Origin of the sequence: Actinoplanes sp. HUAS TT8 (assembly GCF_051380535.1) — a bacterium.
Classification (GTDB): Bacteria; Actinomycetota; Actinomycetes; order Mycobacteriales; family Micromonosporaceae; genus Actinoplanes.
On record NZ_CP195646.1, the window covers coordinates 6,718,357 to 6,833,699 of the forward strand.

The 115,343-nt window shown below is 72.4% G+C and carries 81 protein-coding genes and 1 pseudogene (2 of these 82 only partly in view); 43 read left to right on the plus strand and 39 right to left on the minus strand.

Annotated elements, in window-relative coordinates; genetic code table 11:
- Positions 1-415: the 3' portion of a DUF6518 family protein gene (locus tag ACSHV8_RS29830; RefSeq protein WP_436520986.1), read on the plus strand. It extends 278 nt beyond the left edge of the window; 415 of the gene's 693 nt are visible here — the last part of the coding sequence; the start codon falls outside the window, past its left edge; it ends in the stop codon at positions 413-415.
- Between the two features lie 51 nt (positions 416-466).
- On the opposite strand, the gene bfr is transcribed toward ACSHV8_RS29830, so the two are convergent.
- Positions 467-949 (minus strand): bacterioferritin, encoded by a 483-nt coding sequence (gene bfr / locus ACSHV8_RS29835; protein ID WP_436520988.1) that lies wholly within the window; start codon positions 947-949, stop codon positions 467-469.
- Positions 950-1,003: 54 nt separating this feature from the next.
- Positions 1,004-1,195, minus strand: coding sequence for a (2Fe-2S)-binding protein (locus ACSHV8_RS29840; RefSeq protein WP_436520990.1), 192 nt, complete (start codon positions 1,193-1,195; stop codon positions 1,004-1,006).
- A 188-nt stretch (positions 1,196-1,383) separates the two neighbouring features.
- Here ACSHV8_RS29840 and ACSHV8_RS29845 point away from each other — a divergent pair, with 188 nt between their 5' ends.
- The 3 genes from ACSHV8_RS29845 (at position 1,384) to ACSHV8_RS29855 (ending at position 4,895) form a co-directional block, all read left to right on the plus strand.
- Positions 1,384-2,763, plus strand: coding sequence for a glycoside hydrolase family 6 protein (locus ACSHV8_RS29845; RefSeq protein WP_436520992.1), 1,380 nt, complete (start codon positions 1,384-1,386; stop codon positions 2,761-2,763).
- 110 nt (positions 2,764-2,873) lie between these two features.
- A complete protein-coding gene (locus tag ACSHV8_RS29850) occupies positions 2,874-3,641 on the plus strand; it encodes a S1 family peptidase (protein ID WP_436520994.1) in 768 nt (255 codons plus the stop codon).
- A gap of 84 nt (positions 3,642-3,725) precedes the next feature.
- A complete protein-coding gene (locus ACSHV8_RS29855; protein WP_436520996.1) occupies positions 3,726-4,895 on the plus strand; it encodes an FAD-dependent monooxygenase in 1,170 nt (389 codons plus the stop codon).
- Here ACSHV8_RS29855 and ACSHV8_RS29860 read toward each other — a convergent pair.
- On the minus strand, positions 4,862-6,037 hold the full coding sequence (locus ACSHV8_RS29860; protein WP_436536950.1) for a cytochrome P450: 1,176 nt from the start codon (positions 6,035-6,037) through the stop codon (positions 4,862-4,864). The two genes, ACSHV8_RS29855 and ACSHV8_RS29860, sit on opposite strands and share 34 nt — an antisense overlap.
- A 385-nt stretch (positions 6,038-6,422) precedes the next feature.
- Between ACSHV8_RS29860 and ACSHV8_RS29865 the strand changes: the two genes are divergently transcribed.
- On the plus strand, positions 6,423-6,875 hold the full coding sequence (locus tag ACSHV8_RS29865; RefSeq protein ID WP_436520998.1) for a hypothetical protein: 453 nt from the start codon (positions 6,423-6,425) through the stop codon (positions 6,873-6,875).
- 9 nt (positions 6,876-6,884) lie between these two features.
- Here ACSHV8_RS29865 and ACSHV8_RS29870 read toward each other — a convergent pair whose 3' ends face one another.
- The gene (locus tag ACSHV8_RS29870) at positions 6,885-8,060 is read right to left on the minus strand and encodes a PucR family transcriptional regulator (protein ID WP_436521000.1); all 1,176 of its coding nucleotides are present in this window, start codon (positions 8,058-8,060) and stop codon (positions 6,885-6,887) included.
- A 143-nt stretch (positions 8,061-8,203) separates the two neighbouring features.
- On the opposite strand from ACSHV8_RS29870, the gene ACSHV8_RS29875 reads away from it, so the two are divergent.
- Both ACSHV8_RS29875 and ACSHV8_RS29880 read left to right on the plus strand, forming a co-directional pair.
- Entirely contained in the window at positions 8,204-10,405 is a 2,202-nt protein-coding gene (locus ACSHV8_RS29875) for an aminotransferase class III-fold pyridoxal phosphate-dependent enzyme (RefSeq protein ID WP_436521002.1), read from the plus strand.
- Positions 10,406-11,989, plus strand: a complete 1,584-nt coding sequence (locus tag ACSHV8_RS29880) for a xylulokinase (protein WP_436521004.1) — start codon at positions 10,406-10,408, stop codon at positions 11,987-11,989.
- Here the strand turns inward: ACSHV8_RS29880 and ACSHV8_RS29885 are convergent, their stop codons facing one another.
- The 9 genes from ACSHV8_RS29885 to ACSHV8_RS29925 all read right to left on the minus strand — a co-directional run bounded on the left by ACSHV8_RS29885 (position 11,990) and on the right by ACSHV8_RS29925 (position 21,966).
- The gene (locus tag ACSHV8_RS29885; RefSeq protein WP_436521006.1) at positions 11,990-12,742 is read right to left on the minus strand and encodes an ABC transporter ATP-binding protein; all 753 of its coding nucleotides are present in this window, start codon (positions 12,740-12,742) and stop codon (positions 11,990-11,992) included. It lies immediately after the preceding gene.
- Positions 12,739-13,488, minus strand: coding sequence for an ABC transporter permease (locus tag ACSHV8_RS29890; protein WP_436521008.1), 750 nt, complete (start codon positions 13,486-13,488; stop codon positions 12,739-12,741). Before ACSHV8_RS29890 ends, ACSHV8_RS29885 begins: the two co-directional genes overlap by 4 nt.
- Complete coding sequence (locus ACSHV8_RS29895; protein WP_436521010.1) at positions 13,485-14,267, minus strand: class I SAM-dependent methyltransferase; 783 nt, start codon at positions 14,265-14,267, stop codon at positions 13,485-13,487. The genes ACSHV8_RS29890 and ACSHV8_RS29895 overlap by 4 nt, the downstream gene beginning before the upstream one ends.
- A gap of 4 nt (positions 14,268-14,271) precedes the next feature.
- Positions 14,272-15,249, minus strand: a complete 978-nt coding sequence (locus ACSHV8_RS29900; RefSeq protein WP_436521012.1) for an ABC transporter substrate-binding protein — start codon at positions 15,247-15,249, stop codon at positions 14,272-14,274.
- 63 nt (positions 15,250-15,312) lie between these two features.
- Entirely contained in the window at positions 15,313-18,168 is a 2,856-nt protein-coding gene (locus ACSHV8_RS29905; RefSeq protein ID WP_436521014.1) for a DEAD/DEAH box helicase, read from the minus strand.
- A 113-nt stretch (positions 18,169-18,281) separates the two neighbouring features.
- The gene (locus tag ACSHV8_RS29910) at positions 18,282-18,878 is read right to left on the minus strand and encodes a GTP-binding protein (RefSeq protein WP_436521016.1); all 597 of its coding nucleotides are present in this window, start codon (positions 18,876-18,878) and stop codon (positions 18,282-18,284) included.
- Positions 18,862-19,218: a DUF742 domain-containing protein gene (locus tag ACSHV8_RS29915; protein ID WP_436521018.1), complete on the minus strand. Its 357-nt coding sequence runs from the start codon at positions 19,216-19,218 to the stop codon at positions 18,862-18,864. Before ACSHV8_RS29915 ends, ACSHV8_RS29910 begins: the two co-directional genes overlap by 17 nt.
- Positions 19,215-19,640 carry a roadblock/LC7 domain-containing protein gene (locus ACSHV8_RS29920; RefSeq protein ID WP_436521020.1) on the minus strand — a complete coding sequence of 142 codons (426 nt, stop codon included), beginning with the start codon at positions 19,638-19,640 and terminating at the stop codon, positions 19,215-19,217. Before ACSHV8_RS29920 ends, ACSHV8_RS29915 begins: the two co-directional genes overlap by 4 nt.
- Positions 19,641-19,713: 73 nt before the next feature.
- On the minus strand, positions 19,714-21,966 hold the full coding sequence (locus tag ACSHV8_RS29925; protein WP_436521022.1) for a sensor histidine kinase: 2,253 nt from the start codon (positions 21,964-21,966) through the stop codon (positions 19,714-19,716).
- Positions 21,967-22,228: 262 nt separating this feature from the next.
- On the opposite strand from ACSHV8_RS29925, the gene ACSHV8_RS29930 reads away from it, so the two are divergent.
- The 11 genes from ACSHV8_RS29930 (at position 22,229) to ACSHV8_RS29980 (ending at position 52,601) form a co-directional block, all read left to right on the plus strand.
- Positions 22,229-25,393, plus strand: coding sequence for a penicillin acylase family protein (locus ACSHV8_RS29930; RefSeq protein WP_436521024.1), 3,165 nt, complete (start codon positions 22,229-22,231; stop codon positions 25,391-25,393).
- A 165-nt stretch (positions 25,394-25,558) separates the two neighbouring features.
- On the plus strand, positions 25,559-31,009 hold the full coding sequence (locus ACSHV8_RS29935; RefSeq protein ID WP_436521026.1) for a carboxyl transferase domain-containing protein: 5,451 nt from the start codon (positions 25,559-25,561) through the stop codon (positions 31,007-31,009).
- A gap of 131 nt (positions 31,010-31,140) precedes the next feature.
- The gene (locus ACSHV8_RS29940) at positions 31,141-31,968 is read left to right on the plus strand and encodes a DUF4132 domain-containing protein (RefSeq protein ID WP_436521028.1); all 828 of its coding nucleotides are present in this window, start codon (positions 31,141-31,143) and stop codon (positions 31,966-31,968) included.
- A complete protein-coding gene (locus tag ACSHV8_RS29945) occupies positions 31,965-36,569 on the plus strand; it encodes a hypothetical protein (protein WP_436521030.1) in 4,605 nt (1,534 codons plus the stop codon). Before ACSHV8_RS29940 ends, ACSHV8_RS29945 begins: the two co-directional genes overlap by 4 nt.
- Positions 36,566-39,838, plus strand: a complete 3,273-nt coding sequence (locus tag ACSHV8_RS29950; protein WP_436521032.1) for a hypothetical protein — start codon at positions 36,566-36,568, stop codon at positions 39,836-39,838. Before ACSHV8_RS29945 ends, ACSHV8_RS29950 begins: the two co-directional genes overlap by 4 nt.
- Positions 39,835-44,664 carry a hypothetical protein gene (locus ACSHV8_RS29955; protein WP_436521034.1) on the plus strand — a complete coding sequence of 1,610 codons (4,830 nt, stop codon included), beginning with the start codon at positions 39,835-39,837 and terminating at the stop codon, positions 44,662-44,664. The genes ACSHV8_RS29950 and ACSHV8_RS29955 overlap by 4 nt, the downstream gene beginning before the upstream one ends.
- On the plus strand, positions 44,661-45,770 hold the full coding sequence (locus tag ACSHV8_RS29960; protein ID WP_436521036.1) for an ATP-binding protein: 1,110 nt from the start codon (positions 44,661-44,663) through the stop codon (positions 45,768-45,770). The genes ACSHV8_RS29955 and ACSHV8_RS29960 overlap by 4 nt, the downstream gene beginning before the upstream one ends.
- Positions 45,754-49,419, plus strand: coding sequence for a DUF5682 family protein (locus ACSHV8_RS29965; protein ID WP_436521038.1), 3,666 nt, complete (start codon positions 45,754-45,756; stop codon positions 49,417-49,419). The genes ACSHV8_RS29960 and ACSHV8_RS29965 overlap by 17 nt, the downstream gene beginning before the upstream one ends.
- A complete protein-coding gene (locus tag ACSHV8_RS29970) occupies positions 49,416-51,347 on the plus strand; it encodes a hypothetical protein (RefSeq protein WP_436521040.1) in 1,932 nt (643 codons plus the stop codon). The genes ACSHV8_RS29965 and ACSHV8_RS29970 overlap by 4 nt, the downstream gene beginning before the upstream one ends.
- Before the next feature lie 25 nt (positions 51,348-51,372).
- On the plus strand, positions 51,373-52,173 hold the full coding sequence (locus tag ACSHV8_RS29975; protein ID WP_436521042.1) for a hypothetical protein: 801 nt from the start codon (positions 51,373-51,375) through the stop codon (positions 52,171-52,173).
- Positions 52,170-52,601, plus strand: coding sequence for a GntR family transcriptional regulator (locus ACSHV8_RS29980; RefSeq protein ID WP_436521044.1), 432 nt, complete (start codon positions 52,170-52,172; stop codon positions 52,599-52,601). The genes ACSHV8_RS29975 and ACSHV8_RS29980 overlap by 4 nt, the downstream gene beginning before the upstream one ends.
- On the opposite strand, the gene ACSHV8_RS29985 is transcribed toward ACSHV8_RS29980, so the two are convergent.
- Positions 52,581-54,860, minus strand: coding sequence for a putative bifunctional diguanylate cyclase/phosphodiesterase (locus tag ACSHV8_RS29985; protein WP_436521046.1), 2,280 nt, complete (start codon positions 54,858-54,860; stop codon positions 52,581-52,583). The genes ACSHV8_RS29980 and ACSHV8_RS29985 overlap by 21 nt on opposite strands.
- A 56-nt stretch (positions 54,861-54,916) precedes the next feature.
- Complete coding sequence (locus ACSHV8_RS29990; protein ID WP_436521048.1) at positions 54,917-56,020, minus strand: acyl-CoA dehydrogenase family protein; 1,104 nt, start codon at positions 56,018-56,020, stop codon at positions 54,917-54,919.
- An 86-nt stretch (positions 56,021-56,106) separates the two neighbouring features.
- Here ACSHV8_RS29990 and ACSHV8_RS29995 point away from each other — a divergent pair, with 86 nt between their 5' ends.
- The gene (locus tag ACSHV8_RS29995) at positions 56,107-57,531 is read left to right on the plus strand and encodes an aldehyde dehydrogenase family protein (protein ID WP_436521050.1); all 1,425 of its coding nucleotides are present in this window, start codon (positions 56,107-56,109) and stop codon (positions 57,529-57,531) included.
- A 401-nt stretch (positions 57,532-57,932) separates the two neighbouring features.
- Here ACSHV8_RS29995 and ACSHV8_RS30000 read toward each other — a convergent pair whose 3' ends face one another.
- The gene (locus ACSHV8_RS30000; RefSeq protein WP_436521052.1) at positions 57,933-58,580 is read right to left on the minus strand and encodes a GntR family transcriptional regulator; all 648 of its coding nucleotides are present in this window, start codon (positions 58,578-58,580) and stop codon (positions 57,933-57,935) included.
- A gap of 61 nt (positions 58,581-58,641) precedes the next feature.
- On the opposite strand from ACSHV8_RS30000, the gene ACSHV8_RS30005 reads away from it, so the two are divergent.
- A complete protein-coding gene (locus ACSHV8_RS30005; RefSeq protein WP_436521054.1) occupies positions 58,642-59,505 on the plus strand; it encodes an oxygenase MpaB family protein in 864 nt (287 codons plus the stop codon).
- Positions 59,506-59,596: 91 nt separating this feature from the next.
- Complete coding sequence (locus tag ACSHV8_RS30010) at positions 59,597-60,580, plus strand: glycosyltransferase family 2 protein (RefSeq protein ID WP_436521056.1); 984 nt, start codon at positions 59,597-59,599, stop codon at positions 60,578-60,580.
- On the opposite strand, the gene ACSHV8_RS30015 is transcribed toward ACSHV8_RS30010, so the two are convergent.
- Both ACSHV8_RS30015 and ACSHV8_RS30020 read right to left on the minus strand, forming a co-directional pair.
- Positions 60,516-62,057, minus strand: coding sequence for a glycosyltransferase family 2 protein (locus tag ACSHV8_RS30015; RefSeq protein WP_436521058.1), 1,542 nt, complete (start codon positions 62,055-62,057; stop codon positions 60,516-60,518). The two genes, ACSHV8_RS30010 and ACSHV8_RS30015, sit on opposite strands and share 65 nt — an antisense overlap.
- Positions 62,054-63,313 carry a glycosyltransferase family 4 protein gene (locus ACSHV8_RS30020; RefSeq protein ID WP_436536952.1) on the minus strand — a complete coding sequence of 420 codons (1,260 nt, stop codon included), beginning with the start codon at positions 63,311-63,313 and terminating at the stop codon, positions 62,054-62,056. Before ACSHV8_RS30020 ends, ACSHV8_RS30015 begins: the two co-directional genes overlap by 4 nt.
- Before the next feature lie 129 nt (positions 63,314-63,442).
- Here ACSHV8_RS30020 and ACSHV8_RS30025 point away from each other — a divergent pair, with 129 nt between their 5' ends.
- The 11 genes and pseudogenes from ACSHV8_RS30025 (at position 63,443) to ACSHV8_RS30075 (ending at position 78,522) form a co-directional block, all read left to right on the plus strand.
- Positions 63,443-65,035 (plus strand): glycosyltransferase family 4 protein, encoded by a 1,593-nt coding sequence (locus ACSHV8_RS30025; protein WP_436521060.1) that lies wholly within the window; start codon positions 63,443-63,445, stop codon positions 65,033-65,035.
- A gap of 1 nt (position 65,036) precedes the next feature.
- Positions 65,037-65,180 (plus strand): annotated as a pseudogene (locus ACSHV8_RS30030) (aminoglycoside phosphotransferase family protein); the annotation flags it as partial.
- Between the two features lie 11 nt (positions 65,181-65,191).
- Positions 65,192-65,488 carry a hypothetical protein gene (locus ACSHV8_RS30035; RefSeq protein WP_436521062.1) on the plus strand — a complete coding sequence of 99 codons (297 nt, stop codon included), beginning with the start codon at positions 65,192-65,194 and terminating at the stop codon, positions 65,486-65,488.
- 396 nt (positions 65,489-65,884) lie between these two features.
- Complete coding sequence (locus tag ACSHV8_RS30040) at positions 65,885-66,601, plus strand: thioesterase II family protein (RefSeq protein WP_436521064.1); 717 nt, start codon at positions 65,885-65,887, stop codon at positions 66,599-66,601.
- Between the two features lie 43 nt (positions 66,602-66,644).
- Positions 66,645-67,604: a TauD/TfdA dioxygenase family protein gene (locus ACSHV8_RS30045; RefSeq protein ID WP_436521066.1), complete on the plus strand. Its 960-nt coding sequence runs from the start codon at positions 66,645-66,647 to the stop codon at positions 67,602-67,604.
- Complete coding sequence (locus ACSHV8_RS30050; protein WP_436521068.1) at positions 67,591-69,270, plus strand: condensation domain-containing protein; 1,680 nt, start codon at positions 67,591-67,593, stop codon at positions 69,268-69,270. Before ACSHV8_RS30045 ends, ACSHV8_RS30050 begins: the two co-directional genes overlap by 14 nt.
- Positions 69,267-70,478, plus strand: coding sequence for an ATP-grasp domain-containing protein (locus tag ACSHV8_RS30055; RefSeq protein ID WP_436521070.1), 1,212 nt, complete (start codon positions 69,267-69,269; stop codon positions 70,476-70,478). Before ACSHV8_RS30050 ends, ACSHV8_RS30055 begins: the two co-directional genes overlap by 4 nt.
- Positions 70,463-72,178, plus strand: a complete 1,716-nt coding sequence (locus ACSHV8_RS30060; RefSeq protein WP_436521072.1) for a non-ribosomal peptide synthetase — start codon at positions 70,463-70,465, stop codon at positions 72,176-72,178. Before ACSHV8_RS30055 ends, ACSHV8_RS30060 begins: the two co-directional genes overlap by 16 nt.
- A 40-nt stretch (positions 72,179-72,218) precedes the next feature.
- Positions 72,219-73,583 carry an MFS transporter gene (locus tag ACSHV8_RS30065; protein ID WP_436521074.1) on the plus strand — a complete coding sequence of 455 codons (1,365 nt, stop codon included), beginning with the start codon at positions 72,219-72,221 and terminating at the stop codon, positions 73,581-73,583.
- Between the two features lie 38 nt (positions 73,584-73,621).
- On the plus strand, positions 73,622-74,677 hold the full coding sequence (locus ACSHV8_RS30070; RefSeq protein ID WP_436521076.1) for a TauD/TfdA family dioxygenase: 1,056 nt from the start codon (positions 73,622-73,624) through the stop codon (positions 74,675-74,677).
- Positions 74,674-78,522, plus strand: coding sequence for a non-ribosomal peptide synthetase (locus tag ACSHV8_RS30075; RefSeq protein WP_436521078.1), 3,849 nt, complete (start codon positions 74,674-74,676; stop codon positions 78,520-78,522). The genes ACSHV8_RS30070 and ACSHV8_RS30075 overlap by 4 nt, the downstream gene beginning before the upstream one ends.
- Before the next feature lie 56 nt (positions 78,523-78,578).
- On the opposite strand, the gene ACSHV8_RS30080 is transcribed toward ACSHV8_RS30075, so the two are convergent.
- Positions 78,579-80,396 (minus strand): AMP-dependent synthetase/ligase, encoded by a 1,818-nt coding sequence (locus ACSHV8_RS30080; RefSeq protein WP_436521080.1) that lies wholly within the window; start codon positions 80,394-80,396, stop codon positions 78,579-78,581.
- Between the two features lie 165 nt (positions 80,397-80,561).
- Here ACSHV8_RS30080 and ACSHV8_RS30085 point away from each other — a divergent pair, with 165 nt between their 5' ends.
- Both ACSHV8_RS30085 and ACSHV8_RS30090 read left to right on the plus strand, forming a co-directional pair.
- The gene (locus tag ACSHV8_RS30085; RefSeq protein ID WP_436521082.1) at positions 80,562-81,758 is read left to right on the plus strand and encodes an acetyl-CoA C-acetyltransferase; all 1,197 of its coding nucleotides are present in this window, start codon (positions 80,562-80,564) and stop codon (positions 81,756-81,758) included.
- A gap of 11 nt (positions 81,759-81,769) precedes the next feature.
- Positions 81,770-83,833: a 3-hydroxyacyl-CoA dehydrogenase NAD-binding domain-containing protein gene (locus ACSHV8_RS30090; RefSeq protein ID WP_436521084.1), complete on the plus strand. Its 2,064-nt coding sequence runs from the start codon at positions 81,770-81,772 to the stop codon at positions 83,831-83,833.
- Here the strand turns inward: ACSHV8_RS30090 and ACSHV8_RS30095 are convergent.
- From ACSHV8_RS30095 to ACSHV8_RS30125, 7 genes are read right to left on the minus strand one after another with little or no spacing between them, the layout of a single operon-like run.
- A complete protein-coding gene (locus tag ACSHV8_RS30095) occupies positions 83,819-84,508 on the minus strand; it encodes a DUF6308 family protein (RefSeq protein WP_436521086.1) in 690 nt (229 codons plus the stop codon). The genes ACSHV8_RS30090 and ACSHV8_RS30095 overlap by 15 nt on opposite strands.
- Positions 84,509-84,521: 13 nt before the next feature.
- A complete protein-coding gene (locus ACSHV8_RS30100; RefSeq protein WP_436521088.1) occupies positions 84,522-86,189 on the minus strand; it encodes an acyl-CoA dehydrogenase in 1,668 nt (555 codons plus the stop codon).
- Between the two features lie 3 nt (positions 86,190-86,192).
- Positions 86,193-86,738, minus strand: a complete 546-nt coding sequence (locus ACSHV8_RS30105) for a PadR family transcriptional regulator (protein ID WP_436521090.1) — start codon at positions 86,736-86,738, stop codon at positions 86,193-86,195.
- A 41-nt stretch (positions 86,739-86,779) separates the two neighbouring features.
- Complete coding sequence (locus tag ACSHV8_RS30110; RefSeq protein ID WP_436521092.1) at positions 86,780-88,939, minus strand: molybdopterin oxidoreductase family protein; 2,160 nt, start codon at positions 88,937-88,939, stop codon at positions 86,780-86,782.
- A gap of 44 nt (positions 88,940-88,983) precedes the next feature.
- On the minus strand, positions 88,984-89,349 hold the full coding sequence (locus tag ACSHV8_RS30115) for a hypothetical protein (protein ID WP_436521094.1): 366 nt from the start codon (positions 89,347-89,349) through the stop codon (positions 88,984-88,986).
- Positions 89,350-89,391: 42 nt separating this feature from the next.
- The gene (locus tag ACSHV8_RS30120) at positions 89,392-90,672 is read right to left on the minus strand and encodes an amidase domain-containing protein (protein ID WP_436521096.1); all 1,281 of its coding nucleotides are present in this window, start codon (positions 90,670-90,672) and stop codon (positions 89,392-89,394) included.
- 11 nt (positions 90,673-90,683) lie between these two features.
- Positions 90,684-90,995: a hypothetical protein gene (locus ACSHV8_RS30125; RefSeq protein WP_436521098.1), complete on the minus strand. Its 312-nt coding sequence runs from the start codon at positions 90,993-90,995 to the stop codon at positions 90,684-90,686.
- A gap of 110 nt (positions 90,996-91,105) precedes the next feature.
- On the opposite strand from ACSHV8_RS30125, the gene ACSHV8_RS30130 reads away from it, so the two are divergent.
- From ACSHV8_RS30130 to ACSHV8_RS30145, 4 genes are read left to right on the plus strand one after another with little or no spacing between them, the layout of a single operon-like run.
- Positions 91,106-91,720 (plus strand): D-alanyl-D-alanine carboxypeptidase family protein, encoded by a 615-nt coding sequence (locus ACSHV8_RS30130; RefSeq protein ID WP_436521100.1) that lies wholly within the window; start codon positions 91,106-91,108, stop codon positions 91,718-91,720.
- Positions 91,717-93,669 carry a sensor histidine kinase gene (locus ACSHV8_RS30135; protein ID WP_436521102.1) on the plus strand — a complete coding sequence of 651 codons (1,953 nt, stop codon included), beginning with the start codon at positions 91,717-91,719 and terminating at the stop codon, positions 93,667-93,669. The genes ACSHV8_RS30130 and ACSHV8_RS30135 overlap by 4 nt, the downstream gene beginning before the upstream one ends.
- The gene (locus ACSHV8_RS30140) at positions 93,666-95,189 is read left to right on the plus strand and encodes a hypothetical protein (protein WP_436521104.1); all 1,524 of its coding nucleotides are present in this window, start codon (positions 93,666-93,668) and stop codon (positions 95,187-95,189) included. Before ACSHV8_RS30135 ends, ACSHV8_RS30140 begins: the two co-directional genes overlap by 4 nt.
- A 20-nt stretch (positions 95,190-95,209) precedes the next feature.
- Positions 95,210-96,760 (plus strand): hypothetical protein, encoded by a 1,551-nt coding sequence (locus ACSHV8_RS30145; RefSeq protein WP_436521106.1) that lies wholly within the window; start codon positions 95,210-95,212, stop codon positions 96,758-96,760.
- Here the strand turns inward: ACSHV8_RS30145 and ACSHV8_RS30150 are convergent.
- Positions 96,757-97,356, minus strand: a complete 600-nt coding sequence (locus ACSHV8_RS30150; RefSeq protein WP_436536954.1) for a response regulator — start codon at positions 97,354-97,356, stop codon at positions 96,757-96,759. The genes ACSHV8_RS30145 and ACSHV8_RS30150 overlap by 4 nt on opposite strands.
- A gap of 116 nt (positions 97,357-97,472) precedes the next feature.
- Here ACSHV8_RS30150 and ACSHV8_RS30155 point away from each other — a divergent pair, with 116 nt between their 5' ends.
- Positions 97,473-98,573 (plus strand): phospholipase D-like domain-containing protein, encoded by a 1,101-nt coding sequence (locus tag ACSHV8_RS30155; protein ID WP_436521108.1) that lies wholly within the window; start codon positions 97,473-97,475, stop codon positions 98,571-98,573.
- Between the two features lie 90 nt (positions 98,574-98,663).
- Positions 98,664-99,434: a M23 family metallopeptidase gene (locus ACSHV8_RS30160; RefSeq protein WP_436521110.1), complete on the plus strand. Its 771-nt coding sequence runs from the start codon at positions 98,664-98,666 to the stop codon at positions 99,432-99,434.
- Between the two features lie 212 nt (positions 99,435-99,646).
- Here the strand turns inward: ACSHV8_RS30160 and ACSHV8_RS30165 are convergent, their stop codons facing one another.
- Positions 99,647-100,897: an MFS transporter gene (locus ACSHV8_RS30165; protein WP_436521112.1), complete on the minus strand. Its 1,251-nt coding sequence runs from the start codon at positions 100,895-100,897 to the stop codon at positions 99,647-99,649.
- A 449-nt stretch (positions 100,898-101,346) separates the two neighbouring features.
- On the opposite strand from ACSHV8_RS30165, the gene ACSHV8_RS30170 reads away from it, so the two are divergent.
- Complete coding sequence (locus ACSHV8_RS30170) at positions 101,347-102,783, plus strand: GGDEF domain-containing protein (protein ID WP_436521114.1); 1,437 nt, start codon at positions 101,347-101,349, stop codon at positions 102,781-102,783.
- Here the strand turns inward: ACSHV8_RS30170 and ACSHV8_RS30175 are convergent, their stop codons facing one another.
- The 3 genes from ACSHV8_RS30175 to ACSHV8_RS30185 all read right to left on the minus strand — a co-directional run bounded on the left by ACSHV8_RS30175 (position 102,784) and on the right by ACSHV8_RS30185 (position 105,386).
- On the minus strand, positions 102,784-104,541 hold the full coding sequence (locus ACSHV8_RS30175; RefSeq protein ID WP_436521116.1) for a S8 family serine peptidase: 1,758 nt from the start codon (positions 104,539-104,541) through the stop codon (positions 102,784-102,786). It abuts the gene before it with no gap.
- 82 nt (positions 104,542-104,623) lie between these two features.
- A complete protein-coding gene (locus tag ACSHV8_RS30180; protein WP_436521118.1) occupies positions 104,624-104,941 on the minus strand; it encodes a hypothetical protein in 318 nt (105 codons plus the stop codon).
- A 13-nt stretch (positions 104,942-104,954) separates the two neighbouring features.
- Positions 104,955-105,386, minus strand: a complete 432-nt coding sequence (locus ACSHV8_RS30185) for a hypothetical protein (protein WP_436521120.1) — start codon at positions 105,384-105,386, stop codon at positions 104,955-104,957.
- Positions 105,387-105,597: 211 nt separating this feature from the next.
- Between ACSHV8_RS30185 and ACSHV8_RS30190 the strand changes: the two genes are divergently transcribed.
- Positions 105,598-106,167: a GNAT family N-acetyltransferase gene (locus ACSHV8_RS30190; protein ID WP_436521122.1), complete on the plus strand. Its 570-nt coding sequence runs from the start codon at positions 105,598-105,600 to the stop codon at positions 106,165-106,167.
- 97 nt (positions 106,168-106,264) lie between these two features.
- Here the strand turns inward: ACSHV8_RS30190 and ACSHV8_RS30195 are convergent, their stop codons facing one another.
- Genes ACSHV8_RS30195 through ACSHV8_RS30230 form a run of 8 tightly spaced genes read right to left on the minus strand, consistent with a single transcriptional unit; the run spans position 106,265 to position 114,447 of the window.
- Positions 106,265-107,065, minus strand: a complete 801-nt coding sequence (locus ACSHV8_RS30195; RefSeq protein WP_436521124.1) for an SDR family oxidoreductase — start codon at positions 107,063-107,065, stop codon at positions 106,265-106,267.
- Positions 107,062-107,886: a 5-deoxy-glucuronate isomerase gene (gene iolB, locus ACSHV8_RS30200; protein ID WP_436521126.1), complete on the minus strand. Its 825-nt coding sequence runs from the start codon at positions 107,884-107,886 to the stop codon at positions 107,062-107,064. Before iolB ends, ACSHV8_RS30195 begins: the two co-directional genes overlap by 4 nt.
- 9 nt (positions 107,887-107,895) lie before the next feature.
- Positions 107,896-108,966: a glycoside hydrolase family 88 protein gene (locus ACSHV8_RS30205; protein WP_436521128.1), complete on the minus strand. Its 1,071-nt coding sequence runs from the start codon at positions 108,964-108,966 to the stop codon at positions 107,896-107,898.
- A complete protein-coding gene (locus ACSHV8_RS30210; protein ID WP_436521130.1) occupies positions 108,963-109,574 on the minus strand; it encodes a hypothetical protein in 612 nt (203 codons plus the stop codon). The genes ACSHV8_RS30205 and ACSHV8_RS30210 overlap by 4 nt, the downstream gene beginning before the upstream one ends.
- Positions 109,571-110,452 carry a carbohydrate ABC transporter permease gene (locus ACSHV8_RS30215; protein ID WP_436521132.1) on the minus strand — a complete coding sequence of 294 codons (882 nt, stop codon included), beginning with the start codon at positions 110,450-110,452 and terminating at the stop codon, positions 109,571-109,573. The genes ACSHV8_RS30210 and ACSHV8_RS30215 overlap by 4 nt, the downstream gene beginning before the upstream one ends.
- Entirely contained in the window at positions 110,449-111,321 is an 873-nt protein-coding gene (locus tag ACSHV8_RS30220) for a carbohydrate ABC transporter permease (RefSeq protein ID WP_436521134.1), read from the minus strand. The genes ACSHV8_RS30215 and ACSHV8_RS30220 overlap by 4 nt, the downstream gene beginning before the upstream one ends.
- On the minus strand, positions 111,318-112,619 hold the full coding sequence (locus ACSHV8_RS30225; protein WP_436521136.1) for an ABC transporter substrate-binding protein: 1,302 nt from the start codon (positions 112,617-112,619) through the stop codon (positions 111,318-111,320). The genes ACSHV8_RS30220 and ACSHV8_RS30225 overlap by 4 nt, the downstream gene beginning before the upstream one ends.
- Before the next feature lie 10 nt (positions 112,620-112,629).
- Entirely contained in the window at positions 112,630-114,447 is a 1,818-nt protein-coding gene (locus tag ACSHV8_RS30230) for a DUF2264 domain-containing protein (protein ID WP_436521138.1), read from the minus strand.
- Between the two features lie 217 nt (positions 114,448-114,664).
- Here ACSHV8_RS30230 and ACSHV8_RS30235 point away from each other — a divergent pair, with 217 nt between their 5' ends.
- Positions 114,665-115,343: the 5' end (the start) of a heparinase II/III domain-containing protein gene (locus tag ACSHV8_RS30235; RefSeq protein ID WP_436521140.1), read on the plus strand. It continues 1,250 nt past the right edge of the window; 679 of the gene's 1,929 nt are visible here — the first part of the coding sequence; it begins with the start codon at positions 114,665-114,667; the stop codon falls past the right edge of the window.

Genomic DNA, 115,343 nt, shown 5'->3' on the forward strand with positions numbered 1-115,343 from the left:
CGCCGTGCCGGCGTACTACCTGGCCGCGGCGCTGATCCAGCACGACAACCTGTCGAACATGTACGACGCCAACGCCGTGCTCTGGGTGGGTCTGGGCGTGGTCGCCGCGCTGGTCTTCGGCACCGGCGGCGTCCTGGCCCGCCATCCGCGCGTGCCCGAGCTGCTGCGCGACACCGCGCTGGCGTTGCCGGGCGCGGTGCTGTTCGCCGAGGGCGTGCTGGAGGGCCTCCGGATCGGCGATCCGTCGTACTCCACGGGCGAGCAGGTGTCGTACCTGATGCTGCTGATCTTTTTGGGTCTCGGGGTGACCGTTCTGATCACGCCGAGCTGGCGCCGCCGCGGTGTGGTCCTGGTCCTGTCGCTGCCGCTGACCGCCGGGGGTTATGTCCTGATGAGTCTGGCCGGCTTCCGCTGAGCGAAAGTCGTCCGGTGGGCGGGCCCCCTCCCCGCGACCCGCCCGCCGCGGTCAGCTCGCTTCCGGGTGCTCCGTGACGTTCTGCAGGTAGAGCGCCTCGCCCAGCTTCTCGATCAGGGCGAGCTGGGTCTCCAGGTAGTCGACGTGGTGTTCCTCGTCGGCCAGGATGTCCTCGAAGATCCGGGCCGACGTGACGTCGCCGATCGAGCGCATGTACTCCAGGCCGCGGCGCAGCCGGTCGACCGCCTCGACCTCGACCTTCATGTCGCACTCGAACTGCTCCTTGACCGTCTCGCCGATCCGCAGCGCGAACAGCTTCTGGTAGTTCGGGAGGCCTTCGAGGAACAGGATCCGGTCGGTCAGGATCTCGGCGTGCCGCATCTCGTCGATGGACTCGGCCTTGGTGTGCTTCGCCAGCACCGTGTAGCCCCAGTTCTCCTGCATCTTGCCGTGCAGGAAGTACTGGTTGATCGCGGTCAGTTCCGCGGTCAGTTGCTCGTTGAGGAACTCGATAACGCGGGCGTCACCTTGCATGCCAAATACCCCCATAATATGGCTATCCGGGGGTAAGCGTACTGCCCGTAAGGGTCAGGCTGCGGACGGTAGTCGCGTGTCGGTGTTCCCCTCCTCCTCGAGCAGGTCGGCGATCCGGTCCAGGCAGCTGCCACAACCGGTTCCGGCTCCACAGGCGTCGCCCACCGCCTCCTCGTCGCTCGCTCCGCAGCGGATCGCGGCACGTACCTGGTTCTCGCGGACGTGGTGACAGATACAGACGTACATCGGGCGACGACCTTTACCTGGTTAGCCTTACCTAGCTTAGGGTGCCCTAAAACCCCTGGTCACGCAATTCCCTGATCCGCCCGAAGATCTTCGGCGCAGGATATCGATTCTCACGGATTGCTAACTGATGACGGCATCGTTACGGTGGGAGCGCTCCCAGAAGGCCCTTCTCCCCTCGGAGGAAAGCCATGTCCCCTCGCATCAGATGGCTCACCGCGGCGGCGGCCGGCGCCACGGTCGCGGCCGGCGCCGTCCTCGTCACCGGTGGCACCGCCGAAGCCGGCACGATCAGCGGCGCGCTCTACCGCGACACCGGCACCGCGGTCGCCCGGTGGGTGGCCGCCAACCCGAACGACTCCCGGACCGCCGTGATCCGGGACAAGATCGCCAGCCAGCCGGCGTCCCGCTGGTTCGCCAACTTCAACCTGTCCACGATCGGGTCCGAGGTCTCCTCGTACGTCGGCGCGGCCAACGCCGCCAACCAGATCCCGGTCCTGACCGCGTACGCCATCCCCAACCGCGACTGCGGCGGCGCCAGCGCCGGCGGGGCCCCCGACCTCGGCCAGTACCAGAACTGGATCAACGCGGTCGCCGCCAACCTGGGCAACCGCACCGCGATCGTGATCCTGGAACCGGACTCGCTCGCGCTGCAGACCTGCCTGAGCGCCGGCGAGATCACCGCCCGGGACCAGGCGCTGGCCACCGCGACCCGGACACTGAAGGCGGCCAACCCGAACGCCAAGGTCTACCTGGACGCCGGGCACTCGGCCTGGAACAGCGCGTCCGAGCAGGCCGGACGTCTCGCGGCGGCGGGCGTCGCCAACGCCGACGGCTTCTACACCAACGTGTCGAACTTCAACGGCACGTCGGCCGAGGTCAACTTCGGCAAGGCGGTCATCTCCGCGCTGAACGGGCGCGGCATCAGCGGGAAGCACCTGGTCGTGGACACCAGCCGCAACGGCGGGGCGTCCGGGGACTGGTGCGGGGACGACAACACCGACCGGCGGATCGGGACCTACCCGACGACCGCGACCAACGACGGGGACGTGGACGCGTACCTCTGGGTGAAGCCGCCCGGGGAGGCCGACGGCTGCAAGTACGCGGCCGGCTCGTTCCAGCCCGACCTGGCCTACAGCCTGGCCAGCACCGCCCCCAACCCGCCGGTGACCAGCTCGCCGACCGCCTCGCCGTCGTCCTCGTCGGCCTCGCCCTCACCGTCCTCACCCGCACCGTCGTCACCCTCCGCCTCACCGTCGGGATCGGTCCCGGCCGGCGCGGGCTGCACCGCGGTGCTCACCGTGGCCAGCACCTGGCAGGGCGGCTACCAGGCGACCGTCAAGGTCACCGCGGGCAGCATGGTGACGAGGGGGTGGGCGGTGTCCTGGACGCTCGGCAACGGACAGTCGATCAGTCAGGTGTGGAACGGGACGCTGACGGTCAGCGGGAGTGCCGTTACCGTACGTAACGTCTCCTGGAACGGTGCGCTGGAGCCCACCAGCTCGACGGAATTCGGTCTGATCGCCTCCGGGACCGCCACCACCCCGGCATTGACCTGCACCATCTCCTAGCATCGACGTGCGTGAGCGGGCCGGCGGGCTCGCTCACGCACGTTCCGATTGGTCCTGAACGGTTAGTGTCGATGGAGTCAACGTCGACTGTCCGGAGAGGACGATCAACTGTGCGAGGCAGATCCCGCTGGGCGATCGCGGCCATGACCCTCCTGAGCGTGCTGGCCGGAGGGGCCACCCCCGCGAACGCCGTCGCCAACGGTGAACCCGTGCCGATCGGCAAATACCGCTTCTCCGTCAAGCTCACCATGACCGGCATCCCGACCGCGGACGGCGGCAAGCGCAACAGTGCCTGCTCGGGCGCGCTCATCGCCCCGCAGTGGGTGATCACGGCCGGTCACTGCTTCCGCGACGCCAACGGCGTACGGGTCGAGTACCCGGTCGCCGACCTGACCACCGCCACCGTCGGCCGCACCGACCTGACCGGCACCGGCGGCCACGTGCTCAAGGTGATCGCGGTCAAGCAGTCCCCGACCGCGGACGTCTCCCTGGCCAAGCTGGAGAAGCCGATCCGCGACATCCGCCCGATCCGCCTCGGCACCCGCGCGCCCGAGGTCGGCACGATCCTGCGGGTCACCGGGTACGGCTCGCTGACCAGCACCAACCCCACCCCGTCGACCCGGCTGCAGACCGGGCAGCTGATCATCGTGTCGGTCGATGACGCGGTGCTCGGCCTGAACGGTTACGCCCCGCAACCGGACACCACGCCCTGCCCGTACGACTCCGGCGGGCCCTACTTCACCGAGCGCCACGGCATCGCCACCCTCGCCGGCCTGGTCAGCAACGGTCCGAGCTGCCCGCACACCAGCGTGGAGAACGCGTCCCGCACCGACGACATCGCCGGCTGGATCCGGTCGGTGACCCGGACGAAGTACTGACCGGCCCGGCCTCGCCCCGCCCTTCCCCTGTGGACCTCGATGAGGTTCGATGACCTCGACGAGGGCTCATCACGGGGGCGGGGCATGGCCAGGGTTGCGGTAATCGGGTCGGGGATCGGCGGGCTCAGCGCCGCGATCGCGCTGCGGGCGAAAGGCTTCGAGGTCGACGTCTACGACCAGGCGAGCGAGCTGAGCGAGATCGGCGCCGGGGTGTCACTGGGCGGCAGCGGCATGCGGGTGCTGGACGCGCTCGGGCTCGGCCCGGCGGTCCGGGAGGCGTCGGCGAACCTGCATCGCATCGAGTTCCACCACTGGCTCAGCGGCGACATCTTCTACCAGCACCCGATGGGTTCCTGGTACGAGCAGCGGTTCGGAGGCCCGTTCCTCGGCATCCATCGCGCCGATTTCCATCAAATACTGCTTTCCGCGTACGGCGACAAGCCGCACCTCGGACACCGATGCGTGGCCCTGCGCGAATCCCCGGACGGCGTCGACCTGGAGTTCGCGAACGGCTCGACCACCCACGCCGACGTCGTGGTCGGCGCCGACGGCCTGCGCTCCACGGTCCGCGCCCACGTCGGCGAGCCCGACGAGGCGGTGTTCTCGGCGATGAGCTGCTTCCGCGGGCTCGTACCGGTCGACCGGGTGCCCGGCGGCGACCGGTTCGGGCTGACGTTCTTCCTCGGCCCCGGCCGTCACCTGGTGGCCTACCCGGTGCGCGGCGGCGAGCTGATCAACTTCGTGGCGTACGTACCCGACCCGGAGTGGACCCAGGAATCCTGGTCGGCCCGGTGCGCACCCGAGGACGCGGTCGCCGCGTTCCACGGCTGGAACCCGGTCGTCACGACCCTGCTGGCCAACGCCGTGGAGACCGGACGGTGGGCCCTCTACGACCGGGAACCACTGCGGACCTGGAGCACCGGACGGGTCACGCTGCTCGGGGACGCCGCCCACCCGATGCTCCCGCACGCCGGACAGGGCACGAACCAGGCGATCGAGGACGCGGCCGCGCTCGCCACGTACCTCGAATCGGATTTGCCGTTGCATGAGGCCCTGCAGCGCTATGAGCGTCTCCGCAAGCCCCGGACCAGGCAGATCCAGCTCGGGTCGCGGGCCAACGCGACCTGCTTCCAGGTGCCGGACGGGCCGCCCGCCGACGAACGGAACGCCCGGCTCCAGGGATTGCCGCAGATGGTCGGGTGGATCCACGAATACGACGTCTACGCGGCGATGGAGACCGGCAGCGAGGCGTAGGACGGGATCAGGACGTTGCGGCGGTAACGGCGGTCGGTGATCCGCCACGGCCTGCCGGAGTCGAGCAGCATCCGGAGCAGGCCGGAGATCTCGGCGCGGGCCACCGGGGCGCCGAGACAGAGGTGGCGTCCCGCCCCGAACCAGAGCTGCCGCTGATCCGGCAGGTAACCGCGATCCAGGTCGAAACCGCCCGCCGCGTTGTTCGCCGTCCAGGTCAACATCAGGACCCGCTCGCCGGCCCGCAGCAACCGGCCGTCCACGGTGACATCGGCGGCGACCGCGCGGCCGATCAGCGGCGCCGGAGTCGTCACCCGCAAACCCTCGCGGACCGCATCCGGCAGCAGATCCGGCTCCCGGAACAGACGATGCTGCGTGCCGGTGTCGTGCAACAGGGCGACCGTGCGGGCCATCGCGCTGGCCGCGGTCTCCGTGCCCGCGACCATCAGCAGGGTGGCCAGGCCCTCGGCCTGCCGCTGCTCCAGGCCCAGCTCACGGCAGCGGCCGAGCACGGTCTCGGGCCGGGCGGTCCGCCAGGTGCCGGCGATGTTCGCGGTCAGGCGGGCGACGATCACCTTGGCGCGGGCGACGGTCTCCGGCTGGAGGTGGGTCGAGGCGGTGGTCCCGAGAGCCAGCGAGGCCAGTTCCTCCCCGGTGGCGAAAATCTCCCGGTACGGCTCGTCGTCGTCCACCCCGATCGGTATCTGGAGCAGGTCGGCGACGATGCGGCCGACCAGTACGCGGGCCAGGTCGGCGACGTCCACGGTGGCGCCGGCGCGCAGCTCGGCCCCGGCGCGCTCCAGGCGCGGGCCGATCACCCGGTCGGTCAGATGGCGGGCGTTCTCGTCGGTGAACAGATCCCGCGTCCGGGACCGCAGCTGGTGGTGGCCGGGACCGTCGAAGATCTCGTAGACCCAGTCGCCGAGCACCTGCGCCCACAGATGACCGACCCCGCCCTCCCCGAGCAGCGTGAAGTGCTCCGGATCGTTGAGGATCCTCCGGGCGGTCAGCGGATCTGACGTCACCCACCCGATCCGCGGTACTTTCCGCAGTCGGCGGGCCAGCCGGCCGGCGGTGAGCAGAACGGGCAGCTTCGGGTGTGCGGAGGCAAGAACGCGGAACTCATGACGCGCGGCGATGTCCATCACGCCAACATCATGACCCGCCGGCCGGCGCTCACAGCTCTCCCCGAGGCCCGCAACAACCCTCAGCACCAGCCGCAACCACGCAGCTGGCACTCACGGCTGCAACCCGAGGCCGAAGCAACCCTCAGTGCCAGCTGAGACCTCGCAGCTGGCACTCACGGCTGCAAGCCGAGGCCGAAACGACCCTCAGCGCCAGCTGAGACCTCGCAGCTGGCGCTGACGGCTGTAAGCCGGGGTCGAAACGACCCTCAGCGCCAGCTGGGGGCGGGGCTGCTGCGTCGGTGGGGAGCGGGACGGGCGGGGGTGGGGCTGGGGGACTGCGGGGGACGGGGACCGTTGGTAGCGTCGGGGGCATGAGCGACTGGAGCCAGAGGATCACCCGCGCTTGAGATCTACGGGGGCCGGACTCGGGTGCGGGGTCGTGGTGCTGGTGCTGGCCGGGGCGCCGCTGGGGCTGGTGTGGCTGGTGCTGCGCTGGGTCGGGGCCGGGGTGCCGAGCCTGGACGCGGTGGTGAACGGCCCGCCGGCTGGGCTCGGGTGGCTGGTGCTGAGCACGGTCGCCGGGCTGGGCGTGCTGGTGGTCGGGCTGGGGCTGGTCGGGTGGATGTTCCTCAGTGACACGGTGCCGGACCCGCTGCCCAAGCGGCTGTATCTGGCCTGGCTGCTGCCGGTGCTGCCGGTGGCCGAGGTGGTGGCGGTGATCGCCGCCTGGATCTGTCACGCGGCGGGACAGGGTGAGGCGGCGCGCTGGCTGGCGGTGGGGCCGTGGTTCGCCGGGGCGGCTCTCGCGCTGGTGTCGGCGGTTCTCTACAGCGCGCTGGTGGCCCACGAGCGCTGAGTCGGCCGGTCAGCTTCCGGACGGTTTCGGCGTGGGTGGGCGCTGACTCAGGACGAGCTGGAGTTCGAAGCGGGCGGCCGGGTCGTCGAGGTCGGGGCCGAGCAGGTCGCGGAGGCGGTTGAGGCGGTAGCTGACGGTCTGCGGATGGACGTAGAGCTCGGCCGCGACCGCCGTCCGGGAACCCCAGTGCCGGAGCCAGGATTCGAGGGTGATCAGGAGCTGTTCGCGCTGGGCGGGGCGCAGGCCGTCGAGGGCGGCGAGCCGCCGGGAGGAAAGGGCGGTGAGGGCACCCGGTTCGCCGCGCAGGGCGAGGGCGGCGAAATGGTCCTCGACGAAGACGAGACCGCGACCGCGACCGGGCCCGGGGGCGATCAGCTCGGTGGCGCGTTCGGCGAGACGGACCGCTTCGGGGACCTCGGTCCAGGGCAGCGCCGGGCCGATCACGGCGTCGCGCCCTTCCAGGGCCTCGGCCAGAGCCGCGCGCGGGCCGGAACGCAGGAGCAGGACCGCGTCGTGGGCGCGTTCGGCGACCACGCCGTCGGCGGCGAAGCGGAAACGGGCGTCGCGGGCCTGGTCCGGGGGCAGCAGCACCGGGACCACCCGGTCCAGCCCGGGCCAGCCGATCGCGGTGACCGCCTCGCGGGCCACGTCGGCCGGTGCGCCGCCGCGCAGCAGCAGGTCGGCGACCCGGCGGCGGCGCCGGTCGCCCTCGCCGGCCTGTTCGCGCAGCTGGCGGGCCAGGCCGTCGGTGCAGGCGGAGGCCAGCTCGTCGACGAAGGCGCTGGTCGCGTCCGACAGGTCGATGATCTCGTCGACGGTGACCGGGCGGGACTCGGCCAGGGACTGGGAGGCGGCCCGCAGCAGCAGGCGGGCGGCCATGCGCAGGGCCCCGAGCAGGAGTTCCGGGCCACGGTTCTCGCGGGCCTCGGCAGCGCCGAGCGCGACGAACACCTCGCGGATGCGTGGGGGCAGGGCCGGCTCGTCGGTGCCGGCCAGGTCGAGGAATCGTTCCAGGGCGACCTGCACCGCCGTACGCAGATCGCGGTTGAATTTGTCCTTGGCGGTTTCGGCGAACGCCGGGTTGGCCGCGGCGACCGCGTCGGCGATCGCCGGAACCGTGGACGGCAGGCGCGGGCGCATCGCCGCGGCGAGGTCGGTCGGAACCCGCTGCCAGGGGGTCGTCATCGCCGAATTTTGTCACCCGGTGATAACGCGGGGGTCGCAGATTGCTGGCCCGGGCACCTGGCTTCATAACGGCGCCGGAGTGACGATGGTGCCGGTTGCACCCGACACCCCTACCGGATCGGATTTTGCTCGTGAAGCACCGGATGTCCCGTCAGCACGTGGTCGACATGTGCCGGACGATGCTCGACCGCGGATACCTGAAGGCGACCGAGGGCAACGTCTCGGTCCGGATCCCGGGCCACGAGCTCTACGCCGTCACGCCGAGCAACTACGACTACGACAAGATGCGCGTCGAGGACGTCTGCATCGTCGACTTCCAGGGCAAACACGTGCCGGACGAGGGTGGCGCGGGCGGGCTGGTGCCGTCCATCGAGTGCGGGATGCACGCGAACATCTACCGCGAGCGGCCGGACGTCAACGCGATCGTGCACACCCACCAGCCGTACGCCTCGGCGCTGGCCTTTCTGCGTAAGCCGATCCCGGCGCTGACCGACGAGCAGGTGCGCTTCCTCGGCAAGGAGGTGGCGATCATCGACTATGCGCCGTCGGGGACGACGTTCCTGGCCAAGAACGCGCAGAAGAAGGTGAAGAGCGGGGACAACGCGTTCATCATCGCCAACCATGGGGTGATCGCGGTCGGGACCGATCCGTCGCGTGCGGTGTTCAACATGGCGCTGCTGGAGAAGGTGTCGATCGCGTATCTGATGGCGCTGACGTCGGAGGCCGGGAAGGTCTACACGATTCCGGCGACGATCCGGGAGATCGCGTTCGGGAAGTTGAAGAAGGACGAGAAGCGGATCGCGTCGCAGATCGTGGACGCGGTCGAGCCGGTGCGGGTGCCGGACGAGGAGGAGCTTCCCAGCGTGTCCGAGGTTTCGGACATTTCACCCAGGGAAGACCACGGCTACATGATCAGCGAGTACCTCGACGTCCCGGACACCATGCGGCGACTGAAAGCGCTCGTCGCCCAGCCCGTCCGCGGCCTGCGCCACGACGCGCTGCTGGACACGCTGAACTACTTCGAGACCAAGTGCACGGCCAGCAAGGAGATCACCGAGCGGGCCAAGAAGCTCATCCCCGGCGGCGTCCAGCACAACCTGGCCTTCAACTACCCGTTCCCCCTCGCGATCGACAAGGCCGAGGGCGCGCACCTGACCGACCGCGACGGCAACGTCTACATCGACTTCCTGCAGGCCGGCGGCCCGACGATCCTGGGCAGCAACTACGGCCCGGTGAACGAGCGCGTCGCCGAGGTGATCAAGGAGAGCGGCCCGGTCACGGGACTGTTCCACGAGTACGAGTTGAAGCTCGCCGAGATCATCAACCAGCGCATGCCACACATCGAGATGTACCGCTCGCTCGGCTCCGGCACCGAGGCCGTGATGGCCGCCGTCCGCGCGGCCCGCGCGCACACCGGCAAGAAGATGGTGATCAAGGTCGGCGGCGCCTATCACGGCTGGTCCGACACCATGGTGTACGGCCTCCGGGTGCCCGGCACGTTCCGGATGAACGCCAAGGGCATCCCGTGGGGCGCCACCGGCCGCACCCGCGAGGCGTTCCCGCACGACCTGGGCACCCTCAAGCGCAAGCTGATCGAGAACCGGCTGCGCGGCGGCACCGCGGCGGTCGTGGTCGAGCCGTTCGGCCCGGAGTCCGGGACCCGGCCGGTGCCGAAGGAGTACAACGCGGCCGTCCGCAAACTGTGCGACGAGTTCGGCGCGCTGCTCGTCTTCGACGAGGTGGTGACCGGTTTCCGGACCGGGCTCGGCGGCGCCGCCGGCTACTTCGGCGTCACCCCCGACCTGACCGTCTTCGGCAAGGCCGTCTCCGGCGGCTACCCGATGGCCGGCGGGGTCGGCGGGCGCAGCGACGTGATGAGCGTCTTCGGCTCCGGCCTGGACGGCAAGAGCGGCGCCCACATCCAGGTCGGCGGCACCCTGTCGGCCAACCCGCTGTCCTGCGCGGCCGGCTACTTCGCGATCCAGGAGATGGCCCGGACCAACGCGCCGGTCCTCGCGGGCAAGGCCGGGGACCGGCTCACCCGGGGACTGCAGAAACTCATCGACAAGTACGGGCTTCCGTACGTCGCGTACAACCAGGGTTCGATCGTGCACCTGGAGTGCAGCGGCGTGATGCTGCTGAGCATGCGCGACCCGATCAAGCTGCTCAAGGAGAACAAGAAGCGCAAGACGCTGATGGAGCAGATGGGCGCGGCGTACGCGGCCCACGGCATCATCACGCTCGCCGGGTCCCGCATGTACACCTCGATGGCCGACACCGACGAGGTCATCGACGACGCCCTCGCCCGGTTCGACCAGGTCTTCGCGCTGGTCGAAGGGGTCTAGATGGCGATCGCTCCGCAGATCCTCGCGATCGACCTGGGCACCTCCGGGATGAAGGCCGCCCTGGTCGCGGCCGACGGCACGGTCACCGGATGGGCCGAACGCCCGGTGCCGCTGCGGGTGCTGCCCGGCGGCGGGGCCGAACAGGACCCGGTCGCCTGGTGGGACGCGCTGGCCGAGGCGGTGGCCGACCTGGGACGGGACTTTCCCGATCACGTACGGGCGGTCACCACCATCTGCTCGTCCACGCAGGGCGAGGGGACGATCGCGGTGGACGCGCGGGGCGAACCGCTCACGCAGTGCATCAGCTGGCTCGACATGCGCGGGGCAGCGCATCTGCGGAAACAGTTCGGCGGTTTCCCGTCGTACGGCGGAATCTCGGTCCTGAAAATCGCCCGCTGGCTCCGGTTGACCGGCGGGATGCCGTCGCTGACCGGAAAAGATCCGGCCGCGCACATGCTCCTGGTGCGCGACGAGATGCCCGAGATCTACGCCCGGACCAAGACGTTCCTGAATGTCCTGGACTGGATCAACCTGAAGCTCACCGGGCGCACCGTGGCGACCGTGGACTCCATTCTCACGTCCTGGGTGACCGACAACCGGAAAGCGACCGACATCCGGTACGCGCCGTCGCTGGTCGCGGCCAGCGGGATCGACGCGGACAAGTTCCCGCCGATCGTGAAATGCACCGAGGTGATCGGCACGCTCGCCCCCAGCGCTGCCGATCACCTCGGGCTCCCGCCATCGGTGCGGGTGGTGGCCGGGGCGATCGACAACACGGCGGCGGCCATCGGGGCCGGGACGGTGCGCGACAACGAACCCCACCTCTATCTGGGGACGTCGTCGTGGATCGCGGCGCACGTGCCGGCCAAGAAAACCGACGCGGGCAGCGGCATCGCGTCCATTCCGTGCGCGCTGCCCGACCGCTATCTGATGACCGCCCTGCAGGCGACGGCCGGTGCGAATCTGACCTGGCTGCGGGACAAAATCGTGGAGTACGACGATCCGCTGCTGTCGGCCGGGCACATCAGCCGCGACGAGGGCACCATTTTCGACGCGTTCGACAAAATCATTCCGACCGTTCCCGCCGGGTCGGACGGTGTGCTCTACATGCCGTGGCTCTACGGCGAGCGGGCGCCGGTGGACGACCCTAATCTGCGGGCCGGATTCCTGAACATCTCGCTGGAGACGTCGCGGTCGGATCTGCTGCGGGCGGTGTTCGAGGGCGTCGCGCTCAACACGCGGTGGATGGCGAAGTCGGTCGACACGTTCCTCGGGGCGCCGGTCCGCTCGATGGTGATCACCGGCGGGGCGGCCCGGTCGAGCTCGTGGTGCCAGATCTTCGCGGACGTGCTCGGGATCGAGATCCGGCGGGACGCCAATCCCGTTGCCGTCAACGCGCGGGGTGCGGGGTGGATCGGGGCGGTCGGCGCGGGGATGATCAGCTTCTCCGACATCTCGGACTTGGCGCGAAACAACGAGGTGTTCGCGCCGGGAGCGGATCGGGCGACCTACGACGACATCTACGGCATCTACACCAGCCTGCACAAGCAGCTCGCCCCGATCTACAAGAAGCTGCGCGGCTAGTCAATCGTTCAGGAGCAGGTCGTGCAGCTCCGCCACGCACTCGGCGGCCTGGGCGACGTGCTCGTTGTGGCCGAAGGACCGGGGCCGGGGAAGGCCGACGTCGAGCATCCGGCGGACCCGGCCCGGCCGCGCGCCCAGCACCACGACCCGGTCGGCGAGCAGGACCGCCTCCGGAATGGAGTGCGTGACGAAGACCGTCGTGGCCGGCGCGGCCATGTGCATCGCCTGCAACTGGATCGCCAGCTCCTCCCGGGTGAGCGCGTCCAGCGCCGAGAACGGCTCGTCCATCAGCAGGACCCGGGGCCGCTGGATCAGCGCCCGGCACAGGGCGACCCGCTGCTGCATGCCCCCGGAGAGCTGATGCGGATGCCGCTGGTGGAAACCGGTCAGCCCGACCTGGTCGAGCAGTTCCACCGCCCGGGCCCGGTACTCGGCCCGGGGCAGACCGCGGATCTCCACCGGGAGCATCACGTTGCCCAGCGCCGTACGCCACGGCAGCAGCGCGGGCAGTTGATGCATCAGGGCCACGTCCGGGCGGGGCCGGGTGACCGGCCGGCCGGCCATCGTCACAGTGCCGCCGGTCGGCGCCAGCAGACCGGCGATCAGCCGCAGCAACGTCGACTTGCCGCAGCCCGAGCGTCCGATGACGGCGACGAACTGGCCCTCGGTGATGTCCAGGTCCAGGTCGCGCAGCGCCGCCACCTCGCCGTCGCGGGTGGTGAACGACCGCGACACCCGCTCCAGCCGGATCATCCGCTGATCGACCGGGCCCACGGCACCAGCAGCCGCTCACAGGCCACCACCAGGTAGAACAGCGCGGTGCTGAGCAGGGCCAGCAGGACGATGGCGGCGAAGGCGAGCGGCGTGTCGAACGACATGCCGGACAGCACGATCACCGCGCCCAGCCCGCCGCCCGGCTGGCTGATCTCCGCGACCACCGCCCCGATCACCGCGAGCGAGACGGCGACCTTGAAGCCGGTGAACATCTGCGGGAGCGCCCACGGCAGCCGGATCCGCACGTACGTCTGCCAGCCGGAGGCCGACAGCGACCGGCCCAGCTCGCTCAGCTCAGCCGGGGTCGAGGTGAGCCCGGCCATCGTCGCCACGACGATCGGGAAGACGCAGATCAGCAGCACCAGCACGATCTTCGGGTTGCGGCCGAAGCCCAGCCACACCACCAGCAGCGGGGCGACCGCCACCTTGGGCACCGAGTTGAGCGCCACCAGCACCGGCAGCATGGCCCGTTCCAGCACCTGCCAGGCGGTCAGCGCCACCGCCACCAGCAGCCCGGCCACCACCGCGAGCGCGAACCCGGCGACGGTCACGGTCAGCGTGGCGCCGGCCTCCCGCAGCAGGAACGCCGGCTGGGCGAGGAAGGCGGCGACGATGTCCGGCGGGGCCGGCAGGAACAGCGGGCGGATGCCGAGGACCACGGTCGCGCCCCACCAGAGCGCGATCGCCCCGAGCGTGCCGAGAACCGGCGGCGACCAGCGTCTCACCGGCGGCGCCCGATCGTCGAGTAGAGGAAGTGCCCGCGGATCACCAGCCGTGGGTCCTCCGACAACCGGGTCAGCTCGTCCAACTCCGGCTCGGTGAGCCCGGCGGCCAGGAACCCGGGCCGCAACTGCTCGATGTTGACCGCGATCAGCCGCGCCCCCGAGCTGCCGCCGGGCCAGGACGACGCGCGGATCTCGGTCGTCACCCCGGACAGTCCGGCGGCCAGCATCGCGGCGTGCGCCCGGCCGCCCCACGCGGGGTCGCCGCCGTTGCCCGGCAGCAGCTGCCCGACCAGGATGCCGTGGTACCGCTCGACCAGATCGGCGGCCGGCGCGCTCGGGGCGGCCAGCACCAGGTGGGGATAGGCCGACACCCATTCCTCGGTGACCAGCGTCCCGCCCGGCGCGAGCGCGGCGGCCAGCCGGTCCAGGATCTCGGCGCGGGCCGGCAGGTGCGACAGCAGCAGCCGGGCGTGGATCAGATCCCAGGGCGGCGCCGGGACCGGCTCGGCGCTCAGGTCGTGCCGCAGCACCGCGTAGCCCTCGCCGTCGCGCAGGTGCCGCGGGTTGAGATCGGTGGCCAGCACCGACCCGCCCCGACCGGCCAGCCAGGACGCGATGCTGCCGCCGCCCGCGCCGACCTCCAGGCACCGCCGGCCGGTGAGGTCGCCGAGCTCGGACAGCCGCTCGATCGTGAACGGGTCCAGGATCTCGGCGAGCATGCGGTGCCGGTCCGCCGCGATCGTGTCGTCGTTGTCGAAGGAGTACCGCGCGCGGGTCATCCGGTCAGCTCGCCGGGGCCAGGGCGAAGTCGACCACCGCGTCCGGCGTCAGTCCCGGCGGGATCAGCCCGCTCTTCTCCAGGGTGGCGATCTCGGCGGCGACCCGCGGCCGGTCGATCACGCCGGACGGCTTCACGTACGGCGTCATCAGGGTGATCTCCCCGACGGCGGCGGTCACGTCGGCGGCCGGCTGCGCCTTCTTCATGATCTGCGCGGCCTCCTCCGGATGGTCCAGCGTGTACTGCAGGCCCTTGAGCGCGGCGTCGCGGAACCGCCGGGCCAGATCCGGGTTGTCGCGGGTGACCGAGAGTGGCGCGATGATGCCGTTGCCGAACAGCTCCGGCAGGTACTGGGAGTAGGGCAGAACCACCGTCGGCTTCCCGCCCGCCGCCTTCGACAGGCCCTTCGCACCGATCAGGAACGTGCTCAGCGCGTCCACCCGTCCCCCGGCCAGCAGCGCGGGCAGTTGGGCGGGTGGCGCGTTGACCCACTTCACCTTGGTCTCGTCGATGCCGGCGAGTTTCGCGTACGCCGGGAAGAGCAGTTGGTTGACCGAGCCGGTCGCGGCGCCGACCTGCTTGCCCTCCAGGTCCTTGGGGGTGGTGACGCCGGCACCCTCCAGGGACACGATCGACACCAGGGTCTGCTGGTGGATCGCGGCGATCGCCCGGACGTCCCGGTACTCCCCCTTGCCGGCCAGGATCCAGGTGCCGGTCAGGTCGAGATTCGCGAACTGGGCGCGGCCGGCGGCCAGCACCTTCAGGTTCTCGCCGGTCGCCGCGCCGAGCTGGATCGTGACGTCGATCCCGGCGTCCCGGAAGTAGCCCTTCTCCTGCGCCACCCAGGCGAAGGCATCCCGGCCGACCGCGCCGAAGGCGGTGAGATAGGTGACCCGGTCACCGGTCTTCTTGTCCTCCGTGTCCTTGCCGCACCCGGTCAGCAGCAGGATCACGGCCAGAATCGCACCAGCTGAACGTCTCATCGGACGAACCCCCGCATCGGCTGGATATTCATCGACGACGATACGCCGCGGCGGGCGGCTTTTTCAGGCCGACTTTTCCGGAGCCGGCGCCGCGATCTCCAGCGCCGCCCGGCGCACATCGCCGTGCCAGCGGCTGGGGAAGGCGTCGACCAGGCGCCAGCCGGCCCGGTGCAACGCGCCCTGCCGCTCCAGGTGAGCGGCCGGGCCGTCCGGGTGCACGGCGCACAGCACGCCGACGTCACCCACGCACAGATCGAGGGTCCACGGCCCGACCCGGTACCCGGCCCGGACCGGGACGTCGAACTGCTTCAACTCGGCGGCCAGCTCCGCGGCCCAGCCGGCCGGCTCGTCACCCGGCTCGGCCGTGCGCGGCCCCTCGGCATGCTGCAGGTAGTCGCCGATCAGCCCGCCCGGGGCGGTCAGCGACGTGACCACGACCAGCCGCCGCCGGGCCCGGGTGACCATGACGTTGAACAGCTGCGGGTCGGTGACGAAGCGGCGGCGGCTCGGCGAGTCACCGTCGAGCAGAGCGAGGGAGACGACCACGGCGTCGGCCTCGCTGCCCTGGAACGCGTGCACGGTGCCGACCCGCAGGCGCAACTCCTCGATCCGGTCGGCCGTCAGCTCCCGCAGCAGGGCCGCCTCCAGCGCCTCGGCCTGCGCCCGGAACGGGCTGATCACGCCGATCCCCCGGACTCCCGACCCGGCCAGTTCGGCGATCGCGGCCAGCGCGGCCGCCACCTCGGCCTCGTTGACGCCCTTGACCAGGGTCGCGCCGGGCACGTGGACCACGTCGACGGCGTCCGTCACGTCGGCCCGCGGGGTGCGGGTCATCACCGACACCCGGTTGCCGTAGAAACGCCGCGCCGGGAAGTCGATCAGGTGCGGCACGCTGCGGTGATGCTCGGCCAGCCAGGTGACCGGGGCGGCCGCGGTGGCCAGGTCGTAGGTGCTGACCCGGCGTACGTCCAGGCGTTCGTCGGCCCCGTGCCGGTCCAGCACCTGGGTGACGTCGACGTCACTGACGAACGACACGAACCGCAGCTGCCGCGGATCGCCGACGATCAGCGCGCGCCGGGCCCGGGCCAGGACCGGGGCGGCCCGGATCTGGTCCACGTGCGACGCCTCGTCGATGACGACCAGGTCGAACAGGCCCGGCTCGGGCGGCAGCAGATCCTCGACGTCGGCCACCGTGCCGATCCACAGCGGCAGGGCCCGGACCAACGGGGCCGCCTCCATCCGGGCCAGCAGCTCGCGACGCCGGTTCCGCCCGGCTCGCAGCGCCGCGGCCAGGGCACCGGCCGCCCGCCGACCGTCCCGGTCCCAGCGGTCGGCCCCGCGTGCGCCGTCCCGCATCGCCTGGCCGGCCGCCTCCCGCAACTCCTGCTCAGCGGTGTGCAGGGCAAGCCAGGCGGCCCCCAGGTCGGTCCCCCCGGTGGCCGCGAGATGCGCGGCGGCCCGTTGCGCGGTCGCTGCCGCAAGAGCTTCAAAGACAATTGCCTCGGGTACGTGGTCAGCCGCCCCGAGCAGGCGGAATGCCTTCCCCCGGGCCGCTCTCGCCCGTCGCCGCCCCCACCAGCCGCGCGGCCCATCGGGTTCACCGGCGTCCCCGCCCGCGGCCTTCTCCCCCGCAGCTCCTTCCTCGCCGCCCGGGGAGACCCGCAGGGCGCCGCCCTCGCCGCCCGGGGAGATGCGCAGGGCGCCGCCGAGACCGGCCGTGACCAGCAGCGCGCGGACCTCGTCAAGGTCGACGTCGTCGTCGAACGCGCCGGGCACCTCGGTGGACAGCTGCGGCAGAAGCGGTTGCCAAGCGGTCAGCGCGGCCGCCCGCTGCTCCCGTTCCAGAGCCTTGCTCAGCGCGGCACTTCTCGCCCGCACCAGCTCGTGGGCCGTCCGCACCCGCTGCCGACCGGAACGGATCACCCCGGCCTCGACGCCTTGATCGGCTCCGGCGGTGAGTTCAGCCTCCAGCCCGGCATGCCCGCGAGCGTCCCCGAACAGCACCGGCGGCGGCCCCGGATAGCGGCCCAGCAGCCCGGCGAGCACCTCGGCGGCGTGCGGCGACTGCGTCGCCACCAGCACCGAACCGCCCCGGTCGACCACCTCGATCGCCGCCGCCACCACCGTGTGGCTCTTCCCGCTACCGGGCGGCCCCGACACCACCGTGACCGCTTCCGATCGGGCCCGCACGACCACCTCGGCCTGCGCCCGGGTCAACGGCAGCGGCGAGAGCACGGGTTCATCCCCGCCGCCGTCCGCGGCGTCGCCGTCGGGCGGGCGGGCGTCGCCGTAGATCGCGGCCAGCGCGGTCCCGCCCAGCTCACGGCCGGACCAGCTGCGCAGGCTGTCGGCGAGCCCGGCCCCGAAGACGTCCCGCACCACGAACAGCGCCGGGGCCGCCACCAGCACCAGCCCGTCCGCCGGAATCCGCTGCTTCGGCCCGACGGTCGCCCCGACCGGCAGCCCGGTCGCCTCGGCCACCGACCGCAGCCAGGCCCCGCTGCCGATGGCGTCGAGCCACCCGGGCGTGGCCAGACCCGGCGCGGCCTCCAGCCCGGCGGCCAGCTCCCGATCCTCCACCAGCGGGGTCACCTCGGCGTCCCCGGCCGGCACCACCTTGTACCCGAGCAGGGCCCGTTCCAGGTGCACCGGCTGGCTGAGCAGCGGCAGCCGGATCTTGCGGGCCCGGCCCTCGATCTCGATCCGCCCGGCCAGGAACCCCCAGCCCCGGTACAGGATCCGCTCTTCCCGGTGCAGCGCGTCGAGCGCCGCCAGCCGTTCCACCGCTTTGTCCCGGGGCGCCTTCTCCGCGACCTCCAGCCAGACCAGCGCCTGCGACCCCTTGCTCACGTCGAGCGTCCGCTCGGCCGCGGCCGGAGCCAGCTCGGCGAGCACCTCCAGCACGGTCCGCGGTAGCATCGCGCCGACCTTACCGCCCACCGGCCACCCCTGGTCGTGTCCCGCTTCGACGCCCGTACGGGAAAGGGGTCGAAGGTTTTCGGTGGCGAAGCCGGCCCGGTGGGAGCGTGGCGTCAGGACAGGCCGGCGCGTTCCAGGCGGCGGGCCAGGACGCGTTCGGTGAGGGTGACCAGAACCATTTTGACCGAGTCGCGGCGGCGGGCGTCGCAGTCGATCAGCGGGAGGTCGGTGTCGAGGCCGAGGGCTTCGCGGATCTCCTGGTGGTCGAAGCGGCGGGCGCCGTCGAAGGTGTTGACGCCGATGATGAACGGGATGTCGTGGTCCTCGAAGTAGTCGATGGCCGGGAAGCAGTCCTCGATGCGGCGGGTGTCGACCAGGACGATCGCGCCGAGGGCGCCGTCGACCAGGTCGTCCCAGAGGAAGGCGAAGCGGTCCTGGCCGGGGGTGCCGAAGAGGTAGAGCAGGAGGGCCTCGTCCAAGGTGATGCGGCCGAAGTCGAGGGCAACGGTGGTGGTGGTCTTCTCCGACACGCCGGACGTGTCGTCGACGCCGATCGAGCGCTCGGTCATCTCGGCCTCGGTGACCAGCGGCTCGATCTCGGAGACGGCGCCGACGAAGGTGGTCTTGCCGACGCCGAAGCCGCCGCTGATGACGATTTTGACGGCGACCGGCGGCAGCGGCGCCGGGACGGTGTCAGATCGCCCGAACACGGTCCCGGATCCTCTCGATGAGCGTGGTGGAGAAATCGCCCGGCCCCTGGTCGACGAGCACGAAACCCTCGGTGATCAGGTCGGCGACGATGACCCGGATCACGCCCAGAGGCACGCCGAGCGCGGACGCCAGATCGGCGATCGAGCGCGGGGCCTGGCACAGTTCGACGATGCGGCGGGACTCGAAGCGCAGGGGTGCGGAGAGGGCGGCCGGGGCGGCGTACAGCTGGGTCTCGATCCGGAGGCCGTCGTGCATGGGCTGGGTGCGCCCGCCGGTGAGCATGAACGGACGGACGATGGGTTCGTCCGCCCCGGAGGATGAGGACGAATGAAGGCTCATCGCGGGAGGTGTTGCCGGGACTCGGCGATCAGTGCGGGCGTCAACAGGTCCCCGAAGCGTTCGGCCAGCCGGGAGATCTCGTAGCCGACCAGGCCGAGGTCGCTGTCGCCGCCGGCCACCACGCCGAGGCAGCTGCCACCGGGGATGACCGAGACGACCAGGAAGCCCCGGCGCATCTCGATCATGATCAGTTTGAGTCCGTCGAACTCGTAGCGGCGCGACGCCGTCCGGGCCAGGCTGGCCATGCTGGACACGATCGCGGCCAGCTGGTCGGCCTCGGCGCGGCTGAGCCCGTCGGATCCGGCGATCAGCAGCCCGTCCGAGGACACGGCCACGGCGTCGCGGACCCCGTCGGTCTGATGGACGAAGTTCCCGAGCATCCAGTTGAACTGGTGACGATCAGCCGGCGCTTCGACGCTCATCGCGTCACCTCCGCTGCGCTCCGGCGCCGCGATGAGTTGACGACTGTACCTATCAATTCGCTCACAAGCTCGCTCATCGGGTCTCCTCATAAGTGGCGGCGAGGCCGCGGCCCCGCTGGATGCCGTCGCGAAGTGCGGTCAGGCGATCGCGGACCGCGTCCGGTGAGCCGGTCAGTTCCACTGTCGGTTCCTCACGCGGCGTGGGCACGGGCGCACGGTCGGCCCGGCGGGCCCGGGGGATGCGTTTGCGCAAACCATTGGCCGTACGTTCGTGGCCCGTCCCCGGTGTCGTCCCGTTCAGCGCGGGCACCGCCGGCCGGTCGGTGACCACGACGTAGTCGACCTCCAGCGCGCGGGGCCGGATCCGTACGGGATCGGCGGTCCTCGGAGGCTCGGCGACGGCCGGCTTCTCGAACGACGCGACGGCCGGTTTGTCGAACGAGGCGACTGTCGGCTTCTCGAAGGCCGGGGGCAGGTGGGCGGGCTCGGCCATCAGCGCCGCGGGCAGGCTGATCCGCGCGGTCACCCCGGTCACCGCGGACGGGGTGAGCCGCACCTCGGAACCGAGTTCGGCGGCCAGCCGCCCGACCACGTAGTGGCCGAGGAACTTGGCCGGCCCGGTCATGAAGTCGCCTTCGCCGCGCAGCCGCTGGTTGGCCCGGCTCAGGTCCTCCTCGTTCATGCCGACGCCCTGGTCGCAGACGGCGATCAGGTAGCCGTCGCCGATCCGCCGACCGTGGATCTCCACCTCGACGTCGGGCGGGGAGAAGGTCAGGCCGTTCTCGATCAGCTCGGCCAGCATGTGGGCCAGGCCGCTGGCGACCGCGCCCTGCACCATGGCCTCGTCGAGGCGGCGCAGCACGACCCGGCGGTACTCCTCCACCTCGGACACCGCGGCCCGGATCACGTCGGTCAGCGGCAGCGGGCCGGGCCAGGTGCGCGGGCTGGCCGCGCCGACCAGGACGAGCAGGCTTTCCGCGTTGCGCCGCATGCGGGTGGCCAGGTGGTCGAGTTCGAAGAGGTTGGCCAGGCCGTTCGGGCTGGACTCCTCGCGTTCCAGGCGGGTGATGAAGCCGAGCTGGCGGCGCAGCAGGTTCTGGTTGCGCCGGCCCAGGTCGGCCAGGGATTCGGAGGTGCCGCGGCGGATCAGCGCCTGCTCGGTGGCCAGGGTGTACGCGGTGGCCCGCACCCGGTCCAGGGCGTCGGCGACCCGGCGCACCTCGGCCGACGCGCCCGCGGCGACCGGCACCGGTTCGAGGGGTTCGGTCTCCTCGCCGGCCGCGGCCCGCCGGACCGCCTCGGGCAGTCGGTGCCCGGCCAGCCGGTCGGCCTCGCCGGCCAGCGCGGCCAGGGGTTCGGCCAGCGAGCGGGTCGCGCCGATGGCCAGCCAGGCCGAGCCGGCCAGGCAGAGCAGGACCACCCCGGAGAGCAGTCCGAGCCGCAGTGTGGCCCGTTCGGTCAGGTCGTGGGCGCGGGTCAGGGTGCCGGCGCCGATCTGGGCGGCGAGCCCGGTCATGTCGTCGAGCATCGTGGCGACCGCGGTCCACCAGGCGCCGGAGTCGGCCAGCAGGCTCTGCCGGTCGCCGGCGCGCAGGGCGGCCGCCTCGACGGCGTGCGCCTGCTGGGCGGCGGCGCTGCTCAGCAGCCGGGCCTTGGCCGCGGCGGCGGCCGGGTCGGCGAACTCGTCGAACTCGCCGAGCGACAGGTCGCGGGCGGCGACGATGTTGAGCAGCTTGGAGAACTCGCCGGCCTGGAAACCGCCGGCGGTGATCACGCCGTCCAGGAACACCCATTCCTGGGCGGTGGCCTCCTTGACCTCGGTGAGCATCTCCAGGGACTCGGCGCCGCGGCGCAGGTCCAGGTCCTGGACGATCTCCAGGTGCCGGGTGTCGTCGCCGAGATCCTGGATCAGCCCGGTGTAGAAGTCGAAGGTGTCGCCGCGGACGGCCTCTCCGGCGTCGGCGCTGTTGCGGATCCGGCTGAGACCGTCCAGTTCGTCGAGCGCGGCCGAGTCCTCGTCGCCCAGGGCCGAGCGGACGGCGGCGCGCTGGGCGTCGACGCGCTGGCGGGCCGGGGCGATCCGGTCCCGGAAGCCGGTGTTGCCGCCGATCACCGCGACGGTCAGGCCGCGCTCGTTCTGCAGTTCCTGGACCAGGCTCTGGATGGCCAGGATGACGGTGATCCGGTGCGCGGTGGCCGACGCGTTGCGGTAGCGGCCGATCTCGCCGCCGTAGACCACCGCCAGCAGGGCCAGCAGCGCGACCAGGGGCAGGGCCAGCATCCGGACCACTCGGTCGCGGATCGTCCGGTCGCGCCTGCGCCTCATGTCGCTCCCCCTCGCCACCGTCTGTTGTCGTTCCGTGACCGCGGCCAAGGATTGGCGCGGTCCGGGGAATCGGTCAACACCTCTATAGGGGGACGTGGAGTCCGAAAAGCGTCTGGGCTCGGACGGCGCTCGTGCAACTTGCGAGATGCGCCCCGATCGGGGGACATCACCGCCGCAGGTTCGCTCTGGTGGTGGAAACCATCGAAGTTTTAAAATGTATGAACGATTTTCGCGTTCGAGCGTTCCCCGAAGGGACCCGTCCATGCGCCGACGCTTTCCCCAGCTGATCGCTGTTCTCGCCGTCTCCCTGCTGACCTCCGCCACCCTCGTCCAGGTGAATCCGAAGCCGGCCACCGCGGCTTACGCCACCGACGACTACTGCCTGGGTGAGTGTTCCGACATCCTGCCGCCGGGACAGAACGGGGACGCCGATCTGGCCCAGATCCTCGCCCACCAGGTGTTCGGCACGATGCCCGCGCACTCCGACGATCAACTCGCGCCCTACGCCAACCTGGCCTACAACTACACCGGGCTGACGCCCGGACAGATCAACACCTTCTTCAACGATTCCTCGTACGGCGTGAGCAGCGCGAACGTCGCCAGCACGAGCACGCCGCGGGCGGACGTGACGATCGTGCGCGACAAGGCGCTGGGCATCCCCCACGTCACCGGCACCACCCGCGCCGGAACGATGTTCGGGGCCGGGTACGCCGGCGCGCAGGACCGGCTGTTCCTGATGGACCTGATGCGGCACGTGGCCCGGGGCTCGCTCACCTCGTTCGCCGGGGGCGCCGAGGGCAACCGGGAACTGGAGCAGAGTGTCTGGCGCACCTCGCCGTACACCGAGGCCGACCTGCAGGCGCAGCTCGACGCGCTGCGCACCTCGGGCACCCGGGGCGCGCAGCTCTACGACGACGTCCTGCAGTACCTGGCCGGGATCAACAAGTACATCGACGACTGCATGGCCGCCCGGGACTGCCCCGGCGAGTACGTGCTCACCGGTCACCTGGACTCGATCACCAACGCGGGCGGCCCGGAGGACTTCGTGCCGACCGACCTGATCGCGGTCGCCGGCGTGATCGGGGGCCTGTTCGGCGGGGGCGGCGGCACCGAGATGCAGTCGGCGCTGGTCCGGGTCGCGGCCCGGGCGAAGTACGGCGCCACCGTCGGTGACCAGGTGTGGCAGCAGTTCCGGTCGCAGAACGATCCGGAGACGGTGCTCACCCTGCACAACGGGCAGAGTTTCCCGTACGGGCAGGGGAATGCGAATGCCACGGGTGTGGCCATGCCGGACGCGGGCGCCGTGCCGCAGGAGATCGTGTTCGACAAGACCGGATCGGCGGCGACCGGCACGACCGGGACCAGCGCGATCGCGCGGTCGCTGAGCACGCTGACGATCGACAGCGCGAGCCGCGGCATGTCCAACGCGGCGGTCGTCTCGGCGGCCAACTCGGCCACCGGTCATCCGGTCGCCGTCTTCGGGCCGCAGACCGGGTACTTCGCCCCGCAACTGCTCATGCTCCAGGAGCTGCAGGGGCCGGGGATCAGCAGCCGCGGGGTCGCGTTCAGCGGGCTCAACCTCTACACGCTGCTGGGCCGGGGGCCCGATTACGCGTGGAGCGCGACGTCGTCGATCCAGGACATCACCGACACGTACGCGGTCCGGCTGTGCAATGCCGACGGCAGCACCGCGACCACGGCGTCGACGTCCTACCTGTACCACGGCACGTGCACCGCCATGGAGAACCTGACCCGGACCAACGCGTGGACGCCGACCACGGCCGACTCGACGGCGGCCGGCTCCTACCGGCTGACCGTCCAGCGCACGAGGTACGGCCTGGTCACCTGGCGGGGCACGGTCGGCGGTGCGCCGGTCGCGTTCACCGGGCTGCGCTCGACGTACCGGCACGAGGCGGACTCGGCGATCGGCTTCCAGATGTTCAACGAGCCGGACCAGATGGGCACCGCGGCCGCGTTCACCAACTCGGCGGCCAACATCCCGTTCGCGTTCAACTGGTTCTACGTGAACTCGACCGAGAACGCGATGTACACCTCGGGCGCCCAGCCGTCGCGGCCGTCCACGGTCGACCCGAACCTGCCCAACTGGGGTGACGCGGCCAACGAGTGGCTGAGCTGGAACGGCAACACCGTCCATCCGAAGGCGGTCAACCAGGACTACTTCGTCAGCTGGAACAACAAGCAGGCCACGGATTACTCGGCGGCCGACGGCAACTTCAGCTTCGGGCCCGTGCACCGGGCCGATCTGCTGGACGCGCCACTCAAGGCCGGGATCGCGGCCGGGACCAGGTACGACCGGGCGTCCCTGCTCAAGATCGTCGAGCAGGCCGGGCTGACCGATCTGCGCGGCAAGCAGGTGCTGCCGGTGCTGCTGCGGGTGATCGACACCGCCACGGTGACCGACTCCGCGCAGGCGGCCGCGCTGACCAAGCTGCGCACCTGGCTGACCAACGGCGCGCTGCGCAAGGAGACGGCGGCCGGCAGCAAGACGTACGCCGACGCCGACGCGATCCGGATCTTCGACGCCTGGTGGCCGCGGCTCGTGCAGTCGGAGTTCTCCGCCGGCCTGGGCAGCGGCCTGTTCGACGCGCTGGTCGACGCCCTGCAGATCAACGAGTCCCCGTCCGGCGGCCAGACCGGGCCGGTCTCGGATCTGCCCACCTCGGCCAACGAGGCGCAAGGACACAAGGGCAGTTCCTTCCAGTACGGGTGGTGGGGCTATGTGAGCAAGGACCTGCGCGCCGTCCTGGGCGACTCGGTGCCGGGCTGGTCCACGAAGTACTGCGGCGGCGGGACCGTCAGCACCTGCCGAGGCGCGCTGCTGACCAGCCTGACCGCGGCCCTGGCGGAACCGGCGGCGACCACCTACCCGGCCGACGACCACTGCGCGGCCGGCAACCAGTGGTGTGCCGACGCGATCCTGCAGAGCCCGCTCGGCGGGATCACCCACGACCTGATCGGCTGGCAGAACCGGCCGACCTATCAGCAGGTGGTGTCGTTCCCGGCCAAGCGCGGGGACACGGTGAGCAACCTGGCGGCCGGGAAGACGGTCACCGCGCTGAGCACCCAATCGGGTTACCCGGCGGCGAACGTCGTGGACGGCAAGCCCGCCACGCGGTGGGCGAGTTCGTACGCGGACAACCAGTGGATACAAGTTGATCTCGGGGCGAGCACCTCCGTGGCCCGGGTCGTGCTGTCGTGGGAGTCGGCCTACGCGAAGACGTACAAAATCGAAACCTCTCCCAACGGGACGACCTGGACCCCGGTCGGTGCGGTCGCCGCGGGCGACGGCGGGGTGGACAACGTGCAGCTCACCGCGTCAAACGCCCGGTATGTCCGGCTGACCGGGCAGACCCGCGCGACCAGTTACGGCTTCTCACTTTATGAGATGGAGATCTATTCGCATTGATTTCACGGCCCGGTCCCCCGATCCCGGGAGGCCGGGCCGCCTACCCCTGGGTAGTACCCGTGAGTAACCCCTAAACGCAGCTCAGGCTGGGCGCTTGCCGCTGATCCGCCTCTACCACCTGTAGTCTCTCGGCGAAGGTTTTCGCTGAGGTAGGGGCTCGATCGGGTGTTCAAACGAATCGCCATCGTCAACCGTGGTGAGGCCGCCATGCGGCTCATCCATGCCGTCCGGGAGCTCGCCGCGGAGACCGGCGCGCCGATCGAGACCGTCGCGCTGTACACCGACGTCGACCGGACCGCCACCTTCGTGCGCGAGGCAGACATCGCGTACGACCTGGGTCCGGCCGCGTCCCGGCCGTACCTGGACCTGAAACTGCTGGAGCACGCGCTGGTCGACACCGGGGCGGACGCCGCCTGGGTCGGCTGGGGCTTCGTCGCCGAGGACCCGGCGTTCGCGGAGCTGTGCGACCGGATCGGGATCACGTTCATCGGTCCCAGCGCGGACGCCATGCGCCAGCTCGGCGACAAGATCGGCTCGAAGCTGATCGCCGAGGAGGTCGGCGTGCCGGTCGCGGCCTGGAGCCGCGGCCCGGTCGAGACCCTGGAGGCCGCCCTGGAGGCGGCCGAGCGGATCGGCTACCCGCTGATGCTCAAGGCCACGGCCGGCGGCGGCGGGCGCGGCATCCGCAAGGTCACCTCGTCCGACGAGCTGACCGACGCCTACGAGCGGACCAGCCAGGAGGCCGCCCGCGCGTTCGGCAGCGGCGTCGTCTTCCTGGAGCGCCTGGTCACCGGCGCCCGGCACGTCGAGGTGCAGGTCATCTCCGACGGCCAGGGCACCGCGTGGGCTATCGGCGTGCGCGACTGCTCGGTGCAGCGCCGCAACCAGAAGGTGATCGAGGAGTCGGCGTCCCCGGTGATGCCCCCGGAGCGGGCGGCCGAGCTGAAGGCGTCGGCCGAGCGGCTGGCGGTCAAGGTCGGCTACCGCGGTGCGGCCACGGTCGAGTTCCTCTACCACCCGGGTGAGGACCTGCTGGCCTTCCTCGAGGTGAACACGCGCCTGCAGGTCGAGCACCCGATCACCGAGTACGTGACCGGCACCGACCTGGTCAAGCTGCAGATCCACGTCGCCCTGGGCAACCCCCTGACCGGCGAGCGGCCGATCGAGCGCGGGCACGCCATCGAGGCGCGGCTCAACGCCGAGGACCCGGACCGGGACTTCGCGCCCTCCCCCGGCCGCATCGCGCGCCTCGACTTCCCGGCCGGCCCCGGCATCCGGGTCGACACGGGCGTCAGCGAGGGCGACAGCATCCCGGGCGACTTCGACTCGATGATCGCCAAGGTCATCGCGTACGGGAAGAACCGCGACGAGGCCCTGGGCCGCCTGCGCCGGGCGATGTCCGAGACCACCGTCGTCATCGAGGGCGGCGCCACCAACAAGAGCTTCGTGCTCGACCTGCTCGACCAGCCCGAGGTGATCGACGGCAGCGCCGACACCGGCTGGATCGACCGGGTCCGGGGCGAGGGCCGCCTGGTCTCCGACCGGCACTCCGGCGTGGCCCTGGCCGCCGCCGCGATCGAGGCCTACGAGGACGAGGAGCAGGTCGAGCAGCAGCGCCTGCTCTCCACCGCGTTCGGCGGGCGCCCGCAGGTGCGCCACGAGAGCGGCACGCCGCTCGACCTCAAACTGCGCGGCACGACGTACCGGGTGCGGGTCGCCCGGGTCGGCGCCCACCGCTTCCGGGTCGGCATCGAGGCCGGCGGCGACGTCCGGCTGGCCGACGTCACCCTGGAGCGTTTCGACAGCCACACCGGCCGGATCACCGTCAACGGCGCCCGCCACCGGCTGCTCACCGGCGCCCACGGCGCGATCACGCTGATCGAGGTCGACGGCGTCACCCACCGGGTCAGCCGGGACGAGGGCGGCGTGCTCCGCTCCCCGATGCCGGCCCTGGTCGTGGCCACTCCCCTGGAGGCCGGCGCCGAGGTCGAGGCCGGTGCGCCGGTCCTCGTCCTGGAGGCCATGAAGATGGAGGCGGTGCTGCGCGCGCCGTTCCGGGCCCGGGTCAAGGAGGTGCTCGTCGCGGTCGGCAACAAGGTCGACGCCGGCGCGGCGCTGCTGCGCCTGGACCCGATCGGGGGCGACGAGGCCGAGCAGGCCGCCGTCGAGACCGCGGCCGACGTGGACCTGCCGGCCGCGCCGGACGGTCAGCCGGCCCGCCTGCGCGCCGCCCGCGGCGTGGAGGACCTGCGCAGCCTGCTGCTCGGCTTCGACGCCGACCCGCACGACGAGCGCCGCGTCCTCGACGACTACCTGGCCGCCCGCCGGGTCGCCGCCGACGAGGGCCACCGCCCGCTGGAGCGCGAGATCGCGCTGATGGAGGTCTTCGCCGACCTGACCGAGCTGAGCCGCAACCGGCCGGCCGGCGAGGACGGCGGCGGCGACACCCACGTGCACAGCGCGCGTGAGTTCTTCCACGCCTACCTGCAGAGCCTGGACGTGGAGCGGGCCGGCCTGCCGCAGTCGTTCCAGACCCGGCTGTCCAAGGCACTCGGCCACTACGGCATCACCGACCTGGAACGCACGCCCGCCCTTGAGGCCGCGGTGTTCCGGATCTTCCTGGCCCAGCAGCGCTCGTCGGCCGACGCGGCCGCGATCGCCGCGTTGCTGCGCTCCTGGCTGCAGGAACCGCCGCCGGACGCCACCCTGCACGAGCCGGCCGGTCTCGTCCTGGAGCGGCTGATCGCGGCCACCCAGGTGCGTTTCCCGGCCGTGGCCGACCTGGCCCGCGGGGTCGTCTTCACCTGGTTCGGCCAGCCGCTGCTGCGCCGCCACCGGGCCGAGGTGTACGCGCAGATCCGCAAGCACCTGCGCCACCTGGACGAGTTCCCGCAGTCGGGCGACCGGGACGACCGGATCGCCGAGATGGTCCGCAGCACCGAACCCCTGGTCCGCCTGCTCGGCCAGCGTCTGGTCCGGCACAATCTGGACAACTCGGTGCTGCTGGAGGTGCTGACCCGGCGCTACTACGGGAACAAGGGCCTCAACGACGTACGCGCCAATGCTTTTAACGGTGTTGGTTTTGTCGTTGCCGAGCGGGACGGCGCGCGCCTGGCGTCGGCGGCCGAGCGGTTCGACAAGCTGACCGGGGTGCTGACCGGACTGGCCGAGCTGGCGGCCCAGGGTGGATCGATCGACGCCGACGTCTACCTCGCGTGGGAGGGCCAACCGGCCGACCCGGACGAGATGGCGACCGCGCTGCACGAGGTGATCAGCGGCGTCGCGCTGCCGGCCCAGGTGCGGCGGCTGACCACCACGGTGGCCGGGCCCAGCGGCGCGGTCATGCACCACCACTTCACGTTCCGGCCGTCGACCACCGGGATGGAGGAGGAGCGGCTGATCCGCGGGCTGCACCCCTACATCGCGCAGCGCATGCAGCTGGAACGCCTCCGCAAGTTCGATCTGACCCGGCTGCCGTCGGCCGACGAGGAGATCTACCTCTTCCAGTGCGTGGCCCGGGAGAACCCGGCCGACGACCGGCTCGTCGCGTTCGCGCAGATCCGCGACCTGACCGAGCTGCGCGAGCAGGACGGCCGCCTGGTCGCGCTGCCGACCACCGAGGACACGATCTCGACCTGCCTGGACGGCATCCGCCGGGCGCAGTCGCGGCGCTCCTCGGACAAGCGGTTCAGCACCAATCGGATCGTCATCTACGTCTGGCCCGAGCTGGGGCTCACGTACAACGAGATGGAGATGATCGCCCGGCGCGTGTCGCCGACCACGGCCGGCGCCGGCCTGGAGGAGATCCTGTTCATCGCCCGGCGGCGCGACGAGAAGACCGGCGAGCTGGTCAAGGTGAACGTGCGGATCACGTTCAGCGCGACCGGCGGCACCGAGCTGATCCTCGGCCCGCCGTCCAACGAGCCGATCGAGCCGCTCGACGGCTACCGGCAGAAGGTGCTGCGGGCGAGCAGCCGGAACACCGTTTATCCGTACGAGTTGACGGAGTTCCTCGGCTCGTTCAGCGAGCACGACCTGGACGAGAACCACGTGCTCGTGCCGGTCGACCGGCCCAAGGGCAGGAACAGCGCGGCCCTGGTCGCCGGCGTGGTCACCACGGTCACGCCGCGGCACCCGGAGGGCATCAAGCGGGTCGTGCTGCTCGGTGACCCGACGAAGTCGCTCGGCGCGCTCTCCGAACCGGAGTGCCGCCGGGTCATCGCCGCGCTCGACCTGGCTTCCTCGCTCGAAGTGCCGCTGGAGTGGTACGCGCTGTCGTCGGGCGCCCGGATCTCGATGAGCTCCGGCACCGAGAACATGGACTGGGTGGCCGCCGCGCTCAAGCGGATCGTCGAGTTCACCCAGGCCGGCGGCGAGATCAACATCGTCGTGGCCGGGATCAACGTGGGCGCCCAGCCGTACTGGAACGCCGAGGCCACGATGCTCATGCACACCAAGGGCATCCTGGTCATGACCCCGGACTCGGCCATGGTGCTGACCGGCAAGCACGCGCTCGACTTCGCCGGCGGCGTGTCGGCCGAGGACAACTTCGGCATCGGCGGCTACGACCGGGTGATGGGGCCGAACGGGCAGGCGCAGTACTGGGCGCCGAACCTGATGGCGGCGCGGGACGTGCTGATGGCGCACTACGAGCACACGTACGTGGTGCCCGGTGAGGCCGGGCCGCGGTCGATTCCCAGCAACGACCCGATCGATCGCGACGTCTCGGACTTCCCGCACGCGGTGGACGGCAGCGACTTCACCACGGTCGGCGAGATCTTCTCGGCGACGGCGAACCCCGACCGCAAGAAGCCCTTCGACATCCGTACGGTCATGCGGGCGCTCGCCGACCAGGACCACCCGACCCTCGAACGCTGGGCCGGGATGGCCGACGCCGAGACCGCGGTCGTGCAGGACGCCCACCTCGGCGGCATGCCGGTCTGCCTGCTCGGCATCGAGTCGCGGTCGGTGCCGCGGCGCGGCTTCCCGCCCACCGACGGGCCGGACGCGTACAACGCGGGCACCCTGTTCCCGCGCTCGTCGAAGAAGGCGGCCCGGGCGATCAACGCGGCCAGCGGCAACCGTCCGCTGGTGGTGCTGGCCAACCTGTCCGGCTTCGACGGCTCGCCCGAGTCGATGCGCAAGCTGCAGCTGGAGTACGGCGCCGAGATCGGCCGGGCGATCGTCAACTTCTCCGGCCCGATCGTCTTCGTGGTGATCTCCCGCTACCACGGCGGCGCCTTCGTGGTCTTCTCCAAGCAGCTCAACCCGTCGATGACGGTGCTGGCGGTCGAGGGGTCGTTCGCGTCGGTGCTCGGTGGCGCGTCGGCCGCGGCCGTGGTCTTCAGCGGCGACGTCACCGCCCGGACCGGGGCCGACCCGCGGATCCGGGCCCTGGAGGCCCGGGTCGCCGCCGCGTCCGGCGCCGAGCGCAGCTCGCTCGCCGCCGAGCTGGACGACCTGCGCTCCTCGGTGCGGACCGAGAAGCTGGGCGAGGTGGCCACCGAGTTCGACCGGGTGCACAGCATCCAGCGTGCGGTCGAGGTCGGATCCGTGGACGCCGTGATCAAGGCCGCTGAGCTGCGGCCGCGCATCATCGAGGCGATCCGGAAGTAGTTTTTCGCAGAAATTCGGGGGGTCCGGTGCGCCGGACCCCCCGTTTTTGTCGGTGCCCGCTGGCACAATCCGCCTCACGTTCGGCGAGGGGGATGGCCATGGGTTGGGTAGCGGCAGGAGCCGACTACGAAGTGAGTGTCGACGGGCGCAAGGTGATCGCGCGCACCGCCGCCGGCAAACCGCTCAAGAGCGTGCCGAAAGCGATCAAGGATCACGAGGCGGTGACCGGGCTCCGGCAGCTGATCGAGTGGCTGGCCCGGCACGACGCGAGCTGCCGGGCCGAGGTCGAGCGGTGGATGATCCGCTCGCTGCCGGTGCCGGCCGCGGTCATCGCCCAGGTCTGGGCCGACGACGCCTGGCGGGCCGCGCTGAAGGATCTCGTGATCGTCCCGGTCGGTGCCGACTTCTCGACCGCGGCGCTGCTGCGCGATGCCGACCCGGAGAAGGGTCTCGGCGTCGTCGACCTGGACGGCGAGTCCACCCGGTTCACCGCCGAGCAGGTCCTGATCCCGCACCCGGTCCGCCTGCCCGACCTGGAGGACCTGCGCGAGTTCGCCGGTGACCTCGGCGTCGAGCAGGGCACGCTGCAGCTGTTCCGCGAGGTCTGGCACCGGCCCGAGGACGCGGACGACCAGCGACGCGAGCTGAGCCGCTACAGCGACGCCAAGTTCAAGGAGCTGCGGCACGTCCAGTCCCGGGCCACCTCGGCCGGGTATCGGGTGCAGGGCGGCACGGCCGTCTGCCGCATCTGGGAGGACGGGCGCGCGGTGATCGCCTCGGTCTGGATCGGCGAGGGCGACCCGGGCTACGAGACCGAGCTCTCCGACCTGACCTTCACCGACGCCCAGGGCGAGCACCTGCCCACCGCCGACGTGCCGCCGGTGGCCTGGTCCGAGGGGCTGCGGATGGCCGCCCACCTGCACGCCGGCCGCGTCACCGAGGAAGAGGCCGACCGATGACGACCACCGAGGTGCTCACCGCCCGGTCCTACCGGCACCCGGTGCTCGACGGCCGCACCGTGGTCCGCCTGGTCGGCGCGACGGTCGGCCCGGCCGAGGACCTGAGCATGGAGTTCCTGGGCTTCGAGGCGGCCGGGGTGGCCGACGTCGGGCACGGCGAGCGGCAGGCGCTCGGCTTCCCGGCCTGGGCCCTGGTCCACGACCCGGCCAACGGCCGGCACGCGCTCGCCCTGGTCAAGGAGATGGAGAAACTCGCCCGGGTCGCCCGCAGCAAGCCCGGCAACGCCAAGGACGGGTACACCGAGCTGGCCCAGCGGCTCAACGCGGCCGCCCCGCAGTTCCTGCCCACCTTCTGGGAGCAGGCCGGCCGGGCCTTCCTCGCCGCCGAGAACCCGCGGATGGCCGGCACCTGCTTCACCGAGGCCCGCCGGGCCGAGCAGGTTCACGGGCTGACCGTCGACGAGGAGCGGGTGCGCGACGTGCACCTGGAGTTCGCCTTCGGCGGCGGGCTGACCGCGGCCATGCTCGCGTCCTACTCGCGGGAGGTCGTCGACCGGCGCCCCGCCGCGGAGGCCTATGAGCTGGTCAAGACCCTCGCCCTGCGAAGGGTCGCCGGTGGCCTGCCGCCGCACGCGACGATGGCGGCCGACCTGGGCCGGCTGGCCAAGGCGGCCGGGCTGGACGCCGAGCGGGAGGCCGACGAGGCGGCCGGGCAACTGCTGGGCTATCCGGCGATGGCCCGGGCCCACCCGTCGGTCTGGAAGGCATACCGCAAGAGCCTGGTCCGGCTGGGTGAGCGGGACGCCGCCGTGCGCGCCCGCCTGCTGGAGATCATGCCCGACCCGCCGGGCTGGAACACCGACATCACCGACCAGTGGCTGGAGCTGCTGGAGGCCACCGGCGCGGCCGACGGTCTGGCCGCCCCGGACGGGCCGGCCGCCCGCTGGCTGGAACGGTTCCTGAAGAGCCGCCGGCACGGCGAGGCCCCCGGTCGCCACACGCGCCTGCTCGCCCTGATCGAGCGGATGACCCCGCGGCTGATCGCCGAGGGCGGGGTGACCATCGCCGCCCAGCCGTGGAACGCCGACCTGGACATCCTCGACCTGCTCCGGGCCGGTGGCGTCCCGGCCGGGATCGGCGAGGGTCACCGCGGCAACGGCTTCTCGGTCGACCGCTGGGTGCGCGACACCCGGCCCGGCCGCCGCGACCTGGCCGCCGTCGCCGCCGACCCGGCGCTGCGGCCCCGGCTGCGGCAGGGTCTCCGGCAGGCGATCGGTTACCTGCGTGAGGGTCACTCGCTGACCAGCCCGGCCCTGCCCGAGCCGACCCTGCGCGAGTCGTTCAGCGCCGCCGGCCTGCGGGACGTGCTCGTCGACCTGCTCGGCGAGCTGACCGGGCGGGCCGCCGGCAGCGCCGTCGCCGGGCTCGACGCCGACCTGACCGAGCTGGCCCCGCTCTGGTCGCCGACCGGCATGGCCCTCGCCCCGGACGGGTTCCGCCGCCTGCTCGGTGTGGACATGGCGGCCGTGCTCGCGCGGACGCTGCGGGCCGGCCTGATCGCCGAGCTGGCCTGGCCGGCCTATGAGGAGGCCACCGGCCGGCTCAAACGCTACGAGCAGGGCGTCGGCTGGCCCGAGCTGGTCCTCCACGACGAGCAGTCGGCCCAGGTCGTCACCCCGGACGACCGGGCCACCGAGCACCTGTTCCGGATCCCGGCGGCCGGGCAGCGCGGCGCACGCGGCGGCTACTGGTCCCGCACCGCCTGCGCCTCGGTCGACGGCGACCTGCTGGTGAGCTGGAACAGCGAGAGCGGCACGGTCGGCTACTGGTCGTCCCGGCCGGGCGAGCTGATCGACGGCGACTGGCGGCTCTACCCGTCGGTGCTGCCGATGCCGGCCCCGGGCGGCGGGCTGACCAACGGGCAGCGGCCGCTGCACCCGGGCGACCCGCGCACCGGCTGGGACGACAACTTCCAGCTGGCCGCGGACGGTCAGGCGTACTGGCGGCTCGAACTCGAGAACTCCGGCGCGGTGTACCACGAGCGGCGCTGGCAGTGGCGCGAGTTCGATCCGCGCACCGGTGACCCGGGTCGGGTCAGCGCCCCGGCGTTCTTCGCCGACGCCGGCGACGGCCTGGTCGCCGAGTCGTCCCGGCTGCGGCCGGTGCCGCCCGGGTTCGCCGGGTCACCGCTGGGCGTGCGGGACGGGCTGGCCGGCTGGCGGGTGATCCGGACGCCGGAGGGCCGGCTCCTCGGCGAGGGGATCGACGGCCGCCGGGCCGTCGTCGGCGACGACGAGGTACCGGTGGGCGCGGTGCTGCTGCCCGGCACGGCGGCGCCCCTGCCGATCAGCCGGACCTACGAGCGGGGCAGCCACGTCCTGCGGATCTGGACCGCCGACGGGGAACGCCTGCTGGCCCGGCAGAGCGAGATGACCACCACCGTGCCGCCGTTGGACTGGTGGCACGCGATGCGCCCGCGCGACGAGGCCGGGTCGGCCGTGCTGCGGGACCTGGACGAGTCGACCGCGGAGGCACTGCTGGCGGTCGACGACGCGGTGACCGGGACGGTCGGGCTGCGCGAGGCCGTGACCGCGAACGTGGTGGCCCACCTGCCCGGGGTCACGGCCGAGGCGCTGCGCGAACGGATCGCCGAGGTCGCGGCCCGCGCGGTGCGGCTGCGACGGCGCATCGCCGAGATCACCCGGCACCTGGACGAGCCGGCCGGGGCCGAGCCGGCCACGACGCCGCCGATCACCGACGGGGCGCTGGAGGCGGCCTGGCACGGGCTGTGCGGCTTCGACCGCGACGGTCACCACTACTACGGGCGGCGCCCGGAGCACAGCCACGAGATCCTGACCCAGATCACCGGGGTCGCGACCCTGCTCACCGGCGCCGATCGGGAGCCGCTGCGGGCGGTCGAGACGGCGTGGCCGCCGGTGCTGGCCGGGCCGGGGGCGCTCGCCCTGCGGGCCGCCTCCGCGGCGACCGGTGACGACGACCGGCGGACGCTCGCGGCGTTCCTGACCGCGCTGGCCGGCAGCCCGCTCGACGGCGCCACGCCGCTGCGTGTGCTGGCCCTGAGCCAGCCCAAGGACAGCACCGCCGAGCCCGCGCGCCGGGCCGGGGCCCAGTTCACCGTGCTGCTGCCGACCGGGCAGCGGTACTTCGGTTTCCGGCCGGACGGCAAGCTGCCCCGGGTGGCGCTACAGACCGCGGCCGACGGCGTCTTCAGCCCGCCCACCGGCCTGACCGTGGATCAGGAGCTGCGGCCCAGCGGCCGGCTGACCGGCGAGCGGCTGTCGCAGGTCGCCACGCTGCTGGCCGAGCGCGGGCCGGCCCCGTGGCGGCCCGAGGCGGCCGAGTCGCTGGCCGCCGCGACCGGGATGACCCGGGCCGAGGCGATCCTGCTGCTGGCCGGGCTGCCGGCGATCGACTCGTGGGAGGCGAACTTCCTGAGCGCCGAGCAACGCGCCACGCTCGGGTTGTCGGCCGCGCACGCCAAGGTGGCCCACGCGTCCCTGCGCACCCTGACCTCGCCGCAGCGGGTCGCCCTGCTCGACGCCGCGATGCCGGTCGAGCCGGCGACGCTGTGGACGGACGGGCCGGACGTGACGGCGATCGCCGAAGCGTGGATCCGGATCCGGGGGCGGCGGGTGGCCGTACCGGAAGATCTGGTCGCCGATCTGGCCCGGATCACCGACCGTGACCTGGCCGCGAGTGTGCTCCAGGCGATCGCCGGCCCGGCGGCCGGCGACTGGCTGACCACCGACGTCCGGCCCGGCGACGACGCGGTGGTGGAGGGGAAGCCGTTCGACGGCCGGTACTCGAACGCCGCCGCGATCGCGCTGCCCTGGCTGGCCTACAGGCTGACCTGGGACGATCCGCTGCGGGCGACCCTGCCCGAGGCGCTGCGGCTGGTCCGCGAGCGGCTGCGGAACCCGGCGCTGCGGGTCGGCTACGGGGCGTCCGAGGCGAAGAAACGCCCGGACGCCGGGCCGGCCCTGGTCGACCGGGACGCCAACGCCCACTGGGTCACCTACGCCGTCGCCCCGGCCGAGCTGACCGGGCCGGACGATCCGGCGCTCGGCTTCATCGACGAGGCGACCGGCGGTGGCCTGCAGGTCCTGCTCTCCGACTGGATCGGCGACGTCCTCGCCACCCCGGACGGCGCCGCCGGGGACCCGCACGACCCCCGGGTCAGCGCGCCCCAGCTCGTCACCAAAGCCGGCGCGCAGTTCGGGCTGGATGACGACGCCGCGGCGTACTACCTGCAGGTTCTCGCCCTGCCGGACCCGACCGACAAGGCCGTGCAGCAGTGGAACGGGTGGAAGCCGGCCGCGCTGCGCCAGGCGCAGGCCGCGCTGACCGAGGCCGGGCTGCTGGTGGCGGCCAAGCGGGAGCGGGCCGGGCGGCCGGTGTTCCTGCCCGGTGGCTGGCAGGCCGCCAAGGCGCCCCGGCTGCCGGTGGAGACGTGGAAGCTGCCGCTCTACGTGGACGGCGGGCAGCTGCTGTTCGTGCCGCGCCCGCTGCCCGAGCTGTTCGCCGTCGCCTGGCGGCGGATCGTCGACGGTGATCTGCCCCGATACCACGGGCTGTCATGAGCGCCGTCCTGGACGCCGGCGGCATCCTGGCCGGGACGGGTCCGCACCCGGTCACCGCCCGCGCCTACCGGCACTCGGCGCTCGGCGGGCGGACCGTGGTCCGGCTCGTCGTCGCCGCGATCGGCCCGGCCGAGGACCTCGGCATGGAGTTCCTCGGCTTCACCGCCGCCGGTGCGACCGAGGTCGGGCACGGCCGCCCGGGCACGCTGGTGTTCCCGGGCTGGGCGCTCGTGCACGCCCCGGCCCACGGGCGGCACGCGCTCGCCCTGGTCAAGGAGATGGAGAAACTGGCCCGGACGGCCCGGAACAAGCCGGGCAACGCCCGGGACGGGTACACCGAGCTGGCCGCACGGCTCGGCGGCACCGCGCCGGAACTGCTGCCGACGTTCTGGGAGCAGGCCGGGCGGGCGTTCCTGGCCGCCGACAACCAGCGGATGGCCGGGACGTGCTTCGCCGAGGCCCGCCGGGCCGAACGGGTCCACGGGCTGCCCGTGGACGAGGACCGGGTGCGCGACGTGCACCTGGAGTTCTCGCTGGCCGGCGGGCTGACCGTGACGACGCTGAGCGCGTACGCGCGGGACGTCGCCGCCCGGCGGCCGCCGCTGGAGGCGTACGAGCTGGTCCGGGACGTCACCCTGGGCCGGATCGCGGGTGGCCGGCCGCCGCACACCTCGGCCGCCGCCGACCTGGCCCGCCTCGCCGGAGCCGCCGGGGTGGAGGCCGACCGGGAGATCGAGCGGATCGTCGCTCGCATGATCACCTACCCGGCGACGGCCCGCGCCGAGCTGCCGGTGTGGAAGTCGATGCGCACGGCCCTGGTCCGGCTCGGCCGGCGGGACGCGGCGGTCCGCGCCCGGCTGCTGGAGATCCTGCCCGACCCGCCCGGCCGGCGGACCGACGTGCGCGACTTCTGGCTGGACCTGCTGGACGCGACCGGCGCGGCCGACGACCTGGTCTCCCCGGCGTTCACCGGCGTCCCGGCGGGCCGGTGGCTCGCCCGGTTCCTGGTTCACCGCAACCACTTCTGGCTTCCGGACCGGCGCAACGTACGGCTGCTCGGGCTGGTCGAGCGGATGGCCGCGCGCCTGATCGCCGAGGGCGGGGTCCGGCTGGCCCTCCAGCCCTGGCGGGCCGACCTGGACGTGCTCGACGTGTGCGTGGCCGCCGGCGTGCCGGTCGAGATCGGCAACGTGCGGTCGGTGCACGGGTTCGACGTCCGCAAGTGGGTCGTCGACGCCGGGGACGGTCGCCGCGACCTGGCCGCCGTCGCCGCCGACCCGGTGCTCCGGCCGCTGCTGCGCCAGGGCATCCGCCGGATGCTGGAGGAGGGCCGGCGCTTCGAGCTCGCCCTGCCGGCCTCCACGGTGCGGGACGCGTTCACCGGCGTCGACGCGCGGGCGATCCTGATCGAGGAGATGACCGGCCTCGGCCTGGACACGGCCGAGGCGACCTCGGTCCCGCCGCCGGCCGGGACGACGCCCGCGATCACCGACGACGCGCTCCTGCGGGCGTGGAACGGCCTGTGCGACTGGCCTCGGGGCCCGATGCCGGGCGGGCCGAGCGTGCTCCTGGAGCAGGTGGCCGCGGTCGGTGCGCGGCTGGCCGGGCCGGACACCACCGAGCCGGCCGGCGTGCCGGCGGTCGCCCCGGTCTGGGCGCCGCTGCTGGCCGGCCTCGGCGCGGTCGCCCTGCGGGCGGCGTCCCCGACCATCCCGGAGGACGACCGGGCGGCCCTGTCCGCCCTGCTCGCGACGATCGCCGGGACACCCCTGGACGGAAGCGGCGCACCGATCCGGACGCTGGAGGTGACCCAGGACGACGTGAAGGTCCGGGCGCTCGACGGCGACCGGCTCACGATGATCTTCCCGCCGGACGGTTTCGTGCCCGCGCCGTTCCCGATGCCGTGGCGGCGGACCGTGATCCAGCTCGCCCCGGACGGTGATTTCGCCCCGCTGCCGAGAGAAGACCGCTCCCTGCGGCCCAGCGGCCGGCTGGCCGGTGACCGGCTGCGGGAGTTCGTCGCCCGGCTGGCCGAGCGCGGGCCCGCACCGTGGCGACCGGCGGCGGCGGACGAACTGGTCGCGGCGACCGGGATGAGCCGGGCCGAGGCCGTTCTGCTGCTGGCCGGGCTGCCCGCGGATGCGCTCGACCCCGCGCGGCGGACCCGGCTCGGGCTGAGCGCGCCGCACGCCGAGTCGGCCCGGACCAGTCTGTCCGAGCTGAGCCGGGAGCAGCGGGTCGCGCTGCTGGACGCGGCCATGCCGACCGATCCGGCGGCACTCTGGGAGCACGGGCCGGATGTGGCGGCGATCGCCGAACGGTGGATCACGATCCGGGGCCGCCGGGTCGCCGTCCCCGACGATCTGATCGCCGGACTGGCCCGGGTCGTCGACAAAACGCTGGCGGCGCCTCTGCTCCGCGCGATCGCGGCACCGGCCCCGGGCGACTGGCTGACCACCGACGGCGTCTTCGACGACGATCACCTGCGGGCCGCCTCGGTCGCCCTGCCCTGGCTGGCCTACCACCTGACCTGGGGCGATCCGCTGCGCGCGGCGCTGCCGGAGGCGCTGCGGCTGGTCCGCGAGCGGCTGCGGCACCCGGAGCTGCGGGTCGGCCGGGCCTGGTACCGGGCGAAGGACCGGCCGGACGCCGGGCCGGCCCTGGTCGACGACGGAGTCCACGGCGACTTCGTCGAGGTGTGCGTCGTGCCGGCGCGGCTGACCGGGCGGGACGACCCGGTGATCGGGCTCGGCGACGACGACACCGCGCTCGCTCTGCGGATCGTCCTGTCCTCGATGATCGAGCACGCGGTGGCCACCCCCGAGGGCACCACCGGCGACCCGCGCGACCCCCGGATCGGCCTGCCCGCCCTGGTCGACGACGTGCGGGAGCGGCACGGGCTGGACGCCGACGCCGCCACCTACTACCTGCAGCTGCTGGCCCTGCCGGACCCGACCGACCGGGCCGTCCAGACCTGGAACGGCTGGAAGGTCGCCCGGCTGCGGGCCGCCCAGCAGACACTTGTCGAGGCCGGGCTGGTGGTGACCGCCAAACGGGAACGCGCCGGGCGGCCGGTGTTCCTGCCCGGCGGATGGCAGCCGGCCCGCTCGCCGCAACTGCCGGTCGAGACCTGGAAGCTGCGGATCACCGCCGACGTCGGCCCGACCCGCCTGGTGCTGTCGTCCCTGCCCCGGCAGTTCGGCCTGGCCTGGGCCCGGATCCTCGACGGCGACGGGCCCGGATATCAGAAGCCGGAGGGGGCTCGATGAACGACGTGCTGACCGCCCGGGCCTACACGCACCCGGCGCTGCCCGGCCGCCGAGTGGTGCGCCTGGTCACCGCCCCGCTCGGGCCGGCCGAGGACCTGACCATGGAGTTCCTCGGATTCGCGGCGGACGCGACGCCGGTCGAGGTGGGCCGGGCGCCGCGGCAGGCCCTCGGGTTCCCGGCCTGGGCGCTGGTGCACGACCCGGCCGCCGCCCGGCCCGCGCTCGCCCTGGTCCCGGACATGGAGAGGCTGGCCCGGGTGGCGCCGGTCAAACCCGGCACCGCCCGGGACGGGTATCAGGCGCTCGCCCGGCGGCTCGGCGAGACGGCGCCGCGACTGCTGCCGACGTTCTGGGAGCAGGCCGGGCGGGCGTTCATCGCCGCCGACAACCTGCGGGCGGCCGGCACGTGCTTCGCCGAGGCGCGGCGGGCCGAGCAGACGCACGGGCTGGCCGTGGACGAGGAGCGGGTGCGCGACGTGCACCTGGAGTTCGCGCTGGCCGGGGCGTTGACCGCGGGCATGCTCAGCGCCTATGCGCGGGACGTGATCGGAAGAAAGAGCCAGACGCAGGCGTACGAACTGGTCAAGGCGCTGTCGCTGCGGCGGGTGGCGGGCGGGCTGCCACCGCACGGCACGATGGCGGCCGACCTGAACCGGCTCGCGGCGGCCGCCGGGCTCGACGCCGAGCGGGAGGCCGACGAGGTGGCGGCGCTGCTGCTGACGTATCCGGCGACGGCTCGCGGACCGGCGGCGCTGTGGAGGTCGTACCGGAAGAGTTTGATCCGTGTGGGGAAGCGGGACGCCGTGGTGCGGGCGCGACTCCTGGAGATCCTGCCGAATCCGCCGTTCAGCGACTTCGCGCTGGGTGACCTGTGGCTGGAGGTGCTGGAGGCCACCGGCGCGCTGGCCGGGCTGGTCGACGGCAGTGCCGGCGTCCCGGCCGCGGGCTGGCTGACCCGGTTCCGGCGCGGCCGGTTCAGCGTGACCCGCGCGACCCTGTTCGCCCTGGTCGAGCGGCTGGCGCCGCGGCTGATCGCCGAGGGCGGCCTGGAGATCGCCTCGGTGCCGGTGGCCGCCGACCTCGACCTGCTCGACCTGTGCCTGAGCCTGGGCGTGCCGGCCCGGATCGGCCCGATCGGCCCGGCCGCCCGTGTCGTGGTGCCCGAGTGGGCTCCCGGCGGGCGGGACCTGACCGCGGTCGCCGCCGACCCGGTGCTGCGGCCGCTGCTCCGGGAGGGTGTGCGCCGCCGGTTCGGCCGGCAGCGCGGCAGCACGTCGCTGGCGACGCCGCCGCTGCCCGATCCGATCCTGCGGAGGTCGTTCGGTGCGGCCGGCGTCCGTGGCGTGGTCGCCGAACTGGTCGACGAGGCGGCCGGCGCGACCACCCTGGGGGCGCTCGACGACGCGCTGGTGGAGTTGTGCGCGCTGTGGTCGCCGGCCGGTGTCGCGCTCGCACCGGACGGGTTCCGGCGGTTGCTCGCCGTGGATCTGCCGGCGGTGCTGGCGCGGTCGTTGCGGGCCGGGCTGCTCGCCGAGCTGACCTGGCCGGCCTACGAGGAGGCGGCGAGCCGTCTCACCCGGCCGGAGGTCGGGACGTCGTGGCCGGAGCTGGTGCTGTTCGACGACCGGGCCGCGCGGGTCGTCGCGCCGGACGGGCGGATCAGCGAGCACGTGTTCCCGTTCGCGGCCGGTCCGCGCCGGGAGTGCACGGTCGTCGACGGTGACCTGCTGGTGGTCCGCTTCGGCCCGAGCCGGCCGGCGTACTGGACGTCCCGGCCGGACGACGTGTTCACCGCCGAGCTGCGGTTCAGCGCCGGCCCGCCGGAGGCGCTGCCGATCCCGGGTGGTGGCCTGACCGTCGGCGGCGAGGCGTTGCGGGCCGGCGACCGGCGTTCGTTCGGTCCGGAGTCGTATCCGGTGGCCACCGACGGGCGGGCCTATTGGCGGTGCGAACGGCACGAGGAAGGGCGGCTGGAGTGGCGGGAGTTCGACCCGCGGACCGGTGAGGGCGGGCGGTTCGGCGGGCCGGAGTTCTTCGCGGTGCCCGGCGTCGTGCCGGGCCTCGGCCGGCTGCGGCCGGTTCCGACGGAGTTCGCCGGGTCGCCGTTCGGTGTCCGGGACGGGCTGGCCGGCTGGCGGGTTACCGAAGAGGCCGACGTGCTGGTGGGTGAGGGGATCGACGGGCGGCGGGTCACGCTGCCGCAGCGCAACCGGCATCGGGACTCCCGCGGTAACGACCTGGAGATGCTGGTCGGGGCGTTGCTGCTGCCCGGGGCGGCCGAGCCGGTGGCGGTGACCCGGGTGTGGGGTCACCCGCGGGGCGAGGTCCGGCTGTGGACGGCCGACGGGCGGCTGGTCTCCGACGAGCCCGACGTGACCGGGACCGTGCCGCCGGTGCAGTGGTGGCACGCGATGCGGCCGCGGGACGAGGCCGGGTCGGTCGCGCTGCGCGCCCTGGATGAGCGGACAGCGGCCGCGCTGCTCGACACCGACGACTCGATGATCGATGTGGCGGGACCCGAGGCGCCGGCCGGAGCAGCCGGACACGAGACGCCGGCCGCGGCGGCCGGGCCCGCGGCCCTGGCCACGGCGGCCGGGCCCGCGGCTCTGATCGCGGCGGCCGGGCCCGCGGCTCTGATCGCGGCGGCCGGGCCCGCGGCTCTGATCGCGGCGGCCGGGCCCGCGGCTCTGATCGCGGCGGCCGGGCCCGCGGCTCTGATCGCGGCGGCCGGGCCCGCGGCTCTGATCGCGGCGGCCGGGCCCGCGGCTCTGGTCGCGGCGGCCGGGCCCGCGGCTCTGGTCGCGGCGGCTCGCGGCAACGTGGCGAAGCACCTGCCTGAGGTCACCGATCCGGTTCTGCGTGAGCGGGTCGCGGCGGTCGTCGCTCGCGCGGTGACGCTGCGGCGGCGGATCGCGCAGATCGCGCCGCTGCTGGAGCCGGCGCCGGCGCCCGCGCCCGCGCCGACCGCCGGTGACGGCGCGCTGCGGCTGGCCTGGGACGGGCTCTGCACCGGGAACACCACGTATTACAGCGGGAAGCCGGGCGCCGACCGGATCCTGGAGCAGATCCAGCGGGCCGGGGCGATGCTCGCGGCCCCGGAGACCGCCGATCCGGTGCCGCTGTCCGCGGTCAGCGCACAGTGGACGAGCCTGGTCGCCGGGATCGGTGCGCTCGCCCTGCGCGCGGCGAGCCCGCTCACCGGCGACGACCGGCGGGCGGCCCTGTCCGCGCTGCTCGGCACGGTCGCCGGGACACCGCTGGACGGCACCGGCCGGGCGATCCGGGTGTACTCGATCACGCAGGAGAGCATGCCGATCGGCCAGACGTTCGTGCTGCGTGAGGGTTCACGGACGACCCTGATGTTCGCGCCCGAGCGCGACGACTCGGCCGGGTGGCGGCGCCCCGGGATCCAGGTCGCGGCCGACGGCGAGTTCGGGCTGCCGGACGGGATGACCGTGCGGGACTCGTTCCGGCCCAGCGGGCGGCTCGCCGGTGATCGATTGCGGGAGTTCCTCCGGGTGCTGGCCGCCCGGGGGCCCGCGCCGTGGCGACCGGCGGCGGCCGAGGCGCTGGTCACGGCGACCGGCATGGCCCGGTCCGAGGCGGTGCTGATGCTGGCCGGGCTGCCCGGGATCGCCATGTGGGAGGCGAACTTCCTGACCCCGGTCCAGCGCAAACTCCTGGGGCTCACGCCGGCGCAGGCCGGGGTCGGGCGGGCCGGGCTGCTGAGGCTGAGCTTCGCCGAGCGGGTGGCGCTGCTGGACGCGGCGATGCCGGTGGAGCCGGGGCGGTTGTGGGACGAGGGGCCGGACGTGGCGGCGATCGCCGAGGTGTGGATCGGGCTGCGGGGGCGGCGGACCGCCGTACCGGATGAACTGGTTTTTGATCTTGGGAAGGTGATCGAGGAATCGCGGGCGGCCGGCGTGTTGCAGGCGATCCGGGCGCCCGCGCCCGGTGACTGGCTGAGCACTGACGGGCGGACCGAGGCGCCCTCGCCCTGGACGTTGACGACCGCATCGGATCAGGGTGAGCCGTTCGACGGGCGCTACTTGACCGAGGCGGCCGCCGTCCTGCCCTGGCTCGCGTATCACCTGGCCGTGGACGATCCGGTGCGGGTCGCGCTGCCCGAGGCTCTGCGGCTGGTCCGGGAACGCCTGCGCAACCCCGAACTGCTCGTCGGCCGGGGGTCGCACGAGGCCGGGGAGCGTCCGGAGGCCGGGCCGGCCCTGGTCGACGGCGCGGCCTGGCGGTCGGAGGTGTTCCACCATGTGGCGCCGAGCCGGCTGTCCGGAATCGACGATCCGGCGATCGGGTTCGTCGACGAGGGGACGGCGGTGGCGCTGCGGACCGTGCTGTCCGGGTGGATCGACGAGGTGGTGGCCGGGCCGCGCGGGGTGAGCGGCTTCCTCCACGACCCGCGGATCAGCGTTCCGGACCTGGTCGGTGAGGTGCGCGAGCGGCACGGGCTGGGCGCCGACGCCGCCGCCTACTACCTGCAGCTGCTGGCGCTGCCGGATCCGGTCGACAAATCCGTACAGAAATGGAATGGCTGGTCGGTCAAGGCGTTGCGCGAAGCGCAGCAGACCTTGACCGAGGCCGGCCTGGTGGTCGCCGCCAAGCGGGCCCGCGCCGGGCGCCCGGTCTTCCTGCCGGGTGGCTGGCACGCGGCCCGGGCGCCGAGCCGGCCCGTCGAGACCTGGAAGATTTCGATGTACGGCGGCCTGGCCGTCCCGCCGCTGCCGGTTCCGCGCCTGTTCCGCACCGCCTGGGGCCGGGTCACCGACGGTGACGCGCCCCGCTACCACGACCTGGAGGAGACCCGGTGACCGCCGCCCGTCAGATCGATCCACCCGAGCATCGCTACGCCGATGAGCTGGCCTTTCTCGCCTCGGCGGACGACGGCGCACGCCCGCCCGGCTGGCGGATGACACCACGCGCGGTCGTCACGTTCATCACCGGTTCCGGCGGCCGGCCGGTGAACGGGCGGGTCATCGAGCCGAAGTTCGTCGGCGAGCGCGCCCTGGTCGAACGCTGCGTCGTCACCCTCGCCGGGGAGCGCGGCCTGCTGCTGGTCGGCGAGCCCGGCACCGCCAAGTCGATGCTGTCCGAGCTGCTCGCGGCCGCGATCTGCGGGACCAGCGCACTCGCCGTGCAGGGCACCGCGGGCACGACCGAGGACCAGCTGCGGTACGGCTGGAACTACGCGTTACTGCTGGCCAAGGGCCCGTCGGCCGAGTCGCTGGTGCCGTCGCCGATCCTGACCGCGATGACCACCGGCGCCGTCGCCCGGGTCGAGGAGATCACCCGCTGCCTGCCCGAGGTGCAGGACGCGCTCGTGTCGATCATGTCGGAGCGCCGGATCAGCGTGCCCGAGCTGGCCGGGCAGGACGGGGCGACCGGGTATGCCGTGCCCGGGTTCTGCCTGATCGCCACCGCGAACCTGCGCGACCGCGGGGTGTCCGAGATGTCGGCCGCGCTCAAGCGACGGTTCAACTTCGAGGTGGTGCCGCCGATCGCCGACCTGGACGCCGAGGTCGCGCTGGTCACCCGGCAGGCGCGGGCGTCGGTGGAGCGCGGCGGGGCCCGGTTCGCGGTGGACGAGGCGGTGCTGGAGACGCTCGTCGTCGCGTTCCGCGACCTGCGGACCGGGACCAGCGCCGAGGGCTGGGAGGTGGAACGGCCGTCGTCGGTGATGAGCACGGCCGAGGCGGTCGCGGTGGCCGCGTCGATCGGGCTGTCGGCCGCCTACCTGCCCGGACCGGACCCGTTGTCGCTGCTCCCGGGGCATCTGCTCGGGGTGGTCCGCAAGGACGATCCGTCCGACGCGGAACGGCTGCTGGCCTACTGGGACGGTGCCCTGCGACGGCGGGCCGAGGCCGGCTCGCGGATGTGGCGCCAGCTGTGGGAACACCGCGATGTCCTCCGCGACTGACCTCCGGACCGAGATCGATCGCCTGGCCGGGGATCCGCGGATCCAGCTCATCGGGGTGCGGCACCACTCGCCGGTGCTGGCCGCGGCCGTCCCGGCACTGCTCGACGCGTTCCGGCCGGAAACCGTGCTCGTCGAACTGCCGGCCGAGATGCAGCCGTGGATCGGGTGGCTGTCCGATCCGGATACTGTCGCGCCGGTCGCGTTGGCGGCGGCCGGGGAGTCGCTCGCGTTCTACCCGTTCGCCGACTTCAGCCCCGAGCTGGCGGCGGTGCGGTGGGCGCGTCGCACCGGGGTGCCGGTGATCTGCGGGGATCTTCCGTTGACCGATCCGGCCTGGTCGGTCGACCGGGTTTCCGGGGCGGGCGGCGGCGCGCTCGGGGATGCCGTGCACGCGACGCTCTCCGGACGGGCCGGGGATGATCTCTGGGATCGGTGGGTCGAAGCCGAGGCACCGGGAAGTTCGCCCGAGGCGGTCCGGCGGGCGGCCATCGCCGCCGGCTGGGCCTTACGACAAGATTCTTCGGCGTACGGGATCGAGCCGCTCGACCTGCGACGGGAAGCCTGCCTGCGGGGACATCTCGGGCGGGTGGCCGGACGGGTGTCGGCGGTGATCGGAGCTTTCCACGCGCCCGCGCTGCTGCCCGTCGGGCCCCCCTCCGCATCCGAGGCGCCCGGGTCTTCGGCTCCGGCCGGTGGTTCCGGGCCGGTGATCTCGCTCGTGCCGTACACGTTCGAGCTGCTCGACGCCCGGTCCGGGTATCCGGCCGGCATTCGGGACCCGCGCTGGCAGCAGGCCGTCTTCGAGGGCGGCGCCGACCCGGACCGGCTGCGGGCGGCCACCGACCGGTTCGCCGTGGAGGTCACCCGGGCGCTGCGCGAGCAGGGACAACCGGCCGGCCCGGGTGAGGCCGCCGAGGTGGCCCGGCTGGCCGGGGACCTCGCCGGGCTGCGACGGCTGCCCGCCCCCGGCCGGGGTGAGCTCGTGGAAGCGCTGCAGACCGTTCTTGCCCAGGGCGCCCCGGTCGGGGCCGGGCGGGGCGTGGCCCGCGCGATGGCCGACGTCCTGATCGGACGGCAGCGCGGGCGCCTGCCCAGCGGCGCGCCGGTCACGGGACTCCGCCCGGCGGTCGAGCGGGAACTGGCCGCGCTGAAGCTGCCCGGGCCGGGCCGGCCCTATCAACGGGTACGCCTCGACCCTCTCCGCTCCCCCACCGACCGGGCCCGTGAACTGGCCATACAGCGGCTTGCGGCGTGCCGGGTGCCCTACGCGGACACCGGTCCGGCCGGGCCGGTCGCCGGCGGCGAGACCCTGACCACCACCTGGCGGGCCGCATGGACCCCGGCCACCGAGGCGGCGATCGCGCTGGCCGGGCTGCACGGGGTCACCCTCGCCCAGGCCGCCGAAGGCATGCTGGCCACCCGGCGCCACCGGGAACAACAGGCCGGCGGGCCGACCCCCGAGCAGGCGTTGACCGGTTTGGAACAGGCCGCGCTCTGCGGCTTGCCGGAGCTGGCCCGGCACCGGCTCGACGACCTGCGGCAGGCCGTCGGCCACGGCGGAGACCTCCAGCAGATCATCGGCGGGTTGCACCTGCTCAGCCGGATCGCACGCGGGCACATCCCCGGCCTGAACCCCACGGGCCGGCGCGCTCCCGGGGCGAGCGGCGCGGACGGCACGGCCGAGCCCCCCGCGCTGAGCAGGGAGGACAGCGCGGGCGGTGAGGTGGTCGCCGGGCTGGGGGCGGCTCGGGACGAACTTCATGCCGCGGCGGTGGCGGCGGTCGGTGGGCTGGCCGGGTCCACGCGGATCGAGGATGCACGGGCGCTGCTGGATCTGGTGCAGGCGGCCGACGAGGCCGGGCGGCGGCTCCGGCTCGGACGGGCGGTCCAGGGGCTGGTCCGGGACGGATCGCCGCTGATGAGCGGGGCCGCGAACGCGGTGGGCGTGCTGCTCGGGCACGAGGAACCGGAGGCGTTCGGGACCCGGATGGCCTCCTGGGTGGACCGGCCGGACGCCGGGGCCACGGACCGACTGCGCGGCGCGCTCAGCGTGGCCGGGGCGTTGCTGCAGTCCGGCGGCGAGTTCCTGGATCCGCTGATGGACGCCGTGGAGCGGATGCCGGACGACGACTTCGTCCGGCGGCTGCCCGCGCTGCGGGGCGGGTTCGACGCGCTCAGCCCGGCCGACCGGGATCGTCTGCTGCACACGGTCACCGACCGGCACGGTGAGTTCGATCAGAACCTGGCCGCCGACCCCGCGACGGTGGCCGGTTGGGTCGCGGCCGACCGGGCCGGGCTGGCCGCGCTGACGGCCCTCGGCCTCCTCGAGAACGACGCCGCGGGCGATCCCACGGATCCCGGCGCGGGCCGGGGCGACTTGAGGTCCGGAGGGGGCGGCGCGGACCGAGCCGACTCCGGCGACGCGGCGAAGGCCGCGGACCGGCCCGAGCCCGAACCGGGCCCGGCAGCACAGCCGCATGCCGCGGGCGAGGACGCGGCGGGCGGTGGACGGCGGACGGGCCTGGACCATACGAGCGGGGGTGGGGTCGGGGGGATCCCGGTGGGGCAGCGGTGGCGGCTGCTGCTCGGGCGGGAGCAGGAGAAACTTCCGCCGGGGCAGCGTCGGCTGGCCACGGCCCTCGACGAGCTGTACGGGGACGGGCGGGGCGAGGGCGCCTACACCGTGGGGCCGGGCCGGGCGGGACGCGAGAAGGAGTACCCGGAAGTGCGGGTCTGGTTGAAAGATCTTGAAGATCTCTTCGGAGCTTCCGTACGGGACGAAGTCCTGGCCCGGGCCGCCGAACGCGGGCGGCTCGACGCGGTGCTGGCGGCCGATCCGGAGCGGGTCCGGCCCTCGATCGACCTGTTGCACGCCGTGCTGTCGATGGCCGGCGGCCTGCCCGAGGCACGGTTGGCCAAGCTGCGGCCGCTCGTCGCGCGGCTCACCGACGACCTCACCGCGCAGCTGGCGCGGCGGATCCGGCCCGCGCTGACCGGGCTGGGAACACCACGGCCGACCCGGCGGCCGACCGGCCGGCTGGATCTGGCCGCCACCGTGCGGCGCAACCTTCATGCCGTACGGAATGATCCGGCCGGAAGGCCGCAGATCGTCCCCGAGCAGCCGGTGTTCCGCAGTCCCGGACGACGCAGCGTCGACTGGCAGGTGATCCTTCTCGTCGACGTCTCCGGGTCGATGGAGGAGTCGACGATCTGGGCCGCCCTGACCGCCTCGGTGCTGGCCGGGGTGCCCGCGCTGCGGACACATTTCGTGACGTTCTCCACCGAGGTCATCGACCTGACCGACCGGGTCGGCGATCCGCTGTCGCTGCTCCTGGAGATCAGCGTGGGCGGGGGTACGCACATCGCGGCCGGGGTGCGGTACGCGCGGCAGATCGCGCTGGTGCCGAGCCGGACCCTGGTCGTGACCATCAGCGACTTCGAGGAGGGGTGGCCGATCGGTGACCTGCTCGGGGCGGTCCGCGCGCTGGTGGACGACGGGGTGACGATGCTCGGCTGCGCCAGCCTCGACGACAAGGGGCGGCCCAGGTACAGCACGGGGGTCGCGTCACAGCTGGTCGCGGCCGGGATGCCGGTGGCCGCGCTGAGCCCGGCCGAGCTGGCCGGATGGATCGGGGATCGAGTGCGATGAGTCTTCCACCGGTGGATCCCGCGGTGGCGGCCGAGGCGGTGGCGCTGCTCCCGGCCCGGTTGCGCAAGCGGCTGGACGAGGTGGTCGCCCAGGTCGCGACGTGGCCGGTCGAGCAGACGGGCGAGGGGGTCACGGTCCGGCCCGACGGGCAGGTGTCGATCGCGCTGAGGGCGCCGGTGGTGACGGCCGGGGACGCGGTGTGCAGCTGCCTGCTGGCACCGAAATGCCTGCACCGGGCGGCAGTGCTGAACGCGGCGCCGGTCCGGTCGGCCGACCCGCCGGAAGCCGCCCCGGCAGAGTCCGCCCAGCCAGAAGCCGGTCTTGCGGAGGCCGTCCTACCGGAAGCCGCCTCATCAGGGAGCGGGTCATCGGGGAGCGGCTCATCAGGGAGCGCCTCATCGGGCAGCGCTGAAGGGCAACGGACAGCGCAGGTCGGTCCCGCGCAAGCGGCCGCGGCGCGGGGACTCTGGGCGGCGACCGCCGCAGTTCTGGCCAACGGGATGCCCGGGGCCGGCGCGGTCGCCCAGGCCGACCTGCTGCGGGCCGTCCACCAGGCGCGGGCGACCGGCCTGCACACCCCGGCGGCGGCCGCGATCCGGGTCGTCGAGCGGCTCCGGTCCGGCCGGCGGGAGGATCCCGGGTTCCGCCGGGGTGACCTCGCCGACGACCTGCGCGAGGTGCTGGCCGCGTGCCATCGGCTGTCCATCGGGGACGGTACGGTCGCCGGAACCGCCCGGCGCGACTACGAACCGGTCGGTGACCTGCGGTTGTACGGGCTGTTCAGCGAGCCGATCCGCACGGCCACCGGGCATGCCGGGGCCGCGACCTACCTGGCCGACGCGACCGGGCGCCTCTGGGTGATCTCCGACGTCCGGCCGGCCGATCAACCGGCGACCGCCGACGCGGTCCGCGGTTCGGTCGATCTCGGTGACGTCCGATTGAGTCATCACGCCCTGGCCCGGGCCGGTCTGCGGGCGGTCAACGCGCACGCCTCGGCCGCGGGCCGGCTCAGTCACGGCCGCGCGCGGCAGGCCGTGTCGGCGACCGGCGCCGGCTGGTTCGAGTCGCCGCTCGACGCGCTCTGGCAGGTCGAACCGGCCGACCAGGCCGCCCGCTGGCTGTCCGCCGCCGCGCTTCCGGCGCACGAACGCCCGGCCCCGCACGACCTGGCCTTCCTGGACGGCGTGATCCTCGGCGCCGACCGTCACGGCCTGCTGCTCGACGCCGGGGGCCGGGCCGTGACCGTCGGCGCCGCTCACGAGGACCCCGCACTCCCCTACGTCACCAACCTCCGGCTCCTCGCCGCGCATGCCGCCGGCCGGTCGATCCGCCTGATCGGCCGTTTCACCGGTCCGCGCCGGGTCGACGGCCTGGCCTTCGCCGCCGGCTGGCTGCCCAGCGGGTTCGGCGGCGGCCACATCGACCTGGGCGCCACCGCCCTGACCCGAGCCGACCTGGACACCGCCGGCCCACCCCAAGACCAGACCGCGCATGGACCGGCCAGCCCAGCCCAGGACCAGCCTGCGGCCGGACCGCACGGCGATCGGGTCGGCGCCGACCGGCCCGAAGAACGGCTCGAAGGCGTTCGGCCGCCGGCCGCCGAGTACCCGCCGCCCCCGCTTCATCTGCTGCGACACCAGCTGGAACGGGTCGTCGCGGCGGGGCGGGCGGCGCTGCTCTCCGGGGTCGACCAGGACGCCCGGCGGCTCACCGCCGCCCATCTGGCCACGGCCGGCGCGGTTCTCACCGCGCTGGGGGCGGCCGGCAGCCGCCGTACCCGGGACGTGTTCGGCCGCCTCGACCCGCACGACGCCGATCATCTGGCCCGGGCCTGGCTGGCCGCCGCCGTCTTCGAGCATGCCGCGAGCCGGGCCGCCACCCTGCAGTCCTGGGGACTTGTGTTGACACAAATCGGCGACGCCGCCTAACTTGTGTCATGTGATTGATACAAATATGGAGGCGAAGCGTACCCGCGTCTGGCGCCTGGCCGGCCTCGCCGCCGGTCTGGTCGCCGCGGCCGCGCTGGCCGCCGCCCCCGCCGACCGGCTCGGGCTGGGCCTGGCCCTGGCCGCCCCGGCGTTCGCGTTGTGCCTGCTGGCCGGCGTGATCATCGGCGAGCTCACCGCCCTCGGCCCGGCCGGTCCGACCCGGATCGCCGGCCTGAAGGTGCGTAGGGCCGGCGACTACCTGCCGCGCCGGATGACCCGCGGGGTCGCCGCTCTCACGGTTCTGGCCGCGGCCTTCTTCACCACCACGGGCCTGACCGCCGACGCCGACGATCGGGGCCGGGCCGGTCGCGCGTTCACCGTCGCCTGCGGTGACCTGGTCACCAGCGCCTCCCCGTGGCCGGGCCGCTTCTACAGTCTGCCGATCGGCGCTGCGATCCTGCTCGGCCTGGCCGCCGCCGCCTTCGCCCTCCGCGCGGTAATCCGCCGCCCGGCCCTGACCGAAACCGCCCACCGAGCCAACGCCGGAACCCCAGCCGGAACCGGGCCCGGGGTCGGAATCGGCGCCGGGGTCGGCGCCGGAACCGCCGACGACGATCTGCGCCGCACGTCGGCCCGGACGATCACGGCCGCCTGCGGGGTCCTGGTCACCGCCCCGCTGGCCGGCTCGGCCCTGTTCGCGGCCGGTGCCCTCGGCCGGGCCGGCTGCCCGTCCGCGATCTACCCGCTCGCGCACTGGACCGCCCTGGCGCTGGCCGGGCTGACCGTCCTCGCGGCCGGCACGTTCACGGCGCGGACGATCCGGTGACCGCTCAGCTGCGCGTGGACACGACCAGCCCGGTCCCGCCCTACGAGCAGATCCGCGCCCAGTTGGCCCACCTCATCGGCCTCGGCACGTTGCCCGCGCGGGAGCGGCTCCCCCCGGTCCGGCAGCTCGCGGCCGATCTGGGGCTGGCGGTCGGCACGGTCGCCCGCGCCTACCGGGAGTTGGAGCTGACCGGCCTGGTCACGTCCCGCCGGGGCGGCGGTACCCGGGTGGCCGACGTTCCCCGCCCCACCCGGCCGGCCGGTCTGGCCGGGCAGGCGGCCGACTTCGTGGCGGCCGCCCGTCGGGCCGGGGCGAGCGACGATCAGGTGCTCACCGCCGTACGGCAAGCCCTTCTTGAAGGTTTTTCCGGCGTGCCCGAAAGCGATCGGGCCGCGCCGCGGGATGTCTCAAGCGACGCCCGCGGGTGAGCGGTCGGCGGCGCGGAGCTCGACGATGCGGGCCGGCGGGACCGGGCGCGACCAGTAGTACCCCTGGCCGTACTCGTATCCGAGGTTCCGCAGCAGATCCCGCTGCTCGGCCGTCTCGATGCCCTCGGCCACCGACCCGAGTTCGAGTGCCGACGCCATCTGGCTGACCGCGGTCGCGACCGCCGACTGCCGGCCCACCGTGTTGATCGACTCGACGAACGAGCGGTCCAGTTTCAGGGTCGTGACCGGGCAGGTCAGCAGCAGTCCGAGCGACGACGCGGCGGTCCCGAAGTCGTCCAGGGCGAGCTTGACCCCGAGCCCGCGCAGCGCGACGAGGGCCTCGTTGGACTCCTCGTCGTCGAGGACGGCGGTCTCGGTGACCTCGATGCTGAGCGCTTCCGGCGGCAGTTTGTTGACCGCCAGTGCGGCGGCCACGTCGGCGACGAGTTCCGGGTCGCGCAGCTGGCGGCCGGCCACGTTGACGCCGACGGTGAACGCGCCGGGGAATTCCTCGCGCCACCGGGCGGCCTGCCGGCACGCCTCGCGCAGCGCCCACCGGCCGATGGCCACGATCTGCCCGGTCCGTTCGGCGATCGGGATGAACTCGGCCGGCGACACCGTGCCCCGGGTCGGGTGGTTCCAGCGGATGAGCGCTTCGACGCCGGTCATCCGCTCGTCGGCCAGGCGCACGATCGGCTGGTAGACCAGGCTGAACTCGCCCTCCTCGATGGCCGTGTTCATCTCGCGGATGAGGACGGCCTCGGCGCTGATCCGGGAGCCCATCTCCTCGGTGTACGCGACCCACATGCCCTTGCCGCGGCGCTTCGCCTCGTACATCGCGATGTCCGCGTTGCTCAGCAACGTCTGCGGGTCGTCGCCGGATCGGGCCTGGGTGACGCCGACGCTGGCCCGGGTGACGATGGTGTGGTGCTGGATCTCGACCGGCTCGGCCAGGCGGCGCAGGATCTCGGCGCAGACCCGGGCCGCGACCTCGGTACTCGCGCCGGGCAGCAGGACGGCGAACTCGTCGCCGCCGAGACGCGACACCACGTCGTCGTCGCGGACGGCGGCCCGCAACCGCTGGGCGACCTCGACCAGCAGGGTGTCGCCGGACGCGTGACCCATGGTGTCGTTGATCGTCTTGAAGTCGTCCAGGTCGATGAGCAGGACCGCGCCGGCGCCGTCACAGTCGCGCATCAGGCTGTCACGCATCAGCTCACCGAAGTGGGTGCGGTTGGCCAGCCGGGTCAGACCGTCGTAGGACGCGCGGTCACGCAGTTCCTGCATGGCCACGTCGAGGCGGCCGAGCAGCAGGGAGTTGTCGTGGAAGGCGACGAGTTGCCGCCCGGCGACCAGGCACGTGATCACGACGACGCCGACCGTGGCGCCGAGCATCTGGGAGCTGGTCCGGTCCGGGAGCATCATGAAGAAGACGACGAACGTGATGCCGACCATGCCGTACGGAAGAAGGCTGTAGGGTCGTCGCTTGCTCGGCTGATGCGCCTCGCCGGATCGCACGATCACCTGCTGGATCCACGGCCCGAGGGCGATCAGCAGCGACGGCGCGAGGCGGATGGCGAAGACGTACGGATGATCGAGGGTCTGAAAATCGCCGGGCAGGAACGTGGCCACGCCCTGGACCATGGCGGCGCTGACCATCGGCCAGGCGGCGATCCGGCGCATCGGCGGTGACTGGACCAGGGCGACCTTGGTCGCGGAGAACGTCGCGACGAGCACGAGGGCCGCGGTGACGCTGTCGTTGACCCGGTTGACGTCGCCGCCGGAGACCGGGTTGAACGCGAAGCACCAGGCCACGACGCCGCCGCCGACGAGCACGGTGGTCGCGTCGAGCCAGAAGACGAACTTCTCGCGCCGCGTGGTGAGCCCCTGCGGGAAGATCAGGCAGGCGATGACGTTGCTGCTCATGCCGACCGCGAAGAAGATCGTCTGCACGGCCCCGCCGTCCAGCGACGGGACGCCGGGCGCGATGAACGTGTGCAGCGTCTGGAAGCTGTCGCCGACCGTGAAGCACGCCCCGGCGAAGCTGATCATCGTCCAGAAGCGGCGGAACCGCGCGTGCGCGAGCTGCCGCAGACGCCACCCGCCGAGGGCCAGCGCGAAGTCCAGGGGCACCTGCGCCGCCCAGTAGACGCGTGTCTGGTCGCCGGGCCGGCCGTCGAGCACGAAGAACAGGACGTAGGCGAGCACCGTCAGTCCGACCAGCGTGCGCAGGACGGGATCCCGCAGCAGCCTCGTCACATCAACCTCCCCGGTCCAGGGAAACATCGGACCGGGGATCGCCGAATGTAGGGTTTTCAGAGCCCGTACGTCTTCCCGATGATGTCGCGCTGGATCTCGCTGGTCCCGCCGTAGATCGTGGAGACGAGCGTGGCCCGCACGTGGCGTTCCATGTCGTATTCGGTCGCGTAGCCGTACCCGCCCATCATCTGCATCCCGGCCAGCGCGACCTCCTTGGCCAGGGTGGTCGCCTTCAGCTTGGCCATCGAGCTCTCCCGCGCGAGGACCCGCCCGGGCTCGCGGTCGGCCAGCTCGGCCACCCGGTAGACGAGCAGCCGGCAGCATTCCAGCTCGGTGGCCAGGTCGGCGATGCGGTGACGCTGCACCTGGAACGTGCCGATGGCCCGGCCGAACTGCTTGCGCTCCTTGATGTAGGCCAGCGCGTCGTCGAACGCCCGCCGGGCCGTCCCGAGCATCAGCGCGGCCAGGATCAGCCGTTCCAGGTTCAGCCCGGCCATCAGCTGCCGCCACCCCTGGCCGACCGCGCCGACCACCGCGTCGGCCGGCAGCGCGCAGTCGGTGAAGTACAGGTCGTTGACCTCGCGCCCGCCCATCGTGTCGATGCCGCTGACCCGCATCCCCGGGGTGCCGGCCGGGACCAGCAGCATGGTCAGCCCGTCGTGGTCGCCGGGACCGCCCGAGGTCCGGGCGACGAGCAGGATCGCGTCGGCGAAGTGCGCGTTCGAGCACCAGGTCTTCTGCCCGTTGATCACCCAGCCGCCGTCCGGGCCGGGTTCGGCCCGGCAGGTCAGGGCGGCGACGTCGCTGCCGGCCTCCGGCTCGGACATGGCGATCGAGAACGTCCGGCCGCCGGCCAGTCCGCCGCCGACGAGGGTCTGCTGCCACTCGTTGCCGAAGCGCCGGACCGCCCCGGCGACGATGGCCGAGGTGGCGAAACCGCCGATCGGGGCCATCCCGTAGGCCGCCTGCTCCAGGAACAGGCAGGTGTCGACCAGGCTGGACTCGGTCACGCCGAGCCACCCGAGCGCGGCCATCCGTTCGTAGACCGCCTGGTTGTGCGGGCCGTCCCCGCGCTGCTCGCGAGTGCCGGTCTCGCGCTTGCAGAAATCGGTCACGGCCGCCGCGAAGGCGAGCTGTTCCTCGGAGAAATTCAGGCTCATGTCAATCCCTTCCCTGTGATCACCTGGGGATTGACATCGAACGTAACATATCAAATATCAAATCTGGCGAGCCCCGGAGGCACGCAATGACCGACGTCGACAAGGCGGTCGCCCAGGCCCGCGAGGCCGCCGCCTGGTGGTCCGCCCAGCCCGATCGCAAGAGTCACCTGCTGAACTGGAAACGGCACCTGGCCGCGCACTGCGACGACCTGGCCGACGTGATCCGGGCCGAGACCGGCAAACCGCACGGCGACGCCCTGCTCGAGATCATGCTCGCCGTCGAGCACCTGGACTGGGCCGCCCGCAACGCCGGGAAGGTGCTGCGCCGCCGCCGGGTCCGCTCCGGCCTGCTCGCCGCCGACCACGGCGCCGCCCTCGAATATCGGCCGCTCGGCGTCGTCGGCGCGATCGGCCCGTGGAACTATCCGGTCTACACGCCGCTCGGCTCGATCTCGTACGCGCTCGCCGCCGGCAACGCGGTCGTCTTCAAGCCCAGCGAGCACACCCCGAAGACCGGGCTGTGGCTCGCCGAGGCCTGGTCGGTTTCGGTCAGCGGGCCCCCGGTGCTGCAGGTCGTGACCGGCGCCGGGGAGACCGGCGCCGCCCTCTGTCGCTCCGGCGTCGACAAGATCGCGTTCACCGGGTCGGCCGCGACCGCCCGCAAGGTCATGGCCGCCTGCGCCGAGACTCTGACGCCCCTGGTCGTCGAGGGTGGCGGCAAGGACGCCATGATCGTCGCGGCCGACGCCGACCTGGACGCCGCGGCCGAGGCGGCCGCGTTCGGCGGCTTCGGCAACGCCGGCCAGACCTGCGCCGGCGTCGAACGGATCTACGTCGAGCGGGCCGTCTACCCGGCCTTCCTGGCCAAGCTCCAGACCATCGCCGAGCAGCTCGAACCCGGAGATCAGGAGCTTTCCCCGTACGGCCGGATGACCACGCCCGAGCAGCCGGAGATCGTGCGCCGGCACGTCGCCGACGCGGTCGCCCGCGGTGGCCGCGCGGTCGTCGGCGGCGAGGAGTCGGTGCGACCGCCCTACATCAGCCCGATCGTCCTGGCCGAGGTGCCGGAGGACGCCGCCGCGGTCACCGACGAGACGTTCGGCCCATCCGTCGTCGTCAATCCGGTGGACAGCCTGGACGAGGCCGTCGACCGGGCCAACGCCTCCCGCTACGGCCTCGCCGCCTCGGTCTTCTCAGGTGACCGCGCCACCGCGTTGTCCCTGGTCAAACGCCTGCGCGCGGGCGCCGCCTCGGTCAACTCGGTGCTCGGTTTCGCCGCGATCCCGGCCCTGCCGTTCGGCGGCCGGGGCGACTCCGGCTTCGGCCGCATCCACGGCGCCGACGGCCTGCGCGAGTTCAGCCGCGCCCACGCCGTCGCCTGGCGGCGCTTCCCGGCCCCGATGGCCCTGATGACCTTCGACCGCGACCCGGCCGTCCTGGCCCGCGCCCTGCGACTGTTCAAAATCCGCCACGCCCGGGGTCACTCGCGCGGCGCCGAGGCCGGCCGATGAAGATCAAATTCTTTATTGCCCCGGTCCGCCGGGGTACAGATCGTCGCTCCCGCGGGGACCCTTCCGGGCTTCGCAAGGGCCGCGGGCGGCCCAGAACGCAAAGCCCTCCAGGGCGACGTCCGCCGTTGGTCGCGGTCAGAGCAACAAACCCGCCCACCCCCGCAACCGCCCACCCCGGCCCACCCGGGCCACCCCTGACCGAAGTCCCCCACACGCGGCCGGCGCAAGCCGCACGGCCTCCGCGAGGCCGCTGCCACTCGCTCCCCAGCCGCGCGTCACGCCCTCGGCTGGCGCTCACGGCTGCCTCCGGCACCCCGGGACAGCCCTCAGCACCAGCCGGGGCCTGGACCGCGTCGCGGCCCGGACCACAGCGGACGCCGCGGGGCGGGACAGGGCGGGGGTCAGGGCCAGATGTCGAGGTCGCGGAGGTGTTTGACCAGCAGGTCGGCGCCGTCGGTGAAGTGGCGGGTCATCGACTCGCGGGCCGCGGTCGGATCCTTGGCGGCGAACGCGGCCAGCACCGCCTCGTGCTCGGCCCGCATGGCGTCGCGCCAGCCGGCGTCGGCCGCGTAGAACCGGGCCGGCGTGTACCGGGTCGCCACGTGCAGGAACCAGCTCAGCTTCCGGGCCTGCGCCATCACGTTGACGGTACGGTGAAACGCATACTCCAACCGCTCGATCTCGTCCACCTTGCGGGTCCGCGCGGCCCGCTGCAACGCCCGGTCGGCCAGCGTCAACTCGTCCCGCTGCGCGTCGGTGATCCGCTCGGCCAGCCGGGCCGCCAGCTCCCCGGCGATGTCGCCCTGCAGCCGGAACAGGTCGATCACGTCCTGCTCGGACAGTGGCGCGACCACGTACCCCTTGCGCGGCTCCAGCTCCACCATGTCCTCGCCGCGCAGGGTCAGCAGCGCCTCCCGGACCGGGGTGATGCTCACGCCGAGCTGGGCGGCGACCTCTTCGAGGCGGATCCGCGCGCCGGGACGCAACTCGCCGGACATGATCCGGCCGCGCAGCGTCGCGGCCACCTCGTCGGACAGTTGCGGCCGCATGGGAGCCACGCTATCAACGTCAGGGGAGCGAGATCGCTCCGGCCAGGGAGATGATCGACCGATGTCGAGCCGACGCTACGAGTTGCGGGACCGGATCGCCGGCCTCGACCCGGAACGCGACCACCTGGAGATCTATCAGCTGTCGGCGGGCCGGGACTTCCCCTGGGACTACACCCGGGCGCTGGAGTTCGCGCTGTTCCGGACGTACTGCGTGCCGAGCATCTCGGCGCTGCTGGCCGCGACCGGCGAGTTCCGGGACCGCCCGCAGAAGCGTTACGACGACACGTCCCTGCTGATGGCCGAGATCGCCGCGCACGGCTACGACTCGCCGCGCGGCCGGGAGGCGCTGAAGACGATCAACCGGGTGCACGGGCGGTTCTCGATCAGCAACGACGACATGCTGTACGTGTTGTCGACCTTCGTCCACGAGCCGATCGGCTGGCTCGACCGGTTCGGCTGGCGGCCGTTGCACGAGCACGAGCGGCTGGCCGCGTTCCACTACTACCGCGAGGTCGGCCGGCGCATGGGGATCCGCGACATCCCGGCCGGGTACGAGGAGTTCGCGCGGTTCAAGCAGGAGTACGAGGCGCGGCACTTCGTCTTCACCGAGACGAACCGGCAGGTCGGCGAGTACACGGTCGGGCTGTTCGCGGCCTGGTTCCCCGGGTTCCTGCGACCGGCCGTACGCCTGGGTGTGCGCGCGATGCTGGACGAGCCGATGCTGCGGGCGTTCGGCTTCACGCCGGCGCCGCGCTGGGTCGGGGCGGCCGGCGAGCTCGGGTTGCGCGTGCGGGCGTTCGCGCTGCGGTTCTTCCCGCCCCGCCGTACGTCGGTCCTGGGGATCTCCACCGGGAACCGCACGTATCCCGGATACCCGGAGGGTTATCGGCCCTCGGATCTCGGCGCGAAAGCGCCGCCCGCCTGAACGTCACCTGTTCGGGGAGGTCAGGGCCGGTTCCGGCGCGGCCCCGGCCGGTTTCACGTCTTCGTCGCCCGCGACGCCTACTGTTCGCCTGATGGGGCTCGAACCAGACGTCAGCGTAGTGATCCCGACCCGTTTCCGGCCCGATCTGGTGACCCGCGCGGTGTCCAGCGCTCTCGCGCAGACGCACACCTCGCTGGAGGTGATCGTGGTGGTGGACGGCCCGGACGACGCCACCGTCGAGGCACTCACCGGGCTCGGCGACGAACGGGTCCGCGTGGTGGTGCTGCCCGAGCGCGGCGGTGCGCCGAACGCCCGCAACGCCGGGGTCGGGGCCGCGGCCGGGACGTGGACGGCGTTTCTCGACGACGACGACGAGTGGCTGCCCCGGAAGCTGGCCGTGCAGCTGGCGCTCGCGGCCCGGGCCGGTGTGACGACGCCGGTCATCGCCAGCCGCCTGATCAGCCGCAGCCCGCGGGCCGACGCGATCCTGCCGCGCCGGCTGCCCGCGCCGGGCGAGCCGATCAGTGAGTACCTGACCGTGCGCCGGGGCCTGTTCTACGGCGACGGCTTCATCCAGACCTCGACGATCCTGGCGCCGACCGAGCTGTTCCGGCGGGTGCCGTTCACCGTCGGCCTGCGCCGCCAGCAGGAGCTGGACTGGACGCTGCGGGCCACCCGGCACGACGGTGTCGCGCTCTGTTTCGCCCCCGAGCCCCTGGTCCTGTGGCATCAGGACGAGGACCGGGAGCGGATCAGCCTGGAGATGCCGTGGCGCGAGCAGCTGGAGTGGCTGCGGGCGAGCCGGTCGCTGTTCACCCCGCGGGCCTACGCGGCGTTCGCGATGAGCGTGCTCGGCTCGATGGCGGCGACCACCCGCAGCTTCGCGGTGTTCCGCGAGGTGCTGGCCGAGGCGCGCCGCAACGGCCGCCCCGGGATCGTCGACTACCTGACCTACCTGCAGATCTGGGCGCTGCCGCCGGCCCTGCGGCACCGGCTGCGGGACGCGGTCCTCAACCGGCGGTCCGCTTCAGCACCGACGGGCGCGGCAGCCGGGACAGCACCCGCCGGGCGGTGAGCGGCACCACCGAGATCATCAGGCGGCCGGACTCGTCGACGGTCGGGGCGATCGCGAAGATGCGGCCGCCCCGGCGCCGGACCAGCGGGCGCGGCATCCGGGCGCGGGCCGCGCGGACCGCCGCCGCCCCGGCCGCGCCGGTCGCGGTCTGCGCGCCGAGCGCGTGCGCCGGGTCGAACGCCCCGGGCTGGGCCGACACGGCCCGCCGCTGGCCGGAGTCGCCGCTGTGGGCCAGCACCTCGGCCACGTCGAGCCGGATCAGCACGTCGGACTCCCGGACGGCGACCGTGGCCGGGATCTCCTCGGCGCTCACGCTGCCCGGCCGGCCGCCGGTCGCGGTGATCACCAGGTGGTCGCCGGCCCAGGCGAACGAGGTCGCGTCGAGCTTGGCGTCCCAGTCCGGGACGTCGGTGACGTCGAAGCACACGTCGGGCAGCGTGCCGAAGCCCGGGTAGGCGGCGTAGCGGCGGCCGTCGCGCTCCACGGTCGGCGGCACGCCCGCCTCGGCGTCCTGCCGGATGACCGCGAGCAGGTCGTCGAGCTTCCCGTGCCGGGCCACGGCCAGGCGGATCCGGGTCTCCGGGCCGAGCCGCTCAGCGATCCAGTCGGTCAGGTACGCCTCGGCGAGCCGTCCCACCGTCGCGTGCAGCTGCTCCTGGGTCGGCCGGTCGAGACGCAGCACGTCGTCCTCGAGCAGGCGCGCGACCTCGTGGTCGAATCGGTGGACCATGACCGCGTCGCGCCGGGGTCCGGCCTCGATCAGGCCGGCCACGAACGTGACGATCTTGTCGACGGTCTCGATGCGCAGGCCGTGGCGGCTGAGGTACGTGATGTTGGTGGCGCTGAAACGACGTACGGCAAAGTAGTAATCGTAATCGGCGAGCACCGAGATCTTCCGGGCGTGATAGCACGCCGCGAGCGTGAAGGGCAGGTCACTGCCGATCCGCATGTCCTCGGGGTATCGAATCCGGTGCTCCTCCAGCAGCTCGCGCCGGAACAGCTTGGTGTTGGCCAGCGAGCGCGGCAGCGGCGAGTCGAACAGGTCCACGTCCGGGTCGCTCTTGGCGTAGATGTCCTGGTAGATGTGCCGGCTGTTGACACCGACGACGCGTCCGAGCACGACGTCGGACCCGTTCTCGTCGGCCGCGGCGACCATCCGCTTCAGGGCCTCGGGCCCGAGCAGGTCGTCGGCGCCGATGAAGAACACGTACCGGCCGGTCGCCGCCTCGATGCCCCGGTTGAACGGCCCGGCCGGACCACCCGAGTTCTCCTGATGGATGACGGTGAACAGCCCCGGGTGGCGGCGCGCGAAGCGGTCCAGCTCGGCGCCGCTGCGGTCGGTGGAGCCGTCGTCGACCGCGACGATCTGCATCCGGTCCGCCCCGATGGTCTGCCGGACCAGCGAGTTCAAGCACTCGGTCAGGTACGGCATCGTGTTGTAGACGGCCACCACCACGGTGACGTCGGGGCTGGTCATGAGGTGGTCAGCTCCTGATAGAGGGTGTTCAGGCGGTCCGCCTGCGCTTCCCACGCCCAGCCGGGCAGCGGGCTGTCCGGCCCGTCGTACACCGCCCGGTAGCGCTTCGGGTCAGCGAGGATAGCGCGTACGGCCCGGGCCAGGTCGGCCGCGTCACGGGCCCGGAACACCTCGCCCTGCCCGGTGGCGCGGACCGCCTCGGCCATCGCCCGGACGTCGCTCACCACGATCGGGAGCCGCGCGTGCGAGTACTCGAAGAACTTCGTGATCAGCGCGATCTCGTGGTTCGGCCAGTGGTGGATCGGGATGACCCCGACGTCGGCCGGCTGCAGGAACCGGAACACCTGCTCGGCCGGGACGTAGGGGACAGCGTGCACGTTCCCCCGCAGGAGGGCCTGGATGTGCGGCGCCGACGGATCCTGCACGACCAGGGCCAGGTGCACCCCGGGCAGCGACGGCAGCGCCTCCACGATCGTGTCCAGGCCGCGCTGCGGGCTGGACGACCCGCTGTAGACCAGCAGCGGCGTGTCCGGCCCGATCCCGCACAGCTCGCGCAGGTCGGGCACGTCCTCGTCGCCGGCCGCGGCGGGCGCGTTGAGCACCACGCCCGGCTTGCGGGCCAGGTTGTGCTCCTTCTGCAGCAGATCGGCGAGCGCGTCCGAGACGGTGACGACCGCATCCGCGTACGGCACGTACTCGCGCTCGTAGGCCAGATGCGCCGGCAGCCAGCGGGCGTTGTCGCGCCGCGGCCGGGCCCCCGGCAGGAACTCGTGGGCGTCCCAGACCAGCTTGACCGTGCGCCCGGCCTCGGCCGCGCGCTGCTTGGCCCGCGCGCCGACGCCCAGCATCCGGAAGTCGTGCGCATGGATCAGATCGGGCCGCAGCTCGTCGATGACCTTGCCGAACGCCCGCTCGTAGTTCCACAACCCGGGCTCCAGGCGCCGCCAGGCGCGGTCGCCCTCCTTGCCCAGCCAGTAGTGGACCTGCGCGCGCTCGACCGGCCGGCGCGCCTTGCGGGCCAGCGCGAGCGGCAGCCCGCCGCGCTCGACCAGCCGGCGTTTGAGCCCGGCCCCGCCGCCCGGCGATCCACCGCCGCCCATGGGCAGCAGACGCACCTCGGCGTCCCCTATCCGCCACTTCTGCTCGGTATTGTCGGGCGAGCAGCCCAGCAGGGTTACGTTCCAACCGGCTTCGGCCGCCGACCGCGCGGTCTTCTGGACCCGCGAATCACCGTGCACACCGTTGTCGACGAGCATGACAACCTTCATGATGGCGCGAGTGTACGGTCACCCCTACCCTCGGAGATCATCAAGGGCCCCCGTGCTACCGCTGGACATGACCTGTTCACTCTCTCGCCTCCCCGGATGAATAGCGTGCCGCCCGAAATGAACATCATCTACCTGGTCCTCGGAACGCGCCGCATCCGTGCGGCCGTCGCCCATACTGCCCGGCTGGCCGCCGAGGGCCATGCGGTCACCCTTGTCCGGTTCAACGATCCGGCCTGGGACAACGTGTCCGTCCCGGAAGCCGTGACCAGCCGCTCGGCCACGTCGCGGGACGAGGCGCGGCAGCTGGCCGAGGGGGCGGACGTCACCTACGCGGGTGACGCCGAGGCGCTCGCCGCCCTCTACGGCCTGCCCGTCCGCCTCGAGCCTACGTCGGATCCGGACCGGCAGCCCGCCCCGGCCGACCTCGCCGTGGTCACGCCCTGGTACCCGTCGCCCGACGACCCGTTCGCGGGCGCGTTCGTCCGGTCGTCGACGGCCGCGGTCCGGGACCGGTTCGCCCGGGTCTCCGTGCTGCACACCCAGAGCTGGTTCTACCCGCCGGGCCGCCTCCGCGGCCAACTCCTCGGGGTGGCCGCCGAGCGCCAGGCCCTGCGCAGCGGCAACGCGGTCGTCTTCGACGACCCCGAGGGCGAGATCACCCGGGTCGCGGTGCCCACCCCGGCCGGGGGCGACTACCTGGCGTACGGCGACGAGCAGACCGCCGCCCTGAAAGCGGCCCTGCCCACCGGCCGCATCGAGGCCCCGGTCGTGCACGCGCACACCGGCATCATGGCCGGTGTCGTGGCCGCCCGGCTCGCCCGCCCGGACGCCCGGGTCGTGGTGACCGAGCACTCCACGTTCCTGAACAAGGTGTTCGCCCAGCCCGGGGCCCAGCGCCGCTACGCCGAGATGCTGGACCGGGCCGACGCCCTGCTCTGCGTCAGCGAGAGCCTGCGGGCCCAGGTCGCCGGCTACTTCCCCGGTCACGCGGCCAAGATGCACGTGGTCCCCAACGTGATCGACTTCGACGCGTTCACCGTCCGCCCCGAACCCCCGAAGGCACCGAACCGCTGGCTCTACCTGGGCCGGCTCATGGAACACAAGGGTGTCCTCCCGCTGATCGACGCGTTCGCCGTGCTCGCCGCCGAGGACCCGGCGCTCACCCTCACCCTGGTCGGCAGCGGCCCCCTCGCCGGGGCGGTCGACGCCCGGATCGCCGCGGCCGGGCTCACCGGCCGGATCACCCGGAAACCCCCGGTCGGCCCGGACGAGGTGTCGGCGCTGCTGCACGAGCACGACGTGCTCACCCACGCCAGCCTGCGCGAGACGTTCGGCATGACCATCGTCGAGGCCGTGGCCACCGGCACCCCGATCCTGGTCGCGCTGAGCGAGGGCCCGGCCGAGACGCTGGCCGGCCTGCACGACACCGCGGGCGCGGTCTTCGAGCCGACCACCAATCCGTCCGTGATCGTCGCCGCCTACCGTGGGCTCAAGGCCCGCTTCGCCGAGCTGGACCTGCCCGGCGCGCGGGACGCGCTCAACGCCCGCTACGGCCGCGAGGCGGTCGCCGACCGGCTGGCCGAGGTCTATGCGGGCGGCACCACCGGCGGCGCACCGATGCCCCTGCCGGCCCGCCGCCACGGCACCGGGTCACCGCTGCCCGAGGCCACCGCCCGGGCCGCCCGCCGGGTGGTCCGGAAGTTCATCTGACGTGGAGCCGCTGCCCGGCGGTTTCGTCACCGCGGTGGTCCGCGTGGGCGACACCGTCCGGCGCTCCGCCCCGCCCCGCCCGTTCGTCCGGGACCTGCTGCGCCACTTCGAGGCCCGCGGCTGGGCGGGGGCGCCCCCGGCCGTCGCATCCACGACGTGGCCCACGTCTGCTGGCAGTTCGTCCCGCTCGGCCCGCGCACCGATCCGGCCGGCGCCGCCCGCCGGGTGCGGGTGATCGCCGACGCCTACGGCCTGGCGTCCCGGGACGAGCTGATCGACACGGTGCTGTGGTGGCAGGAGCGCTGCGCCGACGGCATCGCCGCGGCGGCCGCGGCCGGGGATCCGGCCATGGTGCGCCTGCGCGATTCCGGCGCCGTGGACGAGGTGCGGGCCGCCCGCGATTGGACGGCGACCCATCGGGATTCGCTCTCCGGACCCGACACGATTCGTTAATCGGGCGGCGCTCGAAAAACTCCCAGGATCAAGTAAACGCTTGGATACCTTCCCGCCACATGCCGATGGACTAAATATTCGCCGCCCAGGACCACGTCACGTCACCTGGACCGGGTATGTCCCAGATCACAGTTGCCGGAGGGCAACAACCCAACCGTCCAGGTAGGACGTGACAAAATCTTGACATCGTCGGCAACGAAAGCTTCGTCACATTACGTATTCATCCTGGTAGACCCGCGGATCGCCCTGGATGACTGATCGTGACGTACCTGTGAAACGTGCCGGTCACATTGACAGCCTCTCGGCCCCCGTGAATACTTCTCCAACGGTGGAGGTCGATCAATAAGTCATCGACAACGACTCCGCCCGACGCATCTCAAATTCACGGGGGTGATAATGAGCGTCGCGCTTCCTGCTGCCCTAATCGCGTTCAAGCCGAAATCGGTCGACAATCCGGCACTGGTCTGTTTTCCCTGGGCCGGAGCCGGTGCGGCACCGTTCCGCTCCTGGGCACCGGTGCTGAGCAGCACCGCCGCCATCTACGGCGTCCGGCTGCCGGGCCGTGAGAGCCGCATCGACGAACCACTTGTCGACGACGTCAGTTGCCTGGTCAAGGGCGTTATCTCGGACATCGAAGGGCTGGGCGACCGGCCGGTTGTCCTTTTCGGTCTCTGCTCCGGGGCACTGCTGGCCTACGAGGCCGCCCGCCTGCTCGGTCCCCGGGTGTCCCGGCTCGTCGTCGCCTCCCAGCTGCCGCCGCCGGCCGCCGCCCGGGCCGCGGCCGAGGAGCTGGCCGCGCCGGAATCGTCGGCCCGAAAATATCTGACGGACGGGGTCGCGGGCGATCCGGAGATGCGGGAAATGGCACTCCAGATTCTGGAGTCGGACATCCGCGCGGTTACCGGATACCAGTACCTGCCGGGTCATGTCGACGCGCCGATTTCGGTGTTCCACGGCGCCGGCGACACCGAGGTGGAAATCGGCGAGATGAACGGCTGGATTCGCGAGGGCGGGCCCGGTTCGATCATTCACGACGTACCCGATGCGGATCATATGTTCAGCGGCCCCGCATGGATCACTCTGGCCGAATTGATTGCCGCCGAATTGAATTGAACGTCGATTCCAAAAATTGGCAAGAAGGAAGGCTTTCCCCATCATGCTGACGATTCCTGCTGGGCGCGAACACGATTGGCCCCCGGTCGGGCGCGAAAAGGTGCTCACCCGCCCGAGCGCCATCGTCGAGAGTGACCACTTCACCATCAACCCGTGCACGTCGACCATCGGTGCCGAGATCTCCGGACTCTCGCTGGTCGCCCCGGTTCCGGAGCCGGCTCTGGCCGACCTCAGAAGGGCGTTCCTGGACTGGAAGGTGCTGTTCTTCCGGGACCAGCACCTGTCCAGCCACGATCACGTCGAACTGGCCCGCCACTGGGGTGAACCGCTCGTTCTGCCGATGCCCGACAAGGGCGATTTCCCGGCGGTGACCCGCGTCGCCGCAGGCCCCGGCGAGCCGGGTACCGAAAATGTCTGGCACAGCGACGGTTCGGGCGACGAAAAGCCCTCACTCGGTTCGATTCTGCGTGCCCTGCACGTTCCGTCAGCGGGTGGTGACACTCTCTGGGCCGACATGGAGGCGGCCTACGAAGGTCTGCCCGAGGACGTGAAAGAGCGGATCGCCAATCTGCGCGCCGTCCACGACCCGCTGACCATCTATGACGGTTACGACGAGGCGATGCGGCAACGCGACAGCCGGGGCCTGTTCCCGGTCAGCGAGCACCCGGTGGTGCGGATCCATCCGGAGACCGGCGCCAAGATCCTGTACGTCAACCGCTTCTACACCACGCGCATTCTCGACCTGCCCGACGACGAGAGCGCCCGGCTGCTGGCCTACCTGTGCAATCAGGCCCACTACCCGGAGTACCAGGTGCGGTTCCGCTGGACGGCAGGCGCCGTGGCGATGTGGGACAACCGGTCCACCCAGCACTACGCGGCCTCCGACTACTACCCGCAGAGGCGTGTCCTGGAGCGGGTCAGCATCGCCGGTGACCGGCCGCGTGGACTGCGCCGGCCGCTGCGCCGCGCGACCCGGACGGAAGCCGGCGTTGCTAACCGCTGAGCCGTCGGCGGACCCACGTCTCGCCGTCGTCGCGGACCTCTTCGCCGAGGTCCTGGAACTTGACGACGGCGGCGACCTGGCCCCCGACGACGACTTCTTCGACGAGGGCGGGGACTCGCTGCAGGCCGTCCGCCTGGTCAACGCGATCCGGGCCCGGTTCGGGGTCGAGCTCTCGCTCAAGGCGCTGTTCCGGGCGCCGACCGTCGCCGGGCTGCTGGCCTCCATCGAGTCGGCGCCGCGCACCCGGGAGGCGATCGTCCGGCAGCCCCGGACCGGGCTGATCCCGGCGTCGTTCGCCCAGCACCGGCTCTGGGCGGTCGACCAGTTCGAGGCGATGGACGGCGTGTTCAACGTGCCCATCGCGGTCCGGGTCCGCGGCCCGCTGGATCCGGACGTGCTGGTCGCCGCCCTGCACGACGTGGTGCTGCGGCACGAGAGCCTGCACACCGTCATGGTCGACGTGGCCGGGGTCCCCTGGCAGCAGATCCTGGCGCCCGCGCAGGTGCGGGTGCCGGTCCGGCGGGAGACGGTCACCCCCGGCGACCTGCCGGAACGGCTGGCCGGCGCCGCCCGGCACGCCTTCGACCTGTCCGGCCTCCCGATCGCCGCGTGGCTGTGGGCGACCGGGCCCGACGAGCACGTCTTCCTCGTGGTCATCCATCACATCGCGTTCGACGACGGCTCGGTCCGGCCGTTCTTCGAGGACCTCGGTCAGGCGTACGCGGCCCGCACCACCGGGCGTCCGCCGGCCTTCACCCCGCCGCCGGTCCAGTACGCGGACTACGCGATCTGGCAGCGCGAGCTGCTCGGCTCGGAGTCCGACCCGGACAGTGTGGTCAGCCGCCAGATCAAGTACTGGCGGTCGACACTGGCCGGAGCCCCCGACGAGCTGACGCTCCGGACGGCCCGGCCGCGGCCGGCCAAGTCGTCGCACCACGGCGCGGTCACGACCTTCACGATCGACGCCGACCTGCGGGCCGGGCTCACGGAGCTCGCCCGGTCCACCGGCAGCAGCCTGTTCATGGTCGTGCACACCGCTTTCGTGGCGGTGCTGGCCCGGCTCGGCGGCGGTTCGGACATCGTGATCGGGGCGCCGGTGGCCGGCCGTACCGATGCGGCGGTCGACGACGTCGTCGGGTTCTTCGTCAACACCCTGGTGCTCCGGACCGACCTCTCCGGGCGGCCCGACCTGCGGACCCTGCTCGACCGGGTCCGGACGGCCGACCTGGAGGCGTTCGAGCACCAGGACATCCCGTTCGACCGCGTCGTCGAGGCGCTCAACCCGCCGCGCTCGCTGGCCCGGCACCCGCTGTTCCAGGTGATGCTGACGCTGCTCACCGAGGACAAGGAACTCCTGCGGGCGCCGGGGCTGTCCTGCGCCGAGGAGCCGATCGACCTGTCGTTCTCCCGCTACGACCTGTGGCTCGGCGTGATCGAGCCGGACGCGCCGCGCGGGGAACGGGCCGGACTGTCCGGCGAGATCGTCTACAACACGGAGCTGTTCGACGCCGGCGCGATCCGGGATCTCACCGACCGTTTCGTCGCGGTGCTGCGCGAGCTCGTCACCGACCCGTCGGCGCCCGTGCTGCCGGTCCGCGCCCACCGCGCCCCGGTCACCGCCCACCGAAGGCCCGCTCAGCCGAGAGGGAGCGAACACACATCATGATGGTGAACGTCTTCAGCGACGGGTCCGTCCCACCCGCCGTGATCGCCGAGGCGGCCGAGCGTTTCGGCGGCTGCCTCTTCGTCGTCGAACCGGACGACGCCGACGCGATGGCCCTGCTCCCGGTCCTGGAGGAGCTCGGCGACGCGCTCGTCGCGGACAGCGTGGAGGCCTTCGCCGCCGCGTTCGGCGACGGCACCCCGGCCGGGGTGGTCGCGTTCGCCGACCGGTCCCTGCGGTTCGCCTCCGAGCTGGCCCGGCACTACCGGCTCCCCGGCCTGTCCGAGAAGTCGGCGCAGTGGTGCCGCGACAAGGTCGCCCAGCGCGAACGGCTCAACGCCTGCGGTGTCGGCGACGTCCGCTCGGCCCCGATGAACGACGGCGTCTACCCCGCCGAGGTGCCGCTGCCGGCCGTCGTCAAACCGCGCGACGGTGCCGGCAGCGAGGACACCGTCTTCGTCCACTCGGAGGCGGAATTCCGGACACTGACCAGCCAGATCAACCCCCATCGGCCGTACGTCGTCGAGCAGTTCATCGAGGGGGTCGGCGCGCCTTTCGCCCCGTGGCTGGCCGATCAGGTCTCGGTGGAGAGCGCGGTCGACGCCTTCGGCGGGGTCCGGCACATCGGCATCACCCTGCGCACCCCGCTGGCCGAGCCGGCCCGGGAGACCGGGCTGGTGTTCCCGGCCGTCGGCGGCACCGAGCTCACCGACGAACTGCTGACGCTGGCCGCCGACGCGATCGCGGCCGTCGAGTTCACCTCGGGCGTCACCCACATCGAGTTCAAGATCGGCCCCAAGGGTCCGGTCGTCATCGAGGTCAACGGGCGGCTCGGCGGTGGCCTGTACCGGCTGATGCCGCAGGCCGCCACCGTGGAGCCGGTCGCGCTGGCGATGGCGCTGGCCGCCGGCGAACCGCTGCCGGAGGCGTTCCCGGTCCCGGTCGGGCACGCCATGCACTACTACGCGCAGCCGCCGTTCGGTGCGGTCGCCGTCACGGCCCTGCCCCGCTCGCGGCAGCTGCTCGCCCTGCCCGGGGTCTTCCGGGCCGACCAGAAGATCCGGGCCGGGGCCGCCATCGACTGGCGTACCGGTTCGGGCGGCCGGGTCTTCGACATCTGGATCGAGGGGCCGGACCTGGCCGAGCTGGGCGACCGGAAGGCCGCCGTGGACCGATTCCTGGAGGAGACGATCACATGGGAGTTCGAGTGATGTCCGCCGTCTCGCTGTTCGAGCTCTTCGAGCGACAGGCCCGCCGCGATCCGGAGGCGTTCGCCCTGGACGACGGCGCGGCCACGATGACGTACGCGGAACTTCTCCGCCGCACCGAGATCCTGGCCGGCCAACTGGCCGACGCCGGGGTCGGGCCGGAGCACGTGGTCGGCCTCGACCTGCCGGTCGGCCCGCGTCTGGTCGCCGGGATGCTCGCGGCCGGTCGCCTCGGCGCGGCGTTCCTGCCGCTCGACCAGCGGGACCCGCGCGGCCGGCGGCAGAGTCTGCTGGCCCTGGCCCGCCCGGCCGCCGTGGTGGTGGCCGACGGCATCGTCGGTCCGGAGGCCGCGCCCGAGCGTCTGGCCGACCGGCTGCCGCGGGTCGCCTCGCCGGCCGCCTACCTCAGCTACACCTCCGGGTCGACCGGCGAGCCCAAGGCCGTGGTCACCGAGCAGCACGCGATCGTCAACTACGTCGAGGCCGCGATCGCCGAGTACCGGCTCGCCCCCGGCGACCGGCAGCTCCAGTTCTCCTCCATCGCCTTCGACATCGCCATGGAGGAGGTGTTCACCACGCTCGGCGCCGGGGCGACCCTGGTGCTCAAGGACGAGGATTTCCGGTACGCCGACGTGGAGGACTTCCTGCGACTGGCCGACAAGCGGGCGCTGACCGTGGTCAACCTGCCGACCAGTGTCTGGAACCAGTTCGGCCTGGCCCTGCGGCAGACGCCGCACGTGCGCCTGCCCGCGGCGATCCGTCTGATGATCATCGGCGGCGAGGCGGCCGGCCCGGAGGCGGCCGAGGCCTGGCACGCCGCGGCCGTCCACCCCGAGTTCCGGATCGTCAACACGTACGGGCCGACCGAGGCCGCGGTCGCGGTCAGCTTCGCCGAGCTGACCCGGGGCGGCCCGGTCACCATCGGCCGCCCGATCCGGCAGGTCGGTCTGGTCCCGGTCGACGCCGAGCTGCGTCCGGTGCCGGACGGCGAGACCGGCGAGCTGCTGATCACCGGGATCGCCCCGGCCCGGGGCTACCTGGACCGCCCGGCCGAGACCGCGGCCAGGTTCGGCCAGGTCGAGTCCGGCCGCTACTACCGCACCGGTGACCTGGGGCGGGTCCGGCCGGACGGGCTCATCGAGTTCCGTGGCCGGGCCGACGACCAGGTCAAGGTCCGCGGCGGTTTCCGGGTCGAGCCGGGCGAGGTCGCCGGCGCGCTGCTGAGCCACCCCGGGGTGGCCGAGGCGGTGGTGCTCCCGGTGAACCTGGCCGCGGGCAAGATCCTGGCCGCGTTCGTGGTCGCCGCCGGCACCGCCCCGGCGACCGCCGAGCTGCGGGATCACCTCGCGGCCCGGCTGCCCGACTACATGGTCCCCTCCTCGTTCACCCTGGTCCCGGCGATCCCGCTGACCACCCGCGGCAAGATCGATGCCGCGGTGCTCACGGCGCTGCGCGTCCCGGCCGAGCCGCGGACCGGCGAGGGCGTCGAGTACGCCGTCCGGGAGAGCTGGACGGCGGCCGTCGGCAGCGAGCCCGAGGACGACACCGCGGACTTCTTCGAGGAGGGCGGTGACTCGCTGGCCGCCGTCGAGTTCCTCAAGCAGCTCCGGACCCGGATCGGGCAGGCCCCGCCGCTGCGGGAGTTCTACCGGACGGCCCGGTTCGGCGACATCGTCCGGAAGCTGTCCGAGACCAGCGTCTGACCTCCACGACCTCCGTCAATCGATCAAGAAGGTTTGCCTCATGGCATCGGTCCTGTCACCACTCAAACGATGGCCGTTCGTCCCCGGCGGGGCGCGGTTCCGCAAGCTCTGGGCGGCGGAGTCCATCTCGGTCATCGGCTCGCAGGTGAGCCTGATCGCGTTCCCGCTGGCCGCCATCCTGCTGCTGAACGCGGGCACGGTGGAGGTGGGTTTCGTCTCCGCCGCCGAGCGGGTGCCGTACCTGCTGTTCGGGCTCCTGGCCGGCGTCTTCGTGGACCGGTGGAACCACCGCGTCGTGATGATCGCGGCGGACTGGATCCGCGCGGCCGTCATCATCCTCATCCCGCTGCTGGCCTGGGCCGGCCACCTGTCCATCCTGCTGATGTGCGTGGTGGTCTTCGTCGCCGGCGTGGCCACCGTGTTCTTCGACATCGCGTACCAGAGCATCCTGACCTCGGTGGTCGACGAGCGTGACCTGCTCAACGCCAACCGGCTCCTGGAGACCAGCTCGGCGACCGCCCAGGTGGCCGGTCCCGGTCTGGCCGCGGTGCTGCTGCGGGTCATGTCGGCGCCCTACGCCATCGCGGTCGACGCGCTGTCGTTCGCCTTCTCGGCGCTGTTCCTGCACTCCATCGGCAAGGTCCGGATCGAGCCGGAGGAGTCGTCGGAGGCGCCGTCCATCCGCCGGGAGATCCTGCAGGGGCTGGCGTTCATCCGGCACAACAAGTACCTGCGCTGGATCGCCACGATCGCCGGCAGCTGGAACCTGCTGATCCAGGGCGTGATCACGGTCTTCTTCGTCTTCATGTCGCAGGAGCTCAAGCTGAGCGCGTCGACCATCGCCGTGGTGGTCTTCTTCGGCACGATCGGCGGGGTCGCCGGCATCGCGGTGATGGGCCGGATCAACGCGTGGTTCGGCGCCGGCCCGACCGTCTGCATCGCCACCGTGTCGGCCGCGATCGGCGGCATCGTGATGGCGCTGGCCGACAGCACGCCGCTGCCGCCGGCGATCGTCATCGGCGCGGCCTACTTCCTGATGAACGCCGGTTTCCCGCTCTTCGACGTCAACGTCATCACCATCCGGCAGACGATCACGCCGCGGCACCTGATGAGCCGGACGACCGCGGCCATCCGCACGATCATCTGGGGCGCGCTGCCGATCGGCGCCGTCATCGGTGGTTTCCTCGGCGCGGCCCTCGGCACCCGGACCGCGATCGTCGTCCTCGGTGTGGCCCTGCTCGTGCCGGCCGCCCTCACCGTCATCTCACCGATCAGCAAGGTCCGGAACATCTCCGACCTGAGCCCGTCGAAGGACAACAACGCTTCGAACGACGACGACAACGACCCGGACGAGACGCCCGAGCCGACCGCCGTTGCCCACCCGGTCCAGGGCGTCGACGCCTGACCCGGCGAACGCCCGCCCACCCACACAACGGGGAGATCATGAGCATCAACGCAGAGCAGCGCCCGGCCCCGCGCGGGATCCGTCGCCGTACCCTGGCCTCCGACGGACCGGCCGTCACCGTCGCGCCGCCGAACGGCGAACGCCTGCCGGCCACCGTCAGCACCGACCTCAGCGGCGTCGACCTGGCCGCCTGGCTGACCGCGAACCGCGATCAGCTGCAGGAGCTGCTGCGGAGCCACGGCGCCGTCCTGTTCCGGGGCTTCGGCATCCAGGGTGCCGAAGCCCTGGAGAAGCTGGTCCTCGCGGTGTCGCCGGAGGCCCTGAACTACGTGTACGGATCCACCCCGCGCACCCGGGAGATGCGTCAGGTCTACACGTCCACCGAGTACCCGGCCGACCAGTCGATCCCGATGCACAACGAGCTCGCCTACGCGACCACCTGGCCGATGCGCCTGTGGTTCCTCAGCCACAAGGCGGCCGAGACCGGTGGCGCGACGCCGCTGGCCAACAGCCGCCTGGTCTACGAGCGCATCCCGCAGCACATCCGGGATCGCTTCGCCAAGACCGGCGTGCTGTACGTCCGTAACTACGGCAGCGGCATGGACCTGACCTGGCAGCAGGCGTTCGAGACGGACGACCCGGCCGCGGTCGAGGAGTTCTGCACCGAGTCCGGCATCGATTTCACCTGGCTGCCCGGTCAGCGGCTGCGCACCAAGCAGGTCGCGCAGGCGATCGTCCGGCACCCAGTCACCGGCGAGCTGTCGTGGTTCAACCAGGCGCACCTGTTCCACACCTCCAGCCTCCCGGCCGAGGTGCGCGGATCCCTGCTGGAGGCCGTGGACCCGCTCGACCTGCCGCGCAACGCGCTCTACGGCGACGGGACCCCGATCGAGGACGAGGTGATCGCCGAGATCAACGCGGCGTTCGAGGCCGAGATCCGGGCCGAGGCGTGGAGCGACGGCGACGTCCTGCTGATCGACAACGTGCTGACCGCACACGGCCGGCAGCCGTACACCGGCGCCCGGAAGGTCCTGGTGGCCATGGCCGAGACCGATTCGTGGAAGAAGGACGAGCAGCTGGAGGGGAACCGATGAGTGCCGACACCACCGAGGCCTTCGCGATCTCGCTGCACCAGGAGCTGGTGTGGCGGGACGCCGAGTCCCGGGGCGGGAAGGCGGTCCCGGTCACCGCGGTCGTCGAGGTCCGCGGGCCGCTCGACCCGGAGCGGCTGCGGGCCGCGGCCCGGACCGTGGCCGAGCGCCACGAGATCCTGCGGACCGAGCTGCGGGTGCTCGACGGTTTCGTGACCCCGGCCCAGGTGATCCACTCCGAGCCGGTCGACGTCGAGGCGGCGGCCGGTTCGGCGTGGAGCGGTGAGCCGGTCGTCGGGGCCGCGCCGCTCACCCTGACGGTCACCCGGGTCGACGCCGACCAGCACGTCCTCGAACTGCGGGCGCCGGCGGCGATCCTGGACCGGGCCGGCGCGGTGGTGCTGGTCGACGAGATCGCCGCGGCCTACGCCGGTGCGGACGCGTCCGAAGAGGACCCGCTGCAGTACGCCGACCTGGCCGAGTGGCTGCGGGAGCGGATTTCCGACGGCCGTTTCGAGGAGCCCCGTTTCCTGCGCGAGGTGGCCGACGACGCGACCGCCCTGCGGCTGCCGTTCGCCCTGAGCGCCCGCAACAACAAGGACACCGCCGCGCTGGAGCTCGGCGACATCCTCCCGCCCGATGCCTCCCGGCTGCTGGCCGACGGCGACGTCCGGGACGTCGTCCTGGCCGCCTGGCTGGTCGTCCTGCACCGCTACACCGGAGCGGCCCGCCCGCTGATCGCCCTGGCCGACGGCGGCCGGGCCACCCCGGAGCTGGCCGGTGCGATCGGCCCGCTGACCCGCCTGGTCCCGCTGACCGGTTCCTTCGACACCGACACGTCGTTCCGTGACGTGGTGCGCCGGTCCCGCGCCGCGTTCGAGGGCGCCGAGGCCGAGGCCGAGCTGTTCGACCCGGCGTGGTGGTCGTCCCGGGACGCCGACGGGGTCGTCGCGTTCGAGCACGTCGACCTCGGTGCGCCCCGGTCCGCCGGGGACGTGGTCCTCACCCCGGTCGCGGTGCACGGTGCCCACCCGGGTACCGGCCTGACCCTGCTCGTAGCCGGGACCGGAGCCACCACGGCCACCGCGACCCTGGTCTACGACCCGGCCACGTACGCCGCGACCGACCTCGCCCAGGTCGGCACGGTGCTGCGCACGGTCCTGGCCCACGCGGCCGCGGACCCGGGCGCGCTCGTCGGTGAGCTGCCGGTCTGGCCGCACCACGAGGTGATCGGCGCACCCCGGACCGGCCCGGCCGACCTCGTCCCGGTCCGTTTCGCCGCGCACGTCGCGCGGGACGCCGAGGCCACCGCGGTCGAGGACGCCACCACCGTCCTCACCTACCGGCAGCTGGACGAGTTCGCCGACCGCCTGGCCGCCCGTCTCGCCGCCCACCACGTCGGGCCCGGCTCGATCGTCCCGGTCCTGCTCGACCGGGGTGCCACCACCATCGGCGCGATGCTGGGCGTCTGGCGGACCGGCGCGGCGTTCACCGTCCTCGACGACACCGCCCCGCCCGGACGGATCAGCGCGGTCCTGGCCGACACCGCGGCCGGGGTCGTGGTGACCAGTGCGGCGCTGGCCGACCGGCTCGCGGATCACTCGGCCGCCCACGTCCTGATCGACGACCTGCCGGCGGCCGCTCCGGAGTCCCGGATCGAGCCCGGGCCCGAGTCGCTGGCCTACGTCGTCTACACCTCGGGCAGCACCGGCACGCCGCGCGGCGTGGCGGTCAGCCACCGGGCGCTGGCCGCCTACGTGGACGAGGTCGGTCGCCGGCTCCCCGGTTCGCAGGGGTCGGCCTTCGCCGCCATCACCACGTTCGCCGCCGATCTGGGCTACACGGCGGTCTTCTCGGCCCTGGCCTCGGGCGGGCGCCTGTCGGTCGTCCCGCGGTCGGCCGCCACCAGCCCGGCCGAGCTGGCGGTCTGGATGACCGACCACCGGATCGACTGCCTGAAGATCGTCCCGTCGCACCTGGCCGCGCTCCTCAACGCGGCCGAGGACCCGGTCCGGGTCCTGCCCCGCCGGCTGCTCGTGGTCGGCGGCGAGGCGCTCCCGGTCGACCTGGTGAAGCGGGTCGCCGAGCTGGCACCCGAGTGCGTGGTCGTGAACCACTACGGCCCGACCGAGTCGACCGTCGGCGTCTGCACCTTCCCGGCCGGCACCGCGACCCTCGATCCCCGGGCCAAGACCGTGCCGATCGGTGCCCCGCTCCCGGGTGTCCAGGCGGCGGTCTGGGCCGGTGTGGGACAGTCGGTGCCGGACTGGATGCCCGGCGAGCTGTACGTCGCCGGCGACCAGCTGGCTGAGGGCTACCTGCACCAGCCGGAGCAGACCGCCGAGCGGTTCCGGACGGCCGCGGCCGAGCCGGGCAGCCCGGAGGTCCGCTGGTACCGGACCGGCGACGTGGTCCGCACCCTGCCCGGTGGCGAGATCGAGTACCTGGGCCGGGCCGACCACCAGGTGAAGATCAACGGTTACCGGGTCGAGCCGCAGGAGATCGAGGCCGTCCTGCGCGCCCACGCCCGGGTCAGCGAGGTCGTCGTCGCGATCGCCGGCCCGGACCAGGTGCTCACCGCCTACCTGGTCGCCGAGGGTGACGCCCCGACGGCCGACGAGCTGGGCGCCCACGTCCGTACCGCGCTGCCCGAGTACATGGTCCCGAAGGTCTTCGCCGTCCTGCCCGCGTTGCCGCGCACCGCGAACGGCAAGATCGACCGGGCCGAGTTGCTGGCCCTGGACACCTCGGCCGGTCGCGCATCGGCCGCCGTGCCGCCGCGCGACTCGCTGGAGCTGCGGATCCTGCAGATCTGGCAGGAGACGCTCGGCTCGGACACGTTCGGGGTCACCGACGACTTCTTCGACGTCGGCGGGCACTCGCTGGCCGCGTTGCAGCTGCTCGCGGCCGTCTCCCGGACGGTCGGGGCCCGCCTGCCGATCTCGATCCTGTTCGAGGACGGCACGGTGGCCGGGCTGGCCCGGGCGGTCCGCGCCCAGTCCGAGTGGCAGTCGGCGGTGCTCGTCCCGATGCGGCCCGGCGGCTCCCGACCGCCGGTCTTCTGCGTGCACGCCGGCGGTGGCAGCGTCATGGGCTACCTCGACCTGGTGGCCGCCCTGCCGGACGGCATCCCGGTCTACGGCGTGGAGGCGGTCGGACTGGACGGCCACCGCCCGCCGCTGGGGCACGTCACCGAGATGGTCGACCTGTACGCGGCCGAGATCGAGCGTCTGGGCGGCGACGCCCCGAGCACGATCGTCGGCTGGGGCCTCGGCGCGGTCTTCGCCTTCGCCCTGGCCGAGCGTCTGCGGGCGCTCGGGCGGCCGGTGGCCAAGCTGGTCATCGTCGACGGCGCCGCGCCGGACACCCGGGCGTTGCGCGCGGTGATCGACGGGACGTCGGAGGACGACTACTACCGCGGGATGACCGAGACGGAGATCGTCGAGCGGTTCGCCGCGCACTACGGTCTGCCGATCTCGGCCGAGGACCTGGACGGCCGGACCGACGAGGAGAAGCTGGTCCTGCTGGCCACGGCGATCCGGGAGCGGGACGGCGCCGACCACTTCGAGGTGCTGTTCGAGCTGTACCGGTCGAACATCGCCGCCTGCCAGGAGTACGTGCTCGGGTTCCGGCCCGAGTTCGCCGACTACGACGTGCTGCTGTTCCGCGCGATCGAGGAGTCGTCGGCCGAGCCCGGCCACGACGAGACGGCGCTCGGCTGGCGGACGCTCTTCGGTGACCGGGTCACGCAGGTCTCGGTGCCGGGCGACCACTACTCGGTGATGAAGCCGCCGGTCGTCGGCGACCTCGGCGCCTCGGTCGACAAGGCGATCGAGGGCATTATCTAAGATCCCTTCATCGACGTACGGGGGTGGCACCGATCCGGTGCCACCCCCGAATGCCGTCACCCGTAGAGGTCCCCGATCGCCTCGGCGTACCGTTCCTGCACGATCCGCCGCCGCAACTTCAGTGTCGGCGTCAGTTCCCCGCTCTCCGGCGTCCACCCGTTCGGCAGCACGTGGAAGCGTTTCACCTGCTCGGGCCGGGACAACCGCTCGTTCGCGGCGGCCACGGCGGCGGTGATCTCGGCCAGCAGAGCCGGGTCCGCGGCCAGCGCCCCGAGCGTGGTGTCGGCGATCCCCTGCCGCGCGGCCCAGAGCGGCGCGGTCTCCTCGTCGAGGACGATGAGCGCGGTCACGTAGGGCCGCCGGTCCCCGATCGCCACCGCCTGCGCGATGAGCGGGTGGGCCCGGAGCAGGTTCTCGATCTGCGCCGGGGCGATGTTCTTCCCGCCCGAGCTGATGATCAGCTCTTTCTTCCGGTCGGTGATGGTCAGGTATCCCTCGGCGTCCAGCGTCCCGACGTCCCCGGTGGCCAGCCATCCGTCGGCGTCGGTGACCGGTTCGACGCCGCCGTCCGGCCGCAGGTATCCGGCGCAGACCAGCGGCCCGCGGACCAGGATCTCCCCGTCCTCGGCCAGCCGGACCTCCATGCCCGGGTTGACCCGTCCCACCGTTCCGGTCCGGAAGTGGTCCGGCGTGTTGATCGTGGCGGTGCCGGTGGTCTCGGTCATCCCCCACACCTCGAGGACGTCGATGCCGATCCCGGCCAGGTAGAGCAGGACCTCGACCGGGATCGGCGCCGCCCCGCTGCCCGGCCAGACGACGTTGTCCAGGCCGAGCCGTGCTCGCAGCGGCCGCAGCACCCGGGTGTCGACCAGGTCGAGACGGGTGCGCAGCTCGGGCGGGACGGGGTGGTCGGCGCCGCGCAGCTTGTACGCCTGCAGCGCCACCTCGCGCGCCGTGTCGACGGCGGCGCGGACGGCCGGGTCGGCCCCGGCCAGCTGGGCCTGGATGCCGGCGACCATCTTCTCCCAGATCCGCGGCACCCCGAAGAACGACATCGGGCGTACGGCGTTCAACCCGGCCAGCAGCTGGGTCGGATCGGGGCAGATGGTGACGTGCCCGGCCCGGTAGATCGGGTTGTAGATGCCGAGCATCCGTTCCGCGATGTGCGCGAGCGGCAGGTAGGCCAGCGACGGCGGGTGATCCGGCGTCTCGACGAGCGCTTCCAGCGCGACCGACTGGTAGATCACGTTGTGGTGGGTGAGCACCACACCCTTCGGGTCCCCGGTGGTCCCGGACGTGTAGAGCAGCGTGACCGGCTGCTCGGGCCGGATCTCCCGCCACGTCTTCTCGAACGCCTCCGGGTCGGCCCGATGCGCGGCCTCGCCCCGGGCGGCGACCTCGGACAGGCTGACCAGCCGGTCCCCGCCGAGCGGGGACAGGACGACGACGTGCTCGATCCCGGGCAGCGCGGCCAGCGCGTCGGCCCAGCGGGCGAGCTCGGCCTCCCCCTCCAGCACCAGGATCCGGGCGCCGCTGTGCTCGGCCACGTAGGTGAGCTGCGACGGCGCCAGGGTCGCGTACACGGTGGACGGGATCGCGCCCAGGTGGGTGGCGGCCAGGTCGACCAGCCAGTGCTCGGGCCGCCCGGACATCATGATCAGCATGCGGTCGCCGGCGCCGAGGCCGAGCCCGGCCAGGCCGCGGGAGAGTCCGGCGACCCGGTCGCGCAGTTCGCGCCAGGTCAGCGTGCCCGGGACACCCAGGGTGCTGAGCGCGGGCCGGTCACCGAACTCGGTGGCGTTGCGGTGCAGCAGTGCGGGAACGGTCAGCCCGTGCGCGGTGTCGGCGCATCGCCGGGCGAGCGAGGAATCCATGGAGTCGCCTCCTTCGCAAGATGCCAGAACAGTAGACGGTGACCGGCGTCACGTGAAGAGGTTCGAGTTCGTCTCCTTTGGAAGATCGCACCCTTGACAGGAAGGAGAAATGCAGTAATAAGTTAATCGAGACTCACATCAGCCGGTGACCGATGGGAGGCCACGATGGCCACCGAGGCATACGTGTACGACGCCATCCGCACCCCGCGCGGGCGGGGCAAACCGACCGGCTCGCTGCACGGGGTCAAGCCGGTCTCGCTGCTCACCGGCCTGATCGCCGAGCTGCGGCGGCGTTACCCGGGGCTGGACCCGGCCGACATCGAGGACGTGGTGCTCGGCGTCGTGTCGCCGCTCGGTGACCAGGGCTCGGACATCGCCAAGGTGGCCGCGCTGGCTGCCGGCCTGCCCCACACGGTGGCCGGCGTGCAGCTCAACCGTTTCTGCGGCTCGGGCCTGGAGGCGGTGAACACGGCCGCGCAGAAGGTCCGCTCGGGCTGGGAGGATCTCGTGCTGGCGGGCGGCGTGGAGTCGATGTCGCGGGTGCCGATGGGCTCGGACGGCGGCGCCTGGGCCCAGGACCCGGAGACCGCCCTGGCCACGAGCTTCGTCCCGCAGGGCATCAGCGCCGACCTGATCGCCACACTCAACGGGTACTCCCGCGAGGACGTGGACGCCTACGCCCTGCGGTCTCAACAGCGGGCGGCGGCCGCACCGGACCAGAGCCGCTCGATCGTCCCGGTCCGTGACCGCAACGGCCTGCTGATCCTGGATCACGACGAGCACGTCCGTCCCGAGACCACCCTGGACGGCCTGGGCCGGCTGAAGACCTCGTTCGGCGACCTGGCCGGGTTCGACGCGGTGGCGCTGCAGAAATACCACTGGGTCGAGCGGATCAACCACGTGCACACGGCCGGCAACTCGTCCGGCATCGTCGACGGCGCCGCCCTGGTCCTGGTCGGCTCCGAGCTCGCCGGCACCCGGGCCGGGCTGACCCCGCGGGCACGGATCGTGGCCGGCGCGGTCAGCGGCGCCGAGCCGACCATCATGCTCACCGGTCCGGCCCCGGCCGCCCGCAAGGCCCTGGCCAAGGCCGGCCTGACCGTCGACGACCTGGACCTGGTCGAGATGAACGAGGCGTTCGCGGCCGCGGTGCTGCACTTCGTCGACGACCTCAAGGTGGACCCGGAGATCGTCAACGTGAACGGCGGCGCGATCGCGCTGGGCCACCCGCTCGGCGCGACCGGCGCCATGATCCTCGGCACCCTGGTCGACGAGCTGGACCGCCGCGGCGGCCGGTACGGCCTGGCCACCCTCTGCATCGGCGGCGGCATGGGCATCGCCACCGTGGTCGAGCGTCTGTGAAAGGGAACCGCATGTCCGAGACCATCCGCTGGGAGCAGGACGCCGACGGCATCGTGCTGCTCACCCTGGACGACCCGGCGCGCGGCGCCAACACCATGAACGAGGCCTGGATCCGGAGCATGGGCGAGACCGTCACCCGCCTGGAGGCCGAACGCGACTCGATCACCGGCGTGATCCTCGCGTCGGCCAAGAAGTCCTGGTTCGCCGGTGGCGACCTGGACAAGCTGGGCTCGACCGGGCCGGCCGGTGGACAGGCCGCGTTCGACACCGCCAACGAGGTGAAAGCCCAGTTCCGGCGCCTGGAGAAGCTGGGCCGGCCGGTGGTCGCGGCGATCAACGGCGCGGCGCTGGGCGGCGGTCTCGAACTGGCGCTGGCCTGCCACCACCGGGTCGCGCTGGACGATCCGGGCGTGCGGGTCGGGTTGCCCGAGGTGACGCTCGGGTTGCTGCCGGCGGGCGGGGGCGTTGTCCGTACCGTAAGAATCCTGGGTTTGATCCCCGCCTTGACCCAGGTCCTTCTGCCGGGCAAGCAGCACCGGGCCCAGGCCGCTCACGAGCTGGGACTGATCGACCGCCTGGTGAGCACGCGGGAGGAGTTGCTGCCGGCGGCGCGCGAGTGGATCCGGGCCAACCCGGACGCCGCGCAGCCGTGGGACGTCAAGGGTTACCGGATTCCCGGCGGGATACCGTTCGCCCAGCTCCCGGCGTTCCCGGCCACGCTGCGCAAGCAGCTCAAGGGCGCTCCCTACCCGGCGCCGCGCAACATCCTGGCCGCGGCCGTCGAGGGCGCGCAGGTCGATGTGGACACCGCGTTCACCATCGAGAGCCGCTGGTTCGTCGAGCTGGTCACCGGGCCGATCGCCAAGAACATGATCAAGGCGTTCTTCTACGACAAGAACGCCGCCGACTCCCGCGACATCGGCGAAACTCCTCCGGTACGCAAGGTCGCCGTGCTCGGCGCCGGGATGATGGGCGCGGGCATCGCCGACGTGTGCGCGCGGGCCGGACTCGAGGTCGTCCTCAAGGACGTCTCGGCGGAGGCGGCGCAGCGCGGCGCGGCCCGGGCCAGGTATCCCGACCGCATCCTGGCCACCGGCGACGTCACCGACCTGGCCGGCGCCGACCTGGTCATCGAGGCGGTGTTCGAGGACCCGGCGGTCAAGCACAAGGTGTTCGCCGAGATCGAGAGCGTGATCGCGCCGGACGCGCTGCTCTGCTCGAACACCTCCACGCTGCCGATCACGCTGCTGGCCGACGGGGTGAGCCGCCCGGCCGACTTCATCGGCCTGCACTTCTTCTCCCCGGTCGACCGGATGCCCCTGGTCGAGGTGATCCGCGGGGCCGAGACCGGTGACGACGCCGTCGCCCGGGCGCTGGCCCTGGTCCGGCTGCTGCGCAAGACGCCGATCGTGGTCAACGACTCGCGCGGCTTCTTCACCAGCCGGGTGATCGGCACGTTCACCGGCGAGGGCATGGCCATGCTGGGCGAGGGCGTGCCCCCGGCCAGCATCGAGCAGGCCAGCAGCCAGGCCGGCTATCCGGCGCCGGTGCTGCAGCTGATGGACGAGCTGACCCTGACCCTGCCGCGGCGGATCCGCGACGAGACCCGGGCCGCGGCCGGCGCCGACTGGCGGCCGCACCCCTCGGACGAGGTCCTGGACCGGATGATCGACGAGTTCGGCCGGAAGGGCCGCTCGACCGGCGGGGGCTTCTACGAGTACGTGGACGGCAAGCGCGCCGGGCTCTGGCCGGGCCTGTCGGCGTTCGGGCCGGCCAAGGCCGACGTCCCGTTCGAGGACCTCAAGGAGCGGATGCTGTTCATCGAGGCCATCGAGACGGTGAAATGCCTGGACGAGGGCGTGCTGACCACCGTCGCCGAGGCGAACATCGGCTCGATCCTCGGCATCGGCTATCCGGGCTGGACCGGCGGCGTGCTGCAGTACGTCAACCAGTACGAGGGCGGGCTACCCGGTTTCATCGCCCGCGCCCGCGAGCTGGCCGCCCGGTACGGCGACCGGTTCACCCCGCCCCCGCTGCTGCTGCGCAAGGCCGAGGAGGGATCACTCTTCCTCTGAGTGCATCCAGTCCAGCGAGACCGTGCCGAACCCGGGACAGTCCTGCTCGCGGTGCTCGTCGTGGTGGCGCATCCACAGCACCACGTCGAGCACCCGCAGCAGGCTGATCCCGGGCCGCAGCTCGGCCCGGGTCCGCAGCGCGGCCAGCTCGCCGCGCAGCTCGGCGCCGTCCTCGGCCAGCCGGTCGTGCAGCCGCACCCACACCTGCTGCGGCCGGCCGAACAGGCAGCGGACCACCCGGTCGTAGACCGGGATCAGGTGCGGGCGTTTCCGCGCGATCAGTTTCCCGGCGGTCACGAACCCGACGTCCGGTTGATCGCGCAGCAGACTCCACGCCTCGGAGACCGGGCTCTGGCTGCCGACCTGCTTGCGCGCGTCCCGGGTGCCCAGCTCCAGATCGGCCGGCACCCGGGCCAGCAGCGCGCCGACCTGCCGGCCCAGATCGCCGCCGAGCAGGGCGAACATGGTCTCGGCGGGCACCACGACGGACAGGGCCTGCACGGCCAGCAGATCGTGCGGGGTGATGACGTCGCGGACGGCGGGCCGGTCACCACCGTCCGCGAACGACTCGAAGCGACGGCCGCTGAACCGCCGCTCGCCCTTCTCGTCGAAGTAGGCGGCGAGGTCGCCGGCCGCCCGCCCGTCCCGGACGACGTCGATCAGGTCAACAGCCATGCCTGTTTATAACTCAGGGCCGCATCTCGTACGCGCCGACGAGCGAAAGCACCTCGTTCCATACCGCCGCCGTCCGGGCCTCGTCGGCCACCGGGCGCAGGATCTGGGCCAGCGCCCACGCGGCCTGCTCGTCGGTGGTCGTGGTCTTGCCGTGCAGATCGGTCGCGTGCTGGGCGAAGTCGCGTACCAGCACCGCGAAGATCTCGTCCAGCAGCCGACCGTCCAGACCGGTCAGTTCGGCCTGCTCCAGGATCAGGTGGCCGTAGACGACGAGCGCGAACAGCTGACCGACCGAGAGCAGGAAGTCCAGGTCGGCCTGCTGGCCGTCGACCAGCGCGAACTCACACAGGGCGTCGGCCTGCTGCCGGAACCGGGCGACGTTGGGGAGCTGCGCGAACCGGTCGTAGGCGAGACGCCAGTCGTGGAAGCGGATCGCGCCGAGACCGCGGGCCGGGCCCTGCCGGAACAGGAACTCGTCGTCGGCGGCGTCGTGGCGGGACGGCACCTCGGCGTACGTCATCGGGTTGTGCAGGTAGTTCGGCATGAACTTGAGGATCAGCGCGAGGTTCACGTGCACCGTGCCCTCAAGCTTGGGCAGGCCGCGGATGTCCATGGCCGCCTTGTCGAAGTAGGTGTCGGCCTCGAACCCCTTGGCCGCGATCACGTCCCACATCAGGTCGACGACCCGCTCGCCCTCGGTCGTGACCTTCATCTTGGTCATCGGGTTGAAGAGCAGATAGCGGCGGTCGTCCGGCCCGGCCGAGCGGAAGTAGTCCACGGCCCGGTCGCTGAAGAGCTTCATGGCCACCAGGCGGACGTACGCGTCGGAGAGCTCCCGCCGCACGTGCGCGAAGTTCGTGACCGGCTTGCCGTAGAGGACGCGGCGGTGCGCGTGCGTGACCGCCTCGTACATGGCGTGCTCACAGATGCCGATGGCGGCCGTGCACAGGTTGAACTTGCCGACGTTGACGGTGTTGAGCGCGGCGTCGAACGCGTCCGGCCCGCGGTGCAGGATGTCCTCCTCGCGCACCGGGTAGTCCTTGAGCTCGAACGTGCTCACGTACATCTGCTTGTTCACGACGTTCTTGATCAGGTGGTAGTTCGGGTGGCGGCTGTCGGCCGTGAAGAAGACGTAGCCGTCGTCGGTCTTCCCGAACACCGACACGAGCCCGGCGACGTTGCCGTTGCCGATGTAGTACTTGGTGCCGTTCGCGACGTAACCGCCGTCGGCCGGGGTGAGGACCATGTCGGTGGAGTAGATGTCGGCGCCGTGCGACCGCTCGGACAGGCCGAACGCCATCACGTGACCCTCGTCGAGCAGCTGCGCGGCGTGCGCCCGGGCCGCCTCGTTGGCGCTCTGCCACACCGGGCCCAGACCGAGAACGGTCACCTGCCAGACGTACCAGTAGTCGAGGCCGTAGAAGCCGAGGATCTCGCTGAGCGCCGCGTTGCGGGCGGTGTCCCACCGCTTGTCCCCGTCGCCGCCCGGCGTCATGAACGTCGCGAACAGGCCCTCCTTGGCCGAGAAGGCCAGGAAGTCGTCGTACCAGGACCGGTTGATGTAGCGCTCGATCAGCGCTTTCTTCCCGCGCTCCTCGAAGAAGTCGACGGTGGCGCGCAGCAGCCGGCGCGTCTCGTCGTCGAACTGCGCGAAGTCGGCGGTGTTCGGGTTGAACAGCACTGTTCAGAATTCCTCTCGAAGCGTGGTGAGAACGTCGTCGAGCCAGTCGAGGAGCATCCGCTCGTAGGCGATGCCGCCGCGCAGCACGACGTGCTGCAGTCGCTGACCCTTATCGAGTTTTTGTCCGGAAAAATCGCGCTTTTCGCCGGCAAGGTACCGCGTCAGCAGCTCCTCGTGCTCGGCTCGATACCGCACGACCTCGTCGACCAGCGCCGCCCGCCCGGCCGCGTCGTCGAACGCCGCCCCGCGCACCTTCACCGCCAGGTCGTGCCGCACCGCCTCGGGCTGCACGGGCTCGTGCAGCCACCCGGTGAGCACGTCCCGCCCGGCCGCCGAGACCGAGAAGTCCCGCTTGTCCGGCCGGCCGTCCTGGCCGACGTCGACCGCGGTGACCCAGCCGTCGGCCTCCATCCGCTTCAGCACCCGGTAGATCTGCTGGTGGGTGGCGGTCCAGAAACGCCCGATGGACCGCTCGAACCGGCGGGCCAGCTCGTATCCGGACCCGGGCTTCTCCAGCAGGGAGACCAGGATCGCGTGCTCCAGCGCCATGACCGCATCATGCTATGCAACTCGTTGCATAGCAAGCGGAGTCAGGCGGGCTTGATCTCGACCGGGATGCCGTTGAGCACCGCGTTCCCGGAGAGCGGATCGATGACCAGTTCGTCGGTGAGCAGGTTGGAGTTCACGCCCGGGCGGTCGGCGGCCACCCCGAGCCGGACGCCGGGCCGGTCGTGGCCCCACCCATGCGGCAGGCTGACCACCCCGGGCATCACCCGGTCGGTCACCTCGACCACCGCCGACAACGACCCGGCCCGCGAGGTCACCGCGGCCGGCTGCCCGTCGGCCAGGGAGAGCCGGTCGGCGTCGGCCGGGTGCACCTGCAGCGTGCACCGCGAACGGCCTTTGACCAGGGCCGGGACGTTGTGCATCCAGCTGTTGTTGGACCGCAGGTGCCGGCGGCCGATGAGGACCAGCCCCGGACGCGGCCGATCCAGCGCCGCGCGCAACCGGGCGGCCTCGGCCACCAGCGGCGGCGCGCACAGCTCGATCAGGCCGCTCGGCGTGCGCAGCACCTCCGGGATCCGGGGCTGCAGCGGACCCAGGTCGACCCCGTGCGGGGCCGCGACCAGGTCGTCCAGCGACAGGCCGTACGCGCCGGCGCGCAGCGCGACATCGAGCAGCCGCTCGGCCGGACCGTCCCCGGACACCTCCGCCTGCCCGGACTTCTGCTGCGCCCGCGCCAGCATCGCGTCGTGCAGGACGGCCGGATCCGCCGACGCCCCCTGACCGGAGACGATCAGGATCAGCCGGGCCAGGATGTCGCACTCGTCCATGCCACCGGGGTCGGCCGGGAAGATCGGCGGCGAGTACGACGCGAAGTTCCGCACGGCCAGGGCCAGGAACGAGAAGTCGTAATGCCCCTTCTGGGTGGCGTCCAGCGGCGGCAGGATCACGTCGGCGTGCCGGGTCGTCTCGTTCAGATACGGATCGACGCTGACCATGAAGTCCAGGCCGGCCAGCGCCCGGTCCAGCCGCCCGCTGTTCGGCGTCGACAGCACCGGGTTGCCGGCCACGGTCAGGAACGCGCGCACCTGCCCGTCCCCCGGCGTCTCGATCTCGTCGGCCAGCGTCGCCACCGGCAGCTCGCCCTTGACCTCGGGCAGCCCGCGCACCCGGCTGTGCCAGCGCCCGGTCGTGAACCCCTTCCCGCCCGGCTCCGCGTTCGGCCGCAGGTGCGCGGCCAGCGGGAACATCACGCCCCCGGGCCGGTCCAGGTTGCCGGTCAGCACGTTGATCACATCGACGAGCCAGCTGGTCAGCGTGCCGAACTCGACCGTGCACGTGCCGATCCGCCCGTAGACCGCCGCGGTCGGCGCCGCCGCCAGCTCCCGCGCCAGCCCGCGAATCCTCCCGGCCGGCACATCACAGACCCCGCTCACCCGCTCCGGCGCAAAAGCCCGGGCCAGACCTTCAAGATCATCAACCCCTTGCGCGTACGGCATGAGCCGCCCGAGATCGACCAAACCCTCCGCGAACAGCGTGTGCACGATCCCGAACAGCAGGAACGCATCCGTGCCGGGACGGATGAACAGATGCTCGTCGGCGTGCTCGGCCGTCCGGGTCCGCCGCGGATCCACCACCACGAACCGCCCGCCCCGCGCCTGGATCGCCCTCAGCCGCCCCGGGAAGTCGGCCGCCGTCGCCAGGCTGCCGTTCGACTCCCACGGGTTCGCCCCGAGCATCAGCAGAAAATCGGTCCGGTCCAGGTCCGGCACCGGAATCGCCAGCGGGCTGCCGAACAGATAGCCGCACGAGACATGCTTGGGCATCTGGTCGACCGTGCTGGCCGAGAAGACGTTCCGGGTGCCGAGCGCCTTGAGCAGCGGCGTGACGTAGAGACCACCGGCCATGGTGTGCACGTTCGGATTCCCGAGATACGCGGCCACGGCCGGCCCGCCGTACGTCTCGATGATCGGCCGCAGACCGTCCTGCACCGCCGCGAACGCCTCGTCCCAGGAAACCTCGACATGCTCGCCACCACGCCGGACCATCGGCCGCCGCAGCCGATCCGGGTCGCCGGAAAGCCCGCCGAACGTCGCACCCTTCGGACAGATGAACCCGCGACTGAAGACGTGCTCCCGATCCCCACGCACCCCGGTGATCACACCACCGGCGACGGTGAGTTCGAGGCCGCAGGCGGCCTCACAGAGCGGACACGTGCGATACGCCGTGCGAGTCCCGTCCACCATGACGTCACCAGCCTTCCGGTCGGGTTACCCGTCAGTATCCCTTATCAGAGGCAGCTGGCGGCCCGGTCGTTGAGGTCCGACAACGTCCCCAAAATCCCGGCTAATCCACTGAAAACCGCACCTACCAGACCGGCCACGACGATCAGTCCGACCACCCAGCCACGCCATCGCGCATCGGGTAGCCATCGCTTCGCGAGCCCGGCGAGCACCACCGCCGCCAGGAACAGCGCCGTCGCCGTGATACCGAGCGGCAACGCCGATGCCGAGACCTCCGGGAACCGTGGGGGCGGCGACTGGCAGATCCGCTGCAGCGCCGACTGCCAGTCCTCCTCGAAGCGGGCGCCGAGGGCCGTGACCGACCTGATCACGATCGCCCCGGCGAGAAGGCTCGCCACCGAGGCGGCGAGCATCCACCCACCGAGCCGACTGCGCTGTGCCGTGGTCGTCATTGATCACCAATCCGGTTGCGGGCGAACCACGTGGATCCTCTGATCGGGTGCCCCACCGAGATCGCTGATCGGGGCGCGGGCCTCCAGAGACGCGTTCACCTGGTTGAAGGTGTGCTGGGTGTAGCGGATGTCGCCGTCGACCACCCCGGTCACCACGGCCGCGTGGTGCACCTCGCCGGCCACCGCGCCGTCACCGGTCTCGGTCTGTTCCCAGTAGACGATGTCGCCCGGCTGGGCCTCGGCGAGGCCCACCTCGGATCCGTGCCTGGTCCAGAAGTCGTACGAGTCCTGCGCCTGCGCCCAACTCGACGAGTGCGAGTAGTCGATGCGGTCGACCGGCTGCCCGTCGACCGTCACATCCTTGCCGAACTGTGTGCCCTTGCCCCAGGAGTTGTCGGAGAGGGTGCCGAGCCAGAAGTCGAAATGCTCCTGCACCCCACCGCCCTCCAGCGCATCGGAGACGAAGTTCGTGCAGTTGTTGCGGAAAATGTCGTCGCTGTTGTCGTTCCCATGGTCGATGGCCCACTTGGCCACGCCGGTCCGGTCGTAGCCGTCGGTCCCGTGCAGGGCGGCTCGGACGTCGGCCGGGATGCCGTTCAGGTTCTCCAGGGCCCACGGCGCGGCCATCCGAACGGTCTGCTGATCCTCCGGCGACAACCCGGCCCACCACGCCCCCACCGCCGCCGGATCACCGGCCGGGACCGTGGCCGCGATCAGGTCGATCTCCAGCTTGGAGGCCATCCCGACGTCCTCGTTCAGCGCCGCGTTCACATCGGTCCGGAACGTCTGCTGACTGAGATGGTCGAGCATCTCGTACGCCTTCTGATCGGCCACCGTCGCCGCGTCCACCGCCAGCCGCACCAGGGTCTGCAGGTGGTCCCGTTGTTCCCGGCACGATGCGGCGTACTCCGGGTCGTGCCGCGCCAGTTCCGTGTCCGGCATTCCCACGGTGCCGTCGTCGCCGACCGGAAAGCCCTGCACCCGGGCGGTTCCGAGCGCGCTGCGCAGGCTGTTCTGGCTGATCCGGAACGCGTGGGTGAGGCCCGACAGCACGAGCGACACGGCCTGGCACTCCAGCGCGTCGATCTCCAGCCCGTTCGTCACCCCGCGCAGGTGGGTCAGCGCCGCATCCCCGGACGACCCGGTCCACGCGCCCGCGGACAGTTGCGGGTCCAGGTTGTCGTGCAGGTCGCGCACGGTCGCCAGCAGGTTCGTACAGCGGGCTTTCCACTCGTTCGCGCCGGTGTCCCACGCGGTGACGTCGAGGTCGCGCAGTTGCGCCATGCTGACCATCGTCACTCACCGGGGACCCGGCTGTGGCCCCGCAGCAGGGCCGCGTGGCGGGCGTCGGCCGCCTGATACTCCCGTACGGCGAAATGGAAATTGTCTCCGAGAAGCGCTGTCTCGTTCCCGTGGCTCTCGATCCGGTCGGCCCAGTTGCGGCGGCAGAAGTCGAGGGTGAGCGCGGACGAGATGCCCGGGTGGGCGGCGGTGAGTGCCCGCGTCTGGGTGAACGACCGGGACTGCGCCGACACGGCGTGACCGCTGTCGTCGAGCCGGTCACCGCAGCGCTCGACCACGTCCGGTTCCATGTGCAGGTCGCTCATGACTGTCCCCTCCCGACACCGGCCTGTACGCCGCCGGCCGGTGGACCGTTCAGAACGATCTGAGTACTCGTACTCATGAATACCGGCCCGCCGGCCGGGATCTTGAGTACATGCACCTGCACGAGACCGATCGGGGCGCGGCCGAGCCGCCCCGGCGACGCGATCCGGTATTCGCCGCGGCCACCCGGATGCTGGCGTTCGCGCTGTCCCCGGCGGCCGCGCTGGTCACGCCCGGCCGGGCCCGGCTGACCGCCTGCCGGTGGGCGCTGGCCGCGCGTTTCCCGGCCGAGTGCCTGGACGGGCTGACCCCGGACGCGCGGGCCGCGTTCGAGGCGGCCCGCACCCGGGCGCTGTGGGAGTACGGGGTGTTGCTCGGGCTCACGTCCGGTTTTCGGGATCGGGACACGCAGACCGCCCTCTATCTGGCCGAGGTGCGGCGCTGCGGGTCGGTGGCGGAGGCGCGGCGGTGGGCGCTTCCTCCGGAGGAGTCACGGCACGTCGCGGGAACCGCGATGGACGTGCGGCCGACGGAGGGTGCGCAATGGCTGGAGCGGCACGGGGCGCTGCACAGCCTGTACCGGGTGTACGACAACGAGTGGTGGCATTTCGAGTACCGCCCGGACGGTTGCCCGCCGCGTCTCCCCCACCCGGGTGCCCGGGACCGCCGGCTGTTCCGGCGGGCCGAGCGTGTGATCGATCTCGATCTGACATGCTCAGCGGCGTGAATACGTCCTGGGCCGGTCGCCGGCCGGCGGCGCTGGCCGGGCTGAGCGGCGCTCTGCTGCTCGCCTCGGCCCCGTCGCCGGTGGCGAGCGGCCTGCCGCTGTTCGCGTCGGTGACCGGTCACGGCCGGGAGTATCACGGCACCGAGTGGGGGCTGGTGCTCGCGCCGATCCTGGCGGTCGGGCTGTCGCTGTTCCTGGTGCGCTGGTGGCCGTACCTGATCGTGGCCGGCGGCCTGCTGTCCGGCTGGGCCCTGGCCGCGCCGGACCGGACCGGCTATCTCGTGCGGCTGGCGCTGGAGGACGTACCTCAGGCGTTTGTCCTGATCGGTTTGCTGGCGGCCGCGCAGAGCCTGTTGCGCCGGGGTGCGCCCGGGCTGGGTGCGGCCGTGGCCGGGCCGGCGATCGGGGCCCGGCTGTTCGGTTCGGCGCTGATGGACGCCCTGTACGGCTGGTACAGCTCCGGCGCCGGCGTCCCGCACTGGCGCTACGCCCTGGTCGTGACCGGTCTGGCCGGGGCACTGGCCGCGCTCACCCGGCTGTGGCGGCCGGACCCGGACGCCACCCCGGCCGGTTCGCCGGTGTCGTGGCGGCGGTTGCGGCTGCCGCTGGCCGGGACGCTGGTGATGGCGATCTCGGTGCCGCTCTCCTATCTGTCCACGTCGGACGTCGCCGCGCTGATGGGCGTGGACCCGTTCACGCTGCAGCGGCACCCGTACGCCGAGGTCGCGATGATCGGCGCGGTCGCGCTGGTGCTGGCCACCGGCCTGGCCGCGCTGGCCGGGCTGTGGTCGCTGGGCGGTGCGCTGACCGTGGCGACCGTGCAGGCGGCGGTGGCCACGCCGTTGTCGCTGGCGTTCTTCGCGCTGCAGTACACCGGTTCCACCCGCTGGGCCGGGGCGCTGGCCGGGGTCGTGCTGGGCGCCGGTGCGGTGGTCAGCCGGTGGCGGGTGGCGGCGGCCGGCGGGCTCACCGTGGCGGCGGCGACGGCGCTGTTCATCGCGTACGCCGCGACCACCGGCCATCCGGAGCGGCTGGCCGAGCAGCATCGTGTGGTTCCCGGCCTGGTGATCCTGGTGCTGGTCGTCGCGGCCGGCACGGCGGTCACCGCCGCGGCCACCGCGCCGCTGGCCCGGCGGGGCGCGGTCCCGGCGGTGGTGGGCCCGCTGGCCGGTGTGATGGCGGTCGCCGGGTTGCAGACGTTGCGGGCGACCTACCTGGAGAGCAACGGTCTGCCCGCGTCGAGCATGCTCAACGACACGTCGCACCTGAACACCTCGGCCCTGTTGCTGCTGGTCGCCGGGGCCGCGGTCGGTGGTCTGGGCGTCGCCCACTATCTGGCCGAGCGCTGGGCCGAGCGCCGGCAGGCCGAGCAGATCCGCCGCGAGGCGGCCGCGGCCGAGCGGGACCGGCTGGCCCGCCCGATCCACGACGGCGTGCTGCAGGTCCTGGCCATGGTGCAGCGGCAGGACGGCGGTTCGCAGCTGGCCGCGCTGGCCGGCGAGCAGGAGGTGGCGCTGCGCCGGTTGCTGGCCGGCGGTGGCACGCTGATCCCGGACGCGGGCGGGCCGGCCGACCTGCGGGCGGCGCTGACCGCCCTGGCCGCGCCCGGGGTCGAGGTGGCCGCGCCGGCCGAGGCCGTGCCGCTGGCCGGGCCGGCGGCGACCGAGCTGGTCGCGGCCGTGCGGGCCGCCCTGGAGAACGTGCGCCGGCACGCCGGTGAGGGGACCCGGGCCTGGATCCTGCTGGAGGACGAGGGCGACGGTGTCCGGGTGTCGGTCCGCGACGACGGCCCTGGCATCCCGGACGGCCGGCTGGCCGAGGCGGAGCGCGACGGGCGGCTCGGCGTCGCCCAGTCGATGCGGGGCCGGATCACCGATCTGAGGGGGACGATGACCATCGACAGCCGGCCGGGTCAGGGCACCGAGGTCGAGTTCTGGCTGCCGCGGTGAGCCGGCATCGTTGGCCCGCCGTGGTCACCGGGCTGAGCGGCTGCCTGCTGCTGGTCACCATGCCGGCGCTGGGCCAGGCCGGGCTGCCGTTGATCCCGGCGGCCGGCAGCGACTACTACTACGGCATGCCGGCCGCGGCGATCCCGCTGGTGATCGGGCCGTCGGTGGTGGCGATCGTGCTGGGCCTGTGCCTGCTCCGCTGGTGGCCGTATCTGCTGGTGACGGCGGCCGTGTTGAGCGGCGCCGGGTCGCTGACCCCTCTCGCCCTGGTGACCGGGCAGTTCAGTCACGCGTTCGCGCTGATCGGGGTGCTGGCCTGCGCGCAGAGCCTGTGGCGGGGCGGCGCTCCCCGGTGGGGTGCGGCGTTGACCGCGCTGGCCCTCGGGTCCCGCGTGTTCCCGACCGCGCTGACCGGCCGGGGCTCGAACCTCGGCCAGTACTGGACCTACCTGTCCTTCGGTCTGATCGCCGTGGCCACGGTGACTCTGCTGGCGTTCGCCTGGCGGGTGGAGGCGGCCGACCGGGAGAACGCCGACCCGGTGACGGCTCACCAGCGCCGGGCCCGGGCCGCCGTCCTGGCCGGGGCCGCACTCCTCGCGGTCGTCCCGTTGTCGCAGGTCTCGCGGGCCGACGTGGTCGATCTGCTCGGCCTGGTGTCGGCCCAGCTGTCCGACCGTTTCGTCCTGGTCGCCCTGGCCGGCGCGGCCAGCCTGGTCGTGGCCGCGGTCATCGCGGCCGTGGCCGGCCCGTGGTCGTTCGGCGGGGCGGTGACCATGGCGGCCGCCCAGGCCGCGCTGGCCACGCCGCTGCTGCTGACGTTCTTCGCCCTGGAGTCCGACTTCGTCACCCGGGTGGTGTGCGTGCTGGCCGGGATCGGGGCCGGGGTCGCGGCCACCGCGTCACGATGGCCGGTGCCGGTGGCCGGCGCCCTGTGCGCGGCGTCGGCGGCCTCGCTGTTCATCGCCGACGTGGCCACCGGCGGCGCCGCCGAGCGGATCGGGACGCAGCATCGGACGGTTTTCGCCGCGGTCCTGCTGATCCTGGTCGTGGCCGCGGTGACCGCGGTGGCCGGTGCGGTCACGCCGGTGCTGGCCGCGCGGCGGTCGCTGCCGGCGATGGTCGGCCCGATCGCCGGTCTGATGGCGTCCGGCCTGGTCGAGGTGCTGGGGGCGACGTACCTGGAGGCGGACGGGCAACCGGCCGACGACTATCTGAACGCGGCCAAGCATCTGCCCACCTCCGGGATTCTGCTGCTGGCCACCGGGGCCGCGGTCGGCGGTCTGGGTGTCGCCCGGCACCTGTCCGAGCGCTGGGCCCGCCGCAAACGGGACGAGCAGATCCGGCTGGAGGCGGCCGAGGCGGAACGCCACCGGCTGGCCCGCCCGATCCACGACGGCGTGCTGCAGGTCCTCGCCATGGTCCAGCGCGACGGCGACGACCCGCGCCTGGCCGAGCTGGCCGGCGAGCAGGACGTGGCGCTGCGGAAACTTCTGCGGGAGGACGACACGCGCGGGTATTGATCGTTCCGTATCCTGCCCGGATGTCTTCGCTCACGTCCGGCTTCCGGCGTTCCTGGGCCGCCCGTCGCCCGCTGGCCGGCGTGCTGCTGCTCGTCGTCACCGCGTACCTGTTGACCGCCTCGCTGCTCGACCTGTTCGCCGACGACCACGGCCTGGTGATCCTGGACGGCAACCCGCGGCCGGACGAGCCGATGCTGGCCCGGGCGCTGGTGGCGGCCACGCTGTGGCTGGGCGGACTGGTCGCGGCCGGCCGGGTGACCCCGCGGACGGGCCGGATCTCGGCCGGGGCGTTCCTGCTCAGCGCGCTGGTGGCGCCGATCCTGCTGGCGGTGCTGCGGAACGCGGCGGGCACGGTGCCGTACGCCGACCGGCTGCTCGACGCGCTGCTGCTCGCCGGGGTTCTCGCCGTGCAGGCCGGGGTGGTGGCGAGCCGGCCCGGTGAGGTGCCGGCCGAGCAGCCGGGCCGGCTGTGGCCGTCGGTCGCGACCGGGATCGCGCTGGTGCTGACGGTCGGGGTGGCGGTGCAGAACCCGTACGAGGCGCCGGTGATCCGAACCGGACGCGGGACCGGCTCCGAGCCGGTCGCGGCGGCCTGGCCGGACGGGCAGCACCCGGTGATCGTCACGACCGGCGGCATCCGGTTCTGCGACGACGACCTGTGCCGAAGCTTTCACGGGGTGACCGGCCTGCCGGTCGCGATGGACGGTTACGGCTCGGTCGCCATCGGCTCGGACGGCACGGTGGTCAAGTCGGTGACGACCGGCGGGCTGGACACGGGTGGGCCGTTCGTGCAGTTCGCACGGTGCGGGCGCGACGGATGCCGTACGGCGTACTTCCCGATCCGGACCTCGGCCGATGACAGGCCGGACCTGACGGCGAACCCGGAGGTGGCCGGAGCCCCGGCGCCGGACGGCGCCCTGTGGTTCTTCCTGGCCACCCCGGTCACCGGCGGCGAGAACGGGCGCTACCGCCTCGAACTGATCCGCTGCGCGGAGGTGACCTGCGCGAGCCCGGACCGTCACCCGCTCGGCGAGATCGACCGGACGCCGGCCGACGGCTACCCGGATCTGCGCCGTGCCCGGCTGACCGTCGGGTCGGACGGGCGCCCGTCGGCGACGTTCTGGATCGGTCACGAGGTCGCGCGCTACACCTGCGACCCGGTCGGCTGCGCGAACCCGCGCCTGCTGGAGGAACCGGTCGTCGGCACGGCCTGGGCGACGTCCGGCCGCCGGACGATCTCGCTGATGGGCAACGAGATCTGGGACGGCACGCGGCGATGGCAGCTCGACGGCGCCGGCAACGACGACTCGGGCACGGTCCTGGTCCGCGACGACGCGGTCTACGTGGCGGGGGCGCTGAGCACCGGGCCGGAGCCGGGGATCCGGGTCACGATCGGCACGCCGCCCGGCTTTCAGCGCGAGGTGGTGTGGCGCTGCACCTCGTCGGACGACTGCGACCGGGTGGCGCTCGACGTCTATCCGGGTGCCGGGCGGCGGGAGTTGCTGGCGGTCAGCCGGGACGGGCGGGTGCTGGTGATCCGCGACGACCACACCGTACTGGCAAAGTTTTAGAAGCCCTGCTCGATGGCGTAGCGGACGAGCTCGGCCCGGTTGTGCATCTGCAGCTTGCCGAGCGTGTTCTGCACGTGGTTCTGCACCGTGCGGTGGGACAGCACCAGCCGCTCGGCGATCTGCTTGTACGACAGCCCCTTGGCGACCAGCCGCAACACCTCGGTCTCGCGCTCGGTCAGGCGCGGCCCGCCCGGCTTGCGGTACTCCCCGAGCACGAGCCCGGCCAGCCCGGACGTGAAGACCGGCTCGCCCTCGGCGGTCCGGCGCACCGCGTCCAGGAACTCGGCCCGTCCGGCCGACTTGATCAGGTACCCGGTCGCGCCGGCCTTGACCGCTTCCAGCACGTCCCGCTGCTCGCCGCTGGCCGAGAGCATCAGGATCCGCACCTCGGGCAGGATGTCGCGCAGCCCGCGGATCACCGCCACCCCGGGCAGGTCGGGCAGTTGCAGGTCGAGCACGACCACCTCGGGCCGGGCGGCCGGCGCGACCCGCAGCGCCTGCTGCCCCTCACCGACCGCCGCGGTCACCTGATAGCCGGCCTCGGCCAGGTCCCGGGCCACGCCGTCCCGCCACATCGGGTGGTCATCGACGACCATCACACGCACAGTCACGCCCGCCAGATTAACGACACCGGGTAGTCCTTCCGGTTGCTCCTGGTGCCGTGGTCGCTCAGCCGACACCACGTCCACCGCCCCGGGAACACACTGGCCGCATGGGAGTCGACCTGGGAGGAATCGAGTTCTACGCGGGGCCGCCGGTACTCGGCGGTCCGGACGACCTGGACGCTGTCATCCGTAACTTCATCGACGGCGCGACCACCCGCCTGCTGGTCGCGGTGCAGGAACTGGACTCCCGGCTGATCGCCGACGCGGTCCTGGCGGCCAAGGCGCGCCGCCTCCGCATGCAGATCATCCTGGAGGGCGACTATCTGCGGGAGGCGACACCGCTGGCCGACCCGTGGGTGACCGGCGGCGAGAACGAGGGCAACCGGGCCATCCACGCGGCGCTGCTGCGGGCCGGGGTCGACCTGGTCACCGACCTGAACCCGAACATCTTCCACCAGAAGTTCATCGTCCGGGACCCTGGGAAGCCGACCGCGGCCGTGCTCACCGGCTCGGCCAACTTCACGCACACCGACACCGGCACCAACCCGCCGGGCATGGCCGGCAAGCCCGGCAACAACCTCAACCACGTGGTCGTGCTGCACGGGAGGACGGCCGCCGACCTCTACCTGGCCGAGTTCGAGCGCCTTCGCAGCGGCACCTTCGGTGACCTGCACGAACGTCACGAGCCGAAGCCGCGCGAGTTCCGCCTGGGCGGGATCCGCGTCAAGCCCGTCTTCGCGCCCGAGCAGGGCCCGGAGATGGAGATCATGAAGCAGATGCTGAAGGCGACGTCCCGGGTGGACTTCGCGATGTTCACGTTCGCGCAGTCGTCCGGCATCGACGACACCATGGCCGTGATGCTCAAGGGCGGCCTCCCGGTGCGCGGCGTCCTGGACCGCGGGCAGGGCTCGCAGAAGTGGGCCGCGACCGAGCTGCTGCGCAAGGCCGGGGCGCAGCTGTTCGAGAACACGCCGGGCAACGGCGTCCGCAAGATCCACCACAAGCTGATGGTGATCGACCAGCAGCTCACCATCGTCGGCAGCTTCAACTACACCGCGCCCGCGGCCACCCTCAACGACGAGAACATCGTGGTCCTGGGCGACCTGGAGGAAACGGACCAGGACGCGATCGCGGCGCAGAAGCGGCTGGCCGGTTACGCCCTGGCCGAGATCGACCGGATCATCACGCAACTGTCCCGCCCGGCCTGAATCCACCCGCGCATCCGGGCGCTGTCCACAGCCCGGCTGGCCGCAAACCCCGAGGTTCCCTAGAGTGGGCGGTCGGGTGTCGCGGTCGCGGTGCCCGACCGGCAGGAGGGGGACGGCACGATGCGCAAGTTCGTGGCCGCGATCACGGCCATGACGGCAGCGCTGGCGTTGACGGCCTGCGGCGGCAAGAGCGACGAGCCGTACTTCGTCAGCCAGGGCTCATCGGCCGCGCCGATCGCCACCTCCGACGCGCCCGCGCCGGCCGCCGCCGGGGCGAACAGCGCTCCGGCCTCGGTGCCCGCGAGCAAGAGCCCGTCCCCGGCGGCCACCACCAAGAAGGCCGCGAAATACGTCTTCCCGGTCGTCGGCAACAACTCGTACGCGCACACCCACCATGACTACCCGGCCACCGACATCATCACGAACTGCGGAAACACCATCCGCGCGGTGACCGACGGCACGATCCTGGCGCTCACCCGGGTCGACAAGTGGAAGGCGTCGGTCAACTCCGGCGACACCCGCGGCGGCCTCTCCGTCTCGCTCCTCGGCGACGACGGCGTGCGCTACTACGGCTCCCACATGTCCAAGATCGACAGCAAGGTCCAGATCGGCGCCCGCGTCACCGCCGGCCAGACCATCGGCAAGATCGGCGACACCGGCGACGCCAGCGCGTGCCACCTGCACTTCGGCATCTCCCCGCCGTGCGCCCAGGTCGGCGACTGGTGGAACCAGCGCGGCACCGTCTACCCGTGGCCGTACCTGGACGCGTGGAAGGCCGGAAAGAACAAGTCCCCGGTCGCCACGGTCAAGGCCTGGCAGTCCGCCCACGGCTGCCCCAAGAAGCCCACCACCGACGGCTGACCCTTCTCCACCCCGAAGATCAACTTCTTCATTGCCCCGGTCCGCCGGGGTACAGACCGTCGCTCCCGCGGGGACCCTTCCGACCCTCGCAGGCCGCTGGCGCGGCCAGAACGCGAGGCCCGCAAGGGCGACGTGGTCTTCTGGTCACGCTCAGAGCAACAAACCCGCCCACGCGTGCACCCACGCGAGGCCGCACCCGCCGACCGGCGTGGTCAGGCGTTGGCTTCGGCGAGGGTGGGCGTGGGGGTCGATGCCGGGGTGGTGGCGGTGGGCGGCCACGTGGCGGCGACCGTGAGGACGGAGAGGGTGGCGGCCAGGGCGGCCGCGCCTACCACCAGGGACGGGCGCAGGGATTCGGCGGCGGCGCCGGCGGCCAGCATGGAGAGGCCCTGGACGGCGCAGAGGCCGGACATGGCGACGCCGAAGGCCCGGGCCCGGTAGGCCGGCGGGATCGCCCGGCCGAAGAGGGCGTTCAGCGGGATGCTGAACGCGCCGGCCAGGCCGCTGACGAACAGCAGGGCCAGGACCACGGGCAGCGGCGGCCGGGCGGCGATCGGGAGCAGGATCGCGCAGGACAGGATCGCGAGCGGGAGCATCAGGCGCCGGCGCCGGTCGGGCCCGCAGAAGCGGGTCAGGACCACGCCGCCGACGGCCACACCGGCCGGCATCATCGCGAGGAGCAGACCTCCGGTGCGGGCGCCACCGCCGTACTCGGCGGCCAGCGGCGCGACGATCCCCTCGACGGCGTAGACCAGGCAGGACAGCCAGAACAGCAGCAGGTAGGAGCGGAGTGTCCGGTCGCCGAACACCACCCGTACGCCGGCGGTCGTCTCGGACCACCAGGGGCCGGAAGCCTCGGCCGGAGCCCGGGTCGCCGCCGGGCAGGAGCGAAGTCCGGAAGCGATGAGCGCGGCCGAGATCAGGAAGGTGGCCGCGTCAGCGGCCAGCACCAGCTGCGCCGACCCGGCGGTGACCAGCAGCCCGCCCAGCGCGAACCCGGCCACCTGGGTGATCTCGGCGACGATGTTGTCCAGGCCGTTCGCGACCGGGTAGCGGTCGCCGTCCAGGATGTCCGGGAGCAGGGAGGCGCGCGCCGACTGGAACGGCGGCCGGCACAGGTTGGCCACGAAGGCGAGGAGCACGAGCAGTGGCACGGGCAGGCCCGGGGCGAGCATGAGCAGCACCAGCGCGGCCCGGATCAGGTCGCAGGCGATGAGGACGGTGCGGCGCGGCAGCCGGTCGGCGATCACCGAGAGCAGCGGCCCGCCGACCACCCAGGTCAGGTACGAGCCGGCGAAGGTGAGCGCGGCCAGCAGCGGCGAGCCCGAGCGGTGGTAGACCAGGAAGGCCAGGGCGACCGCGGTGAGCTGGTCGCCGATGAGCGACAGCAGGTTGGCGGCGAAGAGGTGGCGGTACTCGCGGACCGCGAAGATCTCGCGGTAGCCGGCCGGCTGCTCGGTCAAGGACTCCCCTGTACATGGATCAGCGGCGGGCCGTCCCAGGTCCAGATGGGACGGCCCGCCGCTGCTGACGGTCTACTCACACACATCCACGGGGGTTCAGCCCCAGCTACGTCCGCGCATCGGCGTGCTCCCTTCAGTGATGGGGATCGGCTTTCACTGCCGGGAACTTCAGCTCCAGGTACGACCGCGCATCAGGGGTACCTCCTCAGCCAGGGGAAATCCGGGGTTGCCCACTACGTTAGGTATCCGCAGATTTCCGGCATATCAGCTTTTCGTCCGGCGGCGGGCGAACCGCTCGTCGCGAACCGGACGAACCGACGCGGGAAGCCCACCGCGAGACACGGCGGGGCTCCCCGCGTCCTGCATCAGGTGATCGGGACCGGGCCGGTTCCTAAGGTCATCGGCCCGGCCGCCGAACAGAGGCGACCGACCGAGAGAGCGGAGACCGGATGCGCTGGCCCCGAGCCACCGCGCCGGCGTGGATCGTCCACGCCGGCTTCCTGGCGTGCGCCCTGCTCGGCGGGGCCGGATACGCCCTGACCGGCGCGGGCGCCCGCGCGGTGATCTACACGGTCGTGGTGGTGCTGTCGATCGGCCTGTTCGGCCAGGCGCTGCTCTCCGGCCACCTCACGCACCGGCGGCCCTGGCTGCTGGCCATCGGCGGCCTGGCGCTGCTGCTCGCCGACCACCTGCTCTGGCCGTACTGGATCATCGACGGCCATCTGGGGCACGCCGAGGGCCGACCGGCCGACCTGCTGCTCGCCACCGCTCACGGACTGTTCCTGATCGGTGCGTCGCTGGCGGTCCGGCGCCGGATGAGCGCGGACGCCGGCGGCATCGTCGACGCCGCGATGTTCGGCGTGTGCGCCGGTGGCGCGCTGTGGGTGTGGGTGTTCCAGCCGCACCTGCCGGCCACCGCCACCCCGGTCGGCGAGGCGCAGGTGCTGGTCGACGTGCTGCTGCTCAGCGCGTGCGCGGGCTGCCTGTTGCGGATGGCGGTCGCGGCGACCGGCGCGGCCCGCGGCACGATCGCGTATCTGCTGCTCACCGTGGTGCTGACCGGGGGCGCGCTGACCGCCGGGGCGCTGGGCGTGCCGCACCGGGGCGCCGTCTCCGGGGTGCTGATGCTCGTCGCGTTCCTGACCATCGCGGCCGCGGCCGTGCACCCGGGCGCGCCCGCGGTGGTCGAGCCGCCGACCGTCGTCGAACGGGCGGCCGGACGGTTCCGGCTGGCCTGGCTCGGGGTCGCGCTCAGCGTGAACCCGGCCATCGCGACGGTTCAGGTGCTGCGCGACGACCAGACCGGCGCGGCGCAGCTGCCGATCGCCACGATGCTGGTGATCCCGCTCGTGATGATCCGGTTCAAGCAGCTCACCGGCCAGCGGGAGCGGGCCGAGCGGGTGCTGGCCCACCAGGCCTCACACGACGAGCTCACCGGCCTGTTCAACCGGCGGCGGATCATGACCGAGATCGACCGGGCGCTGACCGGCTCGGACGACGTGATCGTCCTGCTCTGCGACCTCGACGGTTTCAAGCCGGTCAACGACCGGCACGGTCACGCGGCCGGCGACGACGTGCTGCGGACCGTCGCCGGGCGGCTGAGCACGGTGGCCGGACCGGGCCGGGAGGTCGGGCGGCTGGGCGGTGACGAGTTCGTGGTCGTGTGCCGGGGCGGCACCGACGCGGAGATCGCCGACCTGCAGGAACGGATCCGCGCGACGGTCCGGCTGCCGATCGGCCTGACCGGCGGCGCGGTCTCGGTGGGGGTCACCATCGGCATGGCCCGGGCGACGGCCGGCTGCGGTCTGGACCGCGCCGGCCTGATCGCCCAGGCCGATGCCGAGATGTACGCGGGCAAGCCCAGCCGCCACCGGACCGCCGCCTGATCAGTCCCCGACCGGTTCGTGCGGGAGCAGGCCGGCCGAGCGCATCGCCGCCCGCAGCGGGTCCAGCGGTTCGCCGTCCGGCACGGTGAGCGTGATGCCGGGCTGGGACGTCTCGGCCACGGTGGGCACGTTCACGCCGATCAGCCCGGACTGCGCCATCATCTGCCACAGTTCGGCCAGCATCGGGTGCGCCGGTGGCGAGGTCGTCACCGGCGGGAGCAGCCCGAGCGCGGCCACCGCGTCCGGCAGACCGGCCCCGCTGCGGTTCCGGTCGCCGAGCGCCAACGGCCGGCAACTGGCCCGGATCAGGTCGAAGAGACGGTCGACCCGTGAGCTGTCCCGGCCGGTGACCCGGTCCCGGAACTCCGGGTGGTGGGCCAGCAGCAGTGCGGCCAGCCCGGTGACGTACGGCGCCGCGAACGAGGTGCCGTCCCACGCCGCGTAGTTGGCCGGCGGCACGGCCGACACGATGGCGACGCCGGGCGCGCAGACGTCGATCTCCGGCCCGTGACCGGTGAACGACGCCGAGAAATATCCGTCGACGGTCGGAACGCCGTACACCTGGGTGGCGTGATAGCTCTCCGGCGGGTACTCGCCCACCTTGCCGATCGCCGCGACCGCGAGCACGGACGGCATCGTCGCCGGGAAGCCGACCGGCCCGCCCGAGTTGCCGGCCGCGCAGACGCAGGCGATGCCCGCCTGCCGGGCCTGCTCGATCTTGCGGGCCAGCAGCGGTGACGGCTGCGGGCTGCTCAGGCTCAGGTTGACGACGTCGATCGACCGGGCCAGGCAGTAGTCGAGCGCCTCGATCAGGTCGCTGAACCGGCCGCCCGGGAAGATCTTGCACGAGTGCAGTTCGGCCTCGGGGACCACGCCGACGATGCCGTACCCGTCGTCCTTGCCCCCGATGATCCCGGCGGTGTGCGACCCGTGCCCGACGGTGTCCACCCGCCAGCCGCCGGCGTCGGTGTCCCCGGCGGGGAGACCGGCGGTGACCCGCCCGGCGAGATCGGGATGGGTGCCACAGGCCCCGGAGTCGATGATCGCGATGCGTACGCCGTCCCCCCGGAACGTCGGCGGCAACGCGTCGAAGCGCAGGGCCCGCCGCGCCCACCCGTCCAGCGGACGTTGCGGAAACCCGGGAAAGGTCTCGGCGAACGACGGGCAGGTGACCAGGTTCGGCGCGTCCGCGGTGAGGTCGGGCCGGCCCAGCCAGACCGCCCAGTAGTCGTGCCGGGGCTTGACGTAGACCCCGTTCAGCGCGGGCAGCGCGCCGGCCGGGGCGTCGATCACCGCGACCCCGTCGTCACCGGTCACCGCGCGCAGCGGGAACGCCTCGCTCATCAGGTAGATCTCGGCCCCGGCCAGGGGCCGTCCGTCGCTGCCGAGCACCAGGAACTCCAGCGGGGCCGGGTCGCCGGGCGGGAGCACGCCCGGGTCGGCGAAGCTCATGCCCGCCCCCGCGCCGGGCCGGGCGTACTGCAGCGGCAGGTCCGGTTCGACGTGCACGGCCCCGGTCGCGCCGAGCATGGCCGCCCGGTCCGCCTCCATCTCCACCACGGCGACCGCGGGGAACCCGTCGACCGGCGGGATCACCCGGTGCAGCGTGGTGGCGGGGTCGGTCTCGAGCTGGGCCAGGAACCGTTCGGGGCCGGCCAGCAGGTAGCGCTCGCGTCGGGCGCCGACCGGCCGGGCCGCCGGACCGTCGTCGCCTTTCCCGTCGTCCCGGCGCTTCTTGCCGGGAGTGCGGTCGTTCATCGGGATCCTCCAGATCACCTCGGGCGGCCGGACCCCGGGCAGGTCCCCGGGATCCGGCCGTTGTCCGGCGGGCGGCGCCTCGTCACAGCGGCGGCAGGCCCGGTACGGCGGCCTGCAGCTGCTGCACCGTCCGCACCACCACGGCCACCTGTTGCAGGCTGGCCGGGTACTGCTGGGCCGCGTACTGCTGGACGGCCGTGACCAGCACCGGCGCCACGGCCGCGGCCTGCGGCAGGATCGGCACGGCGGCCTCCAGCCAGCGATAGCAGCGCTGGATGATCGCGGCCGCGGGCTGACGCATCGCCTCGGTGCCGATGGCCTCCGGTACGAACGCGCCGGGAACACCCCAGACGACCGGCCGTGGCGCGGCCAGGTAGGCCGCCCCGCTGTAGTAGGTCACCGCCGGCTCCCGGTCAGTTCCACATGGGCAGGTGCTGGAACGGGTTGCCGTACATGCCGATGTTCGGCTGCTGCTGCTGGAGCGGGTTGCCGTAGCCACCGATCGGCTGCTGCTGCCACTGCCGCGCCATCTGCTGCTGGATGGCCTGCTGGATCTGCTGTTGCTGGATCTGCTGCTGGATCTGCTGGGCGATCGCCTGCTGGATCTGCTGCTGGACGATCGCCTGGTGGATCTGCTGCTGCTGGATCTGCTGGGCGATGATCTGCTGGATCTGGTGCGGCTGCACGGCGTGCTGCAGCTGCTGCGGGTGCAGGCCGGGAAGCCCGCCCTGCGCCCCGAACTGCTGCGGGCTCCCCCACTGTCCGAATTGCTGATCGCCGAGTGAGCCGATCGAACCGAACGGAGTGACCTGCGGGGTCGCGGGTGCGTAGGTGGCCGTGCTCATGGTCGTTTCTCCCCTTTGAGATCGCGGGTGGCCCGGGTGGCCCGCCCGCTCGTCCGGTTCCGAAACGTAATCGAAACGCAGCGGAGGGTAGTGGAGTCCGGGGAATCGCTTGACCTGCACCACGCGGCGAGGAAACTGGACGCGCCGTGACTGCCCCGGGCCTGGCCTGCGGATTTGCTTGCAGACACACCGATCGAGCACGCTGGCCGCCATGGACGCGCCCGAAATGATTAACGCCGGGGAACTGGTGCTGAAACGTTGGGAACCGGAGTGGGCCGGGGAAGCCACCGCCGCGATCCACGAGTCCCTGGCCGAGCTCGAACCGTTCCTGCCCTGGGCCTACGCCGGCTACGGCCTGCGGGACAGCCGCAACTACATCGAGATGTCGGTGAAGGGCTGGAGTGCGGGCACCGAGTTCAACTACGCGATCTTCACGACGACCGGTGACCTGATCGGCTCGATCGGTCTGATGACCCGGTTGGGCCCGGGCACGTTGGAGATCGGCTATTGGATGCGTACGGCCTGGGCCGGCCGTGGCTACATGACCGCGGCCGTCAGCACGCTGACGCGGGTCGCGCTCACCCTCGACGGCGTCGAGCGCGTCGCCGTCCGCTACGACGCCGCCAACCACGCGTCGGCCCGCGTCGCCGCGAAAGCCGGCTTCGTCGAGGTCAAGCGCGAGTCAAGGGAGCCCGTGGCGCCCGGCGAGACCGAGGTACTGGTCACCACGGTATTCGATGGCTCCGCTTCGCTCCACGGCAAGACGCCTGGTAACCGGTGAGGAGGCAGGTGATTTCCCGCCACCCGCAAACCCCACGGGCGTCGGGAAATCACTTGCCTCCTCACCGGCGGCGTCTTGCGGCGCCGGGGGTAAGACTTCAGCGGGCCAGCCAGCCGCCGTCGACCGGGATGACCGCGCCGTGCACGTAGCGCGCGGCATCCGACGCGAGGAAAACGGCCGTACCCGCAAGGTCTTCCGGACCCCCCCAGCGGCCCGCCGGAATCCGGTCCACAATGGCCGCGTCCCGCCTCGGATCGGCGCGCAGCGCCGCGGTGTTGTCGGTGGCGATGTACCCGGGCGCGATCGCGTTCACGTTCACGCCGCCCCCGGCCCACTCGTTGGCCAGGGCCTTGGTCAGGCCGACGACCCCGTGCTTGGCCGCCGCGTAGGCCGGCACCCGGATCCCGCCCTGGAACGACAGCATCGACGCCACGTTGATGATCGACCCGCGCCCCTGGGCGAGCATGACCCGCCCGGCGGCCCGGCACAGCCGGAACACCGCGTCCAGGTCGACCCCGATCACGTCGGCCCAGTCCTGATCGGTGGTGTCGACGGCGTCGGCCCGCCGGATGATCCCGGCGTTGTTGACCAGGATGTCGATCCGCCCGAGCGAGGTCACCACCCGCTCGACGACCGCCTCGGGGTCAAGGTCCGCGAGATCCCCCCGGATCCATTCCGCAAAACCGAGATTTCCGATTTGCGTACGGGAAGCAGCCGGTGCCGGCAAAGCAGGCGGGGCAGCCGAGCCGGGCGGGGCAGGCGGCTCGGAACGGGACAGCACGGCCACAGCCGCGCCGGCCGACGCCAGCCCGCCCGCGATCGCCAGCCCGATCCCCCGATTCCCCCCGGTCACCAGCGCCACCCGCCCGTCCAGCCGGAACGAGTCGAGAACCGTCAAAGCCCCAGCTCCCGCAGCACCGGCACGGCCTTACCCACCCATTTCAGGTCCGCGTCCTCCATCGCCCCTTGAGTCCGCTGGGTCCCGGCCAGGAACCACAGGTAATAGGTGATGTATCCCGGCGCGCTGACCACCGTGTGATATCCCTCCGGCATCATCTGCACCCCGTGATCCCGAACGGTGAAGTTCTCCTCATACCCCTCATCGGTGTAGACCCGGCTGATCCCGAACCCCTCCTTGGGCGACACCTTGAAGTAGTACATCTCTTCGTGCGCCGCCTCCCCGGGCAGGCTGTCGACCTTGTGCCGATGCGGCGGATACGTGCTCCAGTTCCCGCTCGGGGTGAACGTCTCCCCCACGATCAGCCGCCGAGCCGGCAGCGCGGGCTGACTGATCTCGGTCAGGATCTGGTGATAGGTCCGCCCGAAGTTCGCCGCCCCCCACCGCCCTTCGGCCACCTGGTCGGGCGAGATCACGTAGGGCTCGGTCACCAGATCACTGGGCGCGCTGGGCAGCGCGATCTCCACCGGCCCGTGCGCTTCCACGGTCACCGCCGACCCGGCCGGGATGTACACCGAGTGCGGTTTGCCGGAGAACACGTCGGCCCGCCCGCCCACGTCGGCGAACTTGGCCGCCCCCACGGTGAACGTCGCCTTCCCGCTGAGGATCACGGCCAGGATCTCGCGATCCCCCGATTCCCCGGACCACGTCTCGCCCGCGTCGAGCCGCAGCAGCGTGAGGTCGAGCAGCGCACATGGGTTGAAAGGCAGTTCGTTGCGACCGGACTCGGCCGGGATCGTGCAGTGGTACTTGTAGTCCATGACAGCTCCTTACCAGGGGTGATTCCAGTCGGGCCGGGTGACGCGGGTCAGCGCTTCGAGGTAGAAGTAGTCGCCCCAGAGGGTCCCCTCATCGACCCCGATCCCTTTGGGCTTGTCGTAGACGCCGTGCCGCAGCAGCGCGTTGCCGGGGCTGACGTAGTCGCTGATCAGGGCACCGAGGATCGCCCCGGCGGCCGCCGGCCGGCCGAGCGCGAGCAGCCCGCACACCGCGATCGCCGCGGCCGACGAATCCCGTTCCACCTCAAAAAGCGACAAATCCCAATAAGGTACGCCGGCAGCCGGGAAGTGGTCGGCACAGCGTCGCGCCGCGGCCAGGAACGACGGGTCCCCGGTGTGCTCGTAGTTCAGGTAGAACCCGTAGATCCCCCACGCCTGCCCGCGCGCCCAGCACGAGTCGTCGGCGTGCCCCTGCTCGGTCTCCCCGCGCAGCGGTTCCCCGGTCACCGGATCCCAGTAGAACGTGTGGAACGTGCTCCCGTCCGGCCGCAGGATGTGATCCCGCAGCTGTTCCGCGTGCCGCCGGGCCGCGTCGGCGTAACGGGCGTCCCCGGTCTGCGCCGACGCCCAGAACAGCAGCGGCGTGTTCATCAGGCTGTCGATGATCGTCCGCCCCCGCTGGGCCGGATCCCGCAGGTCACCCCAGGCCTGGATGATGCCCGCGGGTTCGAGGACGCGGGACATCAGGTGGTCGGCCGCCGCCAGCGCCGCCCGCTTCGCCTCGTCATCGCCCGTACGCCGATGGGCCGTCACGCACGACAGCGTGTAGAGGAAGCCGAGATCATGCGTGTCGATGTCGACCCCGTCGGCGACCCGCGCCGCGAAGCTGCGCACGTGGTCGAGCCCGGCCGTCAGGTACTTCTCGTCCCCGGTCAGGTCGTACGCCAGCCAGATCTGCCCCGGCCAGAAACTCGTGGTCCAGCCGGTGTTGGCGGCCCGCAGCGGATAGCGGTCGCCGACCGTCGTGTCGTCGGGATAGCGGTCCCCGAACTCGGCCAGATTCGCGTCGATGGTGGACAGTGCCGCGGTCACCGCGGCGGCGGTCACGTCGATCGCCGTCATGTGGTCCTTTCTTGCCGGTGGAGAAGGGCCGGTGCCAGCGTGTATCGGCTGTTCGCCCACACCGCGTAGAGCAGCGGGCTCGCCGCGAGGGTCAGCGCGAGCACCGGTTTCGCCGCCACGAGCGCTTCGAGGAGCACCAGGACGGCGAGCGACGGGCCGGTCAGGTACCACCGCCGGACGCCGAGCAGAAGTCCCGCCCGCAGCACGTCCCGCAGCCGGGCCGCCGGTCGCTCGGCCAGCGCGACCAGCCCGAGCAGCGTGACGACGACGACCAGCGCGATCAGCACGACGAGCACCGGGATCAGCGCCGCGCCGGCCGGGCGCCCCCACGCCGCCCGGACGTCCAGGCCGAGCACGACGAGCGCGCCGGCCGCCAGCACGCCGAGCCCGGCCGCCTTCCGGAACGTGACCCACCACGCCCGCAGGAATGTGCGCACGACCGGGCCGGGGTGCCCGGCGAAGACGGCGAACGCCGCACACAGCGCGGGCGCGGCGAGCGGGGCGGCCACCGGGACGAAGAAGATCGGGAGCACCGCGACGGCCAGCAGCAGGTTGGTCATCAGGGCCAGGTAGGTCAGGTCGAAGACGGTGCCGAGGTGACGTCTCATCCCTTGAGTCCCGTCGTCGCCACGCCCTCGACGAAGTACCGCTGCCCGAGCAGGAAGATCACCACGATCGGCAGGACGGAGAGCACCGACCCGGTCATGATCAGGGCGTACTCGGCGCTGTACTGGCTGATGAACGTGCGCAGCCCCAGCTGGATCGTCCACAGGTTGCTCGACCGCAGGTAGAGCAGCGGCCCGAGGAAGTCGTTCCACGTGTTGACCAGGGTGAGCAGCGCGAGGCTGGCCAGCGCCGGGGTGGAGAGCGGGAGCATGATCCGGCGGTAGATGCCGTACTCGCTCATGCCGTCGATCCGGGCCGCGTCGACCAGTTCGTCCGGGATCGACTCGTAGAACTGCTTCATCAGGAACACGCCGACCGCGCCGAACGCCTGGATCGCGATGATCGACCAGAGCGTGTCCGACAGGTGCAGCTTCGACAGCAGCACGAACTGCGGGATCATGTACGACTGCCAGGGCACCGCGAGGGTGCCGATGTAGAGCAGGAACAGCGCGTCCCGTCCGGGGAAACGGATCTTCGCGAACCCGTAGGCGGCGAAACTGCCGGTCAGCACCTGCAGGAACGTGACCGCCGTGGAGAGCAGCACGGTGTTGCCGAGCCAGGTCGTCATGTCCGACCGGGTCCAGATGTCGACGTAGTGGTGCCACTGCGGTGTCGACGGCAGCCACGTCACCGGCAGGGTGAAGACCTCGTTGTTGGTCTTCAGCGACGAGACGACCATCCAGTAGAAGGGCAGCAGCACGGCCACCGAGGCGACGAGCAACGTCAGGTAGCCGGCGATCCGCCCGAGCCGGGAGCCGCGGCGGCGCGCGGCGGGCAGGGGCTCCGTCCGTACCGAAGCAGGGTCCAGAAGCGTGGTCATCGAGCCTCCCGACGGCGGTTCACCACGAATTGCACGACGGTGACCAGGAAGCACAGCAGGAACAGCACGATCGACACGGCCGACGCGTAGCCGAACTGGTTCTCCTCGAAGCCCTTGCGGTAGACGTACTGCGCGAGCACGAGCGTCGACTGCCCGGGGCCGCCGTTGGTCATCACCAGGATCAGGTCGAGCACCTTGAAGCTGTTGATGGTCAGCATCACGACGACGAAGAACGTGGTCGGGCGCAGGCAGGGCAGGGTCACCGCCCGCAGCCGCTGCCAGGCGTTGGCGCCGTCGACCCGGGCCGCCTCGTAGAGCTCGCCGGGCACGGTCTGCAGCCCGGCCAGGAAGATCAGCATGAAGTAGCCCATCTCCCGCCAGGTGCCGACCAGGATCACCGCCGGCATCGACCAGTCGGCCGAGGTGGTCCAGCCCGGCGGGTTGTCCACGCCGACCGCCCGCAGGATCGCGTTGATCGGCCCGTACCCGGGGCTGAACAGCATGTTCCAGACCTGCGCGACCGCCACGATCGACGCGATATAGGGGAAGAACGCGACGGTACGGAAGAACGCCACCGCCCGCAGCCGCCGGTTCAGCAGCACCGCCAGCCCGAGCGACGCCACCAGCGTGAGCGGGATGTGGAAGACCGTGTAGTAGACGGTGTTCCACATCGCCGTCCAGAAGCTGGAGTCGTGCATCATCTGGCGGACGTTGTCGAGGCCGGACCACTCCGCGCCGCCGAAGATGTCCCAGGTGGTGAACGCGTAGTAGAAGAGCAGCACCACCGGGACCATCGTGAGCACCGCGAAACCCACGAAGTTGGGCAGCAGGAAGCTCCAGCCGAGCAGAGTGTTCCGGCCCGTCCTCACTTGTTCAGGACCTCGTTCTTGGCCTTGTCCTGCGCCTGCGTGATGGCCGCGTCGATGTCCGTGGTGCCGGACAGCACCGACGTGTGCAGGTCGTTGAGGATGTTCTGCAGCGGCGCGGTGTACTTGCCGACCGGGTTCTCCGGCTTGGTGTCGTGCTTGGTGAAGGCGAACTTGGAGACGTCGTCGGTCGGCACGCCCGGGATCGCGAAGATCGTGTCGGCCGCGGCGTCGGTGTTCGCCGGCGTGATGCCGATCCCGGCCAGCGCCTTCGCGCCGTCCACGCCGGCCACGTAGGCCAGGAACTTCTTGGCCGCGTCGATCTTGCCCTTGCTGATCTTCGGGTTGATCCCCATGCCGGTCGGGTCGCCGAAGGTGATCGGCGTGGCCGAGGTGCCGGTGGTCGACTTGTCGAGCTGCGGGGCCGGCGCGATGCCCCACTCGAACTTGTCCGCGTCACCGCTCTTCTGCTGGCTGAGCAGGGTCGCGATGTACCAGGTGCCCATGGTCATCATGGCCGCCTGCTGCTTGCCGAACTGCGCCTGGTAGGTCAGGTTGTTGGTGGTCGCGTCGCCCAGCCCGACCTGCGCGCCGGCCTTCTGCAGGTCGACCGCGCGGGTGTAGTACGGCTTCAGGTATCCGAAGTTCCCGCTGCTCAGGTCCGCCCCGGCGGTCTGCGCGAGCGCGAAGCCCTGCAGCGTCGACTGCCACACGTGCTCGTAGATGCCGAGCGCCTTGGACCCGGACGCCTTCAGCCCGGTGGTCAGCTGCTTGCCCGCGGCGGCGTAGTCGTCCCACGTCCACGACCCGTCCGGGTACTTCACCTTGGCCGCGTCGAACAGTGCCTTGTTGTAGTAGACGACCCACGAGTCCTGCCGGTACGGGATCGCGAACGTCTTCCCGTCGACCTGGTAGAACGGCAGCCCGTTGGCGGCCGAGCCGAGACCGGCGGCGACGTCCGAGACGTCGAGCAGTTGCTTGCCGTTCTGGTAGGTGTAGAAGTTCTTCAGCGTCTTCTGCACGTAGATGTCGGGCGCCTTGCCGGCGGCCAGGTCGGCGATCATCTGGGTGTCGTAGTTCTTCGGGTCGTACTCCTTGAGCTCGACCGTGTAGTCCGGGTTGGCCGCGTGGAACCCGTCGGCCAGGACCTTGAACTCGGGCGTGGTGGCCAGGCTCCAGCCGGCCAGGCTGAGCGTCTTGTCCCCGGCCCCACTCGCGTCGTCACCGCCCGACCCGCAACCGGTCAGCGTGAGCGAGAGCGCCGTGACGGCGCCGAGGACGGCGGCTATCGAGCGTTTCATCCCATCTCCTTCAAAGGTTGAGGCGGTAGCGCGTGGTGGTGCCGTCCGGCCAGGTCACGCCCACGTCGTCGCCGATCTCGACGGCGCAGTGCGGGCTCTCCGGCAGGCCGGCGCCGAGCCCGACGAGCGTGGCGGTCCAGACGCCGGGGCGGACCGGGTGGTCGATCCAGGGCACCCGGACCGGACCGCCGAGCGGCCCGGGGTCGTCGTGGACGGTGAATCCGTGGTCACTTCCGGTCGGCCAGATCGCCGAGAGGTGCGAGAGGGGACCCGGCCAGCCGCCGATCCGCAGACCGACCGCCTCGGGCCCGGCCGCGTCGACCCGGGCCAGCCGCACCTCGTAGGGCCCTTTGACCAGGGAGTACACGGTGAGGTGGCCGGCCTCGCGAAGCTCCGCGGCCCGCCCCTCACCATGATCGGGACCGGGTTTCCACGAGGTCACCCAATGAACAGGGCCGGACGAGCCGGCAAGACCTTCTTCGCGTACGGCGATCAGCCGCATCCCGGTCCGGTGCGTCGTCCGCCCGTCGGCGTCGACGAGCACCACCGACTGGTCCACCGGATCGGTCCACCCGGACTCGTCGAGCACGGGCGCGGTCGCCGTCGAGTACCCGATCCGCGAGTAGAGCGGCGAGTCGGCCCGTCCCTCCCCCGCGAAGCCGTGATCCGTGCCGTGGTTGATCACCCGGACGATGCCGTCGGCCCGGGTCCCGGAGATGATCCAGCCGGGCGCGCGCACCGCCCGCAGTACGTCGCCGCGTTCGATCGGCAGCGGCTCGCTCGGCGCGGTCCACACCGGATGGTCGGCCGGCAGCGCGATCCCGAGCAGTCCCTTGCTGGCCCAGTACGGCGACGCGGGCCCCGAGTAGGACTGCGCCAGCCGCCGCCACGGCCCGTGCCAGCCCATGCTGAGCAGCCCGTCGGCGTCCGGCGCGCCTCGGTCGGCGAAGTGCCGCACGATCCGGTCGGCCGCGTGCCGCAACTGCCCGGGCGACGTCGACGGCACCTCGGCCAGCACACCGGCCCAGAACGGCGCGGCCGCCGCGAACCGGTAGATCAGGCTGCGCCCCTGCAGCAGCGGCGACCCGTCCCGGCCGACCAGCGCGACCGCGTCCAGCAGATAACGGTCGAGGTCGTCGGCCCAGCGCTTGTCCGGGGTGGCGCCGCGCATCCGGCCCCACAGGATCGGGTACAGGTGCAGCGCCCAGCCGGTGTAGTGGTCGTACGCCCGCTTCGGCCCGTCCGAGAGCCAGCCGCCGTCGCGCCGGAACGACTCGTGCGCGGCCAGGTCCGACTCCATGTCGCCGGCCGACCACGGCCCGCCGACCGAGCGCAGGAACGTCTGGACGACCAGCCGGAACCACACCCAGTTGATCTGCGGGTACGTGTCGTCGCCGACCACCGGCGACAGGTACTCCACGACCCGTTCCTGCACGCCCGGGTCCAGGCGGTCCCAGATCCACGGCCGAGTCAGGTCCAGGATCAGCGCGATGCTGGCCGCCTCGACCTTGGCCTGGCCGTGCTCGGTGAGCCGGACCCAGCGCTCCGGCGAGGCCGGGTCGGTGCCGGTGGCCAGGCCGGTCGCGTACCGGTCGATCAGCTCGTCGACGCCCTCGCCGCGGGCCCCGGCGATCCGGAAGCCGGCGGTCAGGAACGTCCGCGCGAACCCTTCCAGGCCGTCCACGTCGTGGCCGTAACCACCCTCGGCGCCGGGCAGATCGAATCGGGCGCGGCCGGGGCTCGCGTGCCGGGCGGCCGCGTCGAGCATCCGGTCGGCCAGGCGCAGCCAGTCCTCCCGGCGCCAGTCGGGGTCGATGGTGGACGTCAACGGATCCTCCCTCCGAAGGGGAGCGAACGGTTTCGAGGAAGTTAAACGCTCACAATCGAGCATGTCAATGTCTTGAACAGACTGATGCAATCAGAACCGATCCACGGCATGGACCTGGACTTTTGTCTCAGCGGAGTCTTTCGCTCGCCCTGAGGAGGCATCTAGGATCACTGAAGTGATCGGATCCGATCACTATCGATCGCCGCGGACGGAGGCCATGACCTTCACCGGACCCCTCGCTCAGGCCTGGCCCGCCGTCGCCCCCGGAATGCTGCGACCACCCGGCCGGTGCCTGCCGGTGCCGCCCGCGTCCGACCGCGCCGCCTGGGCCGCGCCGGACCCGGCGACCGTGCGCGCGCTGCTGTCCCGGGCCGACCCCGACGCACCCTGGCCCGTGCCGCTGGCCAGTGGCTACGCCCGCTACTTCCGGGACGGCGACCGCGACGCGTACGAGCAGGTGATCTGGGCCCGGCATCGGCGCGTCACCCGGGCCGCGGTGCTGGCCGCGGTCACCCTCGACGAGCGGTGGCTGGACGAGGTGGCCGACGGGGTGACGCTCTGGTGCGAGCAGAGCAGCTGGTGCTGGCCGGCCCACGACGACACGTACCGGCGGCACGGCGCGGTGGTTCCCACGGTCACCGATCCGTACCTGGACCTCGGCGCCGGCGAGGTCGCCGCCGAACTGGCCTGGATCGATCACCTGCTCGGCGCCCAGCTCGACGCCAGGGTCCCGGGGCTGCGCGCGCGGATCCGGCACGAGGTGGACCGTCGCGTGCTGCGCCCGTTCGAGCAACGGCGCGACTGGCACTGGCTCGGCCTCGACGGCCACGTCCACAACTGGAACCCCTGGATCCACGGGAACGTGCTGGTCGCGACGCTGCAGCTGGTCGACGACG

What these genes read in the sequence shown, in the direction of transcription:
- bfr (WP_436520988.1), bottom strand. Translation starts at nt 949, where the DNA reads ATGCAAGGTGACGCCCGCGTTATCGAGTTCCTCAACGAGCAACTGACC.
- ACSHV8_RS29840 (WP_436520990.1), bottom strand. Translation starts at nt 1,195, where the DNA reads ATGTACGTCTGTATCTGTCACCACGTCCGCGAGAACCAGGTACGTGCC.
- ACSHV8_RS29845 (WP_436520992.1), top strand. Translation starts at nt 1,384, where the DNA reads ATGTCCCCTCGCATCAGATGGCTCACCGCGGCGGCGGCCGGCGCCACG.
- ACSHV8_RS29855 (WP_436520996.1), top strand. Translation starts at nt 3,726, where the DNA reads ATGGCCAGGGTTGCGGTAATCGGGTCGGGGATCGGCGGGCTCAGCGCC.
- ACSHV8_RS29860 (WP_436536950.1), bottom strand. Translation starts at nt 6,037, where the DNA reads ATGGACATCGCCGCGCGTCATGAGTTCCGCGTTCTTGCCTCCGCACAC.
- ACSHV8_RS29870 (WP_436521000.1), bottom strand. Translation starts at nt 8,060, where the DNA reads ATGACGACCCCCTGGCAGCGGGTTCCGACCGACCTCGCCGCGGCGATG.
- ACSHV8_RS29875 (WP_436521002.1), top strand. Translation starts at nt 8,204, where the DNA reads ATGTCCCGTCAGCACGTGGTCGACATGTGCCGGACGATGCTCGACCGC.
- ACSHV8_RS29880 (WP_436521004.1), top strand. Translation starts at nt 10,406, where the DNA reads ATGGCGATCGCTCCGCAGATCCTCGCGATCGACCTGGGCACCTCCGGG.
- ACSHV8_RS29885 (WP_436521006.1), bottom strand. Translation starts at nt 12,742, where the DNA reads ATGATCCGGCTGGAGCGGGTGTCGCGGTCGTTCACCACCCGCGACGGC.
- ACSHV8_RS29895 (WP_436521010.1), bottom strand. Translation starts at nt 14,267, where the DNA reads ATGACCCGCGCGCGGTACTCCTTCGACAACGACGACACGATCGCGGCG.
- ACSHV8_RS29900 (WP_436521012.1), bottom strand. Translation starts at nt 15,249, where the DNA reads ATGAGACGTTCAGCTGGTGCGATTCTGGCCGTGATCCTGCTGCTGACC.
- ACSHV8_RS29905 (WP_436521014.1), bottom strand. Translation starts at nt 18,168, where the DNA reads ATGCTACCGCGGACCGTGCTGGAGGTGCTCGCCGAGCTGGCTCCGGCC.
- ACSHV8_RS29915 (WP_436521018.1), bottom strand. Translation starts at nt 19,218, where the DNA reads ATGAGCCTTCATTCGTCCTCATCCTCCGGGGCGGACGAACCCATCGTC.
- ACSHV8_RS29920 (WP_436521020.1), bottom strand. Translation starts at nt 19,640, where the DNA reads ATGAGCGTCGAAGCGCCGGCTGATCGTCACCAGTTCAACTGGATGCTC.
- ACSHV8_RS29925 (WP_436521022.1), bottom strand. Translation starts at nt 21,966, where the DNA reads ATGAGGCGCAGGCGCGACCGGACGATCCGCGACCGAGTGGTCCGGATG.
- ACSHV8_RS29930 (WP_436521024.1), top strand. Translation starts at nt 22,229, where the DNA reads ATGCGCCGACGCTTTCCCCAGCTGATCGCTGTTCTCGCCGTCTCCCTG.
- ACSHV8_RS29945 (WP_436521030.1), top strand. Translation starts at nt 31,965, where the DNA reads ATGACGACCACCGAGGTGCTCACCGCCCGGTCCTACCGGCACCCGGTG.
- ACSHV8_RS29950 (WP_436521032.1), top strand. Translation starts at nt 36,566, where the DNA reads ATGAGCGCCGTCCTGGACGCCGGCGGCATCCTGGCCGGGACGGGTCCG.
- ACSHV8_RS29955 (WP_436521034.1), top strand. Translation starts at nt 39,835, where the DNA reads ATGAACGACGTGCTGACCGCCCGGGCCTACACGCACCCGGCGCTGCCC.
- ACSHV8_RS29965 (WP_436521038.1), top strand. Translation starts at nt 45,754, where the DNA reads ATGTCCTCCGCGACTGACCTCCGGACCGAGATCGATCGCCTGGCCGGG.
- ACSHV8_RS29970 (WP_436521040.1), top strand. Translation starts at nt 49,416, where the DNA reads ATGAGTCTTCCACCGGTGGATCCCGCGGTGGCGGCCGAGGCGGTGGCG.
- ACSHV8_RS29975 (WP_436521042.1), top strand. Translation starts at nt 51,373, where the DNA reads ATGGAGGCGAAGCGTACCCGCGTCTGGCGCCTGGCCGGCCTCGCCGCC.
- ACSHV8_RS29990 (WP_436521048.1), bottom strand. Translation starts at nt 56,020, where the DNA reads ATGAGCCTGAATTTCTCCGAGGAACAGCTCGCCTTCGCGGCGGCCGTG.
- ACSHV8_RS29995 (WP_436521050.1), top strand. Translation starts at nt 56,107, where the DNA reads ATGACCGACGTCGACAAGGCGGTCGCCCAGGCCCGCGAGGCCGCCGCC.
- ACSHV8_RS30000 (WP_436521052.1), bottom strand. Translation starts at nt 58,580, where the DNA reads ATGCGGCCGCAACTGTCCGACGAGGTGGCCGCGACGCTGCGCGGCCGG.
- ACSHV8_RS30005 (WP_436521054.1), top strand. Translation starts at nt 58,642, where the DNA reads ATGTCGAGCCGACGCTACGAGTTGCGGGACCGGATCGCCGGCCTCGAC.
- ACSHV8_RS30010 (WP_436521056.1), top strand. Translation starts at nt 59,597, where the DNA reads ATGGGGCTCGAACCAGACGTCAGCGTAGTGATCCCGACCCGTTTCCGG.
- ACSHV8_RS30015 (WP_436521058.1), bottom strand. Translation starts at nt 62,057, where the DNA reads ATGACCAGCCCCGACGTCACCGTGGTGGTGGCCGTCTACAACACGATG.
- ACSHV8_RS30020 (WP_436536952.1), bottom strand. Translation starts at nt 63,313, where the DNA reads ATGCTCGTCGACAACGGTGTGCACGGTGATTCGCGGGTCCAGAAGACC.
- ACSHV8_RS30025 (WP_436521060.1), top strand. Translation starts at nt 63,443, where the DNA reads ATGAACATCATCTACCTGGTCCTCGGAACGCGCCGCATCCGTGCGGCC.
- ACSHV8_RS30040 (WP_436521064.1), top strand. Translation starts at nt 65,885, where the DNA reads ATGAGCGTCGCGCTTCCTGCTGCCCTAATCGCGTTCAAGCCGAAATCG.
- ACSHV8_RS30045 (WP_436521066.1), top strand. Translation starts at nt 66,645, where the DNA reads ATGCTGACGATTCCTGCTGGGCGCGAACACGATTGGCCCCCGGTCGGG.
- ACSHV8_RS30055 (WP_436521070.1), top strand. Translation starts at nt 69,267, where the DNA reads ATGATGGTGAACGTCTTCAGCGACGGGTCCGTCCCACCCGCCGTGATC.
- ACSHV8_RS30060 (WP_436521072.1), top strand. Translation starts at nt 70,463, where the DNA reads ATGGGAGTTCGAGTGATGTCCGCCGTCTCGCTGTTCGAGCTCTTCGAG.
- ACSHV8_RS30065 (WP_436521074.1), top strand. Translation starts at nt 72,219, where the DNA reads ATGGCATCGGTCCTGTCACCACTCAAACGATGGCCGTTCGTCCCCGGC.
- ACSHV8_RS30070 (WP_436521076.1), top strand. Translation starts at nt 73,622, where the DNA reads ATGAGCATCAACGCAGAGCAGCGCCCGGCCCCGCGCGGGATCCGTCGC.
- ACSHV8_RS30075 (WP_436521078.1), top strand. Translation starts at nt 74,674, where the DNA reads ATGAGTGCCGACACCACCGAGGCCTTCGCGATCTCGCTGCACCAGGAG.
- ACSHV8_RS30080 (WP_436521080.1), bottom strand. Translation starts at nt 80,396, where the DNA reads ATGGATTCCTCGCTCGCCCGGCGATGCGCCGACACCGCGCACGGGCTG.
- ACSHV8_RS30085 (WP_436521082.1), top strand. Translation starts at nt 80,562, where the DNA reads ATGGCCACCGAGGCATACGTGTACGACGCCATCCGCACCCCGCGCGGG.
- ACSHV8_RS30090 (WP_436521084.1), top strand. Translation starts at nt 81,770, where the DNA reads ATGTCCGAGACCATCCGCTGGGAGCAGGACGCCGACGGCATCGTGCTG.
- ACSHV8_RS30095 (WP_436521086.1), bottom strand. Translation starts at nt 84,508, where the DNA reads ATGGCTGTTGACCTGATCGACGTCGTCCGGGACGGGCGGGCGGCCGGC.
- ACSHV8_RS30105 (WP_436521090.1), bottom strand. Translation starts at nt 86,738, where the DNA reads ATGGCGCTGGAGCACGCGATCCTGGTCTCCCTGCTGGAGAAGCCCGGG.
- ACSHV8_RS30110 (WP_436521092.1), bottom strand. Translation starts at nt 88,939, where the DNA reads ATGGTGGACGGGACTCGCACGGCGTATCGCACGTGTCCGCTCTGTGAG.
- ACSHV8_RS30115 (WP_436521094.1), bottom strand. Translation starts at nt 89,349, where the DNA reads ATGCTCGCCGCCTCGGTGGCGAGCCTTCTCGCCGGGGCGATCGTGATC.
- ACSHV8_RS30120 (WP_436521096.1), bottom strand. Translation starts at nt 90,672, where the DNA reads ATGGCGCAACTGCGCGACCTCGACGTCACCGCGTGGGACACCGGCGCG.
- ACSHV8_RS30125 (WP_436521098.1), bottom strand. Translation starts at nt 90,995, where the DNA reads ATGAGCGACCTGCACATGGAACCGGACGTGGTCGAGCGCTGCGGTGAC.
- ACSHV8_RS30130 (WP_436521100.1), top strand. Translation starts at nt 91,106, where the DNA reads ATGCACCTGCACGAGACCGATCGGGGCGCGGCCGAGCCGCCCCGGCGA.
- ACSHV8_RS30145 (WP_436521106.1), top strand. Translation starts at nt 95,210, where the DNA reads ATGTCTTCGCTCACGTCCGGCTTCCGGCGTTCCTGGGCCGCCCGTCGC.
- ACSHV8_RS30150 (WP_436536954.1), bottom strand. Translation starts at nt 97,356, where the DNA reads ATGGTCGTCGATGACCACCCGATGTGGCGGGACGGCGTGGCCCGGGAC.
- ACSHV8_RS30155 (WP_436521108.1), top strand. Translation starts at nt 97,473, where the DNA reads ATGGGAGTCGACCTGGGAGGAATCGAGTTCTACGCGGGGCCGCCGGTA.
- ACSHV8_RS30170 (WP_436521114.1), top strand. Translation starts at nt 101,347, where the DNA reads ATGCGCTGGCCCCGAGCCACCGCGCCGGCGTGGATCGTCCACGCCGGC.
- ACSHV8_RS30175 (WP_436521116.1), bottom strand. Translation starts at nt 104,541, where the DNA reads ATGAACGACCGCACTCCCGGCAAGAAGCGCCGGGACGACGGGAAAGGC.
- ACSHV8_RS30185 (WP_436521120.1), bottom strand. Translation starts at nt 105,386, where the DNA reads ATGAGCACGGCCACCTACGCACCCGCGACCCCGCAGGTCACTCCGTTC.
- ACSHV8_RS30190 (WP_436521122.1), top strand. Translation starts at nt 105,598, where the DNA reads ATGGACGCGCCCGAAATGATTAACGCCGGGGAACTGGTGCTGAAACGT.
- iolB (WP_436521126.1), bottom strand. Translation starts at nt 107,886, where the DNA reads ATGGACTACAAGTACCACTGCACGATCCCGGCCGAGTCCGGTCGCAAC.
- ACSHV8_RS30205 (WP_436521128.1), bottom strand. Translation starts at nt 108,966, where the DNA reads ATGACGGCGATCGACGTGACCGCCGCCGCGGTGACCGCGGCACTGTCC.
- ACSHV8_RS30210 (WP_436521130.1), bottom strand. Translation starts at nt 109,574, where the DNA reads ATGAGACGTCACCTCGGCACCGTCTTCGACCTGACCTACCTGGCCCTG.
- ACSHV8_RS30215 (WP_436521132.1), bottom strand. Translation starts at nt 110,452, where the DNA reads ATGACCACGCTTCTGGACCCTGCTTCGGTACGGACGGAGCCCCTGCCC.
- ACSHV8_RS30225 (WP_436521136.1), bottom strand. Translation starts at nt 112,619, where the DNA reads ATGAAACGCTCGATAGCCGCCGTCCTCGGCGCCGTCACGGCGCTCTCG.